At 64.5% G+C, this 114,988-nt stretch carries 96 protein-coding genes, 1 tRNA gene, 2 pseudogenes and 2 riboswitches (2 of these 101 cut by a window edge); of the genes and pseudogenes, 57 read left to right on the top strand and 42 right to left on the bottom strand.

The genetic code is table 11. The features are described from left to right. A protein-coding gene (locus E1N52_RS13620) for a DHA2 family efflux MFS transporter permease subunit (RefSeq protein ID WP_133183306.1) crosses the window boundary here: on the bottom strand, window positions 1–1,123 show its 5' portion. 434 nt of this gene lie to the left of the window's left edge; 1,123 of the gene's 1,557 nt are visible here — the first part of the coding sequence; the start codon lies at window positions 1,121–1,123; its stop codon lies beyond the left edge, outside the window. 150 nt (window positions 1,124–1,273) lie between these two features. Further along, window positions 1,274–1,798 carry a MarR family winged helix-turn-helix transcriptional regulator gene (locus tag E1N52_RS13625; protein WP_133183307.1) on the bottom strand — a complete coding sequence of 175 codons (525 nt, stop codon included), beginning with the start codon at window positions 1,796–1,798 and terminating at the stop codon, window positions 1,274–1,276. A 228-nt stretch (window positions 1,799–2,026) separates the two neighbouring features. Between E1N52_RS13625 and E1N52_RS13630 the strand changes: the two genes are divergently transcribed. Continuing rightward, window positions 2,027–2,356, top strand: coding sequence for a hypothetical protein (locus E1N52_RS13630; protein WP_133183308.1), 330 nt, complete (start codon window positions 2,027–2,029; stop codon window positions 2,354–2,356). 161 nt (window positions 2,357–2,517) lie between these two features. Beyond that, complete coding sequence (locus tag E1N52_RS13635) at window positions 2,518–4,104, top strand: efflux transporter outer membrane subunit (protein ID WP_133183309.1); 1,587 nt, start codon at window positions 2,518–2,520, stop codon at window positions 4,102–4,104. A 45-nt stretch (window positions 4,105–4,149) separates the two neighbouring features. Here E1N52_RS13635 and E1N52_RS13640 read toward each other — a convergent pair whose 3' ends face one another. Genes E1N52_RS13640 through gspG form a run of 8 tightly spaced genes read right to left on the bottom strand, consistent with a single transcriptional unit; the run spans window position 4,150 to window position 10,143 of the window. Next, window positions 4,150–4,929 carry a type II secretion system protein N gene (locus E1N52_RS13640; protein ID WP_133183310.1) on the bottom strand — a complete coding sequence of 260 codons (780 nt, stop codon included), beginning with the start codon at window positions 4,927–4,929 and terminating at the stop codon, window positions 4,150–4,152. Between the two features lie 56 nt (window positions 4,930–4,985). Then, window positions 4,986–5,489 (bottom strand): type II secretion system protein M, encoded by a 504-nt coding sequence (locus E1N52_RS13645; RefSeq protein ID WP_246089063.1) that lies wholly within the window; start codon window positions 5,487–5,489, stop codon window positions 4,986–4,988. An 11-nt stretch (window positions 5,490–5,500) separates the two neighbouring features. Then, window positions 5,501–6,886 carry a type II secretion system protein GspL gene (gene gspL, locus E1N52_RS13650; protein ID WP_133183312.1) on the bottom strand — a complete coding sequence of 462 codons (1,386 nt, stop codon included), beginning with the start codon at window positions 6,884–6,886 and terminating at the stop codon, window positions 5,501–5,503. A 34-nt stretch (window positions 6,887–6,920) separates the two neighbouring features. Then, a complete protein-coding gene (gene gspK, locus E1N52_RS13655) occupies window positions 6,921–8,051 on the bottom strand; it encodes a type II secretion system minor pseudopilin GspK (RefSeq protein ID WP_133183313.1) in 1,131 nt (376 codons plus the stop codon). After that, window positions 8,048–8,731, bottom strand: coding sequence for a PulJ/GspJ family protein (locus tag E1N52_RS13660; RefSeq protein WP_133183314.1), 684 nt, complete (start codon window positions 8,729–8,731; stop codon window positions 8,048–8,050). Before E1N52_RS13660 ends, gspK begins: the two co-directional genes overlap by 4 nt. Continuing rightward, on the bottom strand, window positions 8,709–9,137 hold the full coding sequence (gene gspI, locus E1N52_RS13665; protein WP_281282666.1) for a type II secretion system minor pseudopilin GspI: 429 nt from the start codon (window positions 9,135–9,137) through the stop codon (window positions 8,709–8,711). The genes E1N52_RS13660 and gspI overlap by 23 nt, the downstream gene beginning before the upstream one ends. A 13-nt stretch (window positions 9,138–9,150) precedes the next feature. Beyond that, entirely contained in the window at window positions 9,151–9,657 is a 507-nt protein-coding gene (locus tag E1N52_RS13670) for a GspH/FimT family pseudopilin (protein ID WP_133183316.1), read from the bottom strand. A gap of 21 nt (window positions 9,658–9,678) precedes the next feature. Beyond that, window positions 9,679–10,143: a type II secretion system major pseudopilin GspG gene (gspG, locus tag E1N52_RS13675; RefSeq protein ID WP_133183317.1), complete on the bottom strand. Its 465-nt coding sequence runs from the start codon at window positions 10,141–10,143 to the stop codon at window positions 9,679–9,681. Window positions 10,144–10,354: 211 nt separating this feature from the next. Between gspG and E1N52_RS13680 the strand changes: the two genes are divergently transcribed. Beyond that, window positions 10,355–10,768, top strand: a complete 414-nt coding sequence (locus E1N52_RS13680) for a general secretion pathway protein GspC (protein ID WP_133183318.1) — start codon at window positions 10,355–10,357, stop codon at window positions 10,766–10,768. A 45-nt stretch (window positions 10,769–10,813) separates the two neighbouring features. On the opposite strand, the gene gspF is transcribed toward E1N52_RS13680, so the two are convergent. The 3 genes from gspF to gspD form a co-directional block, all read right to left on the bottom strand. Further along, complete coding sequence (gene gspF, locus E1N52_RS13685) at window positions 10,814–12,031, bottom strand: type II secretion system inner membrane protein GspF (RefSeq protein WP_133183319.1); 1,218 nt, start codon at window positions 12,029–12,031, stop codon at window positions 10,814–10,816. Between the two features lie 70 nt (window positions 12,032–12,101). Beyond that, window positions 12,102–13,598: a type II secretion system ATPase GspE gene (gene gspE, locus E1N52_RS13690; protein ID WP_133183320.1), complete on the bottom strand. Its 1,497-nt coding sequence runs from the start codon at window positions 13,596–13,598 to the stop codon at window positions 12,102–12,104. Beyond that, window positions 13,595–15,931: a type II secretion system secretin GspD gene (gene gspD, locus E1N52_RS13695; RefSeq protein WP_133183321.1), complete on the bottom strand. Its 2,337-nt coding sequence runs from the start codon at window positions 15,929–15,931 to the stop codon at window positions 13,595–13,597. The genes gspE and gspD overlap by 4 nt, the downstream gene beginning before the upstream one ends. Window positions 15,932–16,474: 543 nt before the next feature. Here gspD and E1N52_RS13700 point away from each other — a divergent pair. Continuing rightward, window positions 16,475–16,921 carry a lytic transglycosylase domain-containing protein gene (locus E1N52_RS13700; RefSeq protein WP_133183322.1) on the top strand — a complete coding sequence of 149 codons (447 nt, stop codon included), beginning with the start codon at window positions 16,475–16,477 and terminating at the stop codon, window positions 16,919–16,921. A gap of 175 nt (window positions 16,922–17,096) precedes the next feature. After that, the gene (locus E1N52_RS13705; RefSeq protein ID WP_133183323.1) at window positions 17,097–18,428 is read left to right on the top strand and encodes a GTP-binding protein; all 1,332 of its coding nucleotides are present in this window, start codon (window positions 17,097–17,099) and stop codon (window positions 18,426–18,428) included. 133 nt (window positions 18,429–18,561) lie between these two features. Here E1N52_RS13705 and E1N52_RS13710 read toward each other — a convergent pair whose 3' ends face one another. Then, entirely contained in the window at window positions 18,562–18,840 is a 279-nt protein-coding gene (locus E1N52_RS13710) for an HU family DNA-binding protein (RefSeq protein ID WP_027815965.1), read from the bottom strand. Between the two features lie 463 nt (window positions 18,841–19,303). On the opposite strand from E1N52_RS13710, the gene mnmC reads away from it, so the two are divergent. The 7 genes from mnmC (at window position 19,304) to E1N52_RS13745 (ending at window position 29,082) form a co-directional block, all read left to right on the top strand. Next, entirely contained in the window at window positions 19,304–21,280 is a 1,977-nt protein-coding gene (gene mnmC, locus E1N52_RS13715) for a bifunctional tRNA (5-methylaminomethyl-2-thiouridine)(34)-methyltransferase MnmC2/FAD-dependent 5-carboxymethylaminomethyl-2-thiouridine(34) oxidoreductase MnmC1 (RefSeq protein WP_133183324.1), read from the top strand. Window positions 21,281–22,219: 939 nt separating this feature from the next. After that, the gene (locus tag E1N52_RS13720) at window positions 22,220–23,425 is read left to right on the top strand and encodes a cation:proton antiporter (protein WP_133183325.1); all 1,206 of its coding nucleotides are present in this window, start codon (window positions 22,220–22,222) and stop codon (window positions 23,423–23,425) included. Window positions 23,426–23,480: 55 nt separating this feature from the next. After that, the gene (locus E1N52_RS13725; protein WP_133183326.1) at window positions 23,481–24,596 is read left to right on the top strand and encodes a YbdK family carboxylate-amine ligase; all 1,116 of its coding nucleotides are present in this window, start codon (window positions 23,481–23,483) and stop codon (window positions 24,594–24,596) included. Between the two features lie 807 nt (window positions 24,597–25,403). Continuing rightward, the gene (locus tag E1N52_RS13730) at window positions 25,404–26,042 is read left to right on the top strand and encodes a MarR family winged helix-turn-helix transcriptional regulator (RefSeq protein WP_042266031.1); all 639 of its coding nucleotides are present in this window, start codon (window positions 25,404–25,406) and stop codon (window positions 26,040–26,042) included. A gap of 258 nt (window positions 26,043–26,300) precedes the next feature. Continuing rightward, on the top strand, window positions 26,301–27,029 hold the full coding sequence (locus tag E1N52_RS13735) for a glutamine amidotransferase (protein ID WP_133183327.1): 729 nt from the start codon (window positions 26,301–26,303) through the stop codon (window positions 27,027–27,029). 130 nt (window positions 27,030–27,159) lie between these two features. Then, window positions 27,160–28,272 (top strand): NADH:flavin oxidoreductase/NADH oxidase, encoded by a 1,113-nt coding sequence (locus tag E1N52_RS13740; protein ID WP_133183328.1) that lies wholly within the window; start codon window positions 27,160–27,162, stop codon window positions 28,270–28,272. A 303-nt stretch (window positions 28,273–28,575) separates the two neighbouring features. Further along, window positions 28,576–29,082, top strand: coding sequence for an SET domain-containing protein (locus E1N52_RS13745; protein WP_133183329.1), 507 nt, complete (start codon window positions 28,576–28,578; stop codon window positions 29,080–29,082). 80 nt (window positions 29,083–29,162) lie between these two features. Here the strand turns inward: E1N52_RS13745 and E1N52_RS13750 are convergent, their stop codons facing one another. Further along, window positions 29,163–30,728, bottom strand: coding sequence for a sensor histidine kinase (locus E1N52_RS13750; protein ID WP_133183330.1), 1,566 nt, complete (start codon window positions 30,726–30,728; stop codon window positions 29,163–29,165). A 185-nt stretch (window positions 30,729–30,913) separates the two neighbouring features. Beyond that, entirely contained in the window at window positions 30,914–31,600 is a 687-nt protein-coding gene (locus E1N52_RS13755; RefSeq protein WP_027815974.1) for a response regulator transcription factor, read from the bottom strand. A gap of 99 nt (window positions 31,601–31,699) precedes the next feature. On the opposite strand from E1N52_RS13755, the gene E1N52_RS13760 reads away from it, so the two are divergent. Further along, window positions 31,700–31,930: a DUF3717 domain-containing protein gene (locus E1N52_RS13760; RefSeq protein WP_028203283.1), complete on the top strand. Its 231-nt coding sequence runs from the start codon at window positions 31,700–31,702 to the stop codon at window positions 31,928–31,930. Window positions 31,931–32,033: 103 nt separating this feature from the next. Here E1N52_RS13760 and E1N52_RS13765 read toward each other — a convergent pair. Together E1N52_RS13765 and phhA are read right to left on the bottom strand one after the other, a co-directional pair. Further along, window positions 32,034–32,348, bottom strand: a pseudogene (locus tag E1N52_RS13765) (4a-hydroxytetrahydrobiopterin dehydratase); the annotation flags it as partial. Window positions 32,349–32,474: 126 nt separating this feature from the next. Further along, on the bottom strand, window positions 32,475–33,368 hold the full coding sequence (gene phhA, locus E1N52_RS13770) for a phenylalanine 4-monooxygenase (RefSeq protein WP_133183331.1): 894 nt from the start codon (window positions 33,366–33,368) through the stop codon (window positions 32,475–32,477). 141 nt (window positions 33,369–33,509) lie between these two features. Here phhA and E1N52_RS13775 point away from each other — a divergent pair, with 141 nt between their 5' ends. Next, window positions 33,510–34,001, top strand: coding sequence for an Lrp/AsnC family transcriptional regulator (locus tag E1N52_RS13775; protein WP_028203286.1), 492 nt, complete (start codon window positions 33,510–33,512; stop codon window positions 33,999–34,001). 58 nt (window positions 34,002–34,059) lie between these two features. On the opposite strand, the gene E1N52_RS13780 is transcribed toward E1N52_RS13775, so the two are convergent. Together E1N52_RS13780 and E1N52_RS13785 are read right to left on the bottom strand one after the other, a co-directional pair. Continuing rightward, the gene (locus E1N52_RS13780; protein WP_133183332.1) at window positions 34,060–34,584 is read right to left on the bottom strand and encodes a class IV adenylate cyclase; all 525 of its coding nucleotides are present in this window, start codon (window positions 34,582–34,584) and stop codon (window positions 34,060–34,062) included. Between the two features lie 205 nt (window positions 34,585–34,789). Continuing rightward, entirely contained in the window at window positions 34,790–35,677 is an 888-nt protein-coding gene (locus E1N52_RS13785; RefSeq protein ID WP_133183333.1) for a LysR family transcriptional regulator, read from the bottom strand. Window positions 35,678–35,789: 112 nt separating this feature from the next. On the opposite strand from E1N52_RS13785, the gene E1N52_RS13790 reads away from it, so the two are divergent. The 27 genes from E1N52_RS13790 to E1N52_RS13920 all read left to right on the top strand — a co-directional run bounded on the left by E1N52_RS13790 (window position 35,790) and on the right by E1N52_RS13920 (window position 67,459). After that, window positions 35,790–37,313, top strand: coding sequence for a CoA-acylating methylmalonate-semialdehyde dehydrogenase (locus E1N52_RS13790; RefSeq protein ID WP_133183334.1), 1,524 nt, complete (start codon window positions 35,790–35,792; stop codon window positions 37,311–37,313). A 114-nt stretch (window positions 37,314–37,427) separates the two neighbouring features. Then, complete coding sequence (locus E1N52_RS13795) at window positions 37,428–39,131, top strand: GMC family oxidoreductase (RefSeq protein ID WP_133183335.1); 1,704 nt, start codon at window positions 37,428–37,430, stop codon at window positions 39,129–39,131. Window positions 39,132–39,501: 370 nt separating this feature from the next. After that, the gene (locus E1N52_RS13800; protein WP_028203291.1) at window positions 39,502–40,281 is read left to right on the top strand and encodes an ABC transporter ATP-binding protein; all 780 of its coding nucleotides are present in this window, start codon (window positions 39,502–39,504) and stop codon (window positions 40,279–40,281) included. Further along, window positions 40,278–41,057 (top strand): ABC transporter ATP-binding protein, encoded by a 780-nt coding sequence (locus E1N52_RS13805; protein WP_133183336.1) that lies wholly within the window; start codon window positions 40,278–40,280, stop codon window positions 41,055–41,057. The genes E1N52_RS13800 and E1N52_RS13805 overlap by 4 nt, the downstream gene beginning before the upstream one ends. Before the next feature lie 117 nt (window positions 41,058–41,174). After that, entirely contained in the window at window positions 41,175–42,392 is a 1,218-nt protein-coding gene (locus E1N52_RS13810) for an ABC transporter substrate-binding protein (RefSeq protein ID WP_133183337.1), read from the top strand. A gap of 118 nt (window positions 42,393–42,510) precedes the next feature. Next, a complete protein-coding gene (locus tag E1N52_RS13815) occupies window positions 42,511–43,395 on the top strand; it encodes a branched-chain amino acid ABC transporter permease (RefSeq protein ID WP_133183338.1) in 885 nt (294 codons plus the stop codon). Beyond that, window positions 43,395–44,366: a branched-chain amino acid ABC transporter permease gene (locus tag E1N52_RS13820; protein WP_165979385.1), complete on the top strand. Its 972-nt coding sequence runs from the start codon at window positions 43,395–43,397 to the stop codon at window positions 44,364–44,366. The genes E1N52_RS13815 and E1N52_RS13820 overlap by 1 nt, the downstream gene beginning before the upstream one ends. A 713-nt stretch (window positions 44,367–45,079) precedes the next feature. Further along, window positions 45,080–46,246 carry an ABC transporter substrate-binding protein gene (locus E1N52_RS13825; protein ID WP_133183340.1) on the top strand — a complete coding sequence of 389 codons (1,167 nt, stop codon included), beginning with the start codon at window positions 45,080–45,082 and terminating at the stop codon, window positions 46,244–46,246. Window positions 46,247–46,550: 304 nt separating this feature from the next. Next, the gene (locus E1N52_RS13830; RefSeq protein WP_133183341.1) at window positions 46,551–47,720 is read left to right on the top strand and encodes an ABC transporter substrate-binding protein; all 1,170 of its coding nucleotides are present in this window, start codon (window positions 46,551–46,553) and stop codon (window positions 47,718–47,720) included. Between the two features lie 250 nt (window positions 47,721–47,970). Beyond that, entirely contained in the window at window positions 47,971–49,026 is a 1,056-nt protein-coding gene (locus E1N52_RS13835) for a branched-chain amino acid ABC transporter permease (protein WP_133183342.1), read from the top strand. 4 nt (window positions 49,027–49,030) lie between these two features. Further along, window positions 49,031–50,818, top strand: a complete 1,788-nt coding sequence (locus tag E1N52_RS13840) for a branched-chain amino acid ABC transporter ATP-binding protein/permease (protein WP_133183343.1) — start codon at window positions 49,031–49,033, stop codon at window positions 50,816–50,818. Beyond that, window positions 50,815–51,564: an ABC transporter ATP-binding protein gene (locus tag E1N52_RS13845; RefSeq protein ID WP_133183344.1), complete on the top strand. Its 750-nt coding sequence runs from the start codon at window positions 50,815–50,817 to the stop codon at window positions 51,562–51,564. The genes E1N52_RS13840 and E1N52_RS13845 overlap by 4 nt, the downstream gene beginning before the upstream one ends. A 196-nt stretch (window positions 51,565–51,760) precedes the next feature. After that, window positions 51,761–53,728, top strand: coding sequence for a tRNA uridine-5-carboxymethylaminomethyl(34) synthesis enzyme MnmG (gene mnmG / locus E1N52_RS13850; RefSeq protein ID WP_133183345.1), 1,968 nt, complete (start codon window positions 51,761–51,763; stop codon window positions 53,726–53,728). Beyond that, a complete protein-coding gene (rsmG, locus tag E1N52_RS13855; protein WP_133183346.1) occupies window positions 53,725–54,423 on the top strand; it encodes a 16S rRNA (guanine(527)-N(7))-methyltransferase RsmG in 699 nt (232 codons plus the stop codon). The genes mnmG and rsmG overlap by 4 nt, the downstream gene beginning before the upstream one ends. A gap of 97 nt (window positions 54,424–54,520) precedes the next feature. Beyond that, entirely contained in the window at window positions 54,521–55,291 is a 771-nt protein-coding gene (locus E1N52_RS13860; protein ID WP_133183347.1) for a ParA family protein, read from the top strand. A 20-nt stretch (window positions 55,292–55,311) separates the two neighbouring features. Continuing rightward, window positions 55,312–56,199 (top strand): ParB/RepB/Spo0J family partition protein, encoded by an 888-nt coding sequence (locus E1N52_RS13865; protein WP_133183348.1) that lies wholly within the window; start codon window positions 55,312–55,314, stop codon window positions 56,197–56,199. Window positions 56,200–56,251: 52 nt separating this feature from the next. Next, entirely contained in the window at window positions 56,252–57,400 is a 1,149-nt protein-coding gene (locus E1N52_RS13870; RefSeq protein WP_133183349.1) for an SLC13 family permease, read from the top strand. 296 nt (window positions 57,401–57,696) lie between these two features. Next, a complete protein-coding gene (locus tag E1N52_RS13875; protein ID WP_133183350.1) occupies window positions 57,697–58,290 on the top strand; it encodes an ATP synthase subunit I in 594 nt (197 codons plus the stop codon). Window positions 58,291–58,461: 171 nt separating this feature from the next. Then, window positions 58,462–59,313 carry a F0F1 ATP synthase subunit A gene (gene atpB / locus E1N52_RS13880; RefSeq protein ID WP_042265988.1) on the top strand — a complete coding sequence of 284 codons (852 nt, stop codon included), beginning with the start codon at window positions 58,462–58,464 and terminating at the stop codon, window positions 59,311–59,313. Between the two features lie 66 nt (window positions 59,314–59,379). Beyond that, window positions 59,380–59,649: a F0F1 ATP synthase subunit C gene (atpE, locus tag E1N52_RS13885; protein WP_028203308.1), complete on the top strand. Its 270-nt coding sequence runs from the start codon at window positions 59,380–59,382 to the stop codon at window positions 59,647–59,649. A gap of 140 nt (window positions 59,650–59,789) precedes the next feature. Next, window positions 59,790–60,260, top strand: coding sequence for a F0F1 ATP synthase subunit B (locus E1N52_RS13890; protein WP_133183351.1), 471 nt, complete (start codon window positions 59,790–59,792; stop codon window positions 60,258–60,260). A 2-nt stretch (window positions 60,261–60,262) separates the two neighbouring features. Further along, window positions 60,263–60,802 (top strand): F0F1 ATP synthase subunit delta, encoded by a 540-nt coding sequence (locus E1N52_RS13895; protein WP_133183352.1) that lies wholly within the window; start codon window positions 60,263–60,265, stop codon window positions 60,800–60,802. Window positions 60,803–60,869: 67 nt separating this feature from the next. After that, on the top strand, window positions 60,870–62,411 hold the full coding sequence (gene atpA / locus E1N52_RS13900) for a F0F1 ATP synthase subunit alpha (protein WP_069264448.1): 1,542 nt from the start codon (window positions 60,870–60,872) through the stop codon (window positions 62,409–62,411). A gap of 85 nt (window positions 62,412–62,496) precedes the next feature. After that, window positions 62,497–63,378 (top strand): F0F1 ATP synthase subunit gamma, encoded by an 882-nt coding sequence (gene atpG / locus E1N52_RS13905; RefSeq protein WP_133183353.1) that lies wholly within the window; start codon window positions 62,497–62,499, stop codon window positions 63,376–63,378. 88 nt (window positions 63,379–63,466) lie between these two features. Beyond that, window positions 63,467–64,861, top strand: coding sequence for a F0F1 ATP synthase subunit beta (gene atpD, locus E1N52_RS13910; protein WP_133183354.1), 1,395 nt, complete (start codon window positions 63,467–63,469; stop codon window positions 64,859–64,861). 79 nt (window positions 64,862–64,940) lie between these two features. Next, window positions 64,941–65,366 (top strand): F0F1 ATP synthase subunit epsilon, encoded by a 426-nt coding sequence (locus E1N52_RS13915; RefSeq protein ID WP_028203314.1) that lies wholly within the window; start codon window positions 64,941–64,943, stop codon window positions 65,364–65,366. A gap of 332 nt (window positions 65,367–65,698) precedes the next feature. Continuing rightward, window positions 65,699–67,459 carry an AMP-binding protein gene (locus E1N52_RS13920; RefSeq protein ID WP_133183355.1) on the top strand — a complete coding sequence of 587 codons (1,761 nt, stop codon included), beginning with the start codon at window positions 65,699–65,701 and terminating at the stop codon, window positions 67,457–67,459. A 743-nt stretch (window positions 67,460–68,202) separates the two neighbouring features. Here the strand turns inward: E1N52_RS13920 and E1N52_RS13925 are convergent. After that, window positions 68,203–69,015 carry a transporter substrate-binding domain-containing protein gene (locus tag E1N52_RS13925; protein WP_133183356.1) on the bottom strand — a complete coding sequence of 271 codons (813 nt, stop codon included), beginning with the start codon at window positions 69,013–69,015 and terminating at the stop codon, window positions 68,203–68,205. A 225-nt stretch (window positions 69,016–69,240) separates the two neighbouring features. On the opposite strand from E1N52_RS13925, the gene hemE reads away from it, so the two are divergent. Together hemE and E1N52_RS13935 are read left to right on the top strand one after the other, a co-directional pair. Next, complete coding sequence (gene hemE, locus E1N52_RS13930; RefSeq protein ID WP_133183357.1) at window positions 69,241–70,332, top strand: uroporphyrinogen decarboxylase; 1,092 nt, start codon at window positions 69,241–69,243, stop codon at window positions 70,330–70,332. Window positions 70,333–70,749: 417 nt separating this feature from the next. Continuing rightward, window positions 70,750–73,005, top strand: coding sequence for a primosomal protein N' (locus tag E1N52_RS13935; protein ID WP_133183358.1), 2,256 nt, complete (start codon window positions 70,750–70,752; stop codon window positions 73,003–73,005). Window positions 73,006–73,078: 73 nt separating this feature from the next. On the opposite strand, the gene E1N52_RS44055 is transcribed toward E1N52_RS13935, so the two are convergent. Next, window positions 73,079–73,228 (bottom strand): hypothetical protein, encoded by a 150-nt coding sequence (locus E1N52_RS44055; protein WP_165979378.1) that lies wholly within the window; start codon window positions 73,226–73,228, stop codon window positions 73,079–73,081. A gap of 290 nt (window positions 73,229–73,518) precedes the next feature. On the opposite strand from E1N52_RS44055, the gene putA reads away from it, so the two are divergent. Together putA and E1N52_RS13945 are read left to right on the top strand one after the other, a co-directional pair. Further along, the gene (gene putA, locus E1N52_RS13940; protein WP_133183359.1) at window positions 73,519–77,463 is read left to right on the top strand and encodes a trifunctional transcriptional regulator/proline dehydrogenase/L-glutamate gamma-semialdehyde dehydrogenase; all 3,945 of its coding nucleotides are present in this window, start codon (window positions 73,519–73,521) and stop codon (window positions 77,461–77,463) included. Window positions 77,464–77,560: 97 nt separating this feature from the next. Beyond that, complete coding sequence (locus E1N52_RS13945; protein WP_133183360.1) at window positions 77,561–78,709, top strand: branched-chain amino acid ABC transporter substrate-binding protein; 1,149 nt, start codon at window positions 77,561–77,563, stop codon at window positions 78,707–78,709. 123 nt (window positions 78,710–78,832) lie between these two features. Here the strand turns inward: E1N52_RS13945 and E1N52_RS13950 are convergent, their stop codons facing one another. From E1N52_RS13950 to E1N52_RS13985, 8 genes are all read right to left on the bottom strand, one after another. Further along, window positions 78,833–80,551 carry a thiamine pyrophosphate-binding protein gene (locus E1N52_RS13950; RefSeq protein WP_133183361.1) on the bottom strand — a complete coding sequence of 573 codons (1,719 nt, stop codon included), beginning with the start codon at window positions 80,549–80,551 and terminating at the stop codon, window positions 78,833–78,835. 74 nt (window positions 80,552–80,625) lie between these two features. Further along, complete coding sequence (locus E1N52_RS13955; RefSeq protein ID WP_133183362.1) at window positions 80,626–82,014, bottom strand: L-serine ammonia-lyase; 1,389 nt, start codon at window positions 82,012–82,014, stop codon at window positions 80,626–80,628. A 96-nt stretch (window positions 82,015–82,110) separates the two neighbouring features. After that, window positions 82,111–83,289 (bottom strand): alginate lyase family protein, encoded by a 1,179-nt coding sequence (locus E1N52_RS13960; RefSeq protein WP_246089056.1) that lies wholly within the window; start codon window positions 83,287–83,289, stop codon window positions 82,111–82,113. A 136-nt stretch (window positions 83,290–83,425) separates the two neighbouring features. Further along, window positions 83,426–86,389, bottom strand: coding sequence for an aminomethyl-transferring glycine dehydrogenase (gene gcvP, locus E1N52_RS13965; RefSeq protein WP_133183364.1), 2,964 nt, complete (start codon window positions 86,387–86,389; stop codon window positions 83,426–83,428). A gap of 72 nt (window positions 86,390–86,461) precedes the next feature. Next, window positions 86,462–86,842 carry a glycine cleavage system protein GcvH gene (gene gcvH / locus E1N52_RS13970; RefSeq protein ID WP_028203325.1) on the bottom strand — a complete coding sequence of 127 codons (381 nt, stop codon included), beginning with the start codon at window positions 86,840–86,842 and terminating at the stop codon, window positions 86,462–86,464. A gap of 74 nt (window positions 86,843–86,916) precedes the next feature. Continuing rightward, complete coding sequence (gene gcvT, locus E1N52_RS13975) at window positions 86,917–88,035, bottom strand: glycine cleavage system aminomethyltransferase GcvT (RefSeq protein WP_133183365.1); 1,119 nt, start codon at window positions 88,033–88,035, stop codon at window positions 86,917–86,919. A gap of 89 nt (window positions 88,036–88,124) precedes the next feature. Beyond that, a riboswitch (glycine riboswitch) is annotated at window positions 88,125–88,262 on the bottom strand. 57 nt (window positions 88,263–88,319) lie between these two features. Further along, window positions 88,320–88,430, bottom strand: a riboswitch (glycine riboswitch). Between the two features lie 214 nt (window positions 88,431–88,644). Further along, window positions 88,645–89,019, bottom strand: a complete 375-nt coding sequence (locus tag E1N52_RS13980; RefSeq protein WP_133183366.1) for a hypothetical protein — start codon at window positions 89,017–89,019, stop codon at window positions 88,645–88,647. Window positions 89,020–89,198: 179 nt separating this feature from the next. Next, on the bottom strand, window positions 89,199–90,254 hold the full coding sequence (locus tag E1N52_RS13985; RefSeq protein WP_133183367.1) for an oxidoreductase: 1,056 nt from the start codon (window positions 90,252–90,254) through the stop codon (window positions 89,199–89,201). Between the two features lie 265 nt (window positions 90,255–90,519). Between E1N52_RS13985 and E1N52_RS13990 the strand changes: the two genes are divergently transcribed. Next, entirely contained in the window at window positions 90,520–92,610 is a 2,091-nt protein-coding gene (locus tag E1N52_RS13990) for a UvrD-helicase domain-containing protein (RefSeq protein WP_069264414.1), read from the top strand. 84 nt (window positions 92,611–92,694) lie between these two features. Beyond that, entirely contained in the window at window positions 92,695–93,276 is a 582-nt protein-coding gene (locus tag E1N52_RS13995; protein ID WP_133183368.1) for a hypothetical protein, read from the top strand. Window positions 93,277–93,367: 91 nt separating this feature from the next. Here the strand turns inward: E1N52_RS13995 and E1N52_RS14000 are convergent, their stop codons facing one another. Next, window positions 93,368–94,291 carry a c-type cytochrome gene (locus tag E1N52_RS14000; RefSeq protein ID WP_133183369.1) on the bottom strand — a complete coding sequence of 308 codons (924 nt, stop codon included), beginning with the start codon at window positions 94,289–94,291 and terminating at the stop codon, window positions 93,368–93,370. 307 nt (window positions 94,292–94,598) lie between these two features. On the opposite strand from E1N52_RS14000, the gene E1N52_RS14005 reads away from it, so the two are divergent. Further along, window positions 94,599–94,674, top strand: a tRNA-Arg gene (locus E1N52_RS14005). Window positions 94,675–94,882: 208 nt separating this feature from the next. Here E1N52_RS14005 and E1N52_RS14010 read toward each other — a convergent pair. The 6 genes from E1N52_RS14010 to E1N52_RS14035 all read right to left on the bottom strand — a co-directional run bounded on the left by E1N52_RS14010 (window position 94,883) and on the right by E1N52_RS14035 (window position 102,997). Continuing rightward, entirely contained in the window at window positions 94,883–95,563 is a 681-nt protein-coding gene (locus tag E1N52_RS14010) for a CmcI family methyltransferase (protein WP_205965610.1), read from the bottom strand. Between the two features lie 35 nt (window positions 95,564–95,598). Further along, on the bottom strand, window positions 95,599–96,270 hold the full coding sequence (locus tag E1N52_RS14015; RefSeq protein WP_133183370.1) for a class I SAM-dependent methyltransferase: 672 nt from the start codon (window positions 96,268–96,270) through the stop codon (window positions 95,599–95,601). A 93-nt stretch (window positions 96,271–96,363) separates the two neighbouring features. Further along, complete coding sequence (locus E1N52_RS14020) at window positions 96,364–99,480, bottom strand: O-linked N-acetylglucosamine transferase family protein (RefSeq protein ID WP_165979379.1); 3,117 nt, start codon at window positions 99,478–99,480, stop codon at window positions 96,364–96,366. A 268-nt stretch (window positions 99,481–99,748) separates the two neighbouring features. Next, the gene (locus E1N52_RS14025; protein ID WP_133183371.1) at window positions 99,749–100,048 is read right to left on the bottom strand and encodes a flagellar protein FliT; all 300 of its coding nucleotides are present in this window, start codon (window positions 100,046–100,048) and stop codon (window positions 99,749–99,751) included. A gap of 23 nt (window positions 100,049–100,071) precedes the next feature. Further along, complete coding sequence (fliD, locus tag E1N52_RS14030; protein WP_133183372.1) at window positions 100,072–101,655, bottom strand: flagellar filament capping protein FliD; 1,584 nt, start codon at window positions 101,653–101,655, stop codon at window positions 100,072–100,074. 145 nt (window positions 101,656–101,800) lie between these two features. Next, window positions 101,801–102,997, bottom strand: coding sequence for a flagellin (locus E1N52_RS14035; RefSeq protein ID WP_133183373.1), 1,197 nt, complete (start codon window positions 102,995–102,997; stop codon window positions 101,801–101,803). A gap of 373 nt (window positions 102,998–103,370) precedes the next feature. Here E1N52_RS14035 and E1N52_RS14040 point away from each other — a divergent pair, with 373 nt between their 5' ends. Together E1N52_RS14040 and rpsU are read left to right on the top strand one after the other, a co-directional pair. Continuing rightward, window positions 103,371–104,312, top strand: a complete 942-nt coding sequence (locus tag E1N52_RS14040; protein ID WP_133183374.1) for an aldo/keto reductase — start codon at window positions 103,371–103,373, stop codon at window positions 104,310–104,312. A 388-nt stretch (window positions 104,313–104,700) separates the two neighbouring features. Next, complete coding sequence (gene rpsU, locus E1N52_RS14045; RefSeq protein ID WP_004198205.1) at window positions 104,701–104,913, top strand: 30S ribosomal protein S21; 213 nt, start codon at window positions 104,701–104,703, stop codon at window positions 104,911–104,913. A gap of 118 nt (window positions 104,914–105,031) precedes the next feature. Here the strand turns inward: rpsU and E1N52_RS14050 are convergent, their stop codons facing one another. After that, window positions 105,032–105,490 carry a hypothetical protein gene (locus E1N52_RS14050; RefSeq protein ID WP_133183375.1) on the bottom strand — a complete coding sequence of 153 codons (459 nt, stop codon included), beginning with the start codon at window positions 105,488–105,490 and terminating at the stop codon, window positions 105,032–105,034. Between the two features lie 294 nt (window positions 105,491–105,784). Next, window positions 105,785–106,381 (bottom strand): DNA-3-methyladenine glycosylase I, encoded by a 597-nt coding sequence (locus tag E1N52_RS14055; protein WP_133183376.1) that lies wholly within the window; start codon window positions 106,379–106,381, stop codon window positions 105,785–105,787. Window positions 106,382–106,560: 179 nt separating this feature from the next. Between E1N52_RS14055 and E1N52_RS14060 the strand changes: the two genes are divergently transcribed. Next, window positions 106,561–107,457: a glucosamine kinase nucleotide-binding domain-containing protein gene (locus E1N52_RS14060; protein WP_133183377.1), complete on the top strand. Its 897-nt coding sequence runs from the start codon at window positions 106,561–106,563 to the stop codon at window positions 107,455–107,457. Window positions 107,458–107,549: 92 nt separating this feature from the next. Beyond that, complete coding sequence (locus E1N52_RS14065; protein ID WP_133183378.1) at window positions 107,550–108,371, top strand: Cof-type HAD-IIB family hydrolase; 822 nt, start codon at window positions 107,550–107,552, stop codon at window positions 108,369–108,371. 70 nt (window positions 108,372–108,441) lie between these two features. On the opposite strand, the gene E1N52_RS14070 is transcribed toward E1N52_RS14065, so the two are convergent. Beyond that, window positions 108,442–109,158 carry a histidine phosphatase family protein gene (locus E1N52_RS14070; protein ID WP_246089057.1) on the bottom strand — a complete coding sequence of 239 codons (717 nt, stop codon included), beginning with the start codon at window positions 109,156–109,158 and terminating at the stop codon, window positions 108,442–108,444. Window positions 109,159–109,285: 127 nt separating this feature from the next. Then, window positions 109,286–109,429 (bottom strand): annotated as a pseudogene (locus E1N52_RS45535) (aquaporin Z); the annotation flags it as partial. A gap of 286 nt (window positions 109,430–109,715) precedes the next feature. Between E1N52_RS45535 and E1N52_RS14080 the strand changes: the two are divergent. Next, window positions 109,716–110,012 carry an H-NS histone family protein gene (locus tag E1N52_RS14080; protein ID WP_133183473.1) on the top strand — a complete coding sequence of 99 codons (297 nt, stop codon included), beginning with the start codon at window positions 109,716–109,718 and terminating at the stop codon, window positions 110,010–110,012. A gap of 193 nt (window positions 110,013–110,205) precedes the next feature. On the opposite strand, the gene E1N52_RS14085 is transcribed toward E1N52_RS14080, so the two are convergent. Continuing rightward, window positions 110,206–111,270: a glycosyltransferase family 4 protein gene (locus tag E1N52_RS14085; RefSeq protein ID WP_133183379.1), complete on the bottom strand. Its 1,065-nt coding sequence runs from the start codon at window positions 111,268–111,270 to the stop codon at window positions 110,206–110,208. Window positions 111,271–111,867: 597 nt separating this feature from the next. Between E1N52_RS14085 and flhD the strand changes: the two genes are divergently transcribed. The 4 genes from flhD to motB form a co-directional block, all read left to right on the top strand. Further along, window positions 111,868–112,185, top strand: a complete 318-nt coding sequence (gene flhD / locus E1N52_RS14090) for a flagellar transcriptional regulator FlhD (protein WP_069264381.1) — start codon at window positions 111,868–111,870, stop codon at window positions 112,183–112,185. A gap of 105 nt (window positions 112,186–112,290) precedes the next feature. Further along, entirely contained in the window at window positions 112,291–112,833 is a 543-nt protein-coding gene (gene flhC / locus E1N52_RS14095) for a flagellar transcriptional regulator FlhC (protein WP_133183381.1), read from the top strand. 362 nt (window positions 112,834–113,195) lie between these two features. Continuing rightward, complete coding sequence (gene motA, locus E1N52_RS14100) at window positions 113,196–114,056, top strand: flagellar motor stator protein MotA (RefSeq protein WP_042265911.1); 861 nt, start codon at window positions 113,196–113,198, stop codon at window positions 114,054–114,056. Window positions 114,057–114,066: 10 nt separating this feature from the next. Next, window positions 114,067–114,988, top strand: the 5' portion of a protein-coding gene (motB, locus tag E1N52_RS14105; protein WP_133183382.1) for a flagellar motor protein MotB. The gene runs 155 nt beyond the window's last position; only the first 922 of its 1,077 coding nucleotides appear in the window; it begins with the start codon at window positions 114,067–114,069; the stop codon falls past the right edge of the window.

Genomic DNA, 114,988 nt, shown 5'->3' on the forward strand with positions numbered 1-114,988 from the left:
GCAGGATAACGTGGTCGAACGGCACGTCGAGTGTAAACGTCGAGTTCCAGAGCGAGACGATCGCGAACACGACAAAGGCGAAGCTCGCGACCATGCGCAGATCGAGTCGGTGCATGTTGCGCCCGATGAGCGGCGAGAGCACGAGCGCGAGCAGGCCCACCGGCGCGGTGGCCAGACCCGCGAGGCCCGCCGTGTAGCCCATGACGGTCTGCAGCCAGAGCGGGAAGATCACCACCGAGCCGAAGAAGGCCATGAAGCCGAACGAGATGATCATCGCGCCGAGCGCGAAATTGCGGTCGCGAAAGAGCGAGAGATCGACCACGGGGTCCTTTTCCGTCGCCTCCCACACGAGCATGAACGCGAGCGCGACCACCGCGATGATGGCGAGCGTGGCGATGAACGTCGAGTTGAACCAGTCGCGGTCCTTGCCGAGGTCGAGCATCATCTGCAGGCACGACACGCCGATCACGAGCAGCGCGAGGCCCACGGCGTCGATGCGCTGCTTCGTCGTCTTCGTCTCGCGTCCGCGCAGCAGCAGGTACGCGCAGATGCCCGAGAAGATGCCGATTGGCACGTTGATATAGAAGATCCACGGCCACGTGTAGTTGTCGGTGATCCAGCCGCCCATCACCGGCCCGAAGATCGGCGCGACGATCACGGTCATCGCCCAGAGCCCGAGCGCGAGACCGCGTTTGGCAGGCGGGTAGGAGCGCATGAGGATGGTCTGCGAAAGCGGGACCATCGGCCCGGAAACGAGCCCCTGGACGAGACGGAACGCAATGAGCGTTTCGAAGTTCGTCGCGAAGCCGCAAGCTGCCGAGGCCAATGTGAACAGCAGCACGGAGAGCGTGAAGAGGCGCACTTCGCCCACGCGGCGCGCGAGCCATCCGGTGAGCGGCACCGCAATCGCGGAGGCGACCGAATACGACGAGATAACCCACGTGCCTTCGCTGTTGGCGACACCCAGGTTGCCCGAGATGGTCGGCACCGCCACGTTGGCGATCGAGGTGTCGAGCACCTCCATGAAGGTCCCGAGCGCGAGCCCGACTGTCAGCAGCGCGAGCGTGCCGCCGGAAAACGGTGCGGGTTCGGCTGGCGCGGGCACCGCGGGAGAAGCTGCCATGTTCCGTGTCCTTGTTGGGTCGGCCGTTGCCGCTGCACCCAGGGCGCAGCGCACGGTAGCTTGCTATTTTGTGTCTGTGCATATTCTGCCCAGACAGTGATTCGATCAAACTACGCCGCGTATTGCACTGCGGCGCATCGTGTGGAATTGCTAGTCGCCGTCTTCCTGCGCCGGCGCTTCTGCGTCTTTGCCGGCGCCATCCGTCGATCCGCAGAGCGGTGTGGTCGAGCCGTCATTGGCGATGAAGCGCTGCAGCAAATGAACGAGCGTCGCGACTTCTTCGGGGGCGAAGCCGCGCAACTGCTCGGACATCTCCGCGGCGATCAGGTCGGGCAATTGCTGCGCCGCGTTGCGACCCTGATCCGTCAAGGCGAGTTCCACAACCCGGCGATCCGCCTGGCTGCGCTGCCGCTCGAGAAAGCCCTTCTTCTCCAGCCGGTCGAGCATGCGCGTCATGGAGCCGGTGTCGTACGAGAGCGCGCGCGACATCTCGTTCGGTGTGCTGGCGCGCTCGAACCACAATAAAAGGATCACACCGATCTGCGACGATGTGAGTCCAAGCGGCGCGACCGCACGGTCGATACGCCCGGCCAGCACGTTGCGCGCGGTCGAGAGGAAATAGCCGAGACTTGGCTCGACGCCCAGACTGGCCGGAACGAAAGGACCGTCGCTCATGGCAGTTCGCTTTGCAGCATCTCAAAAAACGAGCGGATTATAACGGGTTACTTCGCTGCTCAGGCAGATAAATCAGCTAGCAGGTCGCAACTGCCTCTGTCGTCGCGATCGGCGCGTAAAAACAACAGTTGCATTGATGCGCTGCAAAGTATGTTGTGATTTGATTGCATAGTCAATATTATGACAGGCAACCAGTTTCATTCTTCCAAGTTCACCCGATTCCGCATCATGCTGTTCCTGATCAACGCGCTTGGCGGCCTTGGCCGCTCCGTCACCGATACCGCCCGCCACGCTTTCGCGAAGGCCGGTGAGTCGTCGCGCTGGCGCAAGCTCGCGTTGTATGCGGCCATGTTCGCGCTGCCGGGCGGCTCGATCGCGGTGGTGGCCGTGGTGTTGGCGCAGCGTCGGCGCACGCAGCCCGAACCCGCTGCGGCAAGCGCTGTCGTACCGGCCACGCCCGCGGCCGCAACGGCAGCAACACCGGCAGCGGATGCACCCGCGTGCGGCGGCGGCCAGCTCGCCTGCCGCGCACCGAAGCGCCGCCGTAACGACGCGTAACCTGCGCGTCTCACGCCGTAACACCCGCGAACCCTTCCAACGCGTAAGCTTTCGGATTCCGTGCAGTGACTAGCGCGTGCGCTACCATTGCCGCAACGCGACAACCCCGTGCGCGCCCGGCCGCCCGAGCGCGCGCCGGTTGCATCGACAGGAATCCTTGCATGCCTTGCCGTTTCGTCCGCTCCGGCGCGACCGCTGGATCCGCCGGGTCCGTGGCGCGCCGCGCGCCCACACCGCTTTCCACGCTGGCGCTGTGCGCGGCCGCCGTGCTCACCTTCCAGTTGGCTGGCTGCGCCGTCGGCCCCGACTATCACCGGCCCAGCGCCGCCGTTCCCGCTTCGTTCAAGGAAGCGCCTGAGGGCTGGAAGGTCGCGCAACCCGCCGATACCGCCGACCGCGGCGACTGGTGGCTCATCTACGACGACGCGCAGCTCAATGCGCTGATGGACCAGCTCAACACCAGCAACCAGACGGTCGCGCAATCTGCCGCCGCCTACCGCCAGGCGCGTGCCCTCGTGGGCGAGGCGCGGGCGGCGTACTTCCCCGTGATCAGCGGCTCGTTCGCCGGCACGCGCTCGTACACGCCCACGCGCGTGGCCAACTCGAGCGGCGGACTATCGAGCGGCAGCATCAACAACAACGTCAACCTCGGGCTCGACGCCACCTGGGAACCCGATCTCTGGGGCAAGGTGAGCCGCACGGTCAGCTCGCAGGAGGCGAGCCAGCAGGGCGCCGCCGCGGATCTCGCGAACGCGCGTCTGTCGGCCCAGGCCACGCTCGCGCAGACCTACTTCACGTTGCGCTCGCTCGACGCGCAGCAGAAGCTGCTCGACGACACCGTCGTCGCGTACCAGAAGTCGCTGCAGCTCACGCAAAATCAGTACGCCCAGGGCGTGGCGGGCCGCGCCGACGTGATCCAGGCGCAAACCCAGCTGCAATCCGCTCAGGCGTCCGCGATCGACAACGGCGTGGCGCGCGCCCAGGACGAGCACGCGATCGCCGTGCTGGTCGGCCAGCCCGCCTCCACGTTCTCGATCCCGCCGTCGCCACTCGCCGCCACGCCGCCCACGGTGCCGCTCGCCATGCCTTCGGCGCTGCTCGAGCGCCGGCCCGACATCGCCTCGGCCGAGCGCAAGGCGGCGTCGGCCAATGAGCAGATCGGCGTCGCCATCGCGGCGTACTTCCCCACGCTCACGCTTTCCGCGAGCGGCGGTTTCGAAAGTTCGGTGATGTCGCAGCTGTTGCAGCTGCCTTCGCGCTTCTGGACGCTCGGGCCGTCGCTTGCCGGCACGATCTTCGACGCCGGACTGCGCAAGGCGCAGACCGAGGCCGCGCGCGCCGCCTACGACCAGCAGGTGGCCACCTACCGGCAAACGGTGCTGTCCGCGTTCCAGGACGTGGAGGACAACCTCGCTTCGCAGCGCATTCTCGGGCAAGAGGTCGTCGTGCAGCAGCAGGCGGTGGAGTCGGCGCAGCATGCGCTCGCGATCGTGACGAACGAGTACAAGGCGGGCACGACCGATTTCCAGAACGTGCTTTCCGCGCAGGCCACGGCCTTTACCGCGCAGCAGAAGCTCGTGAGCATCGGCGGGCAGCGCATGGTGTCGTCGGTGGGGCTCGTGAAGGCGCTGGGCGGCGGCTGGGATGCCTCGCAGATGAATCGCGAGACCGGCAGCGTGACCGCGCCGGCAGTGGCTTCGGCTCCGGAAGCAGCGACTACGGCTACGGCAGCCGCCCAGCCGCAGTAAAGCGTACGCGCCCGCGCGGGCGGGCGCACGCTCAAACTACGAACATCAGCGCATGAAAGTCAGCGCGACGGTTCCCGGCCCAACCGGCCGGCCCAGCAGATTCAAGAGGCCTGCCAGGTTGTCGCGCTGATCCGGCGCCGCGCTCGCGGTGCCCTGAAACGATGCCGACGCACGCGAGAACGAACCGCGCCCCTCAAGCATCAGCGGTCCTTTTTGCGTCGATAGATCGAGTGTCGACGTCGCTCCTTGCGCCTGCAACACCACCTGATACGTGCCGAGCGGCTTCACAAGCGAAACGCGCGAGCTCATGTCGGCGAGCGAGACGGTCAGTCGTCCGAACGCATCCGTGCCGAACACGCGCCACGGGCTCCACGTGAGCCGCACCTTGCCGCCCAGATCGAGTGTGTTGAAGGGCGCGCCGAGACCGGCGAGCAGCGAAGCCGGCACGTCGATCGTGCCGGCGCTCACGTTCGCGCCGCGTAGCGACGCATCCACCGTGACGGCGTCGGGCATCGCCTCGGTCTGCAGCATTTCCATGCGTACGCGCGCGACGAAAAGCGGCCAGAACGCCGTACGCCAGACGATGCGCCCCGGCAGCAGCGTCGCGCCGCGTGCGTCCTGACCCGCGGCGAGCATCAGCGTGGCGGAGCCGTGCCAGAGCGAGCCTTCCGGGTCGATCAGATTGACGTGCCCCTGGGTCGCGCGCGCGAACTGCGGTGCGATCCAGGCCGCGGGCAGGCGGGCGAGCAGCACGACGCCGCTCGACAGCATACCCACGATCAGCCAGGGCAACGCGGCGCGCAGGCGCCGCATCCAGTAACTCATTGCTTATTTCTCCGGCGATTCTCATTGCGCGCTTCCTGGCGCGCGTTTTTTCTTTTTTAATGCGTATTCGCCGGTTGCAGCGAGGCCGTCAAGTCGACCTGGCCATCGGCCTTCAGCGCGGTGATGTGCGCCTCGACCACCTGCACCTTGAACTGCTTGCGCACGTCGTCGAGCCACGCGGCCCACGCCGGAAACGATACGTTCTTCATCTGCACCTGCACCGTCGTGCCGATCAGCTGAATCTGCGCGCCCGTGAGCGCGTGATCGGCGAGCGAGGCCGTGAGTGCATCCTTGAGCGCCTGGCCGCCCGGCGCCACGCTCGCCGCAGCGCCTGCCAGCGAGCGCGCCTCGTCGGCCTCGGCCGTCATCTGCGCAAGCTCGCGCTGCATGCCGGGCAAGCTCTGACGCAGATGCGCGCGGCCGTCGGCGGCGGGCTGCCACAGCACCGACCAACCGATCGCCAGCGCAAGCACCGCGCCACCCCACGTGAGCAGCGTCTTTTCGCGCGTCGTGCGCGCCTCCCAGAAGTTCGTCCAGGCCTCGGCCCACGCGCCGCTCATAGCCGTTGTCTTCACGATGCGCTCCTGATGGTCCATTTGCCCGTGCTGGCATCCGCCGTGCCCGCGAGGCCGTTGCCCGCGAGGCGTTTCGCGAGATCGGCGTCGACGTTGACGCCTGGCTTGAAGGTCACTTCCAGACGCCGGTCGTGATAGTCGAGGGCCGCAATGCCGTTCGCGGGCACCGGACCGAGCGAGCGCGCAAAGCCGTCGGAAAGCGCGAGGAAGTCGTCGGGCGAAGGCTCGCCCGCGGCCAGGCGCAATTGCTGCAACTGGCGCGCCATCTGCCCGGCGGGATCGAGCACGACGGTCGTCTTCGGGAACGCGTTCAGCAGCAGCTCGGTCATCTGCGCGCTCATCGCGTCGCGCTGGCGCGCCATCATGAGCCACTGGATATTCGCGCCGACGACCGCCACGACGAGCGACGCCGCCACGAGCACGATCGGCACGCGCAGACGGCGCAGCGTCGCGCGGTCGAGCCGCCACGGCTGCGAGGCGAACTCGAACTGGCAGAGGTCGAAGCGGCAGGCGAGCGCGCGGCGCGCGAGCGCCTCGAACGTGAGCGTCTGCGCGCCCGGCAACGCGGCGGCCAGCGACGCGCGCGCGGCGGCGCTCGTGGGCTCGCCCGGCAGATTGGTGAGGACGTAGCCCGAAACCGGCGCACCGCCGGCGAGCGCCGTCACGGTGGCGGCGACGCTCGCGGCAGGCACCGCGAAGCCTTCGGCGAGCGCGCCGCGCACGATCGCGAGTTCGAGCGCCGCTTGCGCCGTGGCGGCCGCGGGCTCGAGCGCGACGCCGGGCAGCAGCGTGGGCGCGGTCGCAACGACGTGGCCAAGCACGCACGCGGTCACGGGTTCGGGCGCGGGCGTGGCGGGAGCCGCGGCAGCGGGCGCTGCACCCGGCTCTGCAGGCTCGGCGGGCTCAGTCACCGGAACCTCTTGAACCGCCTCCACCGCCTGCGCAGCAGGCAGGCAGCGCGCGACCGGCACGGCGCGCAGATTGCGGTGCCCCGCGGCGGTGAAGCCTTCCAGCAGAAAGCGGAACCAGCCGCGATCGATGGCCGCCACGACCTGGCGGCCGTCGGCGAGGCGCTTGGGATCGAGCGCCAGATGGCAGGTCTGCGCATCCTGGATCAGATGATCCTCGACCACGTTCGGCAGCGCCTGACGCAGCCGCGGCCCCTTGAGCGGCGGCACCGTGGCGGCGAGCGTAAGCAGGTCGCGCGCGGCGATCATGAGGATGGTGGCCGAGGCCTTCGGCAGGAGCCCCAGCGCCGAACGGCCCGCGCGTTGCGTGTTGCCCGTCTTGTCGAGCAGCACGAACGGCAGTTCCGGCAGCTGCCATTCCTGCGAGTGGACCGCCGGGTCGCGGGGCGGCATGAGAACGATCAGCGTGCTCAAACGCACCTCTTTTCGATGTTGGTCGGGGACGGATTCATGGTTCGTCGCTAACGCGCACGATGCGCGTCGTATGAGTGAGCGGGTCGCGCCAGACAAGTGTCGTGCGGTCCACCTCGGCGCGCTCGTGCTGCACGCGCCCATGGACGAGAAAATAACTCGTGTTGACGTCGATCTGCGAAGTGTCGATCGAGGCCTGCTTCACGCCCACGCCTTCGAGCGCGAGCTGCACGTCGCTCACGTTGCGGAAAAACACGCTCTGGCGACGCGCGACGAGGGCCTGTGCGTTCGAAAGACTCATGCCCGTCACGACGGACGCAATCACCTCGGCGCTCGCCGTGTTCATGTTCACGGGCGTCACGGTGGGCAGGATCGTCACGAACGGGCGCAACCGCGCGACGGCGTCGGGCGTGAAGCCGGGCACGTCGAGGAGCGAATCGACGCTCGTCATCAGGAGCGGCGCGACGCCGCTGTTGTTGTCGGAGTCGGAGAGGCCGGGGTTGTCGGTGTAGTTGCCGCCGCCAGTCGAACCGCCGCCTGCGAGCACCTCGGTTTGCGAGGTGCCGCTCGTCGTGGTGGTTTGCGTCTGGAAGCGCGTTGCCGAGTAGGCGAGGCCCGAGCGCAGATACACCGCGGTGTTCTTGGCGAGTTGCTGGTCGATGCCGAGTATCTGCAACAGACGCGCGAACGCTTCGATCTCCGTGAGGTTCAGCTGCAGCGAGCCCGGCGCGTTGGACGCCACGAGATCGCGCAGATTGAAGCGCGACTGAGCGTCTTCGATCGAACCCGAAAGCCAGGTGTCCGCGCCCTGTTGCACATGCGCCTCGCCGATCTGACCGAGAAAGTCGGACAAGCGCGTTCTCGCGAGCGGCACGCCCCACGCGCCGCCAAGATACGTGATACCCGCCGACGTATCGGCTTCGGAGCGCAGCACGAGACGCGTCCAGTCGAGCGACGCGCGCGCAATCCACTGCGCCTGCGCGAGCAGCCGCTGATTTTCGATGCGCCGCAACTGCACCTGCTGGCGCCACAACATGCCCGAGACGAGAATCGCCGAAAGCGCCACGACGAGCAGCGCGCTGATGATCGCCGCGCCGCGCCGTGCGCGTGCAGAACGGCTGGATCGTCTTGATTGTCGGGTGGAAGTTCGTTGTGTGCGCAACGTCATTCCCCCACCAGAAATACGCGGGTCACCGGCTGCTCGAGCGAATGCGAACCCACGCTCACCCGCACGCCCGTCACCGCGCGCGGCAGCGGCGCATTGCCGAGTTGCGGCACCTTGAGATCATTGTTGTTGCCGCTCACCTGCGAGCGCACGTCCTGCATGTTCGCGGTCCAGCCCGTCTTCGGCACATACAGTCGCGCGTTGATGACGTCCACGCCGCTCATCATCGGCAATGCGCCCCAGTTGTCGCCTTCACCGCCGCGCAAAGCGCGCCGAAGTTCGCCGAGATTGGCGAGCGGTGGCGACGCATAGCGCACCACCTGGCCGCCCGACACGCGGTAACGCACCACCTGCAGGCGCGGCGCCGCGCCCGGCGGCACCGCGAACGCGCGCACGATCTGCAGCGCGCCGCCGTCGAGCGAGATGGCGACGCCGTCCGCTTCGTCGTCGGAAGTCGCTTCGCGCAAGTCGATGCGCATCTGGTCGAACATCTGCGCGAATACGCGTTCCTCTGCCATCGAGCGCGTGATGGTTTCGCGTCCGCGCACAATTTCGTCGAGGCCGCGCCACGAGAGGATCGCCACCACGGCCATGATGGCGATCGCCACGAGCAGCTCGATCAGCGTGAAGCCGCGCGCTGACGAGGCGGCGCGCGCGCGGTCACAACGAGCGGTTCGTCTCATTGGCGAGCACCGTGACGAGTTGCGCGAGATTGCCGGAACGGCCGGGCGTCGTCACCGACACCTCCACGCGCCGGAAGACGGGATTGGGCGTCGTCGCGACATGCTGTGTGCAGGTCAGCCGCAGATTGCCCTGCGAGCAGTCGAAGCTGCTGTCGCCAAGGTCCGGCCACGCGTGCACGAGACGCAGTTGCGCAAGCGTGTTGTCCGCACTCCAGCCCGCGAGCAGGCGATCGTGCAGATCGGCCTCGCTTGCGGCGAGACTGCCCACGGCGCGCAGCGAAGCGGCCAGCGCGATCGCGATGATTGCGAGCGCAACCAATACTTCGATCATCGTGAAGCCGCGCTCGCGCAACGGGCGAGTTGCACGATTCAGGCGAGCGCTGTGTCCGCGCTTTCCCCCACGCATCGAGAGCCGCATCTCAGCGCACCTCGAAGCGGCCAGTGCCGGTGCCGACGATCGTCGCGCGCCCGGCTGCCGAGAAAAGCGTGACCTGCACCGGCACGTCCACCGCTTCGGTGCCGAAAATGAGCCGGTTAGCCTGCGTGTCGTCGCCGCCGGGATAGGTGATCGCCACGCCGGTCACGCCGCCTTCCCACTGGCGCGGTCCGAGCAGATCGTCGCGCAGCGGACGCCAGCCGTCCTCGGTATGGACGTCGAAGCGGAACCCGCCCGCGAGCGGCTGCCATGCAATGGGCCGGGCACGCACCTGCGCCTCGTCGCCCGCCGATTCGAACAGGAGCGCGAGCCGCTGCGCTTCTTCGTTCAGGTCGGTGCGCGGATTGCGCGTGAGCGTGAGCGATGCGAGCGAGATGAGAATCCCCGCGATCAGCAGCACCACGAGCATTTCGAGCAGCGTGAAGCCCGCCGCGCGCGAGGTGCGTGACGATCGGCGGTCCCGGCTGGGGGAAAGGCGGCTCGGTTGCATGGATGCGGCGTGGCGGATGACTTACTGCCAGGACCCGATGTCGGCGTCGTTGCCTTCGCCGCCCGGTTTGCCGTCGGCGCCGTAACTGAATACGTCGATCTCGCCATGCACGCCGGGGTTCAGGTACTGGTACGCGTTACCCCACGGGTCGTTGGGCAGACGCTCCAGATAGCCGCCGTCCTTCCAGTTGTTCGGCACGGGGTCAGTGGTCGGCTTTTGCACGAGTGCCTGCAGACCCTGGTCCTGGGTCGGATAGCGGCCGTTGTCGAGGCGATAGAGTTTCATCGCCTGCATGATCGTGCCGATGTCCTGGCGCGCGGCGACGCGGCGCGCTTCATCGGGACGGCTCATGATCTTCGGCACGATCAGCGCGGCCAGAATGCCGAGAATCGCGATCACGACCATGATTTCGATGAGCGTGAAGCCGCGTTGGCGGCGCGCGCGCGTGACTTCGATTTCGGCACGGCGTTTGGCCCACATGGACATGAGTTCTTTCCTCCCTCGCTAGATATGGTTGCGGTGCACGCCTGTGCGCCGCGCTTCGTCCCGCTTGCGATCGAACCCGCCGCTTGTATCGGCCCGGTCCTCGCACGCATGACGGGTCATTGTAATGTCACACGATGACGCCTTTCCGACGCCTTGCGGGCATGGCAAACGCGTACATCAAAAATTTCCTAAACCTTCGTACAATGAGCGCATGAACCCACTGCAAATCCGCCTACTTTCCCTCGCCGCGTTTGCGGTGTTCTGCGCCACGGCCACGTGGTGGACGATCACCCTGGCCACGAACCGCGCGGCGCCGGTGCAGGCCGCCGCGGCTCGGGCGCCGGTTTCGCTCGACCAGGCCGGCACGCTGTTCGGCGGCAGACTCGAGCGCAATCCCGTGCAGGACATTCACCTGTTCGGCATCCTCGCGCTCGCGCAGGGCGCAGCGGCCATCGTGAGCGTCGGCGGTGAACCGCCGCGGGCGATCTCGCTCGGCGGCCCGATCGACCAGAACTCGAAGCTCTTCGAAGTGCGCCCCCGCTCGATCGTCATCGACCGCCACGGCGTGCACTCCGAAATCTTCCTGCCGCCCAACGCAGCCGGTCCCACCATCTACGTGCGCTGAGTTCCGCGCGTTCGGTTTCCTGCGACTTCGTGCAGTTCGTACGCCTTACTGCACGAGGTTGTTCAACTCGATGATCGGCAGCATCACCGCGAGCACGATCACGAGCACCACGCCCCCCATCGCCAGAATCAGGAGCGGCTCCAGCAGGCTCGTGAGGAACATCGTGCGGCGCTCGAGTTCGCGTGCTTCGCCTTCGGCCGCGCGGTCGAGCATGGTCGTCACGTCGCCGGTCGCCTCGCCCGAGCGGATCAGGTGCACGAGCACGGGCGGAAACGTCTTCGTGTTGCCCAGCGCCCGAGACAGCGACGTGCCTTCGCGCACACGCACGATGGCGTCGTCGATATTCGTGCGCATTGCCTTGTTCGAGAGCGTTTCGCCGGCCGCCTGCAGCGCGCGCAGGATCGGCACGCCCGCCGCGCTCAGAATGCCGAGCGTGCTCGCAAAGCGCACCGTGTTGTAGCCGCGCACGAGCTTGCCCGCGAGCGGCGCGGTCAACATCCAGCGGTCGAATGCGAGACGCGGGCCGGGCCGGCGCAAGGTCGAGCGCACGATCCACGCCACCACGGCCACGGCGATCAGCACCGCCCACCACCACTGCCGCACGAACCCCGAGAGCGCCATCATCACGATGGTGAGCAAGGGCAGTTGCTGTTTCGTGCTCGCAAACACGTTCACCACTTGCGGCACCACATAGCTGAGCAGGAACGTGACGATGCCGAACGCGATGATCGTGACGATCGTCGGGTACGTGAAGGCGAGCACGATCTTCTGCTTGAGCGCGTTGCGCTGCTCGATGTAGTCGGCCAGACGCGACAGCACGATGCCGAGCTTGCCGGTGTGCTCGCCCGCGGCCACGAGCGCGCGGTAGATGTCCGGGAAGTCGCGCGGATGCTGCTCGAGGGCGCTGGCGAGCGAATGGCCGCCGAGCACCTCGGCGCGAATGGCTGCCATCAGTTCGCGGATGTAGTCGCGCTCGGACTGCTCGGTGAGCACCGCAAGCGCCTCGCCGAGCGGCAGGCCCGCCACCAGCAGGCTCGCGAGCTGGCGCGTGAGGATCGCCTGCTCGCGCTGCGAGAGCTTGCGCCCGAGCGCGAGCCTTTGCTGGCGCGCGCCGCGCGTGCGGCTCGCGGCGGGTTCGACCACGAGCGGCGTGAGGCCCTGGCCGCGCAGCAGCGCGCGCGCACCGCGTGCACTGTCGGCGTCGAGCACGCCTTTTTGCGGTTTGCCCGTGGCGTCGATGGCTTCGAAGCGAAATGCCGGCATGTTACTGATCGCCCTCGCTTTTATTGAGCGTCCATCTGGTGGTTCATCGTGCGGCCCGTCGTGCGGCGCATTACGCGCCGCCCGTCACGCGCAGCACTTCCTCGAGCGACGTCCTGCCCGCTTCGACCCAGCGCTCGCCGTCTTCACGCAGCGTGCGCATGCCTTGTGCGCGGCCGGCCTCGAAGATCTCCGCATCGGCGGCGTTGCGGTGGATGAGCGCGCGAATCGGCTCGTCGATGAGCAGCAGTTCGTACACGCCGCGCCGACCCGCGTAGCCGGAATGGCCGCAACGATCGCAACCCACTGGATGCCAGCGCTTTCTGCCGTCGTCTTCCACGCGTTCTTCCTTGCACACGGGGCAGAGCTGGCGCACGAGGCGCTGCGCGAGCACGCCGAGCAAAGACGACGCGAGCAGATACGGCTCGACGCCCATGTCGGTCAGACGCGTCACCGCCGAGGCGGCGTCGTTGGTATGGAGCGTGGCGAGCACGAGGTGGCCCGTGAGCGACGCCTGCACGGCGATCTGCGCGGTTTCGAGGTCGCGGATTTCACCGATCATGATGATGTCCGGGTCCTGACGCAGGATCGAGCGCAACGCGCGCGCAAACGTCATGCCGATGCGCTCGTTCACCTGCGTTTGCCCGATGCCCGAGAGGTCGTACTCGATCGGGTCTTCCACGGTCATGATGTTGGTCGTGGCCGTTTCGAGCCGCGACATCGACGCGTAGAGCGTGGTCGTCTTGCCCGAGCCCGTCGGGCCCGTCACGAGCACGATGCCGTGCGGCTTCGCGATCAGCTGGTCGAACTTGCCGAGCGTGTCGCCGGCCATGCCGAGCGCTTCGAGGTTCAGGCGCTGCGCGTCTTTTTCGAGCAGACGCAGCACCGCGCGCTCGCCGTGGCCCGTGGGCAGCGTGGAAACGCGCACGTCCACCGGACGTCCGCCCACGCGCAGCGTGATACGGCCGTCCTGCGGCAGGCGTTTCTCGGCGATGTCGAGCTGCGCCATGATCTTGATACGCGAGATCAGCGCGCCATGCAGCGCCTTCTTCGGGCGCACGACATCGCGCAGCGTGCCGTCAACGCGAAAGCGCACGACCGAGGCGTTCTCGAACGGCTCGATATGAATATCCGATGCCTGCTCGCGCGCGGCTTGCGTGAGCAGGGCGTTGATCATGCGAATGATCGGCGCGTCGTCTTCGGACTCCAGCAGGTCTTCCACTTCGGGAATGTCCTGCATGAGGCGCGAGAGATCGACTTCGCCTTCCACTTCGCCCACCACCTGCGCGGCACTGCCGTCCTGGCGCGCATACGCCTGGTTGATGGCCTGCGCGAGTTCGTCGGCCGGCACACGCACGAGCGCGAACGCGCCGAAGTTGCGCGCAACCTCGGCGATGGCGGCCTGCGAGGTCCGCTCGCTGATCCACACTTCGAGGCCTTCGGCGCGCTGCTGGGCGACCAGAATCTGGCCGCTGCGCGCAAAGCCATACGGCACGAGGCGCGCGGCAAGCGGCGAGGGCGGCTCGCGGTCCGCACCGCCAGTCACCGCAGGCGCGTGAGGCGTGCTCACGGCTGCACCCGCGTCGTGGTCGGCGCCGCCTGTTGCACCGGCGTCGTTTCAACCGGCGCCGTCTGCACGGGTGCGGCAGGCTGCATTTGCACGGCGCTTGCCGGATTTGCGGGCGCGGCGGGCTGCACGCCCAGCGCCTGCTGACGCCGCATCTGGTCGAGATCGAACAGGTTCAGCACGGATCCGCCCTGGCTCGGGCCGACCGGCATCGGCGGCACAACCGGGTCGTCGCGATCCTTGATCAGGTTGTTGTCGGACTTGTATGCGCCCGTCACGCCCTGGATATAGTCATAGCGATTCGACGTGACTGCCTGCGCCGTGTCGCGGTCGTTGATGATCACCGGACGCAGGAAGACCATCAGGTTGGTCTTCTCGCGCGTCTTGTTTTCGGAGCGGAACAGCTGGCCGATCCACGGAATGTCGCCGAGGAGCGGCACCTTGCTGTTGGCGACCTGGTAGTTGTCCTGCATCAGGCCGCCGAGCACGATGATCTCGCCGTTGTCGGCCAGCACGGTCGACTGGATCGAACGCTTGGTGAATTCAGGGCCGGCCGGATTGGTCGTCGCGTTGGTCGTGCCCGTCACGATGGCCGAGTCTTCCGTGTACAGCTGCAGCTTCAGGATGCCGCCGTCGGTGATCTGCGGCTTGATGTGCAGCGTCAGGCCCACGTCCACACGATCGTAGGTGTTGAACGCCGTGCTCGCCGTGCCGCTCGTGAGGTTCGAATACGAACCCGTCTGGATCGGCACGTTCGTACCGACGACGATCTTCGCTTCCTGGTTGTCGAGCGTGATGAGGTTAGGCGTGGACAGCACGTTGGCGTCGGCCGTTTGCGAGAGCGCCTGCAGCAACGCGCCAAGCCCCTGCACGCCGAAGATGTTCTTGATCCAGCCGACATTCAGGCCCTGCTGGAGGTTGGAAGCCCCGAGCGCGTTGGCAAGGCCGCCGGTACTGGCGGCTGCCGCCGCGGCCGCCGTCAGGTTGACGATGCTGTTGCCGGTGCCGGTGGCCAGATTGGTGCCCGCGTAGACGTTGCCGCTCGCGACCTGCCACTGAATGCCCAGGTTGGCGTTGGTGGTCGAGTTCAGCTCGACGATCAGCGCTTCGATATAGACCTGCGCGCGGCGCGCATCGAGCTGGTTGATCACGGCGCGCAGGTTGCGGTACACCGCATCCGGTGCCGTGATGATGAGCGAGTTGGTCGCCGCATCGGCCTGGATCATGCCGCCCGGCTGGTTCTCGTCGCCCTTGTCCTTGTCGCTGCCGAGGAACGGGGCTTCGTTGCTGCCGCCACCGCCGCTGCCGTATGAACTGCCCCCGCCGAGCGAACTGCCCGACGACGTGCCGCCGCTGAGCGAGCTCGACGGCAGCGGCGGCGTGCCGGAAGTGCCGGTCGACATGCTGCCGCCGCCGCCGCTGTTGCCGGCCTGGTTGAAGCCGTTCGCGTTGCCGGACGACGACGTATCGTTGCCGCCCTTGCCGAGCATGCCGCGCAGCGTCTTCGCGAGGGTCGTTGCGTCGGCATTGCGCAGCGGCACGACGTGAATGTTGCCCGGCATGCTGGTCGGCGCGTCGAGCTGCTTCGAGAGCTGGACCGCGGAGGCGAGGCGTTGCGCGTTCGAGGCGCGCAGCATCAGCGCGTTGGTGCGCGGGTCGGCGATGACCGAGACCTTCAGCGACGGGTCCGAAGCGCCGATCGCGCCCGGGTCGAGCATCTTCGCGATTTGCGGGGCGATGTCGAGCGCATTCGCGTTGTGCAGCGGCACCACCTGCACCTGCTGACCGGCGGCCGAGTCCACACCCGCGATGATCGAGGCGATGCGGCGCACGTTGTCCGCATAGTCGGTCACGATGAGCGTGTTGTTGGCCGGGTAGGCGGCAATGGTGTTGTTCGGCGAGATGAGCGGGCGCAGCACCGGCAGCAGGTTGTTCGCCGACTCGTGTCTGAGCGTGAACACCTGGGTTACCACCTGGTCGCCACGCGCGGTCGGCGCATTGCCCACGTAGGTCGGCACGCCCTGCAACTTGGCGTCGGCCTCCGGCACGACCTTCAGGACGCCGTGATCCTGCACGAGCGCGAAGCCTTGCATACGCAGCGCCGACTGCAGGGTCTTGAGCGCCTGGTCTTCAGGCACAGGGTTCTCGGAGACGAGATTGAGCTGCCCCTTCACGCGGGGATCGACGATGATCGTTTTGCCGGTGGCGGCGCCAATTGCCTTCGCCACCTGGTCGATGTCGGCGTTGACGAAATTGAGCGTGACCTGCGCATAGGCAAGTTGTGCCGTAATGAGTCCGCTCACGAGCAGCGCCGTGGCGACGCGACGCAAAGCCATACGATTTCTTCTCATGGGTGTCTTATCGAAGCCAGCGGCAGACGCGCGCGGCTATTCGTCCTCGACGTACGGCTGTGGGGCCGACTCGCCTGTGCTTTTCTGACTAGTGCCGGCGCCGGCTCTCCTCAGCCCGGACGTCCGTTAGTCAACAAAGGTGGAACAGTAGCAGTTTTTCATGTCGAATTTGTCACAAAAAATAGCTCTCCGGGGAATTCTTCTAATCGCCAAGCCGCGCCAGCCGGTAATCACAAGCTGTTTGTAAGTATGCGTGCCTCGCGAGTGGGAGCGCGCGGACTTCGATTGGCGCGAAGCGCTGCGCCTTGTCTGTGCAGCCAGCTTGACGCGTCATCAGTGACCGGTATCATACGAGCGGCCCGAGGGATGGCCAACGCGCGTTTCCCCCCGTCTTTATGTGGGAATTCCCGCATTGCGCGCCAGAAATCAGGCCGCCCAGCGAGAGATTGCGTCATTCTGCAGGCTGTGCCGTTCGTCTCTTTGCTTGTCTTGTTGTTTGCCTTTTTGTCAGCTTCCGCGCGAGTCGCCATGCAAAACGTCTGGTCCGCTACGCTTGCCGCCGCCGTGGTGCTCGTCACCGCGAGCGTCAGCACGCTCGCGCACGCGGACTGTTTCGACGAGGCCGCGCGCTACCAGAAGGTCAATCCGCTGATCCTGCGCGCCATTGCCTGGCAGGAGTCGCACAACCGTCCCGACGCAGTACACAGGAATGCGAACGGTTCGATCGACTACGGCGTCATGCAGATCAATTCGGTGCATCTGCCCGTACTCTCGCAGTACGGCATTTCGCAAAGCACGCTCATGGAGCCGTGCAAGAACGTCTATATCGCCGCGTGGCATCTGCGTCAGAAGATGAACAAGTACGGCAACACGTGGGCTGCCGTCGGCGCTTACCATTCCGAAACGCCAACGCTGCGCGACCAGTACGCCCAGCAAATCGCCGATATTCTGCGCAAGTGGCATCTCATGCAGTAGCGCGCTTGAGCGCGTTGAGTGCTCACGGCGTGCTCGCGCCCTGAAAGCGGGGGCACGCTTGCCCTGCGCGGCGCGCGTGCATGGTGCAAAATGCTGGCTTGCGCTGCACCCTTACGAGGATTTCGATCCTTTCGCGCGGCGCGCCTCCCGACTCACTTTCTGCACCACAACTGCGATGAACCAGCCGCCACTGCCCGTCACCGTGCTCTCGGGTTTTCTGGGCGCGGGCAAGACCACGCTGCTCAACCATATCCTGTCGAACCGCGCGGGCCTGCGCGTGGCGGTGATCGTCAACGACCTCGCCTCCGTGAACATCGACGCCGCGCTCGTGCGCGACGCCTCGGCGCTCTCGCGCGTGGAAGAGCGCGTGGTCGAAATGTCGAATGGCTGCATTTGCTGCACGCTGCGCGACGACCTGCTCACCGAGATCCAGCGACTCGCCGACCCGGCGCGCGCCGGCCAACGCTTCGACGCCATCGTGATCGAATCGACCGGCGTAGCCGAGCCGATGCCGATCGCGGAAACCTTCACGTTCGCCGGCGATGACGGCATCGCGCTCGATGAATACGCGCGTCTCGACACGATGGTCACTGTCGTCGACGCATTCAACTTTCTGCGCGACTACGCGAGCGCCGACCAGCTTGCACAGCGCGGCGTAGCAGCGAGCGAGGAAGACGACCGCGCGATCGTGGAACTGCTCGTCGATCAGGTGGAGTTCTGCGACGTGCTCGTGCTCAACAAGGCCGACCTCGTGAGCGACGACGAACTCGCACGCCTGCAGCACATCCTCGCGCGCATCAATCCGCGCGCGGTGCAGGTGGTGAGCCGCTTCGGCAACGTGCCGCTAGAGGAAGTGATTAACACCGGCCGCTTCGATTTCGATGCCGCGTCGAGCGCGCCCGGCTGGCTCGCCTCGCTGCACGATCATGACCATTGCGATGACCCGGCGCATTGCCACGATCCGGCGCATACGCATGCGCCGCGCAGCGAAGCCGACGAGTACGGCATCAGCAACTTCGTCTATCGCGCGCGCCGCCCGTTTCATCCGGAGCGCTTCTGGGCGCTGCTCAACCAGGAGTGGAAGGGCGTGCTGCGCTCGAAGGGCTTCTTCTGGCTCGCCACGCGCAACGACGTGACGGGCACGCTCTCGCAGGCAGGCGGCGTGTGTCGTCACGGTCCCGCGGGCACGTGGTGGGCAGCGCTGCCGCGCGAGGAATGGCCGCAGGATGCCGAACTCGAAAAGGAAATCGCCGCCGACTGGCAAGGCGATCTCGACGACCCGAGCGTCGGCGACCGCCGCCAGGAGCTGGTGATGATCGGCGTGGATCTCGAGCGCGACGCATGGCGCGCGAAGCTCGATGCGTGCCTTCTCACCGATGCCGAATACGCGGCAGGCCCCGAAGCCTGGCTGGGCTACGCCGACCCGTTTCCGTCCTGGGAACTCGACGACGACGATCACGACCATGATCACGGCGATCACGACGAAATCGTCCACCGTCCTCACTAACCTGAACGTCGCACTCAACGAAGAACGGCGCCGCAAAAATGCGGCGCCGTTTGTTTTTGCGCCGGCGATGCATGAACCGCGCAGGCGAAAAAAAACCCGCCAGGGGCGGGTGTCAACTTAAAGCGGCAATGCCTTAGCGCTTGTTGACGGCGTCCTTGAACGCCTTGCCAGCCGTGAACTTGACGGTCTTGGCAGCGGGAATCTTGATGGTTTCGCCGGTCTTCGGGTTGCGGCCCGTACGGGCTGCGCGCTTGCCCGAACCGAAGCTGCCGAAGCCGATCAGCTGAACCGCGTCACCCTTCGACACAGCCTTCTTGACCACTTCGAGGAGCGTGTCCAGCGTCTCGCCGGTTTGTGCCTTGCTAGCGCCCGTCTGTGCTGCGACGGCGTCGATCAGTTCCTGTTTATTCATTGAGAAGTTCCTTTCTGTGTTTAGGTTGACACGAACAGCGCGAACGCGCCGATTATACGGACGCGTGCCGCGCCGTCGAGCAGCGACGGACCCGGAGCACCCCGGCGTTTTCGCGTTGCGGCGGCTAGCGTGTGTCTGATGCCGCAACGTCCGTGCTGCCGCTTCCCTGGGCGGCGCTTGCTATGATAGCGCAGCGCAAACCCAATAACGACAAGGGTTTCGAAGATTTCGCGCTGGAAATGCGGGTTTTTTGGAGCTTGCAGAGCTTTTTGGGGTGTCCACCCCCGCAAATCCCCCCGCCTGCGACGTTTTTCCCGCGGCACGCGTTGCGCCGCGCCAACGCAGCATGCGCGCAAACGCCGGTCCGGCAAGCGTTTGCGGCGACGCGATCCCCCTTCGCCACGCGCCATTTCCAGCCTCGCTGCTTGCCCGTTTTCTCCTCATCTCTGGCTTAGCGTTCCTCATGACCGCCACCCTGACACCCGCCACGCTCGCTTTTCGGGAAGACGGCACGCCGTTTTCGCCCATCTATGGCGACGTTTATCACAGCACTGCCGGCGCGTTCGCACAGGCCGAAGCCGTCTTTCTGAAAGGCAACGCGCTGCCGCAGCGCTGGCAAGACCGGCGCATCTTCACCGTTGTCGAAACCGGCTTCGGCATGGGCGTGAACTTTCTCGCGACCTGGTCGGCATGGCGCGACGACCCCGCGCGCTGCGAACGCCTCCATTTCGTTTCGGTGGAAAAACATCCGTTCGCGCGCAACGACCTGAAAAGCGCACTCGACGCAGTCGTTGCGCACGCACGCGAAGCGCCGCTCGCACGCGAACTCGTGAGCGCCTGGCCGATGCTCGTGCCGGGCATGCACCGCCTGGAATTCGAAGGCGGGCGCGTCACGCTCACGCTCGTTTTCGGTGATGCGATCGAGGTATTTCCCAAAATGTGGATGCGCGCGGATGCGATCTACCTCGACGGCTTCGCTCCGGCGAAGAATCCCGATCTCTGGTCGCCGGCCATTTTCAAGGCGCTGGTACGCATTGCCGGCGACGACGCCACCTTCGCGACCTGGAGCAGTTCGGGGGACGTCAAGCGCGCGCTGGAGCAAAACGGCTTCGAATATCACAAGGTGGAAGGCTTCAACGGCAAGTGGGCGATGCTGGTCGGCCGCTTCGCGCCGCGCTGGCGCGTGCGCCGCTACGAGCCGCCGCAGCCGCTTGCGCTGCGCGAGCGGCACGCCGTCGTCGTGGGAGCGGGACTCGCCGGCTGTGCGCTCGTCGAGCGGCTGGCCGTGCGCGGCTGGCGCGTGACGCTCATCGAACGCAACGCCGCGCCCGCGCTCGAGGCATCGGGCAATCCGGCCGGCGTGTTTCATCCGCTGATTTCCCGCGACGACAGCAGCGCGTCGCGCATCACGCGTGCGGGCTTTCTCTACGCGCTGCAACGCTGGGCCGCGCTCGAAGCCGCCGGCCATGCGCCCAGGCGCTCGCACGCCGGTTTGCTGCATCTCGACACCGATGACGAATCGCGCGCCGTCGCCGCCGCACTGGAATCGTTCGGCTATCCCGAAGAATTCGTGAGCGCCGTCACACGCGAGCAAGCGCAGGCGCTGGCTGGCGTCGCGCTCAATCAGAACGGGTGGTTCTATCCGCAGGGCGGTGCGATCGACCCGGCGACGCTCTGCCGCGCCCAATGCGCCTTCGCCGCGGCGTTGCCCGGCGCGCAGGTCGAGACACGTTTCGGTGTGCGTATCGGTCACATCGCACGCGCCGGCGAAGCCGAATCCGGCGAGTGGCAAGTGTTCGACGATGCCGGACAGCTCGTCGCCCGGGCAGCCGCGGTGATCTTCGCCAACGCCCAGGACGCCTCTCGGGCCGCCGCGCTCGCGCATGCGCCCACGCGCATCGTGCGCGGCCAGCTCACGCTCGTCGATCCCAGCCCGCTCGCGAATCTGCGTGTACCCGTGATCGGCGAGGGCTATGCGGTGCCGCTCGACGGCGGCGTCACGCTCGCGGGCGCCACCTACGAAGTCGACGACGCCGATGATGCGCTGCGCGCTGCCGGCCATACCGAGAACATCGAACGCGTCGCGCACATGCTCCCTGAGCTTGCCGCGGCCCGCAGCGAGCGCGATTTCGCGGGCCGCGTAGCGTTCCGCTGCGTCACCAGCGATCGCATGCCGATGCTCGGCCCGCTCGCCGACGAAGATGCCGCCCGCCGCGACGCCCAGCGTCTGGCCGGCGCATGGCCGCTCGACCTGCCGCGCGCAAGCGGCCTCTATGGTGCCTATGCGTTTGGCTCGCGCGGACTCGTATGGGCGGGACTCGGAGCAGAGCTGATCGCGTCGCAGCTGGAAGGCGAGCCGTGGCCGCTGGAGCGGGAACTTGCGGACCAGCTCGATCCGGCGCGCTTCCTGCAGCGCGCCTTGCGCCAGCGCAGTCTTTGAGCGCGGAGCACGGAAGAAAGCCGCCCAGGTTATCCACGCAAATCTGTGGATAACCGCGCGAATTGCCAGCGAATCGAGTGTGGAACCGGTGTGGACGTAAACGGGGTAACTCAGCACACCCCGTTCCAGGTCCAAAAGTTACTCTTGGAAGTGCGCCTCGACCGCACATGCTTTGCGCGCGGTTGTGCGAGCGCCAACTCGCGGATTCCTTTCGGTAAACCCCGGTTATCCACAGGAAACCCAGGCCCTTGTTAACTTCTACTACGTATACATACGGTAAACAGTAAACCCCAAGCTAGCGCCATCGCTGCCGGCAAGCACGACCCAACCGACGCTTGAAAACTCCTGACGAAAGGCGCCTGCCGATGCGGTCATTTTTTCCGCATACGTCGCCAAAAGCGCACAATGAGGACGCTATTACCGTCTTTGTCGATGCTTTCGATCAGGTGGGGCAATTGCAAAAAAGCTATGGCACAATCGCCGTTCTTTCCGCGTCAAATGCCGCATCAGACGGTCGACGCATCCAAGGAACGGTTGCCCCTCATCCTGAATCTGAGTGCTCAGGGTAGAAGGCAGCGTTCGTTCATCCAACGCGGGCGCAGCCATACCACACGCAAGGCGCCCGTACCGGCTGTTCGCCGCACCGTCATGTGCCGGCGTACTGCTTTGCCGCAGCGTTGCCGCACTGTTTGCCCGCACTCGCCGCATGAAGCGCATATTCGCGCCAGCTCGCCCAATCGTCATATCGTCGGGCCAGCCGGCTGCATCGGTTGGCGCAGGGCCAGGCGCAGAGCAAGCAGGCAGATAGACGGGGAGTAGAGGTGTCGTTCGCCTCGTGCGGCACGCGGCTTGCCTGTTAGCCAGTCGTATGTCGATCTAACGTCGGACAGCCGGATTCGATCCCACGCAAGATGTTGTTGCCAAGGAGAAGCCACCACGATGAAGTCGGCGTTTTCATTTTTTCCCGCCTGGCCGTTGCAGCTCGACGGTATTTTCTGGGCCGGACTCGCACTGCTCGCCGCCGGTTTGTGCGGCGAGCTTTGTTATCGGGCGTGGCGTTTGCCGCGGATCTCGGGCTACGGAGTGATCGGGCTCATTGCCGGATCGGCCGGGTTTGGCGTGATCGACGCCGATGTCGGCACGGCCGCGCGGCCGCTGCTCGACGTCGCGCTCGGCCTGCTGCTGTTCGAACTGGGCAGCCGTCTCGACTTGCGCTGGATCCGCCGCAATCCCTGGCTCATCCTTTCGAGTCTTGCCGAGTCCTCGCTCACCTTCGTGCTCGTACTCGCGGTGCTGCTGTTCCTGTCCGTGCCGACGATGATCGCACTCGTCGTGTCGGCGATCGCCATGGCGACGTCGCCTGCGATGGTTATCCAGCTCAAGACCGAGCTGCGCGCAGAAGGCCAGGTCACGCAGCGCCTGCTCACGCTCACGGCGCTGAACAGCATGTACGCGGTGATCGTGGAGAAGCTCGCCTCGACCTGGCTGCATCAGGAAATGTACGGCAACGTGTTCGCGACGATCCTTCAGCCGCTTTATCTGCTGATCGGCTCGCTGGTTCTCGCGTTCGTGCTCGCCCGCGCGTGCACGCTGTTTTACCGTCGGCTGAGCCCGCAGGACGAGCACTCGTTCGTCGCGCTCTTCGGCCTCGTGCTGCTGGCGATCGCCATTGCGCACCTGCTCAAGCTCTCGACGATCCTGAGCCTGCTTGCCGCGGGCATTATCGTGAAGAATCTGGAGCCGCGTCCGCAGTTGTGGCCGCAGCATTTCGGCACGGCCGGATGGCTGCTTACGGTGATTCTGTTCGTGCTCACGCTCACCACCTTCGAGTGGCACGACATTCTCGTGGGCGGGGCGGCAGCAGCGGGGCTGATCGTCGCACGTCTCGTGGCCAAGCTCGTCGGCGTGCTGATATTCGCCAAGCCGAGCGGGCTGCACTGGAAGCAGGGTGTGGCACTCGGCCTCGCCTTGACGCCCATGTCGGCGCTCGCGCTGCTGCTCGTCGAGGACACCTACGAGCTTTATCCGACGTTCGATCCGCGCCTGCGCGCGATCATTCTTTGCTCGATCGTCGTGCTGCAGCTCTTCGGACCCTGGGTGGTCTATCGCGCGCTTGCGCTCGTCGGCGAACGCGGCGAAAAATGAATCTCGCGTCGCGCGCGGCCGGCGGCTTGCGCGCGACGCCCCGACAGGAAACGCCATGTCACTTGAAACGTTTGTCGATTCGAAGCCGTTCACGTTCGGCATCGAACTCGAAATGCAGATCGTCAACACGCACGACTACGATCTGACCAAGGCGGGTAGCGACCTCATGCGCCTCGTCAAAGATCAGGAGATTCCGGGCAATATCACGCCCGAAATCACCGAAAGCATGATCGAACTCTCCACCGGCATCTGCACGAATCACGAGCAGGCTGTGGCCGATCTGCGCAAGATTCGCGACACGCTCGTCGCCGCGGCCGATCGTCTCAATGTCGGTCTGTGCGGCGGCGGTACCCACGCGTTCCAGCAATGGAGCGACCGGCGCATCGTCGATACGCCGCGCTTTCAGTATCTGTCCGAGCTGTACGGCTACCTGGCAAAGCAATTCACCGTGTTCGGCCAGCACGTGCACATCGGCTGCCCGGATGCGGACAGCGCGCTCTTCCTGCTGCACTCCCTTTCGCGCTTCATCCCGCACTTCATCGCGCTCTCGGCCTCGTCGCCGTATGTGCAGGGCGTGGACACCGGATTTCATTCGGCACGACTGAATTCCGTGTTCGCGTTTCCGCTTTCGGGCCGCGCGCCGTTCGTGCTGAGCTGGGAGGAGTTCAAGGAGTACTTCTCGAAGATGGTGCACACTGGCGTTGTCAACAGCATGAAAGACTTCTACTGGGACATCCGCCCGAAACCCGGCTTCGGCACGATCGAGGTGCGCGTGATGGACACGCCGCTTTCGGTGGAGCGCGCCGCCGCGATCGCCTGCTACATCCAGACGCTCGCGCGCCATCTGCTCACCGACCGGCCGATCGCGCCGCTCGAGGACGACTACCTCGTGTACACGTTCAACCGCTTCCAGGCGTGCCGCTTCGGCCTGGCCGGCACCTGCGTGAATCCGCAAACGGGCGAGCGCCGCACGATTTCCGAAGACATCCTCGAAACGCTGGACCGGATCGCCCCGCACGGCGAGGTGCTCGGCTCGACGCGCGCACTCACCGAAATCGGCACGATCGCCCGCGCGCAGAACAACGACGCCAGCTGGCTGCGCAGCGTGGTGGCCGAAGAAAAATCGCTGCACGAGGCCGTGCGCCAGCAGTGCCTGCGCTGGCGCGCCTGACGGGAATCGAGGGGAGCCGGCGGACGTACAGGACCACTGACCGATTTTCGCGGGGTGCCAGAAGCGCCCCGCGCCGGCAAAACAGGATGCAAGGGCAGCTTTCGGGCTGCCCTTAGTGCTTTCGGGGGCCGGAAAATGGGCAGCAGGCGGCCGAGAGGCGGGTGAGATGCGGCCGACAAGCGGGTGAACAGCGGGTGAACGGCAGGCCAAAAACGGGTCGCGTTGGTTCCGCGCGCCACTTTTTTCGAGGCGGAAAAAATTTTTTTGCCGGCTTCGAGGTACCTGGGGGTTCTTAATTTTTTTGACCTGGGTCCCGTCATGGTCCATATTCATGGACAGGTGGCCCGCACCGCTGTGGGTAACCTTCGATTTCCCTGCAAACTCAATGGACTACGTAATGATTGGTTAGCCACAGCCGGGCAGATTCCAGTTGCGTTTGAGACAGAAATCCGCGATAACCTGCATGAGTCATGGGCCGACGATTGCGAGCCGTCAAGAACCTGTGCACATGGTAATAGCCTGCTTATCAACGGGTTATCCACAATTCACGTTGGATAAGTTAGCTGTGCGATTTGCCGCTCTCGCATAGAATGTCGGTTTGCTGCACTGGCGTCGGGACTTGAAGGATGTTTCCGGGGCCTGCGGCAAGAAACATGACAGTGCAACGCATACGCACGGCGTACGCGAAGCAGGAATTTTTTGAGATGGTGCGGCGTTCGGGAAACCGGGCGCCAGCGTTCCCACAGGCCGTCGGTCAAAGCGGCGGCTGACGATGCAGCGCAAGCTGCCAATAACCAGCGAAAGACTATGAGCGAAGGCGTATACGGAGAGCAGGCAGCCGGGCGGGTGACCCATAGCCTGCTGCGACTTAGCACGGCAATGCGGAGCCAGGCGTGGGACTGGGCCGAAGGGGCAGGACTCACGCCTACCCAGGGCGAAATTCTCGTGCTGCTGATGCAGCGTAAGGGGCCGATGCGCCTCGGCGAGATCGCGCGTGAAACGGCCCTCACGGCCGCAACCACCAGCGATGCGGTGAGCACGCTCGAAACGAAGGGGCTCGTCGAAAAGCGCCGTGCGCTCGACGACGGCCGCGCTCTCGCGGTGCGTCTCACGTCGCGCGGCCGCACGGCGGCGAAGAAGGCCTCGCAGTGGCCCGACTTCCTGTCGAAGGCGGTCGGCACGCTGAAGGCGGACGAGCAGTCCACGCTTTATCGCACGCTGCTCAAGACGGTTTATCTGCTCGAATCGCAGGAAACCAGCCCGCAGCACCGCATGTGCCTGACCTGCTCGCATTTCGAGCCGAGCAAGAACCCGAAGAAGACGCCGCATCACTGCCAGCTTCTGAACATCGACATGGCTGACACGGATCTGCGTCTCGATTGCTCGGTCTACGAACAGGCCGACGTGACGACCCAGAAGAAGAACTGGAAGATCTTCGCGGTTTAAGGCCGAAGCTGCGCCGCCCCAATGCGGGCGGCGCGCGTCATGCATGTAATGCACGGTAATGCGAAGCATCGCGCGGTCGTTGGCCTGCCGACGTTGCGTGGTGACTTTGCGTGCATCAGATGCGTGCGTGGCAATTTGTGTAGTTCTCGCAAGTATTGGCCACACGTTTTTTGGCATGACCGTCGGCGCAAACGATCGCATGCGCCGTAAAAAAGCGGTGACGTGCATGCCGCCCACAGCCGACCCGGGAATGTGCCGATGAATCGCGAAGTATTGGCTGTGCGCCATGTCTATTTCGAGGACCTCGGCAGCTTCGAGCGCGTGCTCGGCGACCGTGGACGCCCCGTGCGCTATGTCGACGTCGGCTTCGCCCGTGTTGGCGCACTCAATCCCTTGTCGGCGTCGCTTATGGTCGTACTCGGCGGCCCGATCAACGCGTGCGACGATGCGCGCTATCCCACACTCGTTCCCCTAGCCGCGATGATCGAAAAGCGCATCGCGGCGGGTCTCCCTACGCTCGGCATCTGCCTCGGCGCGCAGCTCATCGCGCGCGTGCTCGGTGCGCGCGTGTATGCGGGACCCCAGCCCGAGATCGGCTGGACGCCGCTCACGCTCACCGACGCCGGCCGCGCGTCCCCGTTGCAGCACCTCGACGGCGCAGCGACTTCCATGCTGCACTGGCATGGCGACACCTTCGATCTGCCGCAGGGCGCGACGCGTCTCGCTTCCACGCCGCTATGCGAGAACCAGGCGTTTTCCTGGGGCGACCACGTGCTCGGCCTGCAGTGCCATCCCGAAGTGCGCGCCGACCGCTTCGAGCCTTGGCTGATCGGTCATGCCGCCGAAATTGCCAGCGCGGGCGTGGACGTGAACGCGCTGCGCGACGATACGGCGCGCCACGGGCCGCTCCTCGAAGCGCAGGCGAGCCGCATGTTCGGCGAATGGCTCGATGCCGTCGATGCGCAGATGGCCGCGCGCCAACCCTGAGCCGCGCCTGAGCCCAAGCTGATCCACCTCGCGCCGGCGCACGTCGCGCCGGCGTCGTGTTCCCTGTCGAACGCTCGAAAAAAGCGCGTGCTATTCTCGGACGCTTCTGCCAACCGTCCGTGGACCTCCCATGAGCAAGCTCTTCACTCCGCTCGAACTGCGTGGCGTGACGCTCCCCAATCGCATCGTCGTTTCGCCGATGTGCCAGTACTCCGCCGAGCGCGGCGAAGCCAACGACTGGCACATGATCCATCTCGGCCACCTGGCGCTTTCGGGCGCGGCGATGCTCTGCATCGAAGCCACGGCCGTCGAGCCTGACGGCCGCATCACCCCGGGCTGTCTCGGCCTGTGGGACGACGCGACCGAAGCCGCACTCGAACCCGTGATTGCCGCGATCCGCCGCCATTCGCCTATTCGCATCGCCATGCAGATCTCGCACGCGGGGCGCAAGGCGTCGAGTCATGTACCCTGGGAAGGCGGCCAGCTGATTTCGGTCGCCGACGGTGGGTGGCTGCCGCACGCGCCTTCGGCGCTTGCGCACAAGGAGGGCGAGGCGCCGCCGCTCGCACTCGACGTCGCGGGTCTGAATCGCGTGCGCGATGCGTTCGTGGCCACGGCGCGCCGCGCTGCGCGTCTTGGCATCGACGCGCTCGAAATTCACGCGGCGCACGGCTATCTGCTGCACCAATTTCTCTCGCCGATCGCGAACCAGCGCAGCGACGAGTACGGCGGCTCGCGCGAAAACCGCATGCGCTTTCCGCTCGAAGTGTTCGACGCCGTGCGCGCCGAGTTTCCTGCCGCTCGTCCGATCGGCGTGCGCGTTTCGGCAACGGATTGGGTCGATGGCGGCTGGACGCCTGATGACACCGTCGTCTTTGCGCAGGCGCTCAAGGCGCGCGGTGCGGACTGGATCGACGTGTCGTCGGGCGGCGTGTCACCGCTGCAGAAGATTCCGCTCGAGCCCGGCTATCAAGTACCGTTCGCGCGCAAGGTGAAGGCCGAAACCGGTATGACGACGATTGCGGTGGGCCTCATCACCGACGCCTTGCAGGCCAACCAGATCATCGAAGACGGCGAAGCCGACATGATCGCAATGGCGCGCGCGATGCTCTACGATCCGCGCTGGCCGTGGCACGCCGCGGCGCAACTCGGCGCGAGCGTGAGCGCGCCGCCGCAATACTGGCGCTCGCAACCGCGCGAGTTGAAGAAGCTGTTCGGCGAGACGACGCTCGGCCAGCGCTGAAACACGCTGCGCGTGGTGGTTTCTCGCGACGCATATGGGTTGAACGAAAGAGGCGCGAGCGTGTACGATGCCGTCTGTGGCGCGCCGGGCGTCGCATGAGCGCGGCGCCCAATCGGCGCCGCGTTTGCGTACGGAGCGTGACGAGGCAGGACGCGAGGTTTGATGCAAGGGCCGATGCAAGGCCAGGCAGACCGTCAGGCACGGCTTCATGAGAGAGCCACAGGCGACGCAAGCGGGCATGTTGTCCACGCCGTCTGTCATGACCGGGACCGTCTCCCCCAGTACTTCACAAGGATTCATTCAATGAGTGAACGCAGGATCGTCGTGCGCCAGTCGGGCGTGCACGGCAAGGGCGTGTTTGCGGCGGTCTCCATTGCCACCGGCGAACGACTGATCGAATACAAGGGCGAGCGCATCTCCTGGAAGGAGGCGCTGCGGCGTCATCCGCATAATCCTGACGAACCGAATCACACGTTCTATTTCGCGCTCGACGACGGCGACGTGATCGACGGCAAGGTGAAGGGCAACAGCGCGCGCTGGATCAATCATTCGTGCGCGCCGAACTGCGAAGCCGAGGAAATCGAAGGACACGTCTATATTCACGCGCTGCGCGATATCGCCGAAGGCGAGGAGCTCTTCTACGACTACGGCCTCGTGATCGACGCGAAGCAGACGAAGAAGCTCAAGCGCGAATACGAATGCCGTTGCGGCGCCCGCAAGTGCCGCGGCACGATGCTCGCGCCGCCCGACGACGACAAGTCTGCGAAGGGCGCGAAAGCGTCGAAGGGCAAGAACAAAAAGAAGAAGTAAGCGCCGCAGCGCGCGTCGCACCGTATCAAGCACAAGGGCCGCATGAGCGGCCCTTGTCGTTTTCCTGGCGCGTGCAGCGATCAGAGATCGATGCTCGCCTGGTGGGTCGGTTTCTTCTCGCGCGGCTCGCCGGCCTCGATCGTGCGCAGATGCGCGGTCTCGAAGGCGCTGGCCTCCTTGCTGTCTTTCCCGTCCTTGACGTCTTTGCCGCCAGGCGCGCTGCGGCGCGCGAGCGGCACGCGCACGATGAAGCGCGCGCCGCCTTCCGGCGCATCTTCGTAATGCACGCTGCCTCGATGCAGCGTCATGATGTCGTGGACGATCGCGAGGCCGAGACCCGCGCCGCTATCGACACCGCTTTCGCTCTGACCGTCGCCGCGGAAGAAGCGCTTGAAGAGATCCGCTTGCTGCGAAGCGGGCACGCCGTTACCGTTGTCCTCCACGACGATCTCGGCCATCGGCATGCCTTCCACGGAGGACTGCGAAACGGTTACGGTGATGCGGGCGCCTTCGAGACGCGCGGGCGGCAAATATTTGAGCGCGTTGTCGAGCAGGTTCGCGATGACCTCGTGCAGCAGCACGGGGTTGCCGCGCACCATCAACGGCGTGTCGTTTTCGGGATCGTCGAGACGCTGGAAGCCGAGGTCGACGTGGCTCGCCAGCGCCCGCGGGACCCACTCGGCGCCGGTCTCGAAGGCGAGCGCGGCCATGTCGATATCGACGAAGCGCGCGGCCTGTTCACCCGGCTCCGCACGCGCGAGCGAGAGCAGCTGATTCGACAGACGCACCGCGCGATCGGCGGCCGCACGCAGTTCGCGCACTGCGTCGTTGACCTTTTGCGGCTCACGTGCGTTGACGGCCTGCTCGGCGTGCAGCTTCACCGCGGTGAGCGGCGTACGCAGCTGGTGGGCGGCGTCGGCGATGAACTTGCGCTGCGCCTCGAGCGCGGTCTTCAGCCGGCCGAGCAGCGCGTTCAGCGCGCCAGTGAGCGGGCGGATCTCGACAGGCACGTAGGTCTCGTCCACGGGTTCGAGGGACGTGTGCGTCTGGCGGTTGAGCGAGTCGGCGAGGGCGGTGAGCGGGTTGAGTTGCTGGTTGACCACGCGCCACACGATGACCCAGCCGGCGAGCAGCAGGAGCAGCAACGGCATCATGATCGCGACGAGAAATTCGGCCGCGATACGAAAGCGATGATGCACCGGCTGACCGACTTCCACGACGATCGGATTGCCATTCGCCTGCGGCACGCGCACCTGGGCGACCCGCACGGTCACGCCCTGATAGAGCGTTTCGAACACGTACGCGTAGTGCATGCGGCGCACGTTGGTGCCTTGCAGCGGCAGGTCGTGGTCACCCGCGATTTCGGTTTCGCCGTTGCTGATGCGATAGACGAGGTGCTCGACGGGGTCGGAAAACATCGCCTGCGCGAGCGGCGGGACGGTGTTGGGGGCGTCGTCGCCGGCGATCTGGATCTGCCGGGAAATGGCCGTGGCGAGGTCGGCGAGCGAGCGGTCGACCACGTGCTGCGTGTACTGCCAGGCGAGCCAATAGGCGATCAGGCCGCTCATCAGCGCGAGCAGCGAAAGCGGGGCGGCGAGGCGCCGTAGCAGCGTGCGCCGCAGACTCGTTGCGGCAGGTGAGGACATGATGGCTTCGGGGCGAATGATGAATCGTGTGTGCGGCGGCGTGCGCTGCACGGAACCGATCCATTGTACGCGGGCCGCGGGCGTGGCGGCTGAAGTGCCGGTGAGACGTCAAAAACCGGCGCCATCAAGCGCAAACGGCGGCGGAATGATCCGCCGCCGCTGGCTGGCTCGGAAAACGAGGCGGATCAAGCCGCCTGGCGGATTTCCTGCAGCAGATAGCCGAAGCCGCGCACCGTGACGATCTCGACACGGCAGTTCTCGAGCTTCTTGCGCACTCGGTGCACATAGACTTCGATCGCGGTGTCGCCGAGGTCGCCGCCGAAGTGCGTGAGGTGGTCCTGCAGTTGCGCCTTGCTCACCACGCGGCCATGACGCAGCAGCAGCATTTCGAGCACGGCGAACTCACGCGGCGAGAGTTCGAGCGGCTTGTCGTCGTTGAAGATGCGGCGATCGACACCCGACAGGCGCACGCCGCCGAGCGACACTTCGGGGCGCGGCACGTCGCCGTGCGGGCCGCTGCGGCGCATCACGGCGCGAATGCGCGCTTCGAGCTCGGCCGGTTCGAACGGCTTGAGCATGTAGTCGTCGGCGCCGGAATTCAGGCCCTGGACGCGGTCGTTCAGTTCGTCGCGCGCGGTGAGCACGATGACGGGCGTATGCCGGTTGCTTTGGCGAAAGCGCGAAAGCAGCGTCATGCCGTCGATGCCCGGCAGCCCGAGATCGAGGATCACGAGCTCATGGCGATTCTGCGTGAGGGCCTGTTCGGCGAAGATGCCGTCGTGGACCATGTCGACCGTAAAGCCGGCTTGTTCGAGGCTGGACTGGATACCGCGTGCGATAGGGCGGTCGTCTTCGATCAGAAGGAGTCGCATGGGATTCGCTCAAGTACAATGGGTTTAGCGTTCAGGCACGCAGTTCGCGAAGCGTCGCTTGCTGTGGCACAGCCCGACGGTTGCGCGATCACGATCCACATGTCCGATATTTCGATCACCGAACTCGAAGCCGCGATCAACTTCTGGCGCAACCGCTCGCCTTCGATTGGCGATGAACTCGCGTTGTGCCAGGAGGCGAGTGCGCTCTCCAAGCCTTATGCGCTGCTGATTGTACAGCGTCAGAACGCCATATCACCGGAACGTTTAGACCCGATTGCCCGCGCTGCCTGGGAGTCTTACGTATCCATCAAGAATAGCCTTCAAAGCTGAAGGTTTGAAGGCCCGGCACCCTGCATTATGCTTTCACGGCGCGCTGTGCGCTCGTTGAGTGCGCTCGCCATGCGCACAGCGTACCCATGCTTAGTACCGCTGCTTATGCGCTGAGCGGTCCCGGAGCGATCGAATCGATAAAGCGGGCGAGTTCGATGTCGCGCGAGGTGAGGCCGTCGGCCTCGTGCGTGGAAAGCGTGATCTCGACGCGGTTGTAGACGTTGAACCACTCGGGGTGATGGTTCATTTCCTGCGCCTTGATGGCGACGCGCGTCATGAAGCCGAACGCTTCGTTGAAGTCGGCGAAGCGGAAATGGCGCTGGATCGCATCGCGGCCGGCGACGGCCTGCCAGCCGCGCAGGTCGGCGAGTTCGGATGCGCGCTCTTCGGATGTGAGTCGGTTGATCATCGTTGCACCTGTATTGAGCTTGAGGCCGGGCGTGAGCCGTTAGCCGATCAGCCATTTTTTCACGTATGGGGCACGCGTGCGAGCGCTCGCATCAAGGAAATGCGCGCTTGCTGCGGCGCAAAGTCCGCATGTCGTTCAGACGTCCCCGTCGTCGAGCCAGCCCTCGCGCGTACCGCGCGTGATGATCGTGTCGCTGTGCAGCACGTCGCCAGCCGCGTGCGGGGGCGCCGCGATGAGCGCCGCCGGATCAGCCAGACGCGACGCAATGCCGGCGCCCAGCGCGTCGAAAAGCTGCGCGAACGAGTCGATCACGAAGTAGGTCTTCTGGAACGTGTCGATGCGATAGCGCGTACGCAGCACACGGTCGAGGTCGAACGCGAGCCGGTTGGGCGCCGCGCTCTCCACGCTGTATAGCGTCTCGCCCTTGCTCGACACGATGCCGGCGCCGTAGATCTTCACGCCGTTGGGTGCACTCGCGTCGCGCATCAGGCCGAATTCCACCGTGTACCAGTAGAGCCGCGCGAGCAACGGCAACGCGCGCTCCTCGACGGCGAGCGCGGCGCGGCCATAGGCGTGAATCGCATCGGCGAAAGTGGGGTCGGTGAGCAGCGGGACATGGCCGAACAGGTCGTGAAAACAGTCGGGTTCCTCCAGATAGTCGAGCTGATCGGGACGGCGCATCCACCAGGTCACCGGAAAGCGCCGGTTCGCAAGATGCTCGAAGAAAATGCGCTCGGGCACGAGGCCCGGCACGGCCACGATGCGCCATCCGGTTGCGGCCATCAGGCGCTCGCTCACCTGCGCGAAGGAGGGAACGTGGGAAACATTCAGGCCGAGGCGCAACGCACCCTCCATGAAGGCGTCGCAGGCGCGGCCTTCGAGCAGGGCGCGCTGGCGCCGGTAAAGCTGGTCCCAGACGGCGTGGTCGGCCGCGCCGTAGCGCTCGAGCGGCTGGTCGATCGTGAAATCGGGACGGGTGGTGAGACCCGCGTCGAACTGCTCCTGCAGTTTCGCGGTGGCGGCGGCCATGTTCGTAACGCTCCACTAAAAAGGCTTGCTGTCATGCAAGTCTAGAGCGGATAGCGCGCGGAATGTGCGCGTACTCCATGGTTTGTGACTCAGATATGCAATAATCGAGCGCAATATAGTCAATTAATGCGGATTCCATTCATGCTTGAACTCGACCATTTCGATCTTGCGCTGCTCGACGTGCTGCAGCGCTTCGGGCGCGCCACGCATCAGCAGCTTGGCGAACAGGTGCCGCTCTCGCCCTCGCAGATCGGCAGGCGGCTGCAGCGCCTCGAGGCCTCTGGGGTGATTGACGGCTATCGCGTGGTGCTGCGGCCCGAAAAACTCGGGCTCGGCGTGACCGCGTTCACGAGCCTGAAGCTCAAGCATCACGGGGATTCGATCATCGAGCAGTTCCAGCAGCAGATCGACGTGCTGCCTGAAGTGCTCGAATGCCATGCCGTGGTGGGAGACGCCGATTATTTGCTGCGCATCGTCGCGCCCGATCTGAACGCGCTCTCGACGTTCGTCATGAAAAAGCTCATGCGCGTGCCCGGCGTGGACAGCGTGCGCTCGAACATCGTGCTCACCACGTTCAAGCGCAACGGGCCGCTGCCGCTCGGGCACCTGGAGCCGGGCGCGCCGGCGGCGTGAGTGGCATGGGAGTGATGGCGTAGCGGGCCGCAAGGGCCCGCCTGGCCAATTACAGGTGTCAGGCCGCGTTGGCCGTATTGAGCAGATCCACGTAAGCCACCGCGACGAGATCGCTCTCGTCCACGCCGAGCTTCGCGAACACCGCGTGCGCTTCGGCTTCGCCGCCTTGCTCGTCGTCCTCGGGGCCGAGCACCACTTCCAGCTCGACGAAGTCGCCCAGACCATCCACGCGGTCCAGATGGATGCGCGTGCGGCCCGCCAGATACACGTGGCGCTCCTTCGAGACGATGCCGCGCGTGGTGAGCGCCGTGGCGAGCAGCGAGTGCATCGCCTCGGCATTGGTGACGGGGCTGCGCGTGTAGTACGAGGCCTTCGGACCGTCGCGGTCGTCGCGCTGATAGAAGATCAACTCGGGCGGCGTGCCGTCGTCGAACTGGCGCAGCTTCAGGCGGCCGCGCGGTACGTCATAGAAGAAGTCCTGCTGGCGAAAGATCAGCGGCGCGTCGGTGGCGAGCTGGGAAGCGCGATCGCGCAGGGCGTCGAATTGACGGGCGCGGGCTTTGATTTCGATGTTGCGGGCCATGCAAGGCTCCTGTCGAACGAAGAGAACAAGGGGGGAACGATGGGAGAGGCTGGAAACGCGCCGCGCAGGGTGAGCACACCAGTGGGCGTGCCGAAAACGCAGAGCGAATTCCCAATCTATCAAAACTTGTGTGACAGCGCTGTTACGCGACCAGGCTTGCGCTTACGTCAGACATGAACGGCGCGCGCGTCTTCATGAGCGCGGCTCATATCGCCCACTGCGTTTCGATCGACTTGAGTGCCGCCGCGATGGTGGGCTCGTCGCGCCGCGCGGCGAGCGTGATGAAGGTGAGTTCCGTGGGCACCGTCACGCCTTCGACGATGGTGAGCCCGTGTGCGTGCGCTTCGGCGAGGGCCGTGGAATCGCGTGCGAGCGTGAGGCCCACACCCGACTTCACGAGATCGAGCATCGACGGCTCCTGGTCCACCTCCGCCACCTTCACGGGTTTGGCATGCGCCGCCTCGAACAGCGTGGTGAGCAGGCGGTTGTGCGCGGAGGCGGGCGGTGTCCAGATCCACGGCAGCGCGGCGAGCGCGCGCCAGTCGCGCGCATCCTTCACGCGGTCCTTCCAGCCCGCGGGCGCGAGCACGCGGTACTGAAAGCGCGTGAGCGTGATGACGTGGAAGGTCTCGGGGTCGGGCGCAGGCTGGCCGATGTAGTAGCCCACGTCGAGCTCGCGCGAGCGCACCTGGTCGAGCACCCAGCCTGACATGCCGTGGCGCAGCGCCGTTTCGATCTGCGGCCACGTTTCGACGAGCTGGCGCAGAAAGCCGCCGAGGCGCAGGAACGCCGGATCGAGAATCGTGCCGATGCGCAAGCGCCCACGCACCTCGTGCCGCAGTGCAGCAGCGGCGCGCTGAACGTCGCCGGCCGCGGCGAGCGCGCGTTCGGCGTGCGGCAGCAGCGCCTGGCCGTCGCGTGTGAGCGCGAGGCCGTGAGAGGTGCGCGTGAAGAGCGTGACGCCAAGCGCCTCCTGCAAATGCTTGATCTGCAGGCTCACGGCCGGCTGCGTGAGATGCAGATGGGTAGCCGCACGCGTGAGGTTGCCCTCGCGCGCGACCGTGACAAACGCTCGGAGCAAGGTCAGGTCCATATCCTGATATTAAACCGCCTTATATCGCTGTTGAGCATTAATCATTGGATCGCGCCCCAGCCTCGCGATTACGCTAATTAGATCGAGGCTTCACGACAAAAGAGGCACAGACATGGGCGAGACACATCAGAACGAAGCCGGCGTACGCATGCTGACCCACTTCGTCAACGGCAAGCCGCTGGCTGGAACGAGCGAGCGTCATGGCGACGTCTTCAATCCGGCGTTCGGCAAAGTGAGCGCGCGCGTGCCGCTCGCCACCGTGGCGGAAGTCGACGCCGCCGTTGCCGCCGCGCAGGCCGCGTTTCCGGCCTGGGCGGAGATGGCGCCCATCAAGCGCGCGCGCATTCTCTTCAAGTTCAAGGATCTGCTCGACCAGCATCACGACGAACTCGCCGAACTCATTACGCGCGAACACGGCAAGGTGTTCTCCGACGCGAAGGGCGAGGTGATGCGCGGCATCGAGGTGGTCGAGTTCGCGTGCGGCATTCCCAATCTGCTGAAGACCGACTTCACCGACCAGATCGGCGGCGGCATCGACAACTGGAATCTGCGCCAACCGCTGGGCGTCGTGGCGGGCATCACGCCGTTCAACTTCCCGATGATGGTGCCGTGCTGGATGTTCCCGATCGCGCTCGCGTGCGGCAACACGTTCGTGCTGAAGCCTTCGGAGCGTGATCCTTCCGCTTCAGTGCGGCTTGCCGAACTGCTCAAGGAAGCCGGGTTGCCCGACGGCGTGTTCAACGTCGTGCACGGCGACAAGGTGGCCGTGGACGCGCTGCTTGCGCATCCCGACGTCACCGCGCTGTCGTTCGTCGGGTCGACGCCGATCGCCGAATACATCTACACGGAAGGCACGAAGCACGGCAAGCGCGTGCAGGCGCTGGGCGGCGCGAAGAATCACCTCGTCGTGATGCCCGACGCCGATCTCGACCAGGCCGTCGATGCGCTGATCGGCGCGGCCTACGGCTCGGCCGGCGAGCGCTGCATGGCGATTTCGGTGGCGGTGGCCGTGGGCCATATCGCCGACGAACTGGTCGAGCGCCTCACGCCGCGCGTGAAGGCGCTGCAGATCGGCAGCGGCATGGACGGCGCCTCGGAAATGGGGCCGCTCGTCACGGGCGTGCATCGCGCGAAAGTGCAGGGCTATATCGAGGCGGGCGTGGCGGCGGGCGCGAAGCTCATCGTGGACGGGCGCGGCCACAAGGTGGACGGTCATGAGGACGGCTTCTTCCTCGGCGGCACGCTATTCGACGACGTGAAGACCGACATGAAGATCTACAAGGAAGAGATCTTCGGTCCGGTGCTTTCGGTCGTGCGCGTGCCCGATTTCGCGAGCGCCGTCGAGTTGATCAACGCTCACGAATTTGCCAACGGCGTGTCGTGCTACACCTCGGACGGCGGCGTCGCGCGCGCCTTCTCGCGCCAGATCAAGGTGGGGATGGTGGGCATCAACGTACCGATTCCGGTGCCGATGGCGTGGCACTCGTTCGGCGGCTGGAAGCGCTCGCTGTTCGGCGACCACCATGCCTACGGCGAGGAAGGCGTGCGTTTCTACACGCGCTACAAGAGCATCATGCAGCGCTGGCCCGACAGCATTGCCAAGGGCGCGGAATTCACCATGCCGGTGGCGAAGTAGGCGAGCGGTAGCCGGTCAGTTCGAAAGGAATCCGAAGCATTCGATACCGCCCGGCGCGGCAATCGCAGTTCAAAAATACAACATAAAGAGAGCGGTAATCGCTGGAGACACATCATGCCTGCACCGAGTGAAGCTCAGGCCTCGCGCCGCCTCGAAGGCGAATTCGACTATGTGATCGTCGGCGCGGGCACCGCGGGCTGCGTGCTCGCCAATCGCCTGACCGAAGACGCGGACGTTTCCGTGCTGCTCATCGAGGCGGGCGGCACGGACGACTACCACTGGATCCATATTCCCGTGGGCTACCTGTACTGCATCGGCAATCCGCGTACGGACTGGCTCTACAAGACCGGCGCGGAAAAAGGCCTCAACGGCCGCTCGCTCTCCTATCCGCGCGGGCGCGTGCTCGGCGGTTCGTCGTCGATCAACGGCATGATCTACATGCGCGGCCAGCGCGAGGACTACGACAACTGGGCGCGCGAGACCGGCGATTCCGGCTGGTCGTGGGACAGCGTGCTGCCCGTGTTCCGTCGCAGCGAAGACCATCACGGCGGCGCGAGCGAGTTTCACGGCGCGGGCGGCCAATGGCGCGTGGAGAAGCAGCGCCTGCGCTGGCAGATTCTCGAATCGTTCGCGCACGCCGCGCAAGAGCAGGGCATTGCCGCCACCGACGACTTCAATCGCGGCGACAACAGCGGCGTGGGCTATTTCGAGGTGAACCAGAAGCGCGGTGTGCGCTGGAACGCGTCGAAGGCGTTCCTGCGTGGGGCGATGAAGCGGCCCAACCTCACTGTCGTCACCGGCGCGCTCACGCAGCGGGTGATATTCGAAGGCAAGCGCTGCGTGGGCGTGGAGTATCGCGGCGACGTCGATTACGTCGCGCGGGCGCGTTGTGAAGTGATCCTGAGCGCCGGCGCTGTGAATTCGCCGCAATTGCTCGAGCTTTCCGGCATCGGCGACGCTGCCCGGCTCGCGCAGCTCGGCATTGGCGTCGTGCAGGATCTGCGCGGCGTGGGCGAGAACCTTCAGGACCATCTGCAACTGCGCATGGCGTTTCGCGTGAACGGCGTGCGTACGCTCAACACGGCCTCCGCGCACTGGTGGGGCAAGCTGATGATCGGCATGCAGTACGCGTTCTTCCAGAGCGGGCCGATGTCGATGGCGCCCTCGCAACTCGGCGCATTCGCGAAATCGGACCCGGGCGATCCCGCGCTCACGCGGCCCGACCTCCAGTATCACGTGCAGCCGCTTTCGCTCGACCGCTTCGGCGAGCCGTTGCATCGCTTCAATGCGTTCACGGCCTCGGTGTGCAATCTGCGGCCCACCTCGCGCGGCAGTATCCACGCCGTGTCGGCTGACCCCTCGCAGGCGCCCGCGATCGCGCCCAATTATCTTTCGACCGATCACGACCTGCGCGTTGCGGCCAACTCGATACGGCTCACGCGGCGCATAGCGGCTTCTGGTGCGCTCGCGCGTTACCAGCCGCATGAGATCCTGCCGGGGCTCGCGTTCCAGACTGAGGAGCAACTGCGCGAGGCGGCGGGCAACGTCGGCACGACGATCTTTCATCCGGTCGGCACCTGCCGCATGGGCCGCGCGGACGACCCCGACGCCGTGGTCGACGCGCGCCTGCGTGTGCGCGGCGTGGAGGGCCTGCGGGTGGTGGACGCGTCGGTCATGCCGACCATTACCTCGGGAAACACGAATTCGCCGACGCTGATGATCGCGGAGCGCGCCGCCGAGATGCTGCGCGCCGACCGCCGCGAGGGTGCGCGTGCGCAAACGGAGGCCGCCGCCGGTGTCACGCTGACGACCGCCTGAGGGCATGGAGCGACGCGCAAGATCGCGTCGATTCGAAGACTATTTGGGACGCGAGCGGAAGCGCTTCCGCTCGCGTGTTTCTGTACGTCTGTGAGCTACGGGTTTGCGGCGATCGTGCGCCTAACGTGCAGTCATCGTTCATCGTACTGTCGTCAACTGTCAGTCGTAATGTTCGCTGTCCTTGTGGCGCTCCCTTAAGTGCAAATCCCAATGATTGCGCTGCATCATTGGCGAGACAATGACGCGAAAGTCGGCAGGCGCGCGTTGCGCGCATCGGGAGGCGCGCCGCCACGTCCGCGCCGGACCTCACCGTGCACCACGAGTCACGGACGGTCTGCAGTGTTACGCCTTACCACGCTCGGAAGGGGACATGATTCTCGGCGACACGATTCTGGAGACGCGCGACCTCACGAAACAGTTCAAGGGCTTCACGGCCGTGAACGGCGTGAACCTGCGCGTGTGCCGCGGCTCGATCCATGCACTGATCGGACCGAACGGCGCAGGCAAGACCACCTGCTTCAACCTCCTCACCAAATTCCTCGTGCCCAGCGCGGGGCGCATCGTTTTCAACGGCATCGACATCACACATGAGCGGCCCGCGCAGATCGCGCGGCGCGGCATCATCCGCTCGTTCCAGATTTCGGCCGTATTTCCGCACCTCACGGCGCTCCAGAACGTGCGCGTGGGGCTGCAGCGCTCGCTCGGCACGGCCTACCACTTCTGGAAGAGCGAACGCACGCTCGCGGAGCTCAACGACCGCGCGATGGATCTGCTCACGCAAGTGGGCCTCACCGATTTCGCCGATGTGCCCACGGTCGAGCTGGCCTATGGCCGCAAGCGCGCACTGGAGATCGCCACGACGCTCGCGATGGAGCCCGAGCTCATGCTGCTCGACGAACCGACTCAGGGCATGGGCCACGAAGACGTGGACCGCGTGACGGCGCTCATCAAGAAGGTATCGAGCGGGCGCACGATCCTCATGGTCGAGCACAACATGAACGTGATTGCCGGCATCTCCGACACCATCACGGTGCTTCAGCGCGGCGAGGTGCTCGCCGAAGGCAGCTACGCCGAAGTCTCGAAGAATCCGCTCGTTGCCGAGGCCTATATGGGCAGTGCGGACGCGGCCCTCACGGGGGCGCACGCATGAATACGGTCACCGAACGCGAGACGACTGCGGCCGCCGGCGCGACCGAGAGCGCGAAGGCGCTGGAGATTGCGGGGCTGCAGGCGTGGTATGGCGAGTCGCACATTCTGCACGGCGTGGATCTGTCCGTCGGGCGCGGCGAGGTCGTGACGCTGCTCGGGCGCAACGGCGCGGGGCGCACGACGACGCTGCGCGCCATCATGGGGCTCACCGGGCGGCGCACGGGCTCGATCCGCATTGGTGGGCGCGAGACCATCCAGATGCCCACCTATCGCATCGCGCACTGCGGCGTGGGGTATTGCCCTGAGGAACGCGGCATTTTTGCGAGCCTCTCGTGCGAAGAGAATCTGCTCCTGCCGCCGCATATTGGCGCCAAGGGTGAGAAGCGGGCGAAGTTGGCGGAGGGCATGTCGCTCGACGAGATCTACGCGATGTTTCCCAATCTCGCCGAACGGCGCAACAGCCAGGGCACACGGCTTTCCGGCGGCGAGCAGCAGATGCTGGCCGTGGCGCGCATCCTGCGCACGGGCGCGAACCTGCTGCTGCTCGACGAGATATCCGAAGGTCTCGCGCCGGTGATCGTTCAAACGCTCGCGCGCATGATCCTCACGCTGAAGTCGCGCGGCTACACGATCGTGATGGTCGAGCAGAACTTCCGTTTTGCGGCGCCGCTCGCGGACCGCTTTTACGTGATGGAGCACGGGCGCATCGTCGAGCACTTCGGCACTGCCGAGCTCGAGGGCAAGATGCCGGTGCTGCACGACCTGCTGGGCGTTTAATTTTTTGGTCTGGTTTTGCGCGCGACGTGAGCGTGAGATGAGCGCCGCGCGAATCGCTTTGCCTCCGGTGTTCATGGAGTGTTCCTGATAATTACGCAACCAAGGAAGGAGACTGCAATGAAGAAAACCACGTTCGCGCGGCTCGCGGGCCTTTTTGCCGCCTCGGCAGCTGCGATGGCGTTCAGCGCGGGGAGCGCGCAGGCCGCCGACGACGCGGTGAAGATTGGCTTCATCACCGACATGTCCGGCCTTTACGCCGACGACGACGGCCAGGGCGGCCTCACGGCGATCAAGATGGCGGTCGCGGACTTCGGCGGCAAGGTCCTCGGCAAGCCGATCCAGATCGAGTACGCCGATCACCAGAACAAGGCCGACATCGCCGCTTCGAAGGCGCGCGAATGGTTCGACCGTGACGGGCTCACCATGCTGCTCGGCGGCACGAACTCGGCGACGGCGCTGGCGATGAACCAGGTCGCGCAAGAGAAGAAGAAGGTGTACTTCAACACGGGCGCGGGCACGGACGCACTGACGAACGAGCAGTGCACGCCGTACACGGTCCACTACGGCTATGACACGGTCGCGCTCGCGAAGGGCACGGGCCTCGCGGTGCTCAAGCAGGGCGGCAAGAGCTGGTTCTTCCTGACCGCCGACTACGCGTTCGGCAAGTCGCTCGAGAAGAACACCGCGGACGTCGTGAAGGCAAACGGCGGCCAGGTGCTCGGCGAAGTGCGCCATCCGCTCTCGGCGTCGGACTTCTCGTCGTTCCTGCTGCAGGCGCAAGCCTCGAAGGCGCAGATCCTCGGCCTCGCGAACGCGGGTGGCGACACGGTCAACGCGATCAAGGCCGCGAAGGAATTCGGCATCAACAAGACGATGAAGACCGCGGCGCTGCTGATGTTCCTGCCCGACGTGCACAGCCTCGGACTCGACACCACGCAGGGCCTCGTGCTGACGACCGGCTGGTACTGGGACCAGAACGACGACACGCGCAAGTGGGCGCAGCGCTACTTCGACCAGACGAAGAAGATGCCGTCCGAACTGCAGGCGGCTGACTATTCGGCGGTGACGACGTATCTGAAGGCGGTGCAGGCGGCCGGCACGACGGATTCCGACAAGGTCATGGAGCAGCTCAAGAAGACCAAGGTCAACGACTTCTATACCAAGGGCGGCTACATCCGCCAGGACGGCGTGCTGATCCACGACATGTATCTCGTCGAGGTGAAGAAGCCGTCCGAGTCGAAGCGTCCGTGGGACTACTACAAGGTGCTGCAGACGATCCCGGGCGAGCAGGCCTATACGACGAAGCAGGAGAGCAAGTGCGCGCTGTGGAAGTAAGCGCGAGCGCGTAAATGCTGCAGTCGTATGCCGCGCCCGGCGCCCCCAAGGTGGGTGCGCCGGGCGCGGCATGATTGCGCAATCCGTCAATGCATTAATGCGTCAATGGGCGGCTTTCATGACGATTTTTGGCATTCCGCTTCCGGCAATGCTGAGCCAGTTGCTGCTTGGGCTCGTGAACGGCTCGTTCTACGCGATCCTGAGCCTCGGTCTCGCGGTGATTTTCGGCATGCTCAACGTGATCAACTTCGCCCACGGCGCGTTGTTCATGCTGGGCGCGATGCTCACGTGGATGGGGCTCGCGTACTTCAATCTGCCGTACTGGGTGATGCTCGTCGTCGCTCCACTCGTGGTCGGCCTGTTCGGCGTCGTGATCGAGCGCACGATGCTGCGCTGGCTCTATCGGCTCGATCATCTGTACGGACTCCTGCTCACTTTTGGTCTCACGCTCGTGGTGGAGGGCGTGTTCCGGTCGATCTACGGCTCGTCGGGGCAGCCTTATGACGTACCCGATCTGCTCGCGGGCGCGACGAATCTCGGCTTCATGTATTTGCCCAACTATCGCGCGTGGGTGGTGGTGGCTTCGCTTGCCGTGTGTTTCGCGACCTGGTTCGTGATCGAAAAGACACGTCTGGGGGCGTATCTGCGCGCTGGCACGGAGAATCCCAAGCTGGTCGAGGCGTTCGGCATCAACGTGCCGCTCATGATCACGCTCACCTACGGCTTTGGCGTCGCGCTCGCGGCGTTCGCAGGCGTGCTCGCCGCGCCCGTGATCCAGGTGTCGCCGCTCATGGGGCAGTCGATGATCATCACCGTGTTCGCCGTGGTCGTGATCGGCGGCATGGGTTCGATCATGGGCTCGATCCTCACCGGCCTCATGCTCGGCGTGATCGAAGGTTTCACGCGGGTGTTCTGGCCCGAGGCCTCCGCGACCGTGGTGTTCGTAATCATGGCGATCGTGCTGCTGATTCGCCCCGCTGGTCTCTTCGGCAAGGAACGATGATGCAAAGAAAAGCGCTCTATGGTTTGTTGCTGATCGGGCTGATCGTCGCGCCGTTCGCCGGCGCCTATCCGCTCTTCGTGATGAAGGTGCTGTGCTTCGCCCTGTTCGCCGCGGCGTTCAACCTGCTGATCGGCTACACGGGCCTGCTCTCGTTCGGCCACGCGATGTTTCTCGCGAGCGCCGGCTATACGGCCGGCTACGCGATCCAGTCGCTCAACTTCACGCCCGAGGTGGGCGTGCTCGCGGGCACGGCGGTGGCCACGGTCCTCGGGCTCGTGGTAGGCATCTTCGCGATTCGCCGGCAGGGCATCTACTTCTCGATGGTCACGCTCGCGCTCGCGCAGATGGTCTACTTCGTGTTCCTGCAGGCGCCGTTTACGCATGGCGAAGACGGCCTGCAAGGCGTGCCGCGCGGCAAGCTGTTCGGCGTGCTTTCGCTCGACTCCGATCTCTCGCTCTACTACGTCGTGCTCGTCGTGATGGTGCTCGCGTTCGGTCTGATCGTTCGCATCGTGCATTCGCCGTTCGGGCAGGTGCTCGTGGCGATCAAGGAGAACGAGCCGCGCGCCGTATCGCTTGGCTACGACACCGACCGCTTCAAGCTGCTCGCGTTCGTGTTGTCGGCGGGGCTCGCGGGTCTGGCCGGCGCGCTGAAGGTACTCGTGCTCGGCTTCGAGACGCTCGGCGACGCGTACTGGACCATGTCCGGCCTCGTGATCCTCATGACGCTCGTGGGCGGCATGGGCACGCTGTTCGGGCCGCTGCTTGGCGCCACGCTCATCGTCGCGCTGGAGGACCGGTTGGGCGACATCGGCACGGCGCTCGCAAGAGGGACGGGCGTAGAGTGGTTCCGCTCACTCGGTGAGTCCACAACGATCGTCACGGGCATCATTTTCATTGCCTGCGTGCTGGCGTTCCGGCGCGGCATTGTCGGCGAGATCGTGGCGCGCGTGCGGCCCCTGCGCGCGTGACGGACTGGCGTGCCAGGACTGCTCCGGACTGCGATAGAATGGTCGCTCACCGGCCCGATCTGGCGAAAGCCGAGCAAAGATGTCGCGCTGCGGCATGCCGCAGGGGCGCGCCGTGCGACAAATCTGTGGCGACGCGCCCCAATTCGGTGCCGCACTGCACCACTAGGGTAAATGCTAGTTGCTGCAGAGGGGGGTGAAGTTTAAAGTTGCACCTAGTTCTGATGCACCGAATTTGCAGGTGGAGAACGAGGAGACAACTGAGGCACCAAGTGCCCGGACAAGGAAGCGCTGTTGGATGAGAGTCCAACAGCGCTTTTTATATTTCTGCGCGCCTTTTTTCAACGGCGGGCCGATTATCTTTTCTCCGATGCGGCGGCCGCTCGACCTACGCACTTTCGGCACTTTCGGCACTTTCGCACGCGCCGATTATCCCTTCCCAAATTACGCAAATCAGGCCACACAGCCGGCTTCGCCCGCTGCACAAGCGTTTGGGCATTACGCAAAGCGAGCGCGCAATTGCCCTCACTGTAAGCTGATGGAAAGCGCTTGCCATCTGAATACGCAGACCGCTACACTCGCCAATCACCGACCATGCGGTCAGCATTTTTGCGTTGATTTCCCGCAGCCGATTATCGATTTGCCTTTGAGGTAATTGGCCGCGGCACGCCACAAAATCCGTAGCAATAAAGAAAACGAATATCGAAGGAGTGGAGATGCAGTTGGTTTTGCGCTGGATGGGGGCGGCTTGTGTCGCGACCGGGATGCTCGCGGCGACGGCCGGCGGGGCGTATGCAGATGTGAAGATCGGTGTGACGCTGTCGGCAACGGGGCCGGCTGCCTCGCTCGGGATTCCGGAAAAGAACACGGTTGCGCTGCTGCCGAAGGAAATCGCGGGCCAAAAAGTCGATTACATCGTGCTCGACGACGCCACGGATTCGACCCAGGCGGTGAAGAACGCGCGCAAGCTCACGAGCGAAGATCATGTCGACGCCTTGATCGGCTCGACTGTCGTGCCCAACTCGCTTGCCATGATCGACGTGGCTGCGGAAACGTCCACGCCGATGATCTCCATGGCCGCAGCGGCGTCCATCGTCGAACCGATGGATGCCAAGCGCTCGTGGGTCTTCAAGACCCCGCAGAACGACGCGCTGATGGCCGGCGCCATCGCGCAGCACATGGCCGCGCACGGCGTGAAGACGGTGGCCTTCATCGGCTTCGCAGACGCCTATGGCGAGAGCTGGTACAAGGAATTCAGCGCGGCCGCCGCAAAGCAGAACATCAAGGTCGTCGCGAACGAACGCTTTGCGCGTAACGACGCCTCGGTCACGGGCCAGGTGCTCAAGATGATCTCGCAGCACCCCGACGCGGTGCTCATCGCGGGTGCGGGTACGCCGGCCGCGTTGCCGCAGAAGACGCTCAAGGAGCGCGGCTACGCGGGCAAGTACTACCAGACGCACGGCGTGGCCAACAACGACTTCCTGCGCGTATGCGGCAAGGACTGTGACGGCACGTATCTGCCCGCAGGGCCGCTGCTCGTCGCCGATCAATTGCCTGATTCGAATCCCGTGAAGCAATCGGCGCTTGCCTATAAGGCCGCGTACGAAAAGGCCTATGGCGCAGGCTCGATCTCGACTTTCGGCGGTCACGCGTGGGACGCGGGCCTCTTGCTCCAGCACGCGATTCCGGTCGCTCTGAAAGCCGGCCAGCCGGGCTCGAAGGCCTTCCGCGAAGCGCTGCGCGCCGCGCTTGAAAACTCGCATGACGTCGCAGGCGCGCACGGCATCTTCAACATGAGCGCGACGGACCACGCGGGTCTCGACCAGCGTGCCCGCGTGATGGTGGAGATCGTCGGCGGCAAGTGGAAACTCGCAGGCGATTGAGCGCCGGTTGAATGACACACGAAACACAAAAAGGCACGCTCATTCGAGGTGCCTTTTTTGTTGCCGTCGCAACAGATTCGCAGCAGCAGGGAAAGCAGTAAAGGCAAGGCAGCAGGCAGTCGATAAAAAGGGAAAGCGCACCCACGCGCGCGGCGGCTTGTGCGGCGCCGCAGGCAGGGAAAACCATGCATTACACGCGCGATCCCGATTACTACACTCAAAGGCCGGCGCCGATTCACGAACATCCTAGTAATCGGCGCAGGATCAATCGACAACACGCAGACCAAGCGTTTGGAGACGCGCAATGAAAACGAAGAAGTGGGTTTTGAGCTCGATTAGTGCCGGACTCGCAGCGGCGCTGATGGGCACGGCGGGCATCGCCGCCGCGCAGGTGAAGATTGGCGTGACGCTCTCGGCAACGGGGCCGGCCGCGTCGCTCGGCATTCCGGAGAAGAACACCATCGCGCTGCTGCCCAAGGAAATCGCGGGCAAGAGCGTGCAGTACATCGTGCTCGACGACGCCTCGGACACGAGCAAGGCAGTGCAGAACACGCACAAGCTGATCGACGAAGACCACGTGGACGCCATCATCGGCTCGTCGGTCACGCCGAATTCGCTCGCCATGCTCGACGTCGTCGCGCAGGGCAAGACGCCGATGATCTCGCTCGCAGCGTCCGCCGCGATTGTCGAGCCGATCGACGCGAAGCGTCAGTGGGCCTTCAAGACGCCGCAGAACGACAGCTTGATGGCCGACGCGCTCGCGAGCTACATGGAGAAGCAGGGCGTGAAGACGGTGGGCTTCATCGGCTTCACCGACGCCTACGGCGACAGCTGGCTCAAGGAGTTCAACGCAGCGGCCGCGAAGCACAACCTCAAGGTCGTGGCGAGCGAGCGCTATAACCGCACCGATTCGTCGGTGACGGGCCAGGCGCTCAAGCTGATGTCGGCGAACCCCGATGCGATCCTGATCGCAGGTTCTGGCACGCCAGCGGCGCTGCCTTCGACCACCCTCAAGGACCGCGGCTACAAGGGCAAGGTGTATCAGACGCACGGCGTGGCAAATAACGACTTCCTGCGCGTCTGCGGGAAGGATTGCGAGGGCGAACTGCTGCCCGCAGGCCCGATTCTCGTGGCCGATCAGTTGCCCGATTCGAACCCTGTGAAGAAGTCGGCGCTGGCCTACAAGACGGCCTATGAGAAGGCCTATGGCGTTGGCACGGTGGCGACCTTCGGCGGTCATGCATGGGACGCCGGCCAGTTGCTCCAGCGCGCGATTCCGGTCGCGCTGAAGGCGGGTCAGCCTGGCACCGAGGCGTTCCGTGTGGCGCTGCGCGCCGCGCTCGAAAACTCGCAGGACGTGGCGGGCGCGCATGGCATCTTCAACATGAGCGCGACGGATCATGCGGGCCTCGACCAGCGCGCGCGCGTGATCGTCGAGATCGTCAACAACAAGTGGAAGCTGCAGAGCGAATAACGTGCTGCGCACGGGAAAGCGCCGCGCGTTTTCCCGTGAAACACGCGCGCGTGTCACGGCGTCATTCTGGCCACTGACAATCGAGCACAAGCAGGAACAAGCATGACCGGTGTGCCGCTTCTTCGCTGCGCACCGGCTTTTCACACATCAGGTCCGAACCGCGCGCTCGCCGGTTCGTTTCACGCCAGCATTTCCGTTTTTTCGACGTCGCTGTTTTCCAGGTTCCAGAAGGTTTCAGGAAGAGGGGAGTATGGATTTATCGATCGCCGCGATCCTCGCGCAGGACGGCATCACCACCGGTGCGATCTATGCGCTGCTAGCGCTCGCCCTGGTGCTGGTGTTCTCCGTTACGCGGGTGATCTTCATCCCGCAGGGCGAATTCGTTTCGTATGGCGCGCTGACGCTCGCCGCGCTGCAATCGCAGAAGTTTCCCGCCACCTGCTGGCTGCTCGTCGCGCTCGGCGCGGCGTGCTTCGTGGTCGAGACCGCCGGGCTCGTGCGTCACGCCGAGCGGCGTCGCCACGCGGCGCGCACGCTCGTGACGCTTGCAGGCAAGTATCTGCTCTTTCCCATTGCGCTCTATGCGGTGACACGCGGCCTAGCGAGCCAGCAGTTGCCCATGCTCGTACAGATCGCGCTCACGCTTGCGATCGTCGTGCCGATGGGGCCGTTCATCTATCGCCTCGCGTATGAGCCCATCGCCGAAGCGACCACGCTGCTGCTCCTGATCGTTGCGGTGGCTGTGCACTTCGCGATGGTGGGCCTCGGGCTCGTGATGTTCGGCGCGGAAGGCTCGCGCACGAACGCATTCTCCGACGCCAACTTCAACGTCGGCAGCCTGTCGATCTCGGGCCAAAGCCTCTGGGTGATCGGCACGGCCGCCGTCTTGATCGTCGCGCTGTATCTCTATTTCGATCGCACGATCTCGGGCAAGGCGTTGCGCGCGACCTCGGTGAACCGGCTCGGCGCGCGGCTCGTCGGTATCGGCACTACGCAGGCCGGGCGGCTCGCGTTCACGCTCGCCGCGGGCCTCGGTGCGCTGTGCGGCATCCTCGTCTCGCCACTCACCACCATCTACTACGACTCGGGCTTTCTGATCGGCCTCAAGGGCTTCGTAGGCGCCATTATCGGCGGCCTGGTGAGCTATCCGCTGGCTGCGGCAGGTTCCGTGCTCGTGGGCCTGCTGGAGTCTTACTCGTCGTTCTGGGCGAGCTCTTACAAGGAAGTGATCGTGTTCACGCTGATCATCCCCGTGCTGCTGTGGCGCTCGCTCTCGACGCCGCACGCCGAAGAGGAAGAGGAGTGACGCGATGAAACGATTCGTCATGCACAACCGCTTCTTCTGGCTGTTCCTCGTGGTGATGTTCGCGTTGCCGGTGCTGCCGCATCCGGTGCACGTGCCCGAGTACTGGATCACGCTGCTCAACTACATCGGCCTGTATTCGATCGTCGCGATCGGGCTCGTGCTGCTCACCGGCATCGGCGGGATGACGAGCTTCGGGCAGGCGGCGTTCGTCGGGCTCGGTGCTTATGCGACCGCGTATCTGACGACGCAGTACGGCGTTTCGCCGTGGCTCGCCCTGATTGTCGGCGTGGTGATCACGGCGCTCGTGGCGCTCGTTCTGGGGCTCGTCACGATGCGTCTGTCTGGCCACTTCCTGCCGCTCGGCACGATCGCCTGGGGCCTCGCGCTGTTCTTCCTGTTCGGCAACCTCGACATGCTCGGCAAGTACGACGGCATCAACGGCATTCCCGTGCTGAACGTGCTGGGCATCGACCTCGAATCGGGTCGCCATATTTACTACCTGATCTGGGTCGTGGTGCTTGCCTCCGTGGTGTCTGTTCAGAATCTGCTTAATAGCCGCATGGGGCGGGCGATTCGCGCGCTGCGCGGCGGCGGCATGATGGCCGAGGCAATGGGCGTGAACACCGGTTGGATGCGTGTGGTGATCTTCGTCTATGCGGCCGTGCTCGCAGCCGTTTCGGGCTTCCTGTACGCGCATTTGCAGCGTGCGGTGAACCCGACGCCGTTCGGTCTGAATCACGGTATCGAGTATCTCTTCATGGCCGTGGTAGGTGGCGTGGCGCACGTCTGGGGCGCGGTGCTGGGCGCGGCGATTCTCACCGTGCTGCAGGATTGGCTGCAAACGTTGCTGCCGAAGCTGCTTGGCGAGAACGGCAACTTCGAGATCATCGTGTTCGGCATTCTGATGGTGCTGCTGCTGCAATACGCGCGGCGCGGCGTCTGGCCGTTCGTGGCGCGCTTTTTCCCACGCGGTCCGCAGGCGCATGTGCCCGAGCATGCCGAAGCTTTGCCGCAGCGCAGCAAGCCGGCCACCGGTGAAATGCTGCTGACGGTGAACAAGGCGCGCAAGCAGTTCGGCGGCCTCGTGGCCGTGAACGACGTGAGCTTCGAAGTGAAGGCGGGGCAGATCATCGGTCTGATCGGTCCCAACGGCGCGGGCAAGTCGACGACCTTCAACCTCGTCACCGGCGTGCTTCAGCCGACGAGCGGCGAGATCACGTTCCGCGGCGAGCGCATCGAGAGCCTGACTTCACGTGAAATCGTCGCGCGTGGCATTGGCCGCACGTTCCAGCACGTCAAGTTGCTGCCGACGATGACGGTGCTCGAGAACGTCGCCATCGGCGCTCATCTGCGTGGTCATGCGGGCGTGCTGCGCAGCGTGGCCAAGCTCAATGCCACGGAAGAAGGGCGGCTCATGAGCGAGGCGGCGAAGCAGATCCGCCGCGTGGGCCTCGAACAGCATATGTATGACGAGGCGGGCAGCCTCGCGCTCGGTCAGCAACGCATCCTGGAGATTGCACGCGCGCTGTGCTGCGATCCGACCTTGCTGCTGCTCGACGAGCCTGCGGCTGGCCTGCGTTACAAGGAAAAGCAACAGTTGGCGGCATTGCTGCGCAAGCTGAGAGAAGAGGGGATGAGCGTGCTGCTGGTCGAACACGACATGGATTTCGTGATGAATCTCACCGACCGCCTCGTGGTGATGGAGTTCGGCACGCGCATCGCAGAAGGTTTGCCGGAAGAGGTGCAGAAGGATCCGGCTGTGCTGGAAGCGTATCTGGGCGGGGTGGAATGATGACGACTCCCGTACTGGAAGTTTCCGGACTCGCGGTTCGTTACGGCAAGATCGAGGCGCTGCACAAGGCGGCGATCAAGGTGGGCGCGGGGCAAATCGTCTCCGTGATCGGTCCGAACGGCGCGGGCAAGTCCACGCTGCTCAACGCCATCATGGGCGCGCTGCCCATGACGGGGCACGCGAGTGGCCGCATCGCTTATATGGGCGAAGAGATTGGCGCGCTGCCGATCGAGCGGCGCGTGGCGCGCGGCATGTGTCTCGTGCCGGAAAAGCGCGAGCTGTTCGCCTCGATGACGGTGGAGGACAACCTCGTGCTCGGCGCGTATCGTCGCAAGCGCGCCGGCGAGCGTAATTTCCTCGATCAACTCGAACCGGTTTTCGCGCTGTTTCCGCGCTTGAAGGAACGCCGTGCGCAGGCGGCTGGCACGCTCTCGGGCGGCGAGCGCCAGATGCTCGCGGTCGGCCGCGCATTGATGGGCAAGCCTGATCTGCTGATGCTCGACGAGCCGAGCCTCGGTCTCGCGCCGCTGATCGTGAAGGAAATCTTCCACATCATCAGCGCGCTGCGGCAAACCGGTGTCGCAACGCTCCTGATCGAGCAGAACGCGCGCGCTGCACTGCAGATTTCCGACTACGGCTACGTGCTGGAAACCGGCGACCTGGCGCTCGAAGGACCGGCGGGGGAGTTGGCCCAAAACCCACGCGTGATTGAAACGTATCTCGGGTTGGCGAAGAAACCAGTCTGACTTCGTCTATCGCTGTAGAAATGAGCGGCGTGTTTCACGTGAAACACGCCGCTTTTTTTTGCTCAACGCTGGCCGAGTCCGGGGAACAAAATTCGGGTGTGAACGGCCGAAAACCCGAAACCGTTATAATTCGCGCATACCACTTTTTTATGAGAAGGCTCACGCGGTCGTTTCCGTCCATGCGTGAGGTCCCGCCATGCTTTATCCCACAGAGTTTGACGTAATCGTCGTCGGCGGCGGTCACGCCGGAACCGAGGCTGCGCTTGGCGCCGCCCGCATGGGCGTCAAGACGCTCCTGCTCACGCACAACATTGAAACGCTCGGCCAGATGAGCTGCAATCCGTCGATTGGCGGCATTGGCAAGGGCCATCTGGTCAAGGAAGTCGATGCGCTCGGCGGCGCCATGGCCGCTGCGACGGACGAGGGCGGGATCCAGTTCCGCATTCTCAATTCGTCCAAGGGCCCGGCGGTTCGGGCGACGCGCGCGCAGGCCGACCGCATTCTTTATAAGGCGGCGATCCGCCGACGCCTCGAGAATCAGCCGAATCTGTGGCTGTTCCAGCAGGCCGTGGAAGACCTGATGGTCGAAGGCGACCGCGTCGTAGGCGCCGTCACGCAGGTCGGCATCCGCTTCCGCAGCCGTGCAGTCGTGCTGACGGCGGGGACCTTCCTCGACGGCAAGATTCACGTGGGCCTGAACAACTACACGGGCGGACGCGCAGGCGACCCCGCAGCCGTGACGCTCTCGTCGCGCCTGAAGGAGCTGAAGCTGCCGCAGGGCCGCCTCAAGACGGGCACGCCGCCGCGTATCGACGGCCGCACGATCGACTTTTCGGTGCTCGAAGAGCAGCCGGGCGACCTCGATCCGGTGCCGGTGTTCTCGTTTCTCGGCCGCGCGGAACAGCATCCGCGCCAGATTCCGTGCTGGGTTACGCATACGAATGAGCGCACCCACGACATCATTCGCGGCGGTCTCGACCGCTCGCCGATGTACACGGGCGTGATCGAAGGGGTAGGGCCGCGCTATTGCCCGTCCATCGAGGACAAGATTCATCGCTTCGCCTCGAAGGAATCGCATCAGATCTTCCTCGAACCGGAAGGCCTGACGACGAACGAGTTCTACCCGAATGGAATCTCCACGAGCCTGCCGTTCGATGTGCAGCTCGAACTGGTGCACTCGATGCGCGGCCTCGAGCGCGCGCACATCCTGCGTCCTGGCTATGCGATCGAATACGACTACTTTGACCCGCGCGGACTCAAGGCTTCGCTCGAAACCAAGGTGATCAACGGCCTGTTTTTTGCGGGTCAGATCAACGGCACGACGGGCTATGAAGAGGCGGCAGCGCAAGGCTTGCTCGCCGGCATGAATGCAGGTCTGCAGGTGCAGGGCAAGGACGCATGGTGCCCGCGCCGCGATCAGGCGTACCTCGGCGTGCTGGTCGACGATCTGGTGACGCGTGGCGTTTCCGAGCCATATCGCATGTTCACGAGCCGAGCCGAATACCGCTTGAGCCTGCGTGAAGACAATGCGGATATGCGCCTGACGGAGATCGGTCGCGAACTGGGCGTGATTGATGACGTCCGTTGGGACGCGTTCTCCCGCAAGCGCGATGCTGTTTCACGTGAAACAGAGCGCCTGAAGTCGACCTGGGTGAATCCCAAGACGCTTTCGGCTGAAGAAGCGACGGCACTGCTTGGCAAATCGATTGACCGCGAATACAACCTCGCGGATCTGCTGCGCCGCCCGGGCGTGAGCTATGACGGCGTTTGCGGTCTGCGTGAAGGCGCTTGCGCGCCGGAAACCCCGCTCGCCGACGACGAGGTTCTGCTCGCCCAGATCAAGGAGCAGATCGAAATCGGCATCAAATATCAGGGCTATATCGATCGTCAAGCCGACGAGATCGAGCGCAACGGCGCGCAGGAAAATACCCGTCTGCCGGAAGGCATCGATTACGCGGAAGTGCGCGGTCTTTCGTTCGAGGCGCGCCAGAAGCTGACTCAGTTCCGCCCTGAGACCATCGGTCAGGCGTCGCGCATCTCGGGCATTACGCCCGCCGCGATTTCGTTGCTGATGGTACACCTCAAGCGTGGCCTCGGCCGCCGTCGCCAGAATCCGGGCGCTGCTGACGAAAGCGGCACCGACTCGACGCCGGTGGCGCAATGACGGGGCGCTCGAGGCAACCCGGCATTGCGGACCGCGACGCGCTGGCTCGTCTGCTGAAAGAGGGTGCTGCGGCGCTTGGCGTTGAACTGACCGAACACCAGCACGAGCAGTTGCTCGATTACGTTGCGCTGCTTGCGAAGTGGAACGCCGTGTATAACCTCACGGCAATCCGCGATCCGCGTCAGATGTTGATCCAGCACATTCTCGATTCGCTCTCGATCGTGCCGCACCTGCCAGCGCGCGCCGATGCAACGGTGCTCGACGTGGGCTCCGGAGGCGGACTGCCCGGCATCGTGCTCGCGATTGTGCGTCCGGACTGGCAGGTCACGCTCAACGATATCGTGCAGAAGAAGTCGGCATTCCAGTCGCAGGCGAAGGCTGAACTCGGACTCGCGAACCTCTCGGTGGTGACCGGCCGGGTCGAATTGCTGCGCCCAGGCATGGAAGTACCGAAAAAATTCGATTTGATCGTGTCTCGGGCATTCGCGGATCTCGCCGATTTCGTTACACTGGCCCGTCATCTCGTTGCCGAGGGCGGCGCGATCTGGGCCATGAAGGGTGTGCACCCCGAAGGTGAGATCGAACGCTTGCCAGCGGGCACCAAGGCACTGAATACGATCCGCCTGAGCGTGCCGATGCTCGACGCGGAGCGCCACTTGATCGAAGTGTCGGTTGAACCGGTCGCCGCGGCCTGAGCCGGTCCGGCGATGGCCAACCGGCCGAATGGTGCGTGAGGCGGTTGCGTCATAACGTAAGCAAACTTCTTAAGGCAGTAAAAGGGACACACGAAAGATGGCAAAAATCTTCTGCGTTGCGAACCAGAAGGGCGGCGTCGGCAAGACGACGACAACGGTCAATCTCGCCGCGAGCCTCGCATCGCAGGGACAACGTGTCCTTCTCATCGACCTCGACCCGCAGGGCAACGCCACGATGGGCAGCGGCATCGACAAGGCCGCGTGCGAGAACACGGTGTATGAGGTGCTCGTCGACGGCGTCACGGTGAACGCTGCGCGCACGCGGCCGGAGCAGGTCGGCTACGACGTGCTGCCGGCCAACCGCGAACTGGCCGGCGCCGAGGTCGAACTGGTGACGGTCGAGCAGCGCGAGCGGCGCCTGAAGTCCGCGCTCGCCGAAGTCGACGCCGACTACGACTTCGTACTCATCGACTGCCCGCCGGCGCTTTCGCTGCTCACGCTCAACGGCCTGTGCGCCGCGCATGGCGTGGTGATCCCGATGCAGTGCGAATACTTCGCACTCGAAGGCCTCTCGGATCTCATCAATACGATCAAGCAGGTCCACGCGAACATGAATCGCGACCTGAAGGTGATCGGCCTTTTGCGCGTGATGTTCGATCCGCGCATTACGCTGCAGCAGCAGGTTTCCGAGCAGTTGAAAGAGCACTTCGGCGACAAGGTCTTCGACGCCGTGATCCCGCGCAACGTCCGCCTCGCTGAAGCACCCAGCTACGGCTTGCCGGGTGTGGTGTTCGATCGCGCCTCGCGCGGCGCACAGGCCTACGTGCAGTTCGGCGCGGAAATGATCGAGCGCGTCCGCGCACTCTGACGAGAGACTGGGGAAGCACGATGAATGCAGTAGCACGGAAGAAGGGCCTGGGCCGAGGGCTGGAAGCATTGCTCGGCGGCAGCGCGGACATCACCGAGGCGGTGAAGATCGAAGGCGCGCCTAACACGTTGCCGCTCACGCAGATGCAGGCCGGCAAGTACCAGCCGCGCACGCGCATGGACGAGGGCGCGCTCCAGGAGCTGGCCGCGAGTATTCGCGCCCAGGGCTTGATGCAGCCGATTCTCGTGCGCCCGGTTGCGACGGGGCGCTACGAAATCATCGCGGGCGAGCGGCGCTTCCGTGCGGCGCACATCGCCGGCCTGACCGAAGTGCCGGTGCTCGTGAAGGACGTGCCCGACCAGGCCGCCGCCGCGATGGCCCTGATCGAGAACATCCAGCGCGAGGACCTCAATCCGCTGGAAGAGGCGCAGGGCATCCAGCGCCTGCTCGACGAGTTCAGCTTCACGCACGAGCAGGCGGCCGAGTCGGTCGGACGCTCGCGCAGCGCGGTGTCGAACCTGCTGCGTTTGCTCAACCTCGCAGCGCCCGTGCAGACCATGCTGCTGGCCGGCGATCTCGACATGGGCCACGCCCGTGCGCTGCTCGCCGTGGACGCCGCCACGCAAATCACGCTGGCGAACCAGGTGGTCAACAAGCGGATGTCGGTGCGTGAAACGGAGAAGCTCGTTTCGGCCACCACGAAGGCCGCACCGGCGGTGAAGGCGAAGGCCGCGCACGACGGCGGGCGCGACACGCGCCGTCTCGAAGAGGAGTTGTCGGACCTGCTCGCCGCATCGGTGAAGATCAAGCTTGGCCGACGCGGGCGAGGGCAGCTCACGGTCGACTTCGGCGACCTCGACGCGCTCGACGGCATCCTGCTGCGCCTGCGCGGCGAAACGGCGGCGTGATGGGCGCAATGCGCATCGCCGCCGCAAACGCGCGCGCCGGCGCATAAAGCCGGTGCGCGAATCGGAGCAGGGCGCGCGTGCGCCATTGAGCCTGTTGCGCCGTATCGGCGCATTCGCCGTTTCGGAGCCCGTGCTCGCGATTCTCGTCGTCGCGTTCGTGGCGCTGCAGATTTACGCGCCTCGCCCGATCGCCTCGCTGCCCGCACTCGTCGACTGGCAAACGGTGATGACCCTCGCGGGCCTGCTCATTTTGACGAAGGGTATCGAATATTCAGGACTGCTGACCTGGCTCGCGCACAAGCTCGTCCACCACATTCACTCGGAGCGCGGGCTCGCGTTGCTGCTCGTCGCGCTGGCCGCGGTGCTGGCGATGATCGTGACCAACGATGTGGCGCTTTTCGTCGTGGTGCCGCTCGTGCTGTCGCTGCACAAGCTCACGCCGCTGCCTCTCAAGCGTCTCGTGATCGTCATCGCGCTTGCCGTGAACGCGGGCTCGGTGCTCACGCCGCTCGGCAACCCGCAGAACCTGTTTCTCTGGCAGGTGAGCGGGGTCTCGTTCGGATACTTCGTCGTGGGACTCGCGCCGCTTTGCGCGTTGCTCATGGCGATGCTCATCCTCCTCGCCGCGTTTCTTTTCAAGGCCACACCGCTCGATCTCTCGAAAGACGCCGCGCCGCAGCCCGTCGATCGCGCATTGGCGAGCGTGGCGGCCCTGCTTTTCGTCGCGTTCGTGCTGCTCGCCGATGCACACCACGCAGGCGTTGCGCTGGCCGCCGTCGCTGCGGGTTTCGTGGTCTGGCGCATACGCATCGTGCTCAAGATCGACTGGCTGCTGCTGTTGATCTTCGTGCTGATGTTCATCGTCCTGCGCAGTGTGGCGGCGCTGCCCGGAATTCATCACGCACTGACGTCGCTGTCGCTGCAAACACCGATGCGCGCTTTTGCCGCAGGCGCAGTTCTGTCCCAGGTTATCAGCAATGTCCCGGCCGCCATTGTGCTTGCGGGCTTCACGCACGACTGGCGCGCGCTCGCGTTCGGCGTGAGCGTGGGGGGCTTTGGGGTCGCCATCGGCTCGCTGGCGAATCTCATCGCCGTGCGTCTTTCCGGTCAGCGCGGCGTCTGGCTGCTGTTTCACCTGATCGCCGTGCCGTTCTGGATCGTGGCCTTCCTGGGCGGCGCACTGCTGCTGCATCTGTTCTGACGCGACCCCATCCCATATCCTGGCGTGTATCGTCGATTACGCGCCAGATGACCTCATAATTACCTGGCCATCCTGAAGATTCTTTCTTCCCTGCTGCGTCCCTTACAGTTACCGGTCACACCCTCGCGGCACTGAGTTTTCCGCATCATGAAGTCGCATTTCACAGGTGTTATTGAAGGGCCTAAAGTCTTGAATTGCCTGCAACTATCGCTTACAATCGCCCGGATTTATTTGGTTGGCGATGCTGTAAGCGCGCTGTAATAAAGGGCGTGCAAGGCGAATTTCCGGAATAAGCGATGGTGGGTCAAAGGCCAGACGAAGCGCCGCAGGCGCATGAAGGGCCCGATGTTCCGCCGGGCGAAGTCGGGGCATCCAGCCGGGGGCAGGATGCAGCGGCAAAAAATTCCGGACGCGTTGTTTCCAAGACGGATCACAACGCGCGCTGGGATGAGCTGGACGCCAGCCAGCAAGATAACAACGACATCGTTCCGCTCACCCGGGCCGAAGCCGAGCAAATCTTCGGCGCACAGGTGAGTCGCCCATCGCGCGTCACGCCGTTTCGTGTCGTCGCGGCGCAAGTGGTTTTGTCCCTGGTTGCAACGTTGGCGTGGTGGCTGTTTTATAAGCCGCCGGGCAGTGCTGCGTTGTCGGCCTTTTTGGGCGGAGCGATCTGCTGGTTACCCGGTGCGCTGTTCGCGGCGCGCCTGAAGCAGTTGAGCAGGGCCGGCACCGTATTTAACTGGATGCTCGGTGAAGCCTTCAAGATGGGGGCGACGATTGCGATGTTCGTCGCCATCGCGTTCTGGTATCACGACGTGCTGTGGATTCCCCTGCTCGTCACGTACCTGATCGCACTAAAGACATACTGGATCGCGCTCGCGTGGCGCTGACCCACCAACATCGCGCCGCCTCAAGTCAAGGCGTCGAAGCGATGACGGTGGAAGTTAGCTGGCCGATGCGAAGCAGATAAGACACGATCCACGGCGGCGCGTTCCCGCAATACAGTATTGCGGCGGGAACGGCCGAAAACGATTTTCGACAATTTGGGTGGCTCTAACGATATGGCAGCTAGCGAAGGAACGAGCGGACCGGGTCCGTCCGAGTACATTGCTCACCACTTGCAGAACTTTGCGACCTCGCACCAGACGTCGATCGTCGACTTCAGCGTCTGGAACATCGACACGCTGTTCTGGTCGATTCTGTGCGGCGTTGTGACGATCCTCATCCTGCGCCTCGCTGCGCGCAAAGCGACCCCGGGCGTACCGGGCCGCTTCCAGTGCGCCATCGAAATGCTGGTCGAGATGGTCGAGGACCAGTCCAAGTCCATCGTCCATGGCAACCGCGCATTCATCGCACCGCTCGCGCTGACCGTGTTCATCTGGGTCGCGCTCATGAACTCGCTCGACTTCATTCCCGTCGACCTGCCCACGCGCGTGATCGGCTGGCTCGGCCTCTCAGAAGTGCTGCCGCACCAGCGCATCGTTCCGACTGCCGACCTCAACGGCACGTTCGGCATCGCGCTCGGCGTGTTCGTGCTGATGATTTATTACAACCTCAAGATCAAGGGTCCTGGCGGCTTCGCACACGAACTGCTCTCGGCCCCGTTCGGCGCGCATCCGCTCCTGTGGATCCCGAACCTTGCACTGAACATCATCGAGTTCGTCGCCAAGACGGTTTCGCTCGCCCTGCGGTTGTTCGGCAACATGTATGCAGGCGAGCTGCTGTTCCTGCTGATCGCGCTGCTGGGCGGTCTGTGGAGCTTCGGCGCGGACACGACGGTGCTTGGCTTCATCGGCCACGTGATTGCGGGCAGCGTCTGGGCGATCTTCCACATCCTGATCGTTCTGCTGCAGGCGTTCATTTTCATGATGCTGACGCTGGTGTACATCGGCCAGGCACACGACAAGCACTAAGTGCTCGTCAAACCAGATTTGCAGTTTTAAATCCCCAGTTCCAGAAAATCTCAATAAGGAGTGATCATGCAAGCTTTCATCGCCAACATCCAGGGTTTCACGGCCATCGGTATCGGCATCATCATCGGCCTGGGTGCTATCGGCGCCTGTATCGGTATCGGCCTGATGGGTGGCAAGTACATCGAAGCCTGCGCACGTCAGCCTGAGCTGATGAACCCGCTGCAAACGAAGATGTTCCTGCTGGCTGGTCTGATCGACGCGGCGTTCCTGATTGGCGTTGGTGTTGCAATGCTGTTCGCGTTCGCTAACCCGCTGCTCTCGAAGCTCGCGGGCTAAGTTCCCTGGAAGGTTGCGCCTGACCTATAACGGGTAGTGGGCGCATGGCGGAACGGGAGACGAGGCGCTGATCGAGTTTCATAACCGATGAGCGCCTTGCCGTTTCAATTCCCCGGAATAGCAACGATTAAGGAAACACCGTGAATCTCAACGCAACCCTGTTTGCGCAAATGGTCGTGTTCCTGATCCTCGCGTGGTTCACGATGAAGTTCGTGTGGCCGCCGTTGATCAACGCCCTCGACGAGCGCTCGAAGAAGATCGCAGACGGCCTGGCCGCTGCGGAAAAGGGTAAGGCGGAACTCGAAGCGGCGCACAAGCGCGTCGGCGAAGAGCTCGCCACGGCCCGTAACGAGGGTCAAAGCCGTATCGCCGACGCTGAAAAGCGCGCGCTGGCCGTCGCAGAAGAAATCAAGGCCCAGGCACACGCCGAAGCGGCACGCATCATCGCTCAAGCGAAGGCCGACGCCGACCAGCAGGTCGTCAAGGCACGCGAAGCACTGCGTTCCGAAGTCGCAGCTCTCGCTGTGCAAGGCGCCGAGCAGATCCTGAAGCGCGAAGTCGATCAGTCGGCCCACGCCGAACTGCTGAATCAACTGAAAGCCGAGCTCTGATCATGGCCGAACTTGCAACCATCGCCCGCCCGTACGCAGAAGCATTGTTTGGCGTGGCCGAAGCTGGTGACACCGCCGCCTGGTCCACGCTCGTTTCGGAGCTGGCACAGGTTGCGGCCTTGCCCGAGGTGCAGTCGGTCGCGACGAGCCCGAAGGTGAGCCATGCCCAGGTCGTCGAGCTGCTGCTCGCGGCGGTCAAGTCGCCGGTCAAGGAATCGGCCGAGGTGAAGAACCTCGTGCAGATGCTGATCGAGAATCATCGCCTGGCGCTGCTGCCGGAAATCCAGACGCAGTTCGAAGCGCTCAAGAACGCCAAGGCAGGTGCTGCTGACGCATTGATCGTCAGCGCGTTCCCGCTCGAAGGCGCCCAGTTGGACGACCTCGTCGCCAGCCTCGAACGCAAGTTCAAATGCAAGCTGAAGCCGACCGTCGAGATCGACAACTCGCTCATCGGCGGCGTGCGCGTCACGGTCGGCGACGAAGTGCTCGATACCTCGGTCCGCGCGCGGCTCGCCAGCATGCAGGCGGCGTTGACCGCCTGAGCGCCTCGATTACAAAAATCGGGCGCGGCGGCTGGCACGCAACAGAATTGAACATCAGGAGCGAATAATGCAACTCAATCCCTCTGAGATCAGCGAGCTGATCAAGAGCCGGATCCAGGGCCTTGAAGCGAGCGCAGACGTTCGCAACCAGGGCACCGTGATCTCCGTGACCGACGGTATCGTGCGTATCCACGGCCTGTCGGACGTGATGCAGGGCGAAATGCTCGAATTCCCGGGCAACACCTTCGGCCTCGCGCTGAACCTCGAGCGCGACTCGGTCGGCGCCGTGATTCTGGGTGAGTACGAGCACATCTCGGAAGGCGACATCGTCAAGACGACGGGCCGCATTCTCGAAGTGCCGGTTGGCCCCGAACTGATCGGCCGCGTGGTGGATCCGCTCGGCAACCCGATCGACGGCAAGGGCCCGGTCAACGCCAAGATGACCGACGCGATCGAAAAGATCGCTCCGGGCGTGATCTGGCGTGAAGGCGTGTCGCAGCCGGTGCAAACGGGTCTGAAGTCGATCGACTCGATGGTGCCGATCGGCCGTGGCCAGCGTGAGCTGATCATCGGCGACCGTCAGTGCGGCAAGACCGCAGTGGCCGTCGACACGATCATCAACCAGAAGGGCAAGGACCTCATCTGTATCTACGTCGCCATCGGTCAGAAGGCTTCGTCGATCCAGAACGTGCTGCGCAAGCTCGAAGAAACGGGCGCGATCGAATACACGATCGTCGTTGCCGCTTCGGCTTCGGAATCGGCCGCGCTGCAGTACCTCGCGCCGTACGCCGGCTGCACGATGGGCGAATACTTCCGCGATCGCGGTCAAGATGCCCTGATCATTTATGACGACTTGACCAAGCAAGCCTGGGCATACCGTCAGATCTCGCTGCTGCTGCGCCGCCCGCCGGGCCGTGAAGCTTACCCCGGCGACGTGTTCTATCTCCACTCGCGTCTGCTCGAGCGCGCCGCGCGCGTGTCGGCCGACTACGTCGAGAAGTTCACGAACGGCGAAGTGAAGGGCAAGACGGGTTCGCTGACGGCACTGCCGATCATCGAAACGCAAGCCGGCGACGTGACCGCATTCGTTCCGACGAACGTGATCTCGATTACCGACGGCCAGATCTTCCTGGAAACCGACCTCTTCAACGCAGGCATCCGCCCGGCAATCAACGCCGGCGTTTCGGTGTCGCGTGTGGGTGGTGCGGCTCAAACGAAGGTCGTGAAGAAGCTGTCGGGCGGTATCCGTACCGACCTCGCGCAGTACCGTGAACTGGCTGCATTCGCCCAGTTCGCATCGGACCTCGACGAAGCGACCCGCAAGCAGCTCGAGCGCGGCCGCCGCGTGACGGAACTGCTCAAGCAGCCGCAGTACCAGCCGCTGCAAGTGTGGGAACTGGCTGTTGCGCTGTTCTCGGCGAACAACGGCTACCTCGACGACATCGACGTCAAGGACGTCCTGCCGTTCGAAAAGGGCCTGCGCGAATACCTGAAGTCGAAGCACGCTGACCTCGTCGCGCGCATCGAGGACAAGAAGGACCTGTCGAAGGACGACGAGAACGCGCTCCACGCGGCTCTCAAGGACTTCAAGAAGTCCGGCGCATATTGATCCGTCCGGGAATCAATCACGATAAACGGACTGGGACCCGAGTCAGCGCGAAAGCGCTGACCCGGGTCGACAAAGGAGCAAAGCAATGGCTGGAATGAAGGAAATTCGCGGCAAGATCAAGAGCGTGCAAAACACGCGCAAGATCACCAAGGCGATGGAAATGGTCGCGGCGTCGAAAATGCGCCGTGCCCAGGAGCGCATGCGCGCCGCCCGCCCGTATGCCGACAAGGTCCGCGACATCGCTGCGCACATGAGCCGTGCGAACCCCGAGTACCGCCACCCGTTCATGGTGGAAACCACCGGTGCGAAGGTCGCAGGCGTGATTCTCGTCACGACCGACAAGGGTCTGTGCGGCGGGATGAACACCAACGTGCTGCGCGCGACGCTGCAGAAGTTCAAGGAGCTGGAAGCATCCGGCACGACGATCGAAGCAACTGCGATCGGCAGCAAGGGCCTCGGTTTCCTGAACCGTCTGCGCGCGAAGGTCGTCTCGAACGTTGTGCAACTCGGCGACACGCCGCATCTCGAAAAGCTGATCGGCGCGATCAAGGTGCAGCTCGACCAGTACTCGGAAGGCAAGCTTTCCGCCGTGTACCTCGCGTACACGCGCTTCGTCAACACGATGAAGCAGGAGCCTGTGATCGAGCAACTGCTGCCGCTGTCGGCCGAGCGTCTCGAAGCGAATGACGACGGCACGACGCCGAAGTCGGCGTGGGACTACATCTACGAGCCGGACGCGCAAACCGTCGTGGACGAACTGCTGGTGCGCTATGTCGAAGCCCTGGTCTATCAGGCCGTGGCGGAAAACATGGCTTCGGAGCAGTCGGCACGTATGGTGGCGATGAAGGCGGCGTCGGACAACGCGAAAACGGTCATCAACGAACTGCAGCTCTCGTACAACAAGAGCCGCCAGGCCGCGATTACGAAGGAACTTTCGGAAATCGTCGGCGGCGCAGCAGCCGTCTGATCGTGCGCCAGGCGCGAACCGATTGCGAAACCGCGCCGGTGTGAAACCGGTGAGCGAGTGAAGAATTCAGGTATCTAAAGGAAAATCGATGAGTACAACTGCTTTGGTAGAAGGCAAGATCGTACAGTGCATCGGCGCGGTGATCGACGTGGAATTCCCGCGCGAGAGCATGCCGAAGATCTACGACGCGCTGATCCTCGAAGGCTCGGAACTGACCCTCGAAGTGCAACAGCAGCTGGGTGACGGCGTGGTCCGCACCATCTGTCTGGGTGCGTCGGACGGTCTGCGCCGCGGCACCGTGGTCAAGAACACGGGCAAGCCCATCAGCGTGCCGGTTGGCAAGCCGACGCTTGGCCGCATCATGGACGTGCTCGGCCGCCCGATCGACGAAGCAGGTCCGATCGTCAGCGAAACGACGCGCGCGATCCACCAGAAGGCTCCGGCATTCGAAGACCTGTCGCCTTCGGCTGAACTGCTCGAAACCGGCATCAAGGTTATCGACCTGATCTGCCCGTTCGCAAAGGGCGGCAAGGTCGGTCTGTTCGGTGGTGCTGGCGTGGGCAAGACCGTCAACATGATGGAGCTCATCAACAACATCGCCAAGGAACACGGTGGTTTCTCCGTGTTTGCCGGCGTGGGCGAGCGTACCCGTGAGGGCAACGACTTCTACCACGAAATGAAGGACTCGAACGTTCTCGACAAGGTCGCGCTGGTGTACGGCCAGATGAACGAGCCGCCGGGCAACCGTCTGCGCGTCGCGCTGACCGGTCTGACGATGGCCGAGCACTTCCGTGACGAAGGCCTCGACGTGCTGTTCTTCGTCGACAACATCTACCGTTTCACGCTGGCTGGCACGGAAGTGTCGGCACTGCTCGGCCGTATGCCGTCGGCAGTGGGCTATCAGCCGACGCTGGCTGAAGAAATGGGCAAGCTGCAAGAGCGCATCACGTCGACCAAGAAGGGCTCGATTACGTCGGTTCAGGCCGTGTACGTCCCTGCGGACGACTTGACCGACCCGTCGCCGGCTACGACCTTCGGCCACCTGGACGCAACCGTCGTGCTGTCGCGTGACATCGCCTCGCTGGGTATCTACCCGGCAGTCGATCCGCTCGACTCGACCTCGCGCCAGATCGACCCGAACGTGATCGGTGAAGAGCACTACTCGATCACGCGTGGCGTGCAGCAAACGCTGCAGCGCTACAAGGAACTGCGCGACATCATCGCAATTCTGGGCATGGACGAACTGTCGCCGGAAGACAAGCTGTCGGTCGCCCGCGCACGTAAGATCCAGCGTTTCCTGTCGCAGCCGTTCCACGTCGCGGAAGTCTTCACGGGCTCGCCGGGCAAGTACGTGCCGCTGAAGGAAACGATCCGCGGCTTCAAGATGATCGTTGGCGGCGAATGCGATCACCTGCCGGAGCAAGCGTTCTACATGGTCGGCACGATCGACGAAGCCTTCGAAAAGGCCAAGAAGATCCAGTAAGGGTTAGTTGCCGAAGTGCGGATAGGTCACGCGACTTATCCGCCACAGCAGCCAATTAATCCCCAAGGAGTCGACACATATGGCAGCAACCATCAAGGTAGACGTCGTCAGCGCCGAAGAGAGCATCTTCGACGGCCAGGCGAAGTTCGTCGCGCTTCCGGGCGAGGCGGGCGAGCTGGGCATTCTGCCGGGCCACACGCCGCTCATCACGCGTATTCGTCCGGGTGCTGTGCGCATCGTGGCGGAAGACGGCGGTGAAGAGTTCGTGTTCGTCGCAGGCGGCATTCTCGAAGTGCAGCCGGGCGCCGTCACGGTGCTCGCCGACACCGCGATCCGCGGCAAGGATCTCGACGAGGCGAAGGCCACGGAAGCGCGTAAGCGCGCTGAAGAGACGCTGCAGAACGCCGGCTCGAACCTCGAGTACGCCACTGCTCAGGCCGAACTGGCCTACGCGGTCGCGCAGCTCGCGGCGATCCAGCGCCTGCGCAAGATGAACCAGCACTAATTGGTTCTCGTACGCGCGCCCTCGTGGCGCTGCGTTCGAAGCGAAAAGGGCTCCCCATCCGGGGAGCCCTTTTTGCATTTGTGCGCCGGTGAGCGGGCACGGCCCAATGGCACCGCGATGAAAAACGCGGCATAAATGCCGTGAGCCGCGGAGGTCGACAAAAACGCTCTGACATACTTGACGTTTACGGAAAGGTAATGCCAAATCATGCGTTCGCAGCCGGCCCAGACCCTGCGGGTAAGACTTGATGCCGCCCCCAGTAAAGCCGGTGGCACAATGGTTTTCAAATTCATTTCAAACGCGGGAGTGACGCTCCCCAGGAGACAGCCATCATGGCAATCGACGCAGCAGGCGCGCGCGCCGCGCCCGGTGTACATGAGCCGCTCATCGCGCCGAAAGACGGGCTTTCCTACGTGCGAGGCACGACCGACGTGCCGCTCAGCGACGCGACCCTCGGCACGTTCCTGCAGGAGACCGCGAACCGCTTCCCCGAGCGGCCTGCCGTGGTGTTCCGCGAGCAGGGCATCCGCTGGAACTGGCGCGAGTTCGCCGCCGAAGTGGACGTGCTCGCAGCCGGTTTCACCGAGCTAGGCATCGTCAAGGGGGATCGCGTTGGCATCTGGTCGCCCAATCGCGTCGAATGGCTTCTAACCCAGTTTGCGACCGCGCGTATCGGAGCGGTGCTCGTCAACATCAATCCCGCCTATCGTCTCGCCGAACTCGAATACGCGCTGAACAAGGTCGGCTGCAAGGCGATCGTCTCGGCGGAGAGCTTCAAGACCTCGAAGTATCTGGAGATGCTGCAGGCGCTTGCGCCCGAGCTTGCGAGCGCTACGCCCGGCCAGTTGCAGGCTGCACGCCTGCCCGATCTGCGAGCGGTCGTGCGCATGTGCGACACGGCCACGGCCGGCATGCTCTGCTTCAGCGAACTCGTGGAGATGGGCCGCGAGCGGATTGCCCGCGACGGCACGGCATGGCTCGACGCCATCAACGCGACGCTATCGCCCGACGACGCCATCAACATCCAGTTCACGAGCGGTACGACCGGCAATCCGAAGGGCGCGACGCTCACGCACCGCAACGTGCTCAACAACGGGCGTTTCATCGCCCAGGCGATGCGCCTCACCGAAGAAGACTCGCTCTGCATTCCGGTGCCGCTCTATCACTGCTTCGGCATGGTGCTCGCGGTGCTCGCGTGCGTATCCGTGGGCGCGAACATGGTGTTCCCCGGCGAGGCGTTCGATCCGCGCGCGACGCTCGAAGCCGTCTCGGAAGAGGGCTGCACGGCATTGCACGGCGTGCCTACGATGTTCATCGCGGAACTCGATCATCCGGAGTTCGCGCGCTTCGATCTTTCGAAGCTGCGCACGGGCATCATGGCCGGCTCGCCGTGCCCGATCGAGACGATGAAGCGCGTGGTCTCGAAGATGCATCTCGCCGAAATCACGATCGCCTACGGCATGACGGAAACGAGCCCGGTGTCGTTCCAGAGTTCGACCACCGACCCGCTCGACAAGCGCACGACCACCGTGGGCCGCATCCAGCCGCATCTCGAAGTGAAGATCGTCGACGCACTCGGCAATACCGTGCCCGTGGGCGAAACGGGCGAGCTGTGTACGAAAGGCTATTCGGTGATGCAGGGCTATTGGGGCGACGCTGAAAAGACGGCTGAGTCGATCGTCGATGGCTGGATGCACACGGGCGATCTCGCGACGATCGACGCCGAAGGCTACTGCAATATCGTTGGCCGCCTCAAGGACATGCTCATTCGCGGCGGCGAGAACATCTACCCGCGAGAGATCGAAGAGTTTCTGTTCCGCCATCCGAAGGTGCAGTCCGCCCAGGTGTTCGGTGTGCCCGATGCGAAGTACGGCGAGGAAGTGTGCGCGTGGATCGTGCTGCGTCCGGGCGAAGTTTCAACGGCGGAGGAGATTCAGGCGTTCTGCCAGGGGCAAATTGCCCACTACAAGATCCCGAAGTACATCCGCTTTGTCGACGAACTGCCGATGACCGTGACAGGCAAAGTGCAGAAGTTCGTGATGCGCGCGCGCATGATCGACGAACTCAAGATCAACGAGCAGAAGACGGCTTGATACGCGGTTTGATGCAATGCCGCGGCGAGCGATTTAAGGCGCCGCGGCAGCTTTTCAGCGCGCGCAAAAATAGTCGGGAAACCGAACGATTTCCTGGCGGTGGAGGGAGTGGGTGAACAACGGTGCCTGGTGAATAACGAAACGTACAGGCGAAAAAAAAGCGGGCCTGGAGCCCGCTAAAAACCACACGCTACGGGGTTAGCGCGAGGAGACCAAAGGAGGAGCCGGGTCATGAAACGTCTACGACGCCGGTCACGGCTCCAACAAGGATGCCCCTCGAGAGGGCTTCGGCGTAGGGCCGACCGGCTGGTGTTTTGTGTCCGCTCACACTGGCACCGCGCCACATCCGTGTTGAAACCGTTGAAGGCATTGTGGGCGAATTAAGATAGGTTCGCGGTAACAAAGTGTTTCAGGTTGTAACGCCCGTCAGATAAGGCTCTGCGGCTCTTTTTGCCATCCTGAGCGTTTCGCGGAAGTCATTTTTACCGCTATTTTTCGAGCCTGTCTGACAGCCTTAATCGCAACTCGCGCGCGAGGATTCGAATTGCATGAAGGAAGGCCCATGGCATGGGCCTTTTACGCGCGATGCGCACGGTACAGAATTACCGGGTGCGCACATGCGCAATGCGTCGGCATTGCGCATGTGCGTGAAATGCAAACTTTGCGTGCCTCGTGTGACCCCATGTTCTGCAACTCATCGTAGCAATTCGAAGGGCCATAACAATGCGGCGCGCTTCAACGCCTCACTTGAGCCACTTGTCGGAGATTGCCTGATATTCGCCGCTCGCGCGCGCAAGGTGCAGCCACTGATCGACATACTGCTGGAACACCACGTCGCCGCGCGGCACCATCCACGCTTTTTCGCCGTACTGGAAGGGCTTGTCGGGGTGCACCGAGCAGAGGCCCGGGTTGAGCTTCTGCTGCAGCATGGTCTCGGAGGCGTCGGTCACCATCACGTCGGCCTTGCCCGCGAGAATCTGTTTGAAGATCGTCACGTTGTCCGGATACATGATGAGATTCGCATTCGGCAAGAACTGCTTCGCGAAGCGCTCGTTCGTGCCGCCCGGATTCATGATCACACGCACCGAAGGCTGGTTGATCTGCTCAATGGTCTGGTACTTCTTGACGTCCGCGCATCGCACGATCGGCGTCTTGCCGTCGACTTGATAAGCCTCGGTGAAGAACGCGCGCTTCTGGCGCTCGAGCGTCGTGGAGACGCCGCCCACCGCAACGTCGCACTTCGCGAGGAAGTCGTTCATGAGGTTCGACCATGACGTCTTCACGAACTCGGCCTTCACGCCCAGCGACTTCGCAAGCGACTGAGTCATATCGATGTCGATGCCTTCGAACGTGCCGTCCTGCCTGTAGAACGAGTAGGGCTTGTAGTCGCCCGTCGTGCAGGCGCGCAGCGTGCCGCGCGCGATGATTTCGTCGAGGCGCGAAGGGGCGGTGGCGGTCTGCGCACCGTTGGCGGGGGTACCGGCGGACTGGCTTGTGGCGCACGCGCTCAGCAAAGCGGCGCTAACGATCGTCAGGCCGAGGGCGGCTTTTTTCATCGTGTCTCCAGATCTGGTTTTGATTGATGTAATGTTTTGGAAAGCCGTCCGATGATAGTCCTCGCGTCCGCGGCCGTTAAGCGCGGACTTACCTGGGTAGTCAGGACCTATACTTCAGTGGCATTGCGCTTTCTGATCCCGCCCATCAGCGGCATGACGCGGCGGCCGCTCCGGTAAAATGGCCGCTTGCTTCCGAACCTTGGCGCGACTTCGCGCATCCAGCACGTGGCCCACACTCTCCTGAACGACACCTTCCTGCGCGCGCTGCTGCGCCAGCCGACCGAGTACACGCCGATCTGGCTGATGCGCCAGGCAGGCCGCTATCTGCCGGAGTACAACGCCACGCGCAGCCGCGCGGGCAGTTTCCTCGGCCTCGCGAAGAATCCCGATTACGCGACTGAGGTCACGCTGCAACCGCTCGAGCGCTATCCGCTCGACGCCGCGATCCTGTTCTCCGACATCCTCACGATTCCGGATGCGATGGGCCTCGGGCTCTCGTTCCAGGTGGGTGAAGGGCCGAAGTTCGCGCACCCCGTGCGCACCGAAGAAGACGTGGCGCGGCTCGCCGTGCCGGATATCGGCGCGACGCTCGGCTACGTGACCGACGCCGTGCGCGAAATTCGCCGTGCGCTCACCAATGCAGAAGGGCGCCAGCGCGTGCCGCTGATCGGCTTTTCGGGCAGCCCGTGGACGCTCGCCTGCTACATGGTCGAGGGCGGCGGCTCGGACGACTTCCGCACGGTGAAGTCGATGCTGTACGCGCGCCCGGATCTCATGCAGCGCATTCTCGAAGTCAACGCGCAGGCGGTGGCGGCCTATCTGAACGCACAGATCGAAGCGGGTGCGCAGGCCGTGATGATCTTCGACACCTGGGGCGGCGCACTCGCGGACGGCGCGTACCAGCGCTTCTCGCTGGCCTACATCGCGCAGGTGGTGGCGCAGCTCAAGCGCGAGCACGACGGCGAGCGCGTGCCGGTGATCACGTTCACGAAGGGCGGCGGCCTCTGGCTCGATGAAATCGCGAATACGGGCGTGGACGCAGTCGGCCTCGACTGGACCGTCAATCTCGGCCGAGCGCGCGAACGCGTGGGTGAGCGCGTGGCGCTCCAGGGCAACCTCGACCCCACGGTGCTGTTCGCTTCGCCGGCTGCGATTCGCGAGCAGGCGCGCGCGGTACTGGACAGCTTTGGCGCGCACCCCGGTCACGTGTTCAATCTCGGCCACGGCATTTCGCAGTTCACGCCGCCTGAAAGCGTGGCTGAACTCGTGGACGAAGTGCATCGTCATAGCCGCGCGATTCGCGCGACCGGTGCGTAAGGTTTTTGGTGCGTCGCACCAAGCTGGGCTCCGGGCGTCAGGGTATGACCGGGCTCAAGAGGCCATCCAGACGCCATCGCGGTCCTGTCAAGACTTGACTTATACACACTTGCCTCGTTGCGGCGCGCAAGAGGGAAAGGTTGTCGCAGGCGCCCGTTCAGGTCTGAGCAGAATCAATCAGACCCTTGACAGACAAGGCTTTCGGCGCTCCACGGCGCTGTGTGCGGTATCCCACATAACGACGACACGCGGGCGCGCGGCGGCGACGCCCGGCAAGTTCTCAACAAAGTTATCCACAGGCGCAGATTCGGGGGCGCGATTGTTCTGCGGAATCCAAAACTTAGCGCGAAATCTCAAGTATTACTTGAGGTTTGCGTGTCTGTGCGCTGGCGTACGGAACTTCCCTGGGAGTAAGGCATGACAGGGCAGTACGTGCGCGTGGCGCTGGATCATCCACTGGATGCGCTCTACGACTATCGTTATGGCCTCGACAGCGCGCCGGAGCCGGGCATGCTCGTGCGCGTGCCGTTCGGGCGTCGCGACGTGGTCGGCCTGATCTGCGAAGTGAACGCTCACAGCGACGTGCCCGCGAACAAGCTCCGTGACGTGAGCGCGGTGTGCGCATCCTGTCCGCCGCTTTCGGCGCAATGGCTCGCGCTGGCTGGCTTTGCCGCGGACTACTATCAGCGCGGCCTGGGCGAGGTCGCGTTGCCGGCGCTGCCGCAGGCGTTGCGCGATCCGTCGCGCTGGGCACGCCTGTTAGCCCCCGAGGAGCGCTACCGTCTGTCGCCGCAAGGGCGCACCGCGCTGCCCGACGCCTTGCCGGCGCGCGCCCAGGCGCTGCGCCGTCTCGCGCAGGCGCTGGCCGATGCCGGCGAACTCGACGCAGCCGCGGCCCGCGCGCTGCATCCCAAGGCGATTGCGACGCTCGAAGCCTGGTGCGAAGCGGGCTGGGTCGAGCATGAGTCCATCGAGTTCGGCGCGGCCGCAAGCGTGGCCAGCAGCGCCGCGGAGGCGGCCGCCGCGGTGGAAGTGCCGCGCCTGAGCGACGAGCAGGCCGACGCCGTGGAAGCCATCGGCGCGGCGAGCGGCTTCGCGCCCTTCCTGTTGCATGGCGTGACGGGCAGCGGCAAGACCGAGGTTTATCTGCGCGCGCTCGCGGCGCTGCTCGAGCGCGACCCGGGCGCCCAGGCGCTCGTGTTGGTGCCGGAAATCAATCTCACGCCGCAATTCGAGGCGGCGTTTCGGACGCGCTTCGCGGCCACGCTCGCCGACGAGGCCATCGTCACGCTTCACAGCGGCCTCGCTGAAGGCGAGCGCGCCCGCAACTGGCTCGCGGCACACACGGGCCGCGCGCGCATCGTACTCGGCACGCGGCTCGCGGTGCTGGCCTCGCTGCCGCGTCTCGCGATGCTCGTGGTCGACGAGGAGCACGACCCCGCCTACAAGCAGCAGGAAGGGCTGCGCTACTCGGCGCGCGATCTCGCGGTATGGCGCGCGAAGCAGCTGGGCGTGCCGGTCGTGCTCGGCTCGGCCACGCCCTCGCTCGAAAGCTGGTGGCAGGCCGAGCAGGGCCGCTACACGCGCCTCACGCTCTCGCGCCGCGCGATTGCCGATGCGGTGCTGCCCACCGTCAAGCTGATCGATCTTGAAGAGGAGCGCCGGCGGGGCCGTGCGTCGTTTGAAGGGCTCTCCGGGCCCTTGGTCGCGGCGATGAAGGCGCGCCTCGAGCGCGGCGAGCAGAGCCTCGTGTTCCTCAACCGTCGCGGCTACGCGCCGACGCTCGCGTGCGATGCCTGCGGCTGGGTGGCGGGCTGTCCGCGCTGCAGCGCGTACGTCGTCCTGCACAAGCCCGAGCGGGCGCTGCGCTGCCATCACTGCGGCTGGGAATCGCGCATTCCGCATTCATGCCCCGAGTGCGGCAACGTCGACATCGCGCCGATGGGGCGTGGCACGCAGCGCATCGAGGAGGCGCTCGCGAGCGCGGTGCCGGGCGCGCGGGTGCTACGCATCGACGCCGACAGCACGCGCCGCAAGGGCAGCGCGCAGGCGCTTTTCTCCGACGTGCACGCGGGCGAAGTCGACATCCTGGTGGGCACGCAGATGATCGCGAAGGGGCACGACTTCCAGCGCGTGTCGCTCGTTGGCGTGCTGAACGCCGACAATGCGCTCTTTTCGCACGATTTTCGGGCGAGCGAGCGCTTGTTCGCGCAGCTGATGCAGGTGAGCGGGCGGGCGGGGCGCGCCGGACTCCCCGGCGAGGTGCTCGTGCAGACGCGTTATCCGCGCCACGCGCTCTATCACGCGCTGGCGCGCCAGGACTACGTGGGGTTTGCGAATACGCAGGTCGCGGAGCGGCGCGACGCGCATCTGCCGCCGTTCGTCTATCAGGCGCTATTGCGTGCCGAAGGGCGCACGCTGGAGGCGGCGCTGACGTTCCTCGCCCAGGCCGCAGAAGCACTTGCCGCGATTCCCGGCGCAGAGCGTGTCATGGCCTACGACGCCGTGCCGCTCACCATCGTGAAGGTGATGAACGTGCATCGCGCGCAACTGCTCGTGGAGAGCCAGTCGCGTGCCGCGCTGCAGGCAACGCTGCGCGCATGGCAACCCGCGCTGCGCGCCTTGCGCGGCGTGCTGCGCTGGAATCTCGAAGTCGATCCGCTCGACATCTAGCCGCGGACAGCCGCCGACATGGCCCCGTTGCCGCAACAGCGGGGCCACCCGGCATCAACTTCCCGTTTCTTCCTTATTGGCCGACGGTATCGGCCACTTCCCTGCGCGCCGCGCGCTTCAAGCTCATGCGGCGTTCATCCGGCGCCGTCGCGCCGCGCATGAACAGCACGGCGCACATGGCGCACATCGTCCAGATCCCTGCGATTACCAGCAGCTTTTCCATTTTTCGGTCCCTACGCTCTTTCTTGTGATCAACAACCCCCGCTCTGTTTGTATAACGGCACGGCCGCGGAATCGATTAGGGTTGTCCAGCGTGTTGCTGGGCCAGGGAAAATACCGAGCGCAACCCGCGCGGCCCGGTGGGCGGCCATCGGCTGCAAACCCAGGCTGCACAAGGCCTCAACCATGGTGCAACCATTTTGAGAGAGTGGTTGCACCTTTTTATTTGTAGGGTTACGATTCGCCAACTTTTTGGTCACCGCCGGTGCGGGTCTGCCGGCATACGAAGGAAACATGGCTAGCACCACACTTGGCGTCAAAGTCGACGATCTCCTCCGCTCCCGCCTCAAGGACGCCGCCACGCGGCTCGAGCGCACGCCGCACTGGCTCATCAAGCAAGCCATCTTCGCCTACCTCGAGAAAATCGAGCACGGCCAGCTGCCTCCCGAACTCAACGGTCATGTCGGTGCGACCGATCTCGCCGAAGGTGCTACCGCTGACGACGACGAAGCCGCATCGCACCCGTTCCTCGAATTCGCGCAAAACGTGCAACCGCAGTCGGTGCTGCGCGCGGCCATCACGGCCGCGTACCGCCGTCCGGAGCCGGAGTGCGTGCCGTTCCTGATCGGCGAAGCGCGCCTGCCGGCCAACCTCACGGGCGATGTGACGAAGCTCGCCACGAAGCTCGTCGAAACGCTGCGCGCGAAGGGCACCGGCGGCGGTGTGGAAGGCCTGATCCACGAGTTTTCGCTGTCCAGCCAGGAAGGCGTGGCGCTGATGTGCCTCGCCGAAGCGCTGCTGCGCATTCCCGACCGCGCCACGCGCGACGCGCTCATCCGCGACAAGATCAGCAAGGGCGACTGGAAGTCGCACGTGGGCCACGCGCCGTCGCTGTTCGTGAATGCCGCCACGTGGGGCCTCATGATCACCGGCAAGCTCGTTACGACGAACAGCGAAACCGGTCTGTCGTCGGCGCTCACGCGCATGATCGGCAAGGGCGGCGAGCCGCTGATCCGCAAGGGCGTGGACATGGCCATGCGCCTGATGGGCGAGCAGTTCGTCACGGGCGAGAACATCTCCGAGGCGCTCGCCAACAGCCGCAAGTTCGAAGCGCGCGGTTTCCGCTACTCGTACGACATGCTCGGCGAAGCCGCGACGACGGAAGCCGATGCCCAGCGCTACTACGCATCGTACGAGCAGGCGATCCACGCGATCGGCAAGGCCGCGGGTGGCCGCGGCATCTACGAAGGCCCGGGCATCTCGATCAAGCTCTCCGCGCTGCATCCGCGCTACTCGCGCGCGCAGCAGGAACGCACGATGGGCGAACTGCTGCCGCGCGTGCGTGCACTCGCCGTGCTCGCTCGCCGCTACGACATCGGCCTCAACATCGATGCCGAAGAAGCCGACCGCCTCGAACTCTCGCTCGACCTGCTCGAAGCGCTGTGCTTCGACCCGGAACTCGCGGGCTGGAACGGCATCGGCTTCGTGGTGCAGGCGTACCAGAAGCGCTGCCCGTTCGTGATCGACTACATCGTCGATCTCGCGCGCCGCAGCCGTCACCGCATCATGGTGCGCCTCGTGAAGGGCGCGTACTGGGATACGGAAATCAAGCGCGCCCAGGTGGACGGCCTCGAAGGCTACCCGGTGTACACGCGCAAGATCTACACGGACGTCTCGTACCTCGCCTGCGCGAAGAAGCTGCTCGGCGCGCCGGATGCCGTGTATCCGCAGTTCGCCACGCACAACGCGTACACGCTCTCGGCGATCTATCACCTCGCGGGCCAGAACTACTATCCCGGCCAGTACGAATTCCAGTGCCTGCACGGCATGGGCGAGCCGCTGTACGAAGAAGTCACGGGCCCGCTCTCGCAGGGCAAGCTCAACCGTCCGTGCCGCGTCTACGCGCCGGTCGGCACGCATGAAACGCTGCTCGCGTATCTCGTGCGACGTCTGCTCGAAAACGGCGCGAACACGTCGTTCGTGAACCGCATCGCCGATGCCTCGGTGCCGGTCGCCGAACTGGTCACGAACCCCATCGACGACGCCAACAAGGTCGTGCCGCTCGGCGCGCCGCACGCGAAGATTCCGCTGCCGCGCGAACTGTACGGCAACGAGCGCTTCAATTCGATGGGCCTCGATCTCTCGAACGAGCATCGTCTTGCGTCGCTTTCGTCGGCGCTGCTGGCAAGCGCGCATCATCCGTGGCGCGCCGCGCCGATGCTCGCCGACAGCGATATCGCCGATGGCGCAGCACGCGACGTGCGCAACCCCGCCGATCATCGCGATCTCGTCGGGACCGTGGTCGAAGCGACGAGCGAGCACGTGAGCGCCGCGCTTTCGCACGCCGTGGCCGCCGCGCCGATCTGGCAGGCCACGCCCGTCGAAGCGCGCGCGGATTGCCTCGCACGCGCCGCCGATCTGCTCGAAGCGCAAATGCATACGCTGATGGGCCTGATCGTGCGCGAAGCAGGCAAGTCGCTGCCGAACGCCGTGGCCGAAATCCGCGAAGCCATCGACTTCCTGCGCTACTATTCCACGCAGATCCGCGAAGAGTTCTCGAACGACACGCATCGCCCGCTCGGCCCGGTGGTGTGTATCAGCCCGTGGAACTTCCCGCTCGCGATCTTCATGGGTCAGGTGGCCGCCGCGCTCGCAGCCGGCAACACGGTGCTCGCGAAGCCCGCTGAACAGACGCCGCTGATCGCCGCGCAAGCCGTGCGCATCCTTCGCGAAGCCGGCGTGCCGGCGGGCGCGGTGCAACTGCTGCCCGGCAACGGCGAAACCGTGGGCGCGGCGCTCGTCGCCGATCACCGCACGCGCGCCGTGATGTTCACGGGCTCGACCGAAGTCGCGCGCCTCATCAACAAGACGCTGTCCGAGCGCCTCGACTCCGAAGGCCGCCCGATTCCGCTGATCGCCGAAACCGGCGGCCAGAACGCGATGATCGTCGATTCGTCGGCGCTCGCGGAGCAGGTCGTCGCCGACGTGCTGCAAAGCGCGTTCGACTCGGCCGGCCAGCGTTGTTCCGCGCTGCGCGTGCTGTGCCTGCAGGACGACGTGGCCGATCGCACGCTCGAAATGCTCACGGGCGCGATGAAGGAACTCTCGGTGGGCAACCCCGACCGCCTCTCGACCGACGTCGGTCCCGTGATCGACATCGACGCGAAGCGCGGCATCGATACGCACGTCGCCGGCATGCGCGAAAAAGGCCGCAAGGTCCAGCAGATGCCGACGCCCGACACCTGCGCGCAAGGCACGTTCGTGCCGCCTACGCTCATCGAGCTCGACAGCCTCGACGAACTCAAGCGCGAAGTGTTCGGCCCGGTGCTGCACGTGATTCGCTATCGCCGCAGCCAGCTCGACAAGCTGCTCGAGCAGATCCGCGCAACGGGCTACGGCCTCACGCTCGGCATTCACACGCGTATCGACGAAACGATCGCGCACGTGGTCGGCCGCGCACACGTGGGCAACATCTACGTGAACCGTAACGTGATCGGCGCGGTGGTGGGCGTGCAGCCGTTCGGCGGTGAAGGTCTGTCGGGCACGGGTCCGAAAGCGGGTGGCGCGCTGTATCTCTCGCGTCTGCTCGCGAAGCGTCCGGCTGGTTTGCCGAAGTCGCTCTCCGATGTGCTCGTCGTCGATGCGCCGCAGGGTGCTGAAGGCAACGGCGCGCCGCAATCGGCGCAGGCTGCGCTCACGACGCTGCGCGACTGGCTCATCGCCGAGCGCGAGCCCGCGCTAGCGGCACGCTGCGACGGCTACCTCGAATACGTGCTCGCGGGCGCCACGGCAGTTCTGCCGGGCCCGACGGGCGAGCGCAACACCTACACGCTTTCGGCGCGCGGCACGGTGCTGTGCGTGCCCTCGACGGCAACGGGTGCACGCGCACAACTCGCCGTTGCGCTCGCAACGGGCAACCGCGCGCTGTTCCAGGGCGCGGCGGGCGAAGCGCTGGTGAGCGCCTTGCCGGCGGCACTGAAGGCGCACGTAGCGATCAAGAAGACGGCAGACGCCGACTTCGATGCGGTCCTCTTCGAAGGCGACAGCGACGAGCTGCTCGCACTCGTGAAGGAAGTGGCCAAACGTCCTGGCCCGATCGTCTCGGTGCAAGGCGTGGCGGCGCATGCGCTCGCCAACGGCGATGAAGATTACGCTCTCGAACGACTGCTCGCGGAACGTTCGGTCAGCGTGAATACGGCAGCAGCAGGCGGTAATGCAAATTTGATGACGATCGGTTAAGCACAAGCCATACTGTCGGTCGTCTCAAGACAAGGAAGCGGCAAGGCCCATTGAAATCCGAAGCCGCTCGTTTGATACCTGGTACCAAGGAGAAGCAATGCAACACACGATGAAGCAGCTGGCAGGCGCAACGCTTGTTGCCGCCCTGTCGCTGGCGGGGACTGCGCACGCACAACAAGCCGAAGACGTGAAGATCGGTTTCGCCGGTCCGATGACGGGCGCGCAGGCGCACTATGGCAAGGACTTCCAGAACGGCATCACGCTCGCAGTCGAAGACATGAACGCGACGAAGCCCGTGATCGGCGGCAAGCCGGTTCACTTCGTGCTCGACTCGGCCGACGATCAGGCCGACCCGCGCACGGGCACGACGGTCGCACAGAAGCTCGTCGACGACGGCATCAAGGGCATGCTCGGTCACTTCAACTCGGGCACGACGATCCCGGCTTCGCGCATCTACGCGAACGCAGGCATCCCGCAGATCGCCATGGCGACGGCGCCTGAGTACACGCAGCAAGGCTTCAAGACGACGTTCCGCATGATGACCTCCGATACCCAACAGGGTTCGGTCGCCGGCACGTTCGCAGTGAAGAACCTCGGCATGAAGAAGATCGTCGTGATCGACGACCGCACGGCTTACGGCCAGGGTCTCGCCGACGAATTCTCGAAGGCTGCGAAGGCTGCGGGCGGCAACATCATCGACCGCGAGTACACCAACGACAAGGCCGTCGACTTCAAGTCGGTCCTGACGAAGGCGAAGGCGATGAACCCCGACCTGGTCTACTTCGGCGGCGCGGATTCGCAAGCGGCACCGATGGTCAAGCAGATGAAGTCGCTGGGCATCAAGGCCCCGCTGATGGGCGGCGAAATGGTTCACACGCCGACCTTCCTGCAGATCGCGGGTGACGCAGCGAACGGCACGGTGGCATCGCTCGCCGGCCTGCCGCTCGACCAGATGCCGGGTGGCAAGGACTACGTCACGAAGTACAAGAAGCGCTTCGGCGAAGACGTGCAGACGTACTCGCCGTACGCCTACGACGGCGCAATGGCGATGTTCGACGCGATGAAGAAGGCCAACTCGACGGATCCGGCGAAGTACCTGCCGTTCCTCGCGAAGACCAGCATGCCGGCAGTCACGACGGCGGACCTCGCGTACGACACGCGCGGCGACCTGAAGAACGGCGGCATCACGCTGTACAAGGTTGTCGACGGCAAGTGGACGACGCTGCAAAGCGTGGGCGGCAAGTAAGCGCCTGAGCTTCGGCTGAAGTAAAAAGCCCCGCAGAATCGAAAGATCTGCGGGGCTTTTGTTTGCGCGCTCACTGCTGCTCGTCCAGCGCGACAGGTGAGCTTGTTCAGGATTCCTTTTCAGTCATTCTCCGCGCATTTTCCTACCCGCTTCGCGAATCTGTTCGAGCGTTGCCGCAGGCGTGCTCGCTTCCTTCGTCACACGGATTTCGATCAGCGCGGGCTTGCCTGCCGTGAGCGCGCGCTCCAGCGCGGGGGCGAATTGCGCCGTGGTCGTGACGACTTCGCCGTGCGCGCCGAACGACTGCGCGAACGCCGCGAAGTCGGGGTTCGTGAGTTGCGTGCCGTGCACGCGGTTCGGATAGTGGCGCTCCTGGTGCATGCGGATCGTGCCGTAGTGCGCGTTGTTCACGACGATGAACACGACATTCAGGCCGTACTGCATCGCCGTGGCGAGTTCCGACGAAGCCATCATGAAGCAGCCGTCGCCCGCGAGCGCGACCACGGTGCGCGAGGGGTATTGCGACTTCGCTGCGATTGCGGCGGGTACGCCGTAGCCCATCGCGCCGCTCGTGGGCGCAAGTTGCGAACGGAAATGGCGATACGCGAAATGGCGATGGAGCCACGTTGCGTAATTGCCTGCGCCGTTCGTGACGATCGCGTCGTCGGGCAGGCGTGCGCGCAGTTGCTGCATGACTTCGCCGAGTTGCACGTCGCCGGGCATCGGCAGCGGCTTGCGCCATGCGTGCCACGCCTCGTGCGCTTCTGCGGCGCTGCCGGCCCACGCGGGTTGAGCGGGAGCCGGAAGCTCTGCGAGCAGCGCCGCGAATTCCTCGAGCCCCGAAACGATCGGCAGATCGGCTGCGTAGACGCGGCCGAGTTCCTCCGCGCCCTGATGCACGTGAATGAGCGTTTGCTTCGTCTTGGGAATGTCGAAGAGCGTGTAGCCGCCCGTCGTCGATTCGCCCAAACGCGGACCGAGCGCGAGCAGCACGTCGGCTTCGCGGATGCGCTTCGCGAGCGCCGGATTTACGCCGAGGCCCACGTCGCCCGCGTAGTTGGGGTGATCGTTGTTGAGCGTGTCCTGAAAGCGGAACGCGAGGCCGACCGGCAATTGCCAGTTCTCGACGAAGCGCTGGAAGTCCGCACAAGCCTGCGGGTTCCAGCCATGGCCGCCTGCGATCACGAACGGCTTCCTCGCCCCCGCGAGCAGCTCGCGCACGCGCTCCATCTGCGCAGCGGAAGGCGACGCCTGCACGCGCTGCGCGGGCGGTGCGATGGGCTGCGCTTCGGATGCGGGAATCTCGCCGCTCAGCATGTCTTCGGGCAGCGCGAGCACGACCGGACCCGGCCGTCCCGACATCGCGACATGGAACGCGTGGCTCAGGTATTCGGGCACGCGGCGCGCGTCGTCGATCTGCGCGACCCACTTCGCCATCTGGCCGAACATGCGTCGATAGTCGATTTCCTGGAACGCCTCGCGGTCCATCTGCTCGCGCGCAACCTGGCCGATCAGGAGGATCATCGGCGTGGAGTCCTGGAACGCCGTGTGCACGCCGATCGAGGCGTGCGTGGCGCCCGGCCCGCGCGTGACGAGCGCGATGCCGGGCCTGCCCGTGAGCTTGCCGATCGCTTCCGCCATGTTCGCCGCCGCCGCCTCGTGACGGCACACCACGGTTTCGATCTGCGCGGTTTCGTCGGACAACGAATCGAGCACCGCGAGATAGCTCTCGCCCGGCACGCAGAACACGCGCTCGACGCCATTGGCGACGAGCGCATCGACGACGAGGCGAGCCCCGGTGGTGGTGGCTTCGGTGGTGGCGGATGCGTTCGGCTGCTGCATGACGGTCAAGTCTCCTTCAATCGTTACGTGATTACGTTCAGATGCTTCAGGCAAGGCGACAGCGCTTCAGCGAATCAGCACTCGACGATGTTCACCGCGAGGCCGCCGCGCGAGGTCTCCTTGTACTTCGTCTTCATGTCGGCGCCGGTCTCGCGCATCGTCTTGATCACCGAGTCGAGCGAGACATAGTGCGCACCGTCGCCGCGCAGCGCCATGCGCGCGGCGTTCACGGCTTTCACCGAAGCCATGGCGTTGCGTTCGATGCAGGGAATTTGCACCATGCCGCCCACGGGGTCGCAGGTGAGGCCGAGGTTGTGCTCCATGCCGATTTCGGCGGCGTTTTCGACCTGCAGCGGCGTGCCGCCCAGCACGGCTGCGAGCGCGCCCGCGGCCATCGAGCAGGCCACGCCCACTTCGCCCTGGCACCCCACTTCGGCACCCGAAATCGACGCGTTGAGCTTGTAGAGAATGCCGATGGCGGCCGCGGTGAGCAGGAAGTCGATCACGCCCTGTTCGTTCGCGCCCGGCGTGAAGCGCACGTAGTAGTGCAGCACGGCGGGGATGATGCCCGCTGCGCCGTTGGTCGGCGCGGTCACCACGCGCCCGCCCGCGGCGTTTTCTTCGTTCACGGCGATCGCGTACAGGTTGATCCAGTCGATCATCGAGAGCGGGTCTTGCAGCGCGCGCTCGGGGTTGCTGGTCAGCGCCCGGTAGAGTTGCGGCGCGCGGCGCTTCACGGCGAAGGGGCCGGGCAGCGTGCCGTCGGCGTCGGGATTGTTGATGCCGCAACCGCGCGATACGCACGACTGCATCACGCTCCAGATGTGCAGGAGACCTGAGCGGATCCGCTCGTCGCTGTGCCAGACGCGCTCGTTTTCGAGCATCAACTGCGCGATGCTCTTGCCCGTCGAGGCGCACAGCGCGAGCATCTCCGCGCCGGTGGTGAACGGATTCGGCAATTGCTGCGCGGCAGCGAGCACCTTCGTGTTCGGCGCGCCGGCCGTGACGACGAAGCCGCCGCCTACCGACAGATACGTGCTTTCGCGCAGCGTATCGCCATTCGCGTCGAGTGCGCGCAGCTTCATGCCGTTCGGGTGTTCGGGCAGCGCCTGGCGATAGAACGCCACGTGCTCTTTCGGAACGAACGCAATGGGATGGCGGCCGAGCAGCGCGAGTTGGCGCGAGGTGCGCACGGCTTCGAGACGCTCGCTGATGGTGTCGGGGTTGACGGTGTCGGGCGCGTCGCCCATGAGGCCCAGCATGACGCCGCGGTCGGTGCCGTGGCCCTTGCCGGTGGCGCCGAGCGAGCCGTACAGCTCGACCTTCACGGCGGCGGTGCTCGCAAGCAGACCGTCGCGCTCGAGTCCTTCGGCGAACATCAGCGCTGCGCGCATCGGCCCGACCGTGTGCGAGCTGGAGGGCCCGATGCCGACTTTGAAGAGATCGAAAACGCTCACTGCCATGGGTACTGCTCCTGCTTGTCTGACGTTGGTTTGTAGGGATGCGGCGCGTTCCGCGGCATCGTTATTTCCGTGCCGCCGCCGCAACCCGCGCGCGTTTTACCGCGCCGGCAACGGCAGACAGACGGCGAGCCACGCGGGCGGCGTGGGCGCGAGTTTCAGCGCGACTGGCGCGAAGCGGCCGTCGAGTCGCGCCGCAAGGTGAAACAGTTCGGCGGCGTTTTTCGGGTCCCACTGGCCGGTGTAGCCCGGCAGACCCGCTTCGCGCCGCTTCGCGTCGAACGGTACGTTCGAATGCACGAATTCCTCGTGCGTTTTCTGGCCGAGCGCATACGGCGTGAGCCAGTCGAGCGCGCCCGCGAGCGTCGCGCCGTTGGCCGCGCGTTCGGTCAGCCAGTTGCGGTTGTGGCGGCGCGCGGCGAGCGCGGCGGTCACGAGCGGCTGCAAATCGTAGGTCACGTAGTGCAGTGCGTCGCGCTCGGAGAAGTCGAGTGTCGAGCCGTCGGGCGCGACGTTGTCGCCGAGATGCTCCACGAAGAGCCGCTGCGCCGTCGCGATCATCTTCCGGTTGTCGAGCGTGAACGCGATCATCGCTATCAGTTTGACCCGATGGCTCTGCCAGTTGTTCGCGAAATTTCCCTTGAGCGGGCGCGGCTGCGCGTCGATCTGCGCGATATAGCCGGTCGCGAAGCTGTTCAGGAACTGCATGGTCGCGTTGCGCGTTTTCACGGGCAGCGCGCTCGCGGTCATGTCGTAGGCGAGGATCAGCCCTTCGAAACGCGTTTCGTCGATGGGATTGAAGCTCGGCTTGTACGTGGTGACCCAGGCGAGCAGAAAGCGGTCCACGAGCTTCAGGAAGCGCTCGTCGCTCGTCGCGCGCCACGCGAGCGCGGCGTTGCGCATGAGGTCGAGTTCCTTCGCGGCTTCGACGCTCTGGTCGTAGATGCCCTCGTGCGGCAGCGTGCCCTCGGTGTGCAGGCGCGGCAGCGGACGCGGCGTGTCGTTCACGTGCGTCAGCACCTCGGCCACGAGCGCCTTCACGCCCGGGTCGGAGTTGGTGCGCTCGCTCGATTGCAGCGCGGGGGCCGCGCAGAAGTTCATGGCCGCTTGGGCCGTGCCGGCGAAGGTGCCGGTGAAGGTCGCGCAGGCAAGCGCCAACGCAGCGGCAAGGCGCTGCGGGCGGCGTTGCAGCGCACCCCGCGCGTGCCGGGTCTGCCGGACCGAATTCCGCGTTGCGGCATGCGGCAAGTCCCGCACCGAGTCCCGCAATGGAACCATTCGCACCTTCCGCGCCATGCGCGACTCCCTGATTCAAGGCTGACAGGTGTGTGATGTTAGCGGTTTGCGGCGGCAAATGTGAGAGGGATGACCGCCGCCGCGTGAGCCGAAGGTCACGCAGCGGCTTCACAGCGGCTTATTCGCCGGCGGTTTCGTCTGCATGTTCGCCCGCATATTCGCTAAGCGGCACGCACGAGCAGAACAGATTGCGGTCGCCGTAAGCGTTGTCGGCGCGGCCAACCGGCGGCCAGTACTTGCGCGCGACGAGCGATGCGACCGGGTAGGCGGCCTGCTCGCGCGAGTAGGCGTGCTTCCAGTCGTCGGCGACCACCACGGCGGCCGTGTGCGGCGCGTGGCGCAGCGGGTTGTCTTCCTTGTCTGCGCGGCCATCCTCCACAGCGCGGATTTCCTCGCGGATGGCAACCATCGCGTCGATGAAGCGATCGAGCTCCTCCTTCGACTCCGACTCGGTCGGCTCGACCATCAGCGTGCCCGGCACCGGGAAGCTCATCGTCGGCGCGTGGAAGCCGTAGTCCATCAGGCGCTTGGCCACATCGTCCACGGTGATGCCGCTTGCATCCTTGATGGGGCGCAGGTCGAGAATGCACTCGTGCGCGACGAGCCCGCCCGGGCCGCTGTAGAGCACGGGGAAGTGCGGCGCGAGCTTGTTCGCCACGTAGTTCGCGTTGAGGATCGCGTTTTCGGTCGCTGCGGTCAGGTTGGCCGCGCCCATCATGGCGATGTACATCCACGAGATCGGCAGGATCGAAGCCGAGCCGTAAGGCGCCGCGCTCACCGCGCCGATGCCGTGATCGTCGCGCTTGTAGCCCGACGAAAGCTGGTTCGGCAGGAACTGCGCAAGGTGCGCGCCCACCGCGACCGGACCGACGCCCGGGCCGCCACCGCCGTGCGGAATGCAGAAGGTCTTGTGCAGGTTCAGGTGCGAGACGTCGCCGCCGAACTGGCCCGGCGCCGCCAGACCCACCATGGCGTTCATGTTCGCGCCGTCCACGTACACCTGGCCGCCCGCTGCGTGCACGATCTCGCAGACTTCGCGCACGTTCTCTTCGAACACTCCGTGCGTGGACGGATACGTGATCATGATTGCCGCGAGCTTCGCCGCATGCTGTTCGGCCTTGGCCTTGAGGTCGCCGAGATCGATGTTGCCTTGCGCGTCGCAAGCCACGACCACGACCTGCATGCCGGCCATCTGCGCCGAAGCGGGGTTCGTGCCGTGCGCCGAAGCGGGGATCAGGCAGACGTTGCGATCGGCTTCGCCGCGCGAGGCGTGGTACGCCTGGATGATGAGCAGGCCCGCGTACTCGCCCTGCGAGCCGGCATTCGGCTGCAGCGAAACAGCGGCGTAGCCGGTTGCGGCCACGAGCATCTGTTCGAGCTGATCAACCATCTCGCGATAGCCAACCGTCTGCTCGGCAGGCGCGAACGGGTGGATGCGGCCGAATTCGGGCCACGTGACCGGCAGCATTTCCGAGGTCGCGTTTAGCTTCATCGTGCACGAGCCGAGCGGGATCATCGAGCGGTCGAGCGCGAGGTCCTTATCGGAGAGGCTGCGCAGGTAGCGCAGCATTTCCGTTTCGGAATGGTGACGGTTGAACACCGGATGCGTGAGGTACGCGCTTTCGCGCGCCAGCGCGGCCGGGAACGTCAACGCGGCGGCTTGCGTGAGTTCGGCGTCGAGCTTGTCGACCGACGGCGATTCACCGGCGAACGCGGCTTGCGCGAACACGGCGAGCAGATCGGCCAGATCGGCGCGCGAGGTGGTTTCGTCGACGGACACGCCCACACGGGTCTCGCTCACGTGGCGCAGGTTCATGCCGCGCGCGAGGGCCGCGTCGTGCAGCGCCTGGGTACGGGGGCCGGCTTCAAACGTGAGCGTGTCGAAGAACGCTTCGTTCACGAGCGTGTAGCCAAGCTGCTTCGCGCCCGCGGCGAGGATCGCGGCGACGCGGTTCACGCGCTGCGCAATGCGCTTCAAGCCTTGCGGGCCGTGGTAGACGGCGTACATGCTCGCCATGATCGCGAGCAGCGCCTGCGCCGTGCAGACGTTCGAGGTCGCCTTCTCGCGGCGGATGTGCTGTTCACGCGTTTGCAGCGCGAGGCGCAGCGCCGGGTTGCCTTGCGCGTCGATGGTCACGCCGACGAGACGGCCCGGCATCTGGCGCTTGAATTCGTCCTTCACCGCGAGGTAGGCGGCGTGCGGGCCGCCGAAGCCCATCGGCACGCCGAAGCGCTGCGAGTTGCCCACGGCCACGTCCGCGCCCCATTCGCCCGGCGGCGTGAGCATGGTCAGCGCGAGCAGGTCGGCGGCGGCGATCACCGCGCCGCCGGCTGCGTGCACGGCTTGCGCGAGCGCGCGGTAGTCGCGCACGTCGCCGTTCACGCCCGGATATTGCAGCAGCACGCCAAAGGCGCCTGCATTGGCCGCTTCAGCGGCCGGGCCGACCTTCACCTCGATGCCGATCGGCTTCGCGCGCGTCTTCACGACTTCGATGGTCTGCGCCAGCACGTCGTCGGCGACGAAGAAGACGTTCGACTTCGACTTGCCCACGCGCTGCACGAGCGTCATGGCTTCGGCGGCGGCGGTGGCTTCGTCGAGCAGCGACGCGTTCGAAATTGCGAGGCCGGTCAAGTCGGTGATCATCTGCTGGAAGTTCAGCAGGGCTTCGAGGCGGCCCTGTGAAATTTCCGGCTGGTACGGCGTGTACGCGGTGTACCACGCCGGGTTTTCGAGCACGTTGCGCAGGATGACGGCCGGCGTGTGCGTGTCGTAGTAGCCCTGCCCGATATACGAGCGGAACACCTGGTTCTTGTCCGCGAGCGCGCGCAGGGCGGCGAGCGCCTCGGCTTCCGAGCGCGGCTGCGAGAACGGCCCGAGCGGCAGCGTCTCGTTGCGGCGGATCTTCGCCGGAATCACCGCATCGATCAGCGCGGCGCGCGAGGCGAAGCCGAGCGCGTCGAGCATCGCCTGCTGGTCGGCCGTGTCGGGGCCGATGTGGCGGGCGGCGAAAGCGTCGTGCGCTTCAAGTGCAGCAAGCGAGAGCGGGGAGTTCATCAGACGATCCGGGTGTTCGAGCTTCATAGGGATTCCTGCGGGCGCGGGCGGCGTTCTGAGCGCGCCGCCGCGCCATGGCGGTTAAGGCAAGGTTGCGATTTAAGCGCCGATCGCCTTTTCGTAGGCGGCGGCGTCGATCAGCGAGTCGAGCTTGGCGTCGGCGGCGGGCTTGATCTTGAAGAGCCACGACTCGTACGGCGCGCCGTTCACCTGGTCGGGCGTGTCGACGAGCGACGTGTTCGCTTCGATGATTTCGCCTGCGACCGGCGCGTAGATGTCCGAGGCGGCCTTGACCGACTCGATCACGGCAACGGCGTCGCCGGCGGTGACGGCGCGGCCCGCTTCAGGCAGTTCGAGGAAGACGATGTCGCCGAGCGCTTCCTGCGCGTGGTCGGTGATGCCGATGGTCAGCGTGCCGTCGGCTTCGGTGCGGATCCACTCGTGCGATTCGGTGTATTTCAGATCGGCCGGGATGCTCATGGTTGCTCCAGTGCGTGGTTCGGTTTTTGTTGCTCGAAAAGGGGGGGCGTGCGCGCGGGCAGGATCCTCGTGGATCAGGCGGCGAGCACCTTGCCGTTGCGCACGAAGGGCAGTTTTACCACGCTTGCGGGAAGGGCTTTGTCACGGATCTGCACCTGCACGACATCGCCCGGCTGCACGCCCTTTGGCACGCGCGCGAAGGCGATGGATTCCTGCATGCTCGGCGAGAACGTGCCGCTCGTGATCTCGCCCTCGCCGTGCGGCGTGAGCACTTTCTGGTGCGCGCGCAGCACGCCGCCGGCCTTGCCGTTTTCCTTCTGCAGGATCAGGCCGACGAAGGCCGAACGCGAACCGTTCGCCTCCAGCGCCGGGCGGCCGACGAAGTCGCGCGGCTCCTTCATGTCGACGGTCCAGGCGAGGCCGGCGTCGAGCGGCGAGACGCCGTCGTCCATGTCCTGACCGTAGAGGTTCATGCCCGCTTCGAGGCGCAGCGTGTCGCGCGCGCCGAGGCCGCACGGCTTCACGCCCTGGCGCTGCAGGGCGTCCCAAAGTTCGCAAACGGCGGCGGCGGGCACCACGATTTCGAAGCCGTCTTCGCCGGTGTAGCCCGTGCGCGCGATCATCAGCTCGCCGAACGGCGTGGCTTCAACCTTCGCGGCGTTGAAGGGCTTGAGAACTTCGGTGGCGCTGCGCGACGAGGGCGCGACCTGCCAGACCTTTTCGCGCGCGTTCGGGCCTTGCACGGCGACGATCGCGAGATCGCGGCGCGGCGTGATGGTGAGGCCGAAGCCGCCTTCGGCGTTGAGCTTCTCGAACCAGGCGATGTCTTTTTCGGCCGTGCCGGCGTTGACGACGGTGCGGAACTGGTCGTCGGCGAAGAAGTAGACGATCAGGTCGTCGATCACGCCGCCTTCGGGATTCAGCATGCACGAGTAGAGTGCCTTGCCCGGCGTGGTCAGCTTGGCGACGTTGTTGGCGAGCGCGCGGGAGAAGAACTCGCGCGCCTTCGGGCCCGAAAAGTCGACGACGCACATGTGCGAGACGTCGAACATGCCGGCATCGGTGCGCACGGCGCGATGCTCGTCGATCTGCGAGCCGTAGTTGACGGGCATGTCCCAGCCGCCGAAGTCGACCATGCGGGCGTTCAGCGCGCGGTGCGTGTCGTTCAGCGGGGTGCGTTTGAGTTCGGTCATGGGGCCTCAGGCGGTCGCGAATAGTCGCGCGAAAACGAAAAAGGCCATGCAGGAAGCGCCGCAGGCACGATGCCCGTGGTCGGTTCTTGCATGGCCCCTCTGTCCTCGGTACCTGAGAGATTGCGCCGTGCTGCGGTTGGCGCGCGCCCCTTCGGTGGGCAGCCTGAACGCGTGGGGGTTACGATCCGCCGCCGCCCGTTCTACTGCCGCTCTCCAGAGTTGCGGACTGTGTGCCGCTTCGCGTCATCTCGCGCAAAAAGCGCAAATGCAGCGAATCAGCGGTCCGGCGCGCACGGTCCTTTTGCCTGAGAGTTTGTGGGTTGCCCCTTCGGCGGCGCCGGTTGCACTAGCGAAAGCGAGCTAAGGCAAACGGCGCGCTCTCCCGGCGCGCGCAGCGATTGTGCGCGACGCCTCGGGGCTATGTCAATGCGGAAAAATTCTCTGCGCGGTCCGAGCGAAGGGGCGTGAGGCTTGCTGGTATTGGCTTGCGCGGATCGGCAGCGCGCCATGCATGGCGCCGGGGAAAAACGGGGGCGGTTCGGGTCGGCCAGATGGTGCGGCACGAACCGCGAGCGGGCGGTCCGTGCCGGGATTTGTTGCGCTTAACGCTTACTCGCCGATGGCGCGAGCGGCCGTGTCGAGTTCCTGGTTCAGCACACGCTGCTCGTCGGGCGAGATGCCGCCGCCGTGCTGCGCGGCCATGTCGTGCGCTTCGCCGCGGATCGTGTCGAGGCGGTGGTGGAGCGCGCCGCCCTGGGGCGGCGGGTAGTAGCCCTGGCTCACGCGCATGTCGATGCGGTGGCCCAGGTTATCGATGCGGTTGTCGACCTGATGCAGGCGATCGACGGCGACTTCGTGCGGATTCGGACCGGGCGGGGGCGGCGGAGCGGGGCGCGGCGCCGGCTGGCTGACCACGCACGCCGCGAGGGTCGAGACGAGCGCGCCGGCGGCGATAAGGCGTAGAGCGTGGGTGTAGCGGGTCATTCAGACTCTCCTTTGTCTTGTCGTTGCTGCTTTTTTGGTCCTGCATGTCCACAAACGTCTGGCTATTGCCGCGTGATGACCCCATGGCGGCAACCAGATGTAACCATTTGTATGGACCTTTCAGCGGCGTCGGCGAAATGCAAGGTCGACGCCGCAGCGAAAAGCGCGAGCCGGCGCGATCAGGACTGGCGCACGAACGCCAGCGTGCGGCCGTCCTTCGCGCTTTGCATGGCGAGTTCGATCAGCGTCATGACGTCGATGGCGTCCTGCGGGCTCACCGGGAACGGCTTGCCTTCGCGGATCGCCGCGGCCAGCGCGCGGTACAGATCGGCGTAGTTGCCCGCGCCGTTCGGAACTTCGAGATCGGCTTCCTGGCCGTCGTCGCGCAGCACGTGCAGGCGGCCGGTCTCGTTGCCCGCGCCGAAACCGGGCTGACCGGGGCGCAGGCCGTCCTTGAGCTGATCTTCCTGGGTGTCGAGCCCATTCTTCAGATAGCTGCCGCGCGTGCCGTGAATCGCGAAGCGCGGCGCGTACGCGGCGAGCGCGCTGGCGTGCAGCACGGCGTCGTGGTGCGGATAGCGCAGCACGAGGTGCGCGTAATCCGGCGCGCTCGCGTTTTCGCGGCGCGTGTGCACGAACGCGGTGATCGACTCGGGTACGCCGAAGAGCGCGAGCGTCTGGTCGATCAGATGCGGGCCGAGATCGTAGAGCAGGCCGCCGCCGCGCGTGGCGTCTTCGCGCCAGCGCTGTTTCACTTGCGGGCGGAAGCGGTCGAAATGCGATTCGTAATGCGTGATGCGCCCGAGTTCGCCGCGCTCGATCAGCTCGCGCACGGTGAGGAAATCGCCATCCCAGCGGCGGTTGTGGAACGGCGCGAACACGAGGCCGCGCTGCTTCGCGATGGCCGCGAGCGTGCGCGCTTCCTCGGCCGTGAGCGTGACCGGCTTGTCGACCAGTACGTGCTTGCCGCGCTCGAGCGTGCGCCGCGCCAGGTCGTAGTGCGTGTCGTTGGGCGTGGCGATCACGACGCATTCGATGGCGTCGATCGAGAGCAGCGCGTCGAGGTCGGGCACGATCGCGGCGTCGGGATAGTCGGCCTGGGCGCGTTCGGCCTGGCTCGTGGCGATGGCGGCGAGCTGCGCGGCGCCGCTATGCGCGATCACGGGGGCGTGGAAAGTCTGGCCGGCGAAGCCGTAGCCCATCAGGCCGATTTGCAGCGGTTGCGGTGCAGTCATTTAGCGCTTCCTCTTTCCAGCAAGTGCGGGTGGCGGGAGCCCGTTATTGTGGCACGGCGCGCAGAGCGCGTGGCACGAGGCGAGGGACGGATGAGGAACATCCGGGGCGCCATCGGCGCATCGCTGCGCCGTGTTAACATCGCACCTCCCGCGTGAGAGGCTGCTGCGACGTTCGCACGCCTCGCGCCGTGCGGCGTCACGAGAGGCCAAACGCCCCGTCCGCACGCCTCCCAGCCGTACCACCCGTTTTTCCAATCCAGCAACGATGTCCGCAGGCCTCAATTCCGCCCAAAACGAAGCGGTGCGCTATCTCGACGGTCCCTGTCTCGTGCTCGCCGGCGCGGGCAGCGGCAAGACGCGTGTCATCACGCAGAAGATCGCGCACCTCATCGAAGCGAAAGGCTTCGAGCCGCGCCATATCGCCGCCGTCACCTTCACCAACAAGGCCGCCGCCGAAATGCGCGAGCGCGTGGGCAAGCTGCTCGAAGGCAAGACGCTCACCACACCCGGCAAGGAAGGCCGCAAGGTGCCGACCAACCAGCTGACGGTCTGCACGTTCCACTCGCTCGGCGTGCAGATCCTGCGCCAGGAGGCGGAACACCTGGGCCTGAAGCCCCAGTTTTCGATCATGGACGCCGACGACTGCTTCGCCATGATCCAGGAGCAGGTGGGCTCGACGGACAAGGGCTTCATCCGCAAGATCCAGTCGATCGTCTCGCTCTGGAAGAACGGTCTCGTGATGCCCGAGCAGGCGCTGTCCACGGCCTCGAACGAGGACGAGCACCAGGCGGCCATCGTCTACCGCAACTACATGGCGACGTTGCACGCCTATCAGGCGGTGGACTTCGACGACCTGATCCGCCTGCCTGCCGAGCTGTTCGCGAAGAACGAGCAGGTGCGCGACCGCTGGCAGAACAAGCTGCGCTACCTGCTCGTCGACGAGTACCAGGACACCAACGCCTGCCAGTACGAACTGCTGAAACTGCTGGCGGGTCCGCGCGCGGCGTTTACGGCCGTGGGCGACGACGATCAGGCCATCTACGGCTGGCGCGGCGCCACGCTCGAAAACCTGGCGCAGCTCGGCAAGGACTTTCCGAAGCTGCACGTCATCAAGCTCGAGCAGAACTACCGCTCGACGGTGCGCATTCTCACGGCGGCGAACAACGTCATCGCGAACAATCCGAAGCTCTTCGAGAAGAAGCTGTGGTCCGAGCACGGCATGGGCGACACCATCACCGTCACGCCCTGCAACGACGAAGAGCACGAAGCCGAGTCGGTCGTGTTCCGGCTTTCGGCGCACAAGTTCGAGCGCCGTGCGCAGTTTCGCGACTACGCGATTCTGTATCGCGGCAACTTCCAGGCGCGCATCTTCGAGCAGGTGCTGCGCCGCGAGCGCATTCCCTACGTGCTCTCGGGCGGCCAGTCGTTCTTCGACAAGGCCGAGATCAAGGACATCTGCGCTTACCTGCGCCTGATCGCCAATCACGACGACGATCCCGCGTTTATCCGCGCGATCACCACGCCGCGCCGTGGCGTGGGCAATACGACGCTCGAAGCGCTCGGGTCGTTCGCAGGGCAGGCGAAGGTGTCGCTGTTCGAGGCCGTGTACATGGGCGGTATCGAGGCGCGGCTTTCGGCGCGCCAGGTCGAGCCGATGCGCGTGTTCTGCGACTTCATGCAGCGTCTCGCCGAGCGCGCGCAGAAGGACCCGGCGACGGTCGTGCTCGACGACCTCATGGACGCGATTCACTACGAGGCGTATCTCTACGACGCCTTCGACGAGCGCCAGGCGCAGTCGAAGTGGCAGAACGTGCTCGAATTCCTCGAATGGCTCAAGCGCAAGGGCACGAAGCCCGAGCAGGAGATCGGCGAGGACAGCGAAGCCACCGGTTATGACAATGCCGACGGCCTCGCCGACACCGGCAAGAACCTCATGGGCCTGATCCAGACCGTCGCGCTGATGTCGATGCTCGAAGGCAAGGAAGAAGACCCGGACGCCGTGCGGCTTTCAACCGTGCATGCTTCGAAGGGACTGGAGTACCCGCACGTGTTCCTGGTGGGCGTGGAAGAGGGGATCATGCCGCACCGCGGCGGCTCGGAAGACGACGTGATCGACGAAGGGCGCATCGAGGAAGAGCGCCGCCTCATGTACGTGGCGATCACGCGCGCGCAGCGCAGCCTGCATCTGAACTGGTGCAAGAAGCGTAAGCGGGCGCGCGAGACCGTGGTGTGCGAGGCGTCGCGCTTCATACCGGAAATGGGCCTGGACGATGCGCCGCCGCCGACCGCCGAAGAAGCGCCGATGACGCCGAAGGACCGGTTGGCGAGTCTCAAGGCGTTGTTGCAGAAGGGCTGATGACCCTTGCGTATAGCGGGTGATTGTTTTTTGGGGATGAGGGCGGCAGTAGAGTGAACGCCCCTGTCCCGCTCGCTGCCGCCGATGGAAGATCCATTACTCCAGCATTACCGTCACGCGCTTGAAACGTATATCGACGCGAAGGACAACACGAAGCCCGCACGGATTCACGAAGCATTCGCCCCGGGTGCCGAGCTGACGTTCTCGCTGGCCACACCGAATATCGCATTTCCGGCGCGTAGCGTCGGCGCCGAAGCGATCGCGAAGACGCTGGTCAGCGATTTCGGTGAGCGCTATTCGCGCTGCCGCACCTACTACCTTTGCGAGGCCACTGCGCTCGTTGCGCGCGAGCGCACGATCGAAGCGCTGCCCTGGCTCGTCGTGATGCGCGAGGACGCGGCGGGTGCGCTGCGCATTGGTCACGGCACGTATCGCTGGACTTTCGATGCGAACGACATCGCGCCGCGCGTTGCGGCATTCCACATTCACATTGCCCGGATGGACGTGATCGACGACCCGGCCGGTGCGCGGCTCGAGCGCCTGCAAGAGGGCTTGAGCTATCCGTGGCTCGCTCCCGCCGAACTGGCTGCGCGTTATGGCGCGCTTGCCGGGGACGCTTCGGGTGCGTTCGCCTTTGCCCGCGAATTTGCGCGTCCCGTGCGCTGACGCGCGACTGCCTTTTCAGCGACGGATATAAAAATCCCCGCGCCGTATCGCTACGGGCGGGGATCGTTTTGCGCTTTGGCGCGCGGGGCGCTTACTTCGCCGCGCTGACCATGTAGTCGACGGCGGCCTTGACGTCGGCGTCCGATGCCGTCGAGCCACCCTTGGGAGGCATCTGGCCCTTGCCGTGCAGCGCGTAGTTGTAGACGGTGTCCATCGGGTCCTTGAGGCGCGGCGCCCAGTCGGCCTTGTTGCCGAATTTCGGCGCGCCCAGCACGCCCGCGGCGTGACACGCCTGGCAAACCTGCTGATAGAGCGCCTTGCCCGCCTGCGAGGCGTCGGCGCTTTGCGAGTCGCCACCGGCCGCGGGAGCGGACGAAGCCTGCGGGATGGCCGCGATCGCCGCTGCGGCGGCTTGCGCCTGGGCGGCGTTCGCATCGGCGCCCGACGCACCCGAGGCCGGTGCAGCGGCCGCCGCGCCCGAAGCCGCAGTGGCTGCATTGGCCGCGCCTGGCGCGGGCTTGGGCGGATCCTGGAAGTTCGCGCCGGCGTGGTTCGCCATATAGGCGACGGCGAGGCCGATTTCGTAATCGCTGTAGTCGTCCGGGCTCGTGCCGCCGCGCGGGGGCATCGCGCCCTTGCCGGAGAGCGCCGTCTTCCAGAGCGTGTCGAAGCCCTGGGCGATACGCGGCGCCCAGTCGCCCGAGTTGCCGAACTTCGGCGCACCGGCGGCGCCCGAGGCGTGACACGCCGAGCAGACAGCCTGAAAGACCTGCTCGCCGGTCTTGTAGACGCGTGGCGCATTGGCGTCGCGCACGTTGACCTGCGCGACCGGCGCGATGCGCGCGGCGACCTGCTGGGTGGAGAGTTCGTCGGTGCCCGCGCCGGTGCGCGTCGTGTTGTCGACGTAATAGGCGAGCAGAATGATGATGACGATGGGGACGGCAAACCCGGCGATGACAGCGGCGATCAGCTGGCCGGGCGTTTTGATCGGGGCTCCGTGGGGTGCTTCGCTCATGCTTGTCTCGACTCCCGTTGGTTTTATGGTGAGCGGTACAGCAGGACGGCAATGGCCATGCGGCAGATCAAACACCGACGATTATAGACGGAAGGTTTTCCGGCTGGTGGGTGGGCGCGGACGTAGTTCAGCGGGCGTTTACCCGGAGCGGGCGGGCTGGCGGCCAGCGCGGTAGTGTCCGATGGCGATGCGGCCCCCAATAACCCGTGCGGTGGACGGTTTAACCGAAACCGGTTATTCTCTCGGTCTCTCTTCGGCGCTGCCTTTTCCGTATTCTTCGGTCAGTCGGCGGCGCCAGCAAATCAACGCGCCCGTAGCTCAATGGATAGAGTACTGCCCTCCGAAGGCAGGGGTTGCTGGTTCGATCCCAGCCGGGCGCGCCAAAGTCTGCTAAAGCTCTCCGCGATTTTCTACGCCGCGCATGCCGTGCGGGTATTTGCCTCGCCCAGGCGAGACGTGCTCGATCCGGCCGGCTGCGAATTCAGAAATGCCGTTGACGCGGCTTTTCCTGCATGAACGCCGTGGGTGCGGGAGATGGCGCTTGGCGACCGCAAGCAGTCGCATTGAGCGCCATAACAAGGGATGTCGAAATTAGATAGCCGCCGGGTTCTCAACCATGGCGCAAGTGATCGGTGCTTGCCGGTGGCCTTGCGGGCGACGTTCGAACGCAACGATGCTGTCGTAGCAGGCGATGTAATCCGTACTCTTCGTGAAGCTCGAAATCGGGATATTGCCTCTCGAATGAACTGCATTCAGTTCGTCGATCTTGTTTTTGGCGAATTCGATAAAACTCCCTGGCCGCCCTACGCCGCCCTGATATTCAGGCCAGTAGCAGGTGTGAGTGTCCTCCACCATATAAATTCCGTTCTTGTGAAGCCTGTCGTACATCAACTCGAAGGAAGCGATCATGTGATTCATGACATGGCTTCCGTCGTCGAGAACGATGTCCACTTCCGGATATTTGCGGAAGATCTGATCGATTAGCGCAGGGTCATCCTGGCTGCCGATGAAAATCTCGATACCCTCGGCTTCATGGGCCTTGCACTGAGGATTGATATCGACCCCTATGATTCTGGATCCGGCTCCGAAGAACTCCTTCCACATTGCCAATGATCCACCGCCAAATACGCCGATTTCGATCATCACGGGCGCTTTATTTCTGAAGCGCGCGAAGTGGCGCTCATAAATGTCAAAGTAATGAATCCACTTATGCAGTCGCTTGTCCGGATTATTGAGAAAATACTTGTGCAGAAAGCCGTCAGTCATTTCCATGCCTTGATCGATGCATCGAATGGGAATACTTAAAACTAGGAAGGTACAACCGCCCGGAACACGAACTGGAACGCCTTCGCGTCCTCGACCGCAGCGTTTGCATCGGCACCCGCTGCGCTCGCCATAGCACGAATGACGGGCAAAAAGGCCTCGCGTTGCGGCTCGTGGAAGATCCGCGCCTTGCCGGCATCGACGACAAACCCCGCGTCGCGAAACATCTCCAGCATCGTGACGCGCGTGAACCAGCGGATATGTGTGCGGTCGAACAAGCCGGAATCCTGATACCGGAAGTCGCCAAAGCTCAAACGAGCCTGCACGCTCCAGTGCTGCGCATTCGGAATGCACGCAACGACGCTCCCCCCGCGATCCATCGTCCCGCGAATTTTCTTGAGGAGTGCCCAAGGATCGTGAAGGTGTTCGAGCACGTCCCCGAAGACCCAGCAATCGGCATTGAGGTCCGAACGAATTTGCTCGACAGTTACTCGCTCGACGTCTACATCGACTACGCGGTCGCAGTGTTCACGTGCCATCTCGGCATAAGCCGGGACAATCTCGATCCCGGTGTAGTGCACCCCCGGATTCGTTTTTTTGTATTCGCGTGCCAGCGCTCCGGAACTGCAGCCGACTTCCAGCACGCGGCGGGCGCCTTGCGGCATGAGGTTAAGTAAGTCCGGATTGTGATGCTGATGGACGGGAGTTTGATCCAATTTAGGCTCCGGTGGATTTCGCTAGGCTGGCTGTGAAGGCGTTTCGACAAGGGGCGGTATTTCGATAGTTGCGATTACCGCCCGCCGCGCGCCTCACTCTCCATATTTGCCCAAATAAGACACGTACCCTTCCCGCCAGGTGGGTGTCCCAAAGGCACCGCCACTCTCGTGAACCACGCTCAGCGGCCACGTACCCATGCGCAGGCCCTTCAGTTCTGCCTGACGGCAGAAGTCCATATCGTAGAAGTGGAACTTGAACTGCTCGTCGAAACGCAGGCCGCTCTTCACGAGCGTATCGCTATCCGCAATCAACAGAAGGCCGTCGAGAAGCTTGCATTCCTGTCCGGAAGGCCCGAAGGTCGACGCGATGTTGCACGGAAAACCCGTGCCGTGACCGACGGTTCCGCTCAGATATTTGCGCTCGTCCCACTGCAGATCCGGCGTGGCGAAGGCCCATGCAGGCTGGCGCGGCACACGGCGCAGGTTGCCGGCGAGTCCCACCACCTCGAAACGGGCAAGGGATTCGCGGATGCGCTCGGTCCAGAAGAAGTCGTTGAGCCAGACGTCGTCGTGAACGAATACGAGGATGGCCGGACGCTGCTTCGCCTCTTCGATCGCCGTGTTGTAGATGCTGGACAGTCCACGCGTGTTGTTGTCGAACAGTTGGAGTTCGACGTTTGGAAGGTGCGCGTAGAGCTTCAGCGAGCGGCCAAGTGCCGTTTCATTCGAGAACTGCTCTCGGGAGCGACGGGTGCCACAGATGATACGGATGGGTTTCGTCGCTGCGGGGATGTCGGTCACTGCGTCGATCGACGTGATCGATCCGGCTGTCGGCGCAATGCTCCGTTGCTCGTCACGCGCCTCCTCGACAACTGGCTCCGCCGACGCATCTTGCGGCTGCGCCAGGACCTCGAAATGCTCGGGTGCAAGCCCGTCGCACCAGCGCTGCCACATGGTTCTCAGCGCACGCGATACGGCGTTGGCGATCGTGCTCGCGCTGATGATGGGCGACTGCATGCAGTGCTGGCGCAACTCGCGGCGTACCGTTGCGAGCGCGTCGAGGTCGTCAGCCAGCGCGACGCACTTGCTCACGAAGTCGTCCTTGTCGCGCGCGACGAACGCCTCGTTGAGCCCGAGGTGCGAGAGCCATCCCGTGCTGCCGCGGCTCGCCATCGAAACGCCGGGCAGGGTCACAGTGGGAACGCCCATCCAGAGGGCGTGCATGGTCGTGGTCGAGCCGGCGAAAGGGAACGCGTCGAGACAGACATCCACCTGCTGATGCTGTTGCAGGTAGACGTCGGTGCCCTTGCGCTGCATAAAGCTGATGCGGCTCACGTCGATGCCTTCGCTTGCGAACAGCTTGGCCAGTTTGTTCATTTGTTCGACCGACGTGATCGCGCCAATGAGCATGCGAGAAGTCGGTATCTCGCGAAGCACGCGTGCCCAGAGCGCCACGACTTCCGGCCCAATCTTGACCAGACGGCTGAAGCTGCCGAACGTCAAGAAGCCGTTTTTCAAGGCGGGCAGCTCGTTTACGTCCGGCGCCTGCTTGTACGGCTTGAATGGCGCGAGAGCCGGCAGGAACACGAGCTTTTCCGAAAAGCAGTTGGCGAACTGCTCGAGCGGCGTGACGAACCGGTCCGACATGTAGTAGTCGATCGAGGTCAGGCCGGTCGTGGCGGGATTGCCGATCCAGCTCACCTGGACGGGCGCGGGCTTGTGTGCGAATGCCACGAGACGGTTGCGACCGGTATGGCCGGTCAGATCGATCAGGATATCGATGCCGTCTTTGCGGATTTTTTCTGCGACCGCAGCGTCCGTCATGCCGAAGACTTCATGCCACTCTTGCGCGTGCTCCCGGATCGTATTCGTGAAAGCGTCTGTGACCACGTAGTTCGAATAGACGTGCAGTGACAGGCTTGTGTCGCGGGCCAGATGCTCGATGATCGACTGGAAGAAATAGGCGACCGGGTGATTGATCAGGTCGCCCGAAACGAAGCCGATCCGCAGGCGACGCGACGGATTCCGATCATTGGTGTGCGCCGAGCGCTGCGCGCGCAGGGGGGCTTCCTGGCGCTTCCCGAACTCGCTGAATTCGGCGAATGCGCTTGCTGCGTCGAGATCGGTCTTGTGCATCAGGCAGAAGAGCAGGTTGCTGTGCGTGGCTGCCTGCATCGGCGCGAGTTCGAGCGCCTTGCGGAACGCACTTTCCGCTTCATCGTACTGGCCATCCTCGTTCAGCGCGTTAGCCAGCGCGTCGAGTTCGATAGCGTCACGAGGTGCCAGTTCCACGGCGCGGCGCATCTGGGCGATGCCCTCGCCGGCGCGGCCCGTTGCCTGCAGGGCGGCACCCAACGTGCGATGCAGTGCTGAACTCTCGGGATGCTTTTCGAGCGCCTGGCGGCACTGCGCGACGGCTCGCTGGGGCTGGCGTGTGATATGCAGCGCGTCGGCCAGCATGATCTGGACCGGGAGATTGTGGGGCAGCAGGCTGCTGGCTCGCTCGGCCGCCGTCACCGACTCCGCATACTTGCCTGCGCGCTGCAGGGCGTGAGTGAGCATAACCCAGCATTCGCCATGCGACGGGTTTTGCTCTGTCAAGCGACGGGCAAGCTTCAGTGCAGCCTCGATCTTTCTGTTGTTGAAAAGATCTGCAAACTGACGCAATTCTGTCGCGCTTGCGCGGCGCGGATCGATTTTCGCTGCAGGCGCGTCTGGCGTTTCCTGCTTTGGCGTAGCTTCGGTTGTCTCCGCTGCGGCCTCGTGCGAAGTTTCAGCTACGAGCACGGGCGCCGAATCACGCTGGGGCAGACGAGCCAACAACGTCTCGATGGCGTCCGCGGGAACGCCGCATTGCCGCGCCACGTCCAGCGCCATCCGAGCGGCTTCGAACTGGTTGCTGGCGGTCAGGGCGTTGAAGTAGTAGACCCAGAGCTGCGCGAAATTCGGCGTATGTCCGAGCACCGATTCGAAATGCGGCACGGCCTCGGCAGGCCGGTCCGTTTGCATGTACAGCACGCCCATGTGGTAATTGGCGTCGACATGATCGCTGTCCGCTTCCAGCACGATGGCGTAGAGCGCTTCGGCTTCCCTGTATTCCTGCTTGCGATGATGTTCGATCCCGGCTTCCATGACGAGCTGGATATCGTCCCCCATTTGCGATTGGGGGGCGAGCGCGGTGGTTTCGGTCGGTGTTGGAAAAGCGGTCATGACGAAGGCGTGCTTGCGCCGCGGTTAGCAGAGGTAAGGCAATTATCGAGGGCGCTCACTCGGGACGAATCGCCGAGTTGACGTCAAAACGCCCGCCAATTCGGTGGCGCGAGCAACGGGCGGAGATGGGGCCGGGGTCAGATGCGAGACGCGTGCGCAGAGGGCGCATAAAACAAAAGCCCGCACGAGGCGGGCCAAGGTACGCGAATGCGCCCCGAAGGGCGCAATGATTGCTTGTTATTCCTGCACGCTCTGCGCAGTCCCTACTTCAGAACTGCGCAACGCGCTGATACTGGTTCACGTTGCGCGTGGCCTGCATGGCGGAACGGTACTCGGCGCTGAGCGTGCTTTGTGCCGACTCTGCCTCTGCGGCGATGCGCGCATCGATCGCATGCACCTGCTTGAGCACCTCGAGCGCGGCGCCCGTTTGCTTCGCGGAGAGCGACATGAGAAGCGGCGAGCGTTCGTTCGCGAGCTCGGCCGCCTTCTCCCATTCGCCGACGGCTGCCGCCTGTTCGATGTCTTTCGTGATCTGCCAGATGCGATCGATGGGCGCTGCGAATTCCATGTCGTCTCTCCTGCTGGATGCGCTTAGCTCTTGTTGGTGGCCAGCGCACCTGCGCTGTTCGTGCCGCCGAAGAGCTGCGTGAGGTACTGCTGGTTGCTGTTCATCGTCGCCATCAGCGTGTTGAGCGCGGTGAACTGCGCCGTGTACATGCTGGTGAGCTGCGACTGGTAGTCCGCGAGATTCGACTGCTGCGTCGAAAGGTTCGTCAGGTCAGTCTGGATCGCGTTGGTACGCGTCGTGATGACGCCAGTGCTCGACTGATAGCTCGTGATGTTGTTGTTCAACTGGGCGGCCACGCCGGTGGTCGAATTGAACAGCGCTGCCACGGTCGACTGATTGTTCTGCAGTGCGGTGTTCAGCGTATCGCTGTCGATCGCGAGCGAGCCGTCCGAATTCAGCGTGATGCCGATCGAAGCGAGGCTGGTCGTCGTGCTGCCGCTCTTCACGCCCGTCGCGACGATCGTCGCGAGCTGGTTCTGAATCATGTTCAACGTCGAGTCGCCGAGCAGCACGCCTTGCGACGTCGAGGTCGAGCTGAACGACGTGAGCGTCGCCATCGTCGTCACGAGCGTGTTGTACAGCGTGACGAAGTTGTTGATCGCGCTGGATTCCGCGCTCGTGTTCTGCGCAACCGTGAGCGTTTGTGCGCCGCTGCCCGTGCTCGACGTATCAACTGCCGATGCGGTGAGGTTCAGCGTGACGCCGGAGAGCGCGGAGGTCACCGTGTTCGTCGAGCTGGTCGCGCCTGTGCCGTCGATCGTGAAATAGGCGTCCTGCGCAGCCGTGGACTGCGTCCAGCCGGTCGTGTTGGAGATCGTCGACTGGTTGGCGGTGAGGTTGGCGGAAGTCGCGCTCGAGCTCGTGATTGCCGTGCCAGACGTGGTCGTTACAGCGAGGTTGTTCACGGCGTCGCTGGAATTCGAATCGCTGATCGCGACGCTGATGCCATTCTGCGAACCGGTCGACGTCGAGTGCAGCACGAGGTGCGCGCCGTCGGCGCCGGTGACGACCGTTGCCGTCACGCCCGGATTGTTGGTCGCCGAGTTGATCGCCGAAGCGATGCCCGCAACGGTGCTGTTGGAGTTGTTCAGCGAAATCGTGGTGCTGGCGCCGTTGACCGTCAACGTCATCGTGGCTGAACCGCCTGATCCGACGAGCGCCGTTGTCGCGCCGTAGCCGGTCGATGTGAGCACCTGAGCCTGTGCCACCTGCTTCAGGTCGAGCGAATAGGACCCGGCTGCCGCGCCGCTGCCTGCGGTGGCCGTAATGCCGGTGCCGCTGAGCGTCGTGCTGAATGCATTGAGGGTCGTGCCGTCCGAGAGCGGCGAGAGGCCTGCCTGAAGTGCGGAAAGCGCAGCGGAAAGCGCGCCATACGCGGAAATCTCGGTGTTGTCCTGCGTCTGCTCGGCGCTGATCGTTGCGGCCTGGCCGGCAATTTTTGCATTGACGAGCGCGGTGACGAGCGAAGTCACGTCCATCGACGAGTTGCCGGTCGAACCGCTGACGATCGACTGGGCGGCTTCCTGCAAAGCGGCATTGCTCGCTGCGGTCGTAGCGGCGACGCTACTTGCGATCGTGCTGGCTGTCGAACTGGATACGGTGGACATGAAGGGGCTCCGTGCGTCGGCGTTGCAGTGTGAATCGGTTCAAGTCTGGAAAACGCCAATCGGGAGGCGATCCTCCCGATTGGCTTGCGTTGCGCTCACGGGTATGGCGGCCGGGCGCGCAACGCTTGGGCTAGAGAAGCTCGTATTACTGGAGGAGCTTCAGGATCTGCTGCGGCTGCGAGTTCGCTTGTGCGAGCACCGAGATACCAGCTTGCTGCAGAACTTGTGCCTTCGACAGGTTAGCCGTTTCTTGAGCGAAGTCGGCGTCCTGGATCGACGACTGTGCGCTCGACAGGTCGGTCGACTGAGCTTGCTGCGTCGTGCCGATTGCCGTGAAGCGGTTCTGTGCTGCGCCGAGCGTAGCTTGCAGGTTGTTCAGCGTGTTCAGCGCGTTGTCGATCGACTCCATGGCCATGCTTGCGCCGCTTGCCGTGCTGATGTTGACGTTAGCAACGTCCGTCGGTGCGTTGTACGAGCCGATCTGCGTTTCCATGGCGACAGCAGCAGCGGCAGCCGCTGCGGAACCTGCCGAGCCGGCTGCTGCAGCCATAGCCGCCGACATGCCGCCGTCGGTAAGCGTGACCGCCGTGCCCGAGCCCTGGAAGCCGCCGCCGGTGCTGGTGGCTTCGTTCGTGGCCGTGAACAGAGCGCCGACAGCCGTCTGGCTCAGTGCCTGGTTGTTCTGGTCCGTGAACGTGAAGCCGCCGCTGCCGTCGGAAACCACATTGACGGAGGTGACGGTTGCTGCCGAGGCGGCGACCGTAGCACCAGCCGAGTTCAGGCTCAGGCCGGTGAACGTGCCGAGCGTTTGGCCAGCTTGCGGCACGCCGCTGCCGATCGAAGCAGCCGACATGTTTTGCGTCAGGCTCAGGCTGATCGTCTGGCCGACGTTCGCGCCAACCTGGAACGACACGTTACCGAGCGTGCCGTTCAGCACGTTCATGCCGTTGTACGTCGTTTGCGAAGCGATACGGTTGATTTCCGAAACTTGCTGCGAAACTTCTTGCTGCAGTGCTGCGCGGTCGTCGTTGGTCATCGAGCCGTTAGCTGCTTGCGTAGCCAGCTGGCGGATACGCTGCAGGCTGCTCGTCAGCGACGAGAGGCCGCTCGATGCCGTTTGAACCAGCGAAACGCCATCATTCGAGTTCGACACGCCCTGCGTCAGACCGTTGATCTGGGTCTGCATGATGTTCGAAATCGCGAGGCCTGCTGCATCGTCAGCTGCGCTGTTGATGCGCTTACCCGACGACAGGCGCGTGATCGCTTGCGACAGCGCGCTGCCCGAGCCCGTCAGGTTCTGTTGCGCGACGAGCGAGTTGATGTTGCTGTTAATTCCGAGCATGGAAATTCTCCTAAGCGGGCTGGAAGCCCGTTACAAGCCACTATGGCCGCGGCGGAAGCAATCTTTCATTGCTGGCCGCCTCAGTGAAGGTTGTCGGCGTGGGTAAAAAAAACTTGAGGGGAAGCACCGACAATCGAGACCTCAATTGCGCGGTGCATAAAAAGTCCCGTAGCGCCGCGCTTCGTGCTTCCCGATTCCCTCACGCATTTCTGCGTCTTGCAGTTTGCAAGCGTGTTTACGGCAGGTATCGCGTGTGGTTTAGTGCAGCGCCGCTGGCGGCACTTCGGTGGCTGCGCGCCCGTGCCGGCTGCAGCGCGCCGCGAGGCGGCGTATGCTCAGCGGTTCCCCGTTCGCCCTTTTTTCTGGAGGCCCCATGGAACTACGCAGGATCGGCACTTCCTCGTTGCAGGTCGCCCCGCTCATGTTCGGCGGTAACGTTTTCGGCTGGACCGCAGACGAAGCCACCTCGTTCTCGATTCTCGACGCCTTCACCGACGCCGGCCTCAACTTCATCGACACCGCCGACGTCTACTCGGCCTGGGTGCCCGGCAACCAGGGCGGCGAATCGGAGACGATCATCGGCAAGTGGATCGCGAAGAGCGGCAAGCGCGACAAGGTGGTGATCGCAACGAAGGTCGCAAAAGATGCGCGCCGCCCGGGTCTTTCCGCCGCCAACATTGCGGCTGCCGTGGAGGATTCGCTGCGTCGTCTGCAGACCGATTACATCGACGTGTACTTCTCGCACGAGGACGACCAGAAAGTCACGTTCGAGGAAACGCTTGGTGCGTACCAGCGACTGATCGAAGCCGGCAAGGTGCGTGTGATCGGCGCCTCGAACTACACGGGCGCGCGTATCGAGGAAGCGCTCGCGGTTTCGGCGAAGTCGGGCCTGCCCGCGTACCAGATCATCCAGCCCGAATACAACCTGTACGACCGCGCTCACTACGAGGCCGATCTCGAACCGGTGGCCATGGCGCAGAAGCTTGCGGTCGTGCCCTATTACAGCCTCGCGAGTGGCTTTCTCTCGGGCAAGTACCGCTCGCGCGAGGATCTCGCGAAGAGCGCGCGCGGCTCGCGCGTCGAGAAGTATCTCGATCACCGCGGGATCCGGATTCTCGCGGCGCTCGACTATGTGGCCGAACGTCACGGCAGCACGCTTGCGGCGGTCGCGCTGGCGTGGCTGATCGCGCGCCCGAGCATTACCGCGCCGATCGCGAGCGCAACCTCGCTGGATCAGCTGGAGAGTCTTGCGGCCGCGGTGCGACTGAAGCTCGATCCGGCCGACATTCAGGCACTCAACGATGCGAGCGCCTGACGGGCACGAAAAAGGGATTAATCCAGGTGTCCTAATCGACAGGACTTGCGCGGCGACGGCGGCACGCCGCGCAAGTCACTGAGTAGACTCAAGAAACCCCTGGTCAGGCAGTTCTTTTCCTGATATCATTGGGAGTGAATTGAGATCTTTGCCTGTTTTGTTGCCGTGTTCGTTACTGTTGGCGGCCGCAAACCGGCGGTCAGGTGTGTTGCAGCAAGGTCGACCTGATCGCGTTCCGCTGTGAACCCCCTACTTCTCTTTTCCGGCCTCCGTGGCCGCCTTGCCTCTCGTTTAGCCCCAGCGTGGCGAACGACCGGAGGGCCGGCGCGTGAGCGGCTTTGACGCTCGCGCCTTTGAACCGTATTAAGCGATTTGAGTTAGGAAATACATGACGACGATTCTTCTGAAGGAAAACGAGCCGTTCGAAGTGGCGATTCGCCGCTTCCGCCGTGCAATCGAAAAGAACGGCCTGATCGCCGAGCTGCGTGAGCGTCAAGCTTACGAAAAGCCGACGGCAGTTCGCAAGCGCAAGAAGGCAGCTGCTGTGAAGCGCCTGCACAAGCGCCTGCGCAGCCAGATGCTGCCGAAGAAGCTTCACTAAGCTTTTTCGCTTTTCGGTGTTCCGCCAGACGGCGGCGCATGCTTCGCAAGAAGCTGCGCCGCCGTTTGCGTTTGTGGGTAGAACCCGCGCGCCAAAGCGTGGCGCGCGCCGGCCGATATCAGGCGGCGTCCTTCAGTTGTTCGGGTGACAAGCCGAATTGCGCGGCAATCGAGCGAAGGCGGTCGCGCCATTCCCATACGCCGAACACGTCGTGCACGTTCTGCAGGCAACTCAGCAGATTGATCGTAGCGGGGTCGTAAATATTGATATGGGCGCGCAGCAGCGCCTTTTTCAGCGCGGCCACACCTACATCCATATAGAGCGGGACGTCGCTCGTCTCACGGCCGATGTAGCGCACGGGTATGCCTTCCATCGCGCTCATATAGTCGCGTGGCCGGATGAAGCTGCCGACCGGGCAGCCGCCGTAGCAGTGGGCGCTGCCGGAGCCGCCGCCGCAGCCACCGCCCCGGTAGGCGCCGCCGCCGTGTGGAAGAAGTGCCGCGCGCCCCTGGCCAAAGAGATGGGCCACCGCGCGGTCGAAGATCTCCTGATGACTCAGGAAGTGGACGTTTTTCATTTCAACCCCCTGTTGCCCAGCTGCCGGGCACAGGTTAATTCCCTTCTAATGCGGCGCCGCCGGCCTTCCAGCCGGCATTCCCACCCGTTCCCCTGACACGCCTGCATTCACTTCCCGTTATAACGGCACGCCAGTAAAAAACCGTGGGGTGGCGCACCGTAGCGATGAAAAATTGCCGCGGCCGGCGCCGGGTGCGATCGCTCTGGCGTATTGCAAAGTCCGGCCGGAAAAGGGTTTGCGAACTGCGTCCCACCCCGCTCGGGACTTTCCCGAGTCGCGCGCGTTACGCTGCGCTCAGGCGCGGCGCTTCTTCTTGCCGAGCGCAGCACAAGCCTTGCGGCACATGCAGTCGCGCTCATGGTCGTTGACCATGCCCACAGCCTGCATGAACGCGTAACAGATCGTCGTGCCGACGAATTTGCAGCCGTATTTTTTGAGCGCCTTGCTAAGGGCGTCCGAGACCTCGGTGGAGGCCGGTGCGTCGCGATACGAGGCAAGGTCGTTCTGGATGGGCGTGTCGTCCACGAACGACCAGACGAACTTCGCGAGCGAGCCGTGCTCGGCCTGGATCTGCTGCACGGCGCGGGCGTTGGCGATGGCAGCCTCGATCTTGGCCCGGTTGCGCACGATCGAGGCGTCCTGCATGAGGGTTTCGACGTGCTTGGGCGTAAAGCGCGCAACCTTCGCGATGTCGAAGTTGGCGAAGGCGCGGCGATATCCTTCGCGTTTGTTGAGTATCGTGGACCACGAGAGTCCCGCCTGTGCGCCTTCGAGCACGATCATTTCGAACAGATGCTGGTCGTCCCGCGACGGCACGCCCCACTCCTCGTCGTGGTATTGCACATACTGCGGCGACGCGCCGGCCGATACCCAGTTGCAGCGATGTGTCACGGTAAGTTCTCCTTGCGAGACGTCGTTCGAGCCACGCAAGCATAGCGGATCGGTACCGCGCCGCCACCCTGGCCGGATGGCCGATTGTGCGAACCCGGGGAAGCCGTTAGTCTCTGCGGCACGACAAAACTTTTGGCTTTCGAACCGGACTCACAGGCGCGCGAGGCGCGGCGGACATCATGCAGAAATACAGCTGGTTGATTGGCGTGGACGGCGGCGGCACGGGTACGCGCATCGCGCTTGGCGACACGAACGGCGTCGAACTCGCGCGTGCATCTGCAGGGCCGTCTGGGCTCGGGCTCGGCATCGAACGGGCCTGGCAATCGATCGAGGAAGGCTGCCGCGCGGCGTTTGCACAGGCGGGGCTCGCGTTCGACTGGTCGCAATGCGTGCTGGGCTGTGGGCTCGCGGGCGTGAACAACCCCGACTGGCTGGCGCCGTTTCTCACGGCCGCGCCCCCGGTGGCCGGCCTCGCGGTGGAAAGCGACGCCTACACGACGCTGCTGGGCGCGCACGGCGGCGCGCCGGGCGTGGTGGTCGCCCTTGGCACGGGCAGCATCGCCGCGGTGCTCGGTGAGGACGGCCAGTGTCGCATTGCGGGCGGTTTCGGCTTTCCCTCGGGGGACGAAGCGAGTGGCGCGTGGTTCGGCCTGCGCGCGATCGTCTGGGCGCAGCAGGCGCTCGATGCTCGCGTGCCCATGGACGATTTCGCACGGGCCCTGCTCGCACACGCGCGGGCCATCGATCGCGACAGTCTCATCGTGTGGCAGTGCGCGGCCAACCAGACGGCTTACGCCAGCCTCGCGCCGGTCGTCCTCGCGCATCGCGAACATCCGTTCGTCGCCAGGCTGCTCGCCGAGGCCGGCGTGGAAATTGCGAAACTCATCACTGCGCTCGATCCTTCGGGCACGCTGCCGGCGGCGCTCTCGGGTGGCCTCGGGCAGCCGCTGCGCGAATGGGTGCCGCAAGCAGTGCGTGATCGCTTGCGCGCGCCGATCGCCGATTCCACGACTGGTGCGCTTCGGCTCGCGCAAATGGAAGCCAAACGGCTGGCACACGCCGCTTCGGGCAACTGAGTGGCGGACAGCAAGGGGCAGGAACGTAGGTCAGGGCATGGCCTTGCTGCAGATGCTACGATTCAACGTTTCCCGCTAGCTGCCTGATCACCATGTACAAGGTCATTGCAACCGATCTCGACGGAACCCTGCTCAATAGCGACCATCAGGTCGATCCGTTCACGGTTGCTACCCTGGGCGCCCTCGATGCGCAGGGCCTGCCGTTCGTGATCGCGACCGGCCGCCATTATTGCGATGTGGCTGGCATTCGCGACGTGCTCGGCATCCGGCCGTATCTCATCACCGCGAACGGCGCGCGCGTGCATGCGCCCGACGACACGCTCATCCACGCGAGCAATCTGAGCGCGCCGATGGTCGAGCGTCTAGTCGCTGCCGATACCGTGGGCGAGCACGGCCGCGTGATCGTGAGCATCTATACCGACGACGCCTGGCTCATCGACCGCGATGCGCCCGAACTGCTCGCGTATCACCAGGACTCGGGTTTCGAGTATCGCGTGGCGGATCTGCGCGACTACGCAAGCGCGGGCATTGCGAAGGCGCTCTACATTGGCGATCCGGCAGATCTTGCGCACGTTGCGCAGAATCTCGCGCGCGAGTTTGGCGACGCGCTCTATGTCACCTACTCCCTGCCCGATTGCCTCGAAGTGATGGTGGCAGGCGTTTCGAAGGGCCGCGCGCTGCGCGTCGTGCTCGATCGGCTCGGCGTGGACGCCGCAGGTTGCGTCGCGTTCGGCGACAACATGAACGATATCGATCTGCTCGAAACGGCGGGTCATCCGTTCATGATGAACAACGCCAATCCCGATCTCATCAAGCGGCTGCCCCGGGTGCCGCGCATTGGCAACAACTTCGAAGCCGGCGTCGCGCATCATCTTCGCAAGCTCTTCGCACTCAACGACGAACTCGCGTCGTAGTTCACGCGGGCGCTCTCGCTAGCGCCGTCGCCGCTGTTGCGATTCCATCCGGATAGTTACGGCGCGAAGGCTACTGCGCGGCGGGCAGTTGCGCGCACGGGCAGTCGTCCGCGCGCCCGTCCAGCTCTTCGTGCTCGTGCGAAAAACGTGCGCGCGCGGCGCCGTCGCTCCAGTCGATGCGCACCACGTAGATGCTGTCAAAGTCCGCGCTCTCCCAGCGCGGCACATCGTTCGCGCTGCCGCCGTGCGCGGCGACGACACGGCGCACGAGCGTCTCGATTTCCCGATGTTCCCACGCCACGAGCACGGTGCGGCCGCGCCACTGCGGATCGACGAGCGCGGTTTGCAGCGCATCGATCTTCGAATAGCCATACGGCGTCTGGATCGGCATGCCGAACTGGATCGCGGTCGGCTCGATCGTCGCGAGCGGGCGCACGTAATAGTAGGAACGCCCGTTGTCTTCCTTTTGCTCGCCGGGGTCGGGCGCGTAGATAGCATCGGGCTTGCCATACTTGGCCGCGATCACGGCCGGCAACGCGAGCGCGCGGTTCAGCCCCTTGCAGTTGAGCTGGCCGAATCCCTCTGGCGGCTTTTCGCCATGCCTCACGAAGATGAGGGTTTCGACGTCGCGCGCGGCTGGCGCGCTGTTCGCATTCGTCTGCGCTGTCTCGCCGGCGCTAGCGGGTCCGTTGGCGTGCGGCAGCGGCGCACAGGCGCATACCAGTGCGCTCAGCGCTGCGGCGAGCGTCGGGGCGATCCGGAGTGGCCGGGGGCGTGAGCAGTTCATGCTGGGCGTGTTGCTCCAGGTCGCAAGGCTATGGGAAGGTCGCCCGATTCTAGCAGCGCGGCCACCATGGGCCCGGCCAGCAGCGCACCCGAAGCCCCCTGGCGCCGGCAAGACGAACGGGCGTCGGCGCGAGCGACACGCCTATGAACCCGATGCCGAGTCCGTGAACCGGACCGGCGAAGTTGGCTGCGAGCAGGGCGCCGCCGCAGCAGTCCAGAACGAGCCCGAAAGTGCCGATCAGTTCGGCAATGAGTCGCCTGGATAAGTGCATTGCGTGACACTTCGAAAAGTCGATTTTGAAGGGCCCGCGTAAAGCACCGGCACCGGGAAATGCCTGATTCGAGGCAGTCGTACTTTCCGGTGCTGTCAAGGATTGTCAATTCTGACGTAATTGATCGAATTATTGCGATCGATGTGCGCGCAATTGCGCCGAAGGCGACCGGTCGTTAATTTGCGAAATAGCGAGATAAAGCAGTATTAATAGCGATTGCGAATTCCGTTATTTGCGTCTAATCTCCGATCGAGCCGGTTTCATGAGCAATGAAGGGGGAATAGAAATGTCGCAATATTCAGAACTCAAGGCGCAGATCGCAAAACTCCAGGCTCAGGCCGAAGAGGCGCGGCGCACGGAGATCGCGGACGTCATCGCCACGATCCGGGAGAAGATTGCCGAGTACGGCCTTTCCGCCCAGGACCTTGGGTTTGCGGAGGCTGCACGCCGCGGGCGTCCGCCGAAAAAGGCGCCGCTGCCCGCGCGCTATCAGGACCCCAAGTCCGGTGCGACCTGGAGCGGGCGCGGCAAGCCGCCCAAGTGGATCGCTGGCAAAAACCGCGAACGCTACCTGATCGCCTGACTCATGCAGCCAGAGAACAGCCCGGCCGCCATACCGCCGCAACCGCAAATGCAATAAAAGAGCCGCATGGATCATGCGGCTCTTTTTTGTGTGTCATCTGTAATGAACGCGTAATAGCGCTATTCGATGACTCGCAAACGATTCACGTCGTGCATTCGTCTGGATTTATCGCGAAAATCGGAATGCTTCGCACTCAGCCAGCAGCGACGCGACGCAGTACCGGACGCTGTGCGGCTTCGATGAGCGCCGTATAAGTGTCGACATAATTGCCGGCCATGATGTGCGAAGTGAACCGGTGTTCGAACTGGTTGCGAATCGCCACGCGCGAAAGCGAATCGATATTCTGCAGCGCGGCCACGGCGCCTTGCACGTCCTCGACGACATAGCCCGTGACACCCGGGTCGATCACTTCCGGCACCGAACCGCGGTTGAAGGCGATCACCGGGGTGCCGCACGCCATCGCCTCGATCATCACGAGGCCGAACGGCTCGGACCAGTCGATCGGGAACAGCAGCGCCTTCGCACCCGAAAGGAACGCGGGCTTCTGCTCTTCGTTGATCTCGCCGATGAATTCCACGTGGGCCTGCGAAAGCAGCGGCTCGATCTCGGACTTGAAGTAGTCCTGGTCGACCTTGTCGACCTTCGCGGCGATCTTCAGCGGCAGGCCGGAGAGCGCGGCGATCTTGATCGCCGTGTCCACACGCTTTTCCGGGCAGATCCGGCCGAGGAACGCGAGGTACTCGGGCTTGCGGTCGGCATGTGGCGTGAGCAGGTTCTTTGGCAGTCCGTGATAGATCGTGTTCTGCCATGCGGCTTGGGGCAGCGGCTGGCGTTGGGAGTCCGAAATCGAGATCACCGGTGCGTTCGGGAACTGCTCGAATACCGGTTGCAGCTCCGGCAGGTCGAGACGGCCGTGGAGCGTCGTGACGAACGGCGTGTCCATGGTCGTGAAAAGCGGGAACGGCAGATAGTCGAGGTGGAAGTGCAGCACGTCGAACTCATGCGCGACGCGGCGCACGCGCTCGAGTAGCACCATGTGCGGGGCCAGCGCGTCGCGGATCGTCGCGTCCAGACGCAGCGCGCGCGGCCAGGCGGCTTCGAGGTTTGCCGAGGTGACCGAATCGCCGCTGGCGAACAGCGTCACGTCGTGGCCGAGGTCGACCAGCGCTTCGGTCAGGTAGGACACGACGCGCTCGGTGCCGCCATAAAGCTTGGGCGGAACGGCTTCATAAAGTGGCGCAATTTGTGCGATTCGCATTGTTCGATCTCCTGGGCAAAAAGCCGCGTGTGCAATGAACTTTGTGATCCGGCACTGCGGCGGTACAACGGTATCGGGTTATCCCTGAGACCGATTATGGCCATTTCACGGCCCGACACACGCGGTTTTGCAAACGCTTAATGTTGTTACAGCGGGATACAGCAGGTGTAAGAGGCCATTGCTAAGCGTGACGTGGCTTGGGCGCGCATTGCGCAATCCGCGTGCCCGGGGTGCCGTAACAAGGGTCAAAAGGCATAGGCGCGAGTGACGCGCGTGGAGCGGATAGCACGCGCGCGTGACGCATCCATGAAAAAGCCTATAATCAGCGGACAATTTCGCGGCTTATGCGCATGACATGACGCGCCCCGCCTCCCGCCGCTGCTCCTCCATCTTTGTCAGAAAAATTCCTACACGTTAGCGATAGGTTTTCTCGCAACGCGTCGCGGCATCCGTCCGATTTCCATTTGTTCGCGCCCCAGCCACAATGGACCCACGACCATAAACAGGCCGTTCGGATGCACTCGGGTTGCATCTGGGCGAGCAAACGTTTTCCGCGGGCGGTCTGACCAGCCGCCGCGATTTGATTCGGGGGAATCCATGAGCGCGACGACGCACAGCGACATGCTCAATGAGATCAAGGAAGTGAACCTGTCGTACCTGTTGCTCGCGCAACGCCTTTTGCGCGAGGACAAGCCGACGGGCATGTTCCGTATGGGCATCTCCGAGCAGTCTGCCGAGGTGCTCGCCAATCTCACTTTCGCACAGACCGTACGCCTTGCCGCATCGAACCAGCTGCTTTGCCGCTTCCGGTTCGACGACCACGCCATCCTGAGCGCGCTTGCCGACAAGGGCAAAACCGCGCTGACCCACTCGGCGATCATCATGGCGGGCCAGGACGTCGAGCAGATCGGCTGAACCGCTTCACCCCGCGCCGCAGCGCGCGGCCGCGCATTGCACCCTTGCTGCCCGCGCACGGCGGCAGGGGCAAGCGCATTCCTTTGCGGCTTTCAACGGGTGCCTATGGCGACAAAGAGTGTGGTGCAGGAGGTAAAGGAGATCGCGCTCGCGATTGAGTTGATCGAACTGGGCGCGCGTCTGCAACTGCTCGAAGCGGAGACCTCGCTCTCTCGCGACCGGCTCATCCGGCTTTACAAGGAAGTGAAGGGCGAATCGCCGCCCAAGGGCATGCTGCCGTTTTCGACCGACTGGTTCATGACCTGGCAGCCCAACGTCCATTCCTCGCTGTTCTACAACACGTTCATGTTCATGAGCCGTCACGCGCGCTGCGAGCCGATCCACGCGATCGTGAAGAGCTACCGGCTCTATCTCGAGCATCTGCGCCTGCACGACGAAACGCCCGCGCTCAGCCTCACCCGCGCCTGGACGCTCGTGCGCTATTTCACATCGGGCCTCTTGCAGATGACGCCGTGCAGCCGCTGCGGCGGCCGCTACGTCGCTCACGCGCACGACCCGCAACGCGGCTTCGTCTGCGGGCTGTGCCAGCCGCCCTCGCGGGCGGGCCGCACGCGGCGCAGCGCACTTGCGTCGCAGATCGCCGCATGAGGCAAATCGACGCGGCTTGACGCTGTTTGGCGCCGCGTGCCGCTCTCCATGCAGGCCGGGACTCCGGATAAACCCGGCCCGGCCCCGCCGCAGAGGCCGCGCGGCCCGCCGGACGGCGCCTGCCGCAGCGGGGCCGCATCGTCACACGTAGTCGCAGGCACGACCTGCAACCCCTTCCCGCGCGGCTTTGCGAACCGGCCCCAGATTCATCCGGCATGTCGACGTCTGGCAGACGGCAGACGCCCGGCCGGCTTACGATCCGCGCCCATTCAAACCCAAAGTTTTTCGCGCCGTTGCCGTAAACCCAGCTAAGGGCGCGGGCCGACGGCGGTTCGCGGCGCATTTCTAGTGAGGACCCGGCAGTGCTGATTATCGTTGGAACCCTCTTGACGATCCTTTGCGTCTTCGGCGGCTATGCACTCGAGGGCGGTCATCTGGCCGCGCTCATGCAGCCGATGGAACTGCTCATGATCGGTGGTGCTGGCGTCGGCGCGTTCATCCTCGGCAACGGCATCAAGACCATCAAGGCCACCTTGCGCGTGCTTCCCACGCTGTTCAAGGGCGCCAAATACAACAAGGACGTGTACATGGAGCTGCTCGCGCTGCTCTATGTCCTGCTCGCGAAGGCGCGAAAGGAAGGCACGCTCACGCTCGAAGCGGATATCGACGATCCGCAGAAGAGCCCGATCTTCACGCAGTATCCGAAGATCCTGGCAGACCACCACATCGTCGAATTCCTTACCGACTACCTGCGTCTCATGGTGGGCGGCAACATGAACGCCTTCGAGATCGAAAGCCTCATGGACGAGGAAATCGAAACGCACCACGCCGAAGGCGAGGCGCCCGCCCATGCACTCGCGAAGGTGGGCGACGCGATGCCGGCGTTCGGTATCGTCGCGGCGGTGATGGGCGTGGTTCACACCATGGCGTCCGCCGACAAGCCGCCCGCAGTGCTCGGCGAGATGATCGCCCAGGCGCTGGTCGGCACCTTCCTCGGCATTCTGCTTTCGTACGGCCTGATCGGTCCGCTCTCGAGCCTCGCGGAGCAGCGCGTGACCGAGTCGACCAAGATGTTCCAGTGCATCAAGGTGACGATCCTCGCGAGCCTGAACGGCTATGCGCCGGCGATTGCCGTGGAGTTCGGCCGCAAGGTGCTGTTCTCGACCGAGCGTCCGTCGTTCACGGAACTCGAAGAGCACGTGCGCCGCGTGAAGGCGAAGTAAGGGACGGCCCATGAGCAACAACAAGGACCGCGCAATCGTCGTCAAGCGCGCCGCGCCGAAGAAGGCCGGCCATCATGGCGGCGCATGGAAGCTCGCCTACGCGGACTTCATGACCGCGATGATGGCGTTCTTCCTGCTGATGTGGCTGCTCTCGTCGGCTTCGACGGTGCAGTTGAAGGGCATCGCCGACTACTTCAACCAGCCGATGAAGATCACGCTCTGGGGCGGCGATCGCAGCGCGGAAGACTCGAGCATCCTGAAGGGCGGCGGCCGTGACATCTCTTCGCAGGACCAGGGCGTCACGCGTCGCAGCGACGGCGCGACCGAGCGCTCGGAGCGCAACCAGTCGAAGCACAACGACGACGACGCCACGAAGCAGCTCGAAGGCTCGCTCGAACGCAAGGAGCAGGTGCGCCTGCACGACCTGCAAGTGAAGCTGATGGCGGCGATCGAGGCGAACCCGGTGCTGCGCCAGTTCAAGCAGCAGATCCGCATCGACTCCACGCTGCAAGGCCTGCGCATCGAGATCGTCGACTCGCAGAAGCGCCCGATGTTCGCAACGGCGCGCGACGTGGTCGAGCCGTACATGCGCGACATCCTGCAGGCGATCGGCAAGACGCTCAACGACGTGCCCAACCGCATCGTCGTGCAGGGCCACACCGACGCCGTGCCCTACGCGGGCGGCGAGAAGGGCTATAGCAACTGGGAGCTTTCCGCCGACCGCGCGAATGCTTCGCGCCGCGAGCTGATCGCGGGCGGCATGGACGAATCGAAGGTGTTGCGCGTGCTCGGTCTCGCTTCCACGCAGAACCTGAACAAGGCCGATCCGCTCGACCCGGAGAATCGCCGCATCAGCATCATCGTATTGAACAAGAAGTCCGAAGACGCGCTCATGCACGACGACTCGACCACCACGACGCTCTCCGACGACG

Source organism: Paraburkholderia guartelaensis (assembly GCF_004353905.1).
GTDB lineage: Bacteria > Pseudomonadota > Gammaproteobacteria > Burkholderiales > Burkholderiaceae > Paraburkholderia > Paraburkholderia guartelaensis.

Bases quoted from the DNA above. Each gene is read 5' to 3' on its own strand.
- E1N52_RS13625 (WP_133183307.1), bottom strand. From the start codon at position 1,798: ATGAGCGACGGTCCTTTCGTTCCGGCCAGTCTGGGCGTCGAGCCAAGT.
- E1N52_RS13630 (WP_133183308.1), top strand. From the start codon at position 2,027: ATGCTGTTCCTGATCAACGCGCTTGGCGGCCTTGGCCGCTCCGTCACC.
- E1N52_RS13635 (WP_133183309.1), top strand. From the start codon at position 2,518: ATGCCTTGCCGTTTCGTCCGCTCCGGCGCGACCGCTGGATCCGCCGGG.
- E1N52_RS13640 (WP_133183310.1), bottom strand. From the start codon at position 4,929: ATGAGTTACTGGATGCGGCGCCTGCGCGCCGCGTTGCCCTGGCTGATC.
- E1N52_RS13645 (WP_246089063.1), bottom strand. From the start codon at position 5,489: ATGAGCGGCGCGTGGGCCGAGGCCTGGACGAACTTCTGGGAGGCGCGC.
- gspK (WP_133183313.1), bottom strand. From the start codon at position 8,051: ATGACGTTGCGCACACAACGAACTTCCACCCGACAATCAAGACGATCC.
- E1N52_RS13660 (WP_133183314.1), bottom strand. From the start codon at position 8,731: ATGAGACGAACCGCTCGTTGTGACCGCGCGCGCGCCGCCTCGTCAGCG.
- gspI (WP_281282666.1), bottom strand. From the start codon at position 9,137: ATGCGTGGGGGAAAGCGCGGACACAGCGCTCGCCTGAATCGTGCAACT.
- E1N52_RS13670 (WP_133183316.1), bottom strand. From the start codon at position 9,657: ATGCAACCGAGCCGCCTTTCCCCCAGCCGGGACCGCCGATCGTCACGC.
- gspG (WP_133183317.1), bottom strand. From the start codon at position 10,143: ATGTCCATGTGGGCCAAACGCCGTGCCGAAATCGAAGTCACGCGCGCG.
- E1N52_RS13680 (WP_133183318.1), top strand. From the start codon at position 10,355: ATGAACCCACTGCAAATCCGCCTACTTTCCCTCGCCGCGTTTGCGGTG.
- gspF (WP_133183319.1), bottom strand. From the start codon at position 12,031: ATGCCGGCATTTCGCTTCGAAGCCATCGACGCCACGGGCAAACCGCAA.
- gspD (WP_133183321.1), bottom strand. From the start codon at position 15,931: ATGGCTTTGCGTCGCGTCGCCACGGCGCTGCTCGTGAGCGGACTCATT.
- E1N52_RS13700 (WP_133183322.1), top strand. From the start codon at position 16,475: ATGCAAAACGTCTGGTCCGCTACGCTTGCCGCCGCCGTGGTGCTCGTC.
- E1N52_RS13705 (WP_133183323.1), top strand. From the start codon at position 17,097: ATGAACCAGCCGCCACTGCCCGTCACCGTGCTCTCGGGTTTTCTGGGC.
- E1N52_RS13710 (WP_027815965.1), bottom strand. From the start codon at position 18,840: ATGAATAAACAGGAACTGATCGACGCCGTCGCAGCACAGACGGGCGCT.
- mnmC (WP_133183324.1), top strand. From the start codon at position 19,304: ATGACCGCCACCCTGACACCCGCCACGCTCGCTTTTCGGGAAGACGGC.
- E1N52_RS13720 (WP_133183325.1), top strand. From the start codon at position 22,220: ATGAAGTCGGCGTTTTCATTTTTTCCCGCCTGGCCGTTGCAGCTCGAC.
- E1N52_RS13725 (WP_133183326.1), top strand. From the start codon at position 23,481: ATGTCACTTGAAACGTTTGTCGATTCGAAGCCGTTCACGTTCGGCATC.
- E1N52_RS13730 (WP_042266031.1), top strand. From the start codon at position 25,404: ATGAGCGAAGGCGTATACGGAGAGCAGGCAGCCGGGCGGGTGACCCAT.
- E1N52_RS13735 (WP_133183327.1), top strand. From the start codon at position 26,301: ATGAATCGCGAAGTATTGGCTGTGCGCCATGTCTATTTCGAGGACCTC.
- E1N52_RS13740 (WP_133183328.1), top strand. From the start codon at position 27,160: ATGAGCAAGCTCTTCACTCCGCTCGAACTGCGTGGCGTGACGCTCCCC.
- E1N52_RS13745 (WP_133183329.1), top strand. From the start codon at position 28,576: ATGAGTGAACGCAGGATCGTCGTGCGCCAGTCGGGCGTGCACGGCAAG.
- E1N52_RS13750 (WP_133183330.1), bottom strand. From the start codon at position 30,728: ATGTCCTCACCTGCCGCAACGAGTCTGCGGCGCACGCTGCTACGGCGC.
- E1N52_RS13755 (WP_027815974.1), bottom strand. From the start codon at position 31,600: ATGCGACTCCTTCTGATCGAAGACGACCGCCCTATCGCACGCGGTATC.
- E1N52_RS13760 (WP_028203283.1), top strand. From the start codon at position 31,700: ATGTCCGATATTTCGATCACCGAACTCGAAGCCGCGATCAACTTCTGG.
- phhA (WP_133183331.1), bottom strand. From the start codon at position 33,368: ATGGCCGCCGCCACCGCGAAACTGCAGGAGCAGTTCGACGCGGGTCTC.
- E1N52_RS13775 (WP_028203286.1), top strand. From the start codon at position 33,510: ATGCTTGAACTCGACCATTTCGATCTTGCGCTGCTCGACGTGCTGCAG.
- E1N52_RS13780 (WP_133183332.1), bottom strand. From the start codon at position 34,584: ATGGCCCGCAACATCGAAATCAAAGCCCGCGCCCGTCAATTCGACGCC.
- E1N52_RS13785 (WP_133183333.1), bottom strand. From the start codon at position 35,677: ATGGACCTGACCTTGCTCCGAGCGTTTGTCACGGTCGCGCGCGAGGGC.
- E1N52_RS13790 (WP_133183334.1), top strand. From the start codon at position 35,790: ATGGGCGAGACACATCAGAACGAAGCCGGCGTACGCATGCTGACCCAC.
- E1N52_RS13795 (WP_133183335.1), top strand. From the start codon at position 37,428: ATGCCTGCACCGAGTGAAGCTCAGGCCTCGCGCCGCCTCGAAGGCGAA.
- E1N52_RS13800 (WP_028203291.1), top strand. From the start codon at position 39,502: ATGATTCTCGGCGACACGATTCTGGAGACGCGCGACCTCACGAAACAG.
- E1N52_RS13805 (WP_133183336.1), top strand. From the start codon at position 40,278: ATGAATACGGTCACCGAACGCGAGACGACTGCGGCCGCCGGCGCGACC.
- E1N52_RS13810 (WP_133183337.1), top strand. From the start codon at position 41,175: ATGAAGAAAACCACGTTCGCGCGGCTCGCGGGCCTTTTTGCCGCCTCG.
- E1N52_RS13815 (WP_133183338.1), top strand. From the start codon at position 42,511: ATGACGATTTTTGGCATTCCGCTTCCGGCAATGCTGAGCCAGTTGCTG.
- E1N52_RS13820 (WP_165979385.1), top strand. From the start codon at position 43,395: ATGCAAAGAAAAGCGCTCTATGGTTTGTTGCTGATCGGGCTGATCGTC.
- E1N52_RS13825 (WP_133183340.1), top strand. From the start codon at position 45,080: ATGCAGTTGGTTTTGCGCTGGATGGGGGCGGCTTGTGTCGCGACCGGG.
- E1N52_RS13830 (WP_133183341.1), top strand. From the start codon at position 46,551: ATGAAAACGAAGAAGTGGGTTTTGAGCTCGATTAGTGCCGGACTCGCA.
- E1N52_RS13835 (WP_133183342.1), top strand. From the start codon at position 47,971: ATGGATTTATCGATCGCCGCGATCCTCGCGCAGGACGGCATCACCACC.
- E1N52_RS13840 (WP_133183343.1), top strand. From the start codon at position 49,031: ATGAAACGATTCGTCATGCACAACCGCTTCTTCTGGCTGTTCCTCGTG.
- E1N52_RS13845 (WP_133183344.1), top strand. From the start codon at position 50,815: ATGATGACGACTCCCGTACTGGAAGTTTCCGGACTCGCGGTTCGTTAC.
- mnmG (WP_133183345.1), top strand. From the start codon at position 51,761: ATGCTTTATCCCACAGAGTTTGACGTAATCGTCGTCGGCGGCGGTCAC.
- rsmG (WP_133183346.1), top strand. From the start codon at position 53,725: ATGACGGGGCGCTCGAGGCAACCCGGCATTGCGGACCGCGACGCGCTG.
- E1N52_RS13860 (WP_133183347.1), top strand. From the start codon at position 54,521: ATGGCAAAAATCTTCTGCGTTGCGAACCAGAAGGGCGGCGTCGGCAAG.
- E1N52_RS13865 (WP_133183348.1), top strand. From the start codon at position 55,312: ATGAATGCAGTAGCACGGAAGAAGGGCCTGGGCCGAGGGCTGGAAGCA.
- E1N52_RS13875 (WP_133183350.1), top strand. From the start codon at position 57,697: ATGGTGGGTCAAAGGCCAGACGAAGCGCCGCAGGCGCATGAAGGGCCC.
- atpB (WP_042265988.1), top strand. From the start codon at position 58,462: ATGGCAGCTAGCGAAGGAACGAGCGGACCGGGTCCGTCCGAGTACATT.
- atpE (WP_028203308.1), top strand. From the start codon at position 59,380: ATGCAAGCTTTCATCGCCAACATCCAGGGTTTCACGGCCATCGGTATC.
- E1N52_RS13895 (WP_133183352.1), top strand. From the start codon at position 60,263: ATGGCCGAACTTGCAACCATCGCCCGCCCGTACGCAGAAGCATTGTTT.
- atpA (WP_069264448.1), top strand. From the start codon at position 60,870: ATGCAACTCAATCCCTCTGAGATCAGCGAGCTGATCAAGAGCCGGATC.
- atpG (WP_133183353.1), top strand. From the start codon at position 62,497: ATGGCTGGAATGAAGGAAATTCGCGGCAAGATCAAGAGCGTGCAAAAC.
- atpD (WP_133183354.1), top strand. From the start codon at position 63,467: ATGAGTACAACTGCTTTGGTAGAAGGCAAGATCGTACAGTGCATCGGC.
- E1N52_RS13915 (WP_028203314.1), top strand. From the start codon at position 64,941: ATGGCAGCAACCATCAAGGTAGACGTCGTCAGCGCCGAAGAGAGCATC.
- E1N52_RS13920 (WP_133183355.1), top strand. From the start codon at position 65,699: ATGGCAATCGACGCAGCAGGCGCGCGCGCCGCGCCCGGTGTACATGAG.
- E1N52_RS13925 (WP_133183356.1), bottom strand. From the start codon at position 69,015: ATGAAAAAAGCCGCCCTCGGCCTGACGATCGTTAGCGCCGCTTTGCTG.
- E1N52_RS13935 (WP_133183358.1), top strand. From the start codon at position 70,750: ATGACAGGGCAGTACGTGCGCGTGGCGCTGGATCATCCACTGGATGCG.
- E1N52_RS44055 (WP_165979378.1), bottom strand. From the start codon at position 73,228: ATGGAAAAGCTGCTGGTAATCGCAGGGATCTGGACGATGTGCGCCATG.
- putA (WP_133183359.1), top strand. From the start codon at position 73,519: ATGGCTAGCACCACACTTGGCGTCAAAGTCGACGATCTCCTCCGCTCC.
- E1N52_RS13945 (WP_133183360.1), top strand. From the start codon at position 77,561: ATGCAACACACGATGAAGCAGCTGGCAGGCGCAACGCTTGTTGCCGCC.
- E1N52_RS13950 (WP_133183361.1), bottom strand. From the start codon at position 80,551: ATGCAGCAGCCGAACGCATCCGCCACCACCGAAGCCACCACCACCGGG.
- E1N52_RS13955 (WP_133183362.1), bottom strand. From the start codon at position 82,014: ATGGCAGTGAGCGTTTTCGATCTCTTCAAAGTCGGCATCGGGCCCTCC.
- E1N52_RS13960 (WP_246089056.1), bottom strand. From the start codon at position 83,289: ATGGTTCCATTGCGGGACTCGGTGCGGGACTTGCCGCATGCCGCAACG.
- gcvP (WP_133183364.1), bottom strand. From the start codon at position 86,389: ATGAAGCTCGAACACCCGGATCGTCTGATGAACTCCCCGCTCTCGCTT.
- gcvH (WP_028203325.1), bottom strand. From the start codon at position 86,842: ATGAGCATCCCGGCCGATCTGAAATACACCGAATCGCACGAGTGGATC.
- gcvT (WP_133183365.1), bottom strand. From the start codon at position 88,035: ATGACCGAACTCAAACGCACCCCGCTGAACGACACGCACCGCGCGCTG.
- E1N52_RS13980 (WP_133183366.1), bottom strand. From the start codon at position 89,019: ATGACCCGCTACACCCACGCTCTACGCCTTATCGCCGCCGGCGCGCTC.
- E1N52_RS13985 (WP_133183367.1), bottom strand. From the start codon at position 90,254: ATGACTGCACCGCAACCGCTGCAAATCGGCCTGATGGGCTACGGCTTC.
- E1N52_RS13990 (WP_069264414.1), top strand. From the start codon at position 90,520: ATGTCCGCAGGCCTCAATTCCGCCCAAAACGAAGCGGTGCGCTATCTC.
- E1N52_RS13995 (WP_133183368.1), top strand. From the start codon at position 92,695: ATGGAAGATCCATTACTCCAGCATTACCGTCACGCGCTTGAAACGTAT.
- E1N52_RS14000 (WP_133183369.1), bottom strand. From the start codon at position 94,291: ATGAGCGAAGCACCCCACGGAGCCCCGATCAAAACGCCCGGCCAGCTG.
- E1N52_RS14010 (WP_205965610.1), bottom strand. From the start codon at position 95,563: ATGGAAATGACTGACGGCTTTCTGCACAAGTATTTTCTCAATAATCCG.
- E1N52_RS14020 (WP_165979379.1), bottom strand. From the start codon at position 99,480: ATGACCGCTTTTCCAACACCGACCGAAACCACCGCGCTCGCCCCCCAA.
- E1N52_RS14025 (WP_133183371.1), bottom strand. From the start codon at position 100,048: ATGGAATTCGCAGCGCCCATCGATCGCATCTGGCAGATCACGAAAGAC.
- fliD (WP_133183372.1), bottom strand. From the start codon at position 101,655: ATGTCCACCGTATCCAGTTCGACAGCCAGCACGATCGCAAGTAGCGTC.
- E1N52_RS14035 (WP_133183373.1), bottom strand. From the start codon at position 102,997: ATGCTCGGAATTAACAGCAACATCAACTCGCTCGTCGCGCAACAGAAC.
- E1N52_RS14040 (WP_133183374.1), top strand. From the start codon at position 103,371: ATGGAACTACGCAGGATCGGCACTTCCTCGTTGCAGGTCGCCCCGCTC.
- rpsU (WP_004198205.1), top strand. From the start codon at position 104,701: ATGACGACGATTCTTCTGAAGGAAAACGAGCCGTTCGAAGTGGCGATT.
- E1N52_RS14050 (WP_133183375.1), bottom strand. From the start codon at position 105,490: ATGAAAAACGTCCACTTCCTGAGTCATCAGGAGATCTTCGACCGCGCG.
- E1N52_RS14060 (WP_133183377.1), top strand. From the start codon at position 106,561: ATGCAGAAATACAGCTGGTTGATTGGCGTGGACGGCGGCGGCACGGGT.
- E1N52_RS14065 (WP_133183378.1), top strand. From the start codon at position 107,550: ATGTACAAGGTCATTGCAACCGATCTCGACGGAACCCTGCTCAATAGC.
- E1N52_RS14070 (WP_246089057.1), bottom strand. From the start codon at position 109,158: ATGAACTGCTCACGCCCCCGGCCACTCCGGATCGCCCCGACGCTCGCC.
- E1N52_RS14080 (WP_133183473.1), top strand. From the start codon at position 109,716: ATGTCGCAATATTCAGAACTCAAGGCGCAGATCGCAAAACTCCAGGCT.
- E1N52_RS14085 (WP_133183379.1), bottom strand. From the start codon at position 111,270: ATGCGAATCGCACAAATTGCGCCACTTTATGAAGCCGTTCCGCCCAAG.
- flhD (WP_069264381.1), top strand. From the start codon at position 111,868: ATGAGCGCGACGACGCACAGCGACATGCTCAATGAGATCAAGGAAGTG.
- flhC (WP_133183381.1), top strand. From the start codon at position 112,291: ATGGCGACAAAGAGTGTGGTGCAGGAGGTAAAGGAGATCGCGCTCGCG.